This window comes from Stygiolobus sp. CP850M, from assembly GCF_037389425.1.
Taxonomy (GTDB): domain Archaea; phylum Thermoproteota; class Thermoprotei_A; order Sulfolobales; family Sulfolobaceae; genus Stygiolobus.
In genome coordinates this window covers 113,300-210,880 of record NZ_JBBHKR010000042.1, presented here as the reverse complement: position 1 = coordinate 210,880, position 97,581 = coordinate 113,300, and the positions used below count along the sequence as shown (strand labels likewise).

Sequence of the window (97,581 nt, the reverse complement as noted above, 5' to 3'; positions counted from 1 at the left end):
ACACAGTTCGGAAAACCTAAGGTAAAAGCTTGTACTATGTGCGGTGGATATTGTCCGATGATGTGGGCGATGGAACAAGTTAAAAAGGTTAAAGAGTGAGAAAATATTCAAAAACCATTTTGGCTTTTACTCTTTTATTGCTTCTTTTGTAGCTCTTTGTCCTAATTGTATATTCCTAGACGTTAAAGATAGGGCACTCATCATTATAGCTATGCCCATTGCTATTAAATAATTTAGAGAGAAGCTGAAATCAGAGGGAATCATCACCGGTATGTAACTTATTTGACCATTTATCACGATTGGATAAACTATACTTGTTTCATAAGTCCCCATTATAGCTCCAGCTACAGCAGGTCCCACAGCCCCGCCCAAAAGCCTGAACACCGTGTTTAAAGAGGTCGCTATACCCAAGTATTGTCTCTCCACTGAGAAGACAAGAATGTTAATCAGGGACACGTTCAGGAGGGCAGCAGCCAAGTTGGAGATTGAAGCAAATAGTATTATAGTCTCCAATCCACTCTTCCCTATAATTAACGAAAGGATTAAGTAAGAAGGAATGAGCAAGAAAGAACCAAATATCAAGACCGGCCTCGGGCCTTTCTTAGATATAAACCGACCAGCAGATACACTACCTACCATCTGAATTAAAGCTAAAGGAAGTAGCCATAATCCAGTAGATAGAATATCTAAGTCAAAACCCACAGGCCTGGGTTCTTCTAGTAAATATGTGAGTGTTTGATAAGCCATAAATAAGGCAAAACCAGCTACTATAGCAGCTATATTGGCGACTAAAACGTTTCTCCTCTTCATTAGACTTAATGGCATTAGCGGAGATAATGAAACCTTTTCTTCATAAAAGAATACCGTGAATAGAACTAGAGATGTAATGACTGAACCTAGTGTTTCTAATGAAGTCCATCCGTAATTCGGAGCTTCGGTTAGTCCAAATATCAACGTTCCCAAAGCTGATCCTAACAGAATTACTCCTAAATAGTCTATCCTAGCTTCTAGCCTCACTTTAGATTCCCTGATGAAGAAATGAATTAAGAGAGCTAATGTTATTACTACTGGGATAACCGTATGATATGTATACTGCCAACCAAAGTTCTGCGCTATGTAACCTCCTAACGGTAAGGCTATGGCACTTCCTATGCCGAACATAGCGCTTACCAAGCCTTGTGCTTTAGGAACGAGATTAGGAGGGAATTCCTCTCTGATGAGGCTGAATGCCAAGGGGAACATGGCTAAACCTAAACCTTGAATTGCTCTGAAAATTAAGAGAGCCGTAAAATTAGGCGAAAAACCCGTTAGCGTCACTCCAAGTGCGTAAATCCATATTACTATCTCTAATACCCTCTTCTTACCAAATATGTCACCCAGTTTACCCGCTATAGGATTCATCACCGTACCAGTTAACAGATATATAGACAATACCCAACTAACGGTAGCAGAGGAAACCCCAAACTCACTTGCAATTGAAGGCAATGCTGGAATTAACATCCCCTCAGTATACATAACGGCTACAGCTAGCGGTGCCAGAGTTACTAAAGCCCTATAAGCATATTTAAGGTCGTAGGTTGACATACTTAGATATATCTAAATCTACGAGTTATAAAGTTATGTAGGAATTATTCTAACACTGTGCCTTCTAATTAAGATGAAGTTCTCCTACACTCCTCTATGGCACTGTATAACTCACTTATTTCAACGCCCAAGATAACTGCCTTACAGCTTTTCTCTCCTCTCGATAAACATTTCTCCAGTTTTTCTAACTCCTCCTCTGAAGTGAAGAAATCCCCAGTTATCTCCACCTTATCACCGTAAACTCTCACAATTACAGTTTTGCCTTGCCTAGACCTAAAGGAGACCTCACACATCTTCTCACCTAACATAAGTCCAGTTGGGATTAGTATACTTCCACGTCAGCTGATTTGATATTTCATATTCGATCTCAGTTAGTTCCCCTTCCTCTAGTTTAAAAACCTCAGAGAATCCTTTAATCAAGGCATTCAGAGCTTTTTCCCTACTTATCTTTTCGCCTAAAATAGCAGATATAGTAGTTACTCTTGTTTTAGGCTTTCCCCTATCAACTTCTTTCACTTTAGGGACTTTTATTACATCCATTAACTCGAGGTTAGTATCAAACATGAAAGTCCCGTGAACAACTACAGCACTCTTCTTCAGGGCGCCAGCCATACCTACAACCTTTTTTCCCTCTATCACCACGTCGTTTATCGGCGTAAACTCTCCTTTCAAACCGAACTCTTTAATAGCTGAGATGAGACCGTCAGCAACTATTTTATAAGCTTTCATCATATCGTTCATTTTGAGTACGACCGTCCACGTTATCTCCCCCTTTTCGTCATGTAGTGCAGGACCTCCTCCGGTGAACCGCCTCACCAAAGGTATCGAATATCTTCTGAGAAGATCTTCGTTAACCCAATCTCTAACCGCTAAAAACCTCCCTATGGATAATGTTGTGGGAGAAAAATTCCAAAGCCTAAGGGTCTCAGGAATAATATTCCTATCTAGAAGTATTAACATCGTCTCGTCCAAAGCCATTTGTCTGTCTCCAGAATTTCCACCCTCTATGACCAATCTCATACAAGTTATTTTAGGTGTAAGCAGTATAATTAATCTATGATAACGATAGTAGGTTCAGGACCAGCTGGATTCTACGCAGCTCTAACAGCTGCTTCTTTAGGGGAGAAAGTAACAGTGGTTGAAGAGAGGGACAAGTTGGGTGGGACTTGTGTATTGTTCGGCTGTATTCCGTCTAAAGCGATGCTCCACCCTATGGCTCTAGCTTATTCTCTAGGTAGAATAGGAAAAACTTTGAACTTCAGCTACTTAGAACTCACTAAACTTGCTAAGGACGCAATAAACCGAATCTCAAAAGGCATAGAATACGCATTAGAAAGCCACGATATTGACGTTATGCATGGAAAGGCGTCGTTAAAAGGGGGGAAAATTGAGGTTAACGGACAAACTCTTAACTCAGAAAAGGTAATAATAGCTACCGGGACTAAAAAGCCCTCTGGAGCGTTAGCTTCAGACGACCTTCCATATCTAGATAAAGATTTCAACAGAGTTGTAATAGTCGGGGGAGGAGTAGGAGGAGTAGAATACGGATGGCTCCTTAGAATGATAGGAAAGGAAGTCCACATAGTAGAAAGAGAGGATTTACTTCTCCCTAAACATGACCCAGACTTAAGGAAAAGTATAACTAGTTACTTCTCGAAACTGGGGTTTAAACTCCACATGGGAGTAGAGGCTAAAATTGAGGGAAACGAGGTGATCACATCTAAGGGGGAAAAGATAGAAGGAGACTTCGTTCTTCTGAGTTTCGGCAGAAAACCCAATTTAGAGGGATTTGAAGAATTGAGGAGCGATAAATGGCTTTTGGTAAACGAATATATGGAGACCTCTCTCAAAAACGTTTATGCTGCGGGAGACGTCACCGGATCATTTACCGCACATGAAGCGATTCACAAGGGGGTAACCGCTGCACTGAACTCAGTAGGCAAAAGGAAAGCATATGACGGATCAGTTGTACCTAAAGTAATATACACAATGCCTCAAATAGCATATATCGGCAAAACAACTGGAAATTGTAAGAAAATTGACATGGTCACATTACCTAGGGCTATAGCTGAGAAAGAAACAGAGGGGTTCTTGAAGATTTGTGAGGAAGAAGGAAAGATAGTCGGTGCCGTAGTGTTTTCTGAGAGAGCCGAAGAAATCATAACAATTATAGGGATTGCGATGAAATTCGGAATAAGTATAAGTTCTCTCCTAGACTTTCAGTTTCCTCATCCCTCATATCTAGAGTCAATATGGGAATTGGTGAGAACTTTTGACGGAATTATGTGATAAAAAGGTCAGTGAAATTGGTCTAGGTACATGGAAGATGGGAGGGGGCTTCTGGACGGCCGATTACTCAAACGACGATAAATACATTGAAGCTATTTCCTACGCTATATCAAAGGGAATTAATGTCATCGATACTGCAGAGATGTACGGAGGGGGACATACCGAGGAACTAGTAGGGAAGGCAGTTTTACGCTTTCAAAGGGACGACGTTTTCATAATAACTAAAGTCTGGAACAACCACTTGAAGTACGACGACGTAATCAAGTCCGCTACTAATAGCCTCAAACGTCTGAACACTAAATACATTGATCTATACCTCATCCATTGGCCTAACCCTTCAGTTAAGCTCTCAGAAACACTCGCCGCAATGGAAGAGTTAGTTGATAAGGGAATAGTTAGGTGTATAGGAGTAAGTAATTTCGACCTAAACTTACTAAAGGAGGCTATAACGTTAACTAGGAAATACGAGATAGTTGCCGACGAAATAGAATATAGCATATACGACCTCTCCCCAGAAAGAGACATAATACCATTCGCTAAAAAGAACGGGATCAAGATAATAGCTTATTCTCCACTGGGTCAAGGGCGAATAGCAACTGAGACCATATTGTCTGACATAGCACAGAAATACGGAAAAACCGTGGCTCAAATAGCGTTAGCATATTTGAAGAAAAACGCCATCCCGATACCTAAATCGGCAAACAAAAAACATATTGACGAAATAGCCGAAGTCCTAAGATTCGACCTAAGTGATGAAGATGCAAAGGAGGTCAGGAGGAGGATGTTTGCATGAAAGTACTGGTCTCGGCTGGGACTTATTACTTCATAAAGAAGGGCATTAAACTAAGCAATACTGCATACTTACTTCAGAGCGGTGGGTGTAATGCCTCATGTAAATTCTGCACTCAGTCAATGTTAAGCAATGCTGACAAGACTTACCTTTCTAGGGTAAAGTGGTATCCAATGGAACTAGAAGAGATTAAAGACTTGCTAAATAGCTTTGCTAGAGTTTGTTTACAAACGGTGATTAAGGAAAAGTTCGAAGACGAGGTTATCGAGATTATGTCAAAAATAGACTCTAAACGCAAGTCTGTTACAATAACCCCCGTAGATAAACAGTACCTAATTAAATTAAAAGAAATAGGGATTGATTATCTGGGTGTCGGCTTAGACACAGTTAAATCCATGTGGAGAGAAGTTAGGAAACCTTATTCTTACGAGCGGTACATGGATTTTATAAAGGATGCTGTCGACGTATTCGGTCGCAGACATGTTTACGTCCATCTCATAGTAGGTCTGGGAGAGAGTGAGGAAGAGATGGTTAACACTATGAAAGAGCTTTACGCTCTTGGGGCTGAAGTAGCCCTTTTCGCCTTTACCCCAGTAAAGGGGACGCCATATGAAAAAAAGGAGAGACCTTCGCTGGAGTACTACCGAAGGATACAAGCCTTGAGGTATAAACTATCCACCGGTAAAGATGGTGAGGAAGCATTCCTTACTTCCGGTTGTCCTTCTTGTGATAGACCTTATTATAATGAAAGTCCTTTGGATAAAGAATTATATAATATACCGTTGAGGGATTACAAGTGGTTCTCGGCTTCATCACATTGAAGAAGTTCAACGTCCTTAGCATAACTGGGGGGAGTTGCTCTCTCAATTGTTTTTACTGCACTTCTAAGTACATAAGCTCCATGGAAGGGGCCATGACTCCAGAAACCATGTACAAATACGTTAAGAAGAGATACGAGATGGGGGTTAAAGGCTTTCTAATAAGTGGGGGTTTTAATAAAAAAGGAGAGCTACAAATAAGACCTTATTTACCAGTTCTGAAAATGTTAAAGAAGGAGAACCCAGATATAATATTTAACATCCACCCTGGACTCCTTGACAAGAGCACAATAGAAGAGTTAAGAGATGCCGTTGATATAGTTGACTACGAGTTCGCCTATTCTCCCAAAGCCTTCCAGTCCAAAGGACTCTCTGGGAGAAGCAGAGAAGATTATCTAAAAGTCTTAGAGATGCTGATAGATTACGGACCTAGGTACATCGTACCTCACATAATGCTTGGACTACCTAACGATGACGTAGCTGAAAGTATAAAGATAGCTTCCTCCTTTAAGCCTTATCTACTTAACTTCCTAGTGTTTATACCCACGAAGGGTACACCTTCTCAGGTATTTAGAGTCCCTGAGGTAGAAGAAACGGTAAAGATGATAGAGTTGGGAAATAGATTAATGCAAGGCAGAGTGAGTTTGGGTTGTATGAGACCTCATGCTATAAAGGATAAATTGGACAAGGTTTCGGTAGAAAAAGGTTTAGTTCAAAGGATAGCCAACCCATCACCGAGGGTTGTGAAAGAATTTAATCTTCCTATGCATGACGCATGTTGTAGCCTTCCAGAAGAGTACTTAGAATATTTTAAGGTTTAGGAATTCAACGCTTTTTGGCTCCTTTAGGATTAGCACCTTTAGACCCTGCCCTAGGTAAATTAGCGATTCCTTCTTTCTTTTCTTCTTTCCTTAGCTCTCGCTAAGAACTGATGATGTTCAAAATTAAATCCTTGTTCTAACATTATACTCGAACTAGCGTACGACAAATAGGGTGCTATTTTTCCTTTCACTGGAATGTGTAAGAACATTCCTCCCAGATTGAGAGCCAACGTAGGATTACTACCCTTAGGTTGAAATGTTAAACTCATGTCTTTATCTATTTGATGTCTGTATATGTGAGGCATTTCAATGATCATAATCTCGAAAGAAGATATAAACTTTACCCAATTCACGTTGGAATTAACTTTCTCTCTCTATCAAGTTCAGACAAGAACTTAGCGTTCTCTACAAGCTCAGGTTTATCAAACTGTAAATTTGGTACAATTTCTCTAAATATAGAACAGTCAAAGATAGTCCCAGAGTACTTTAATAACTGTCTTACATCCGAGGGAAGAGCAGCCTTAGCAATAAACGTGGGGATTTTAATCTTCAAAACCTTCCTATTTAATGCTTCAGCATAAATTTCGAATAACCTCATGATCTTTATTGGTTCGCATTCAGTTACATAAAAGTAATTCTTGGAAGGACTTTTACCTTCAATTATAGCTGCAATTCCTTGAGCTATATATCTAGCACTTATCGGCATAAAAGATATGTTAATATCAGGAAGAAGCCCTCTTTTAACTAACTTATATATAGTCACAAATTGAACGTGGGCCGCAAACCGACCGTAAACCAGCGTGGGTCTAAATATAAACACCTTATCGCTTAGGATCTTATATACTGAAAGTTCTCCCTCCAACTTCGTTTTCTCGAAGGCGGACTGAGGTTTCAGACCATCTCCTAACTTTTCTTCAACTTTCACAAACCCCGTAATACCGTAAGTAGATGCACTAGTGTGGATCATTAACTTTCCAAATTGCCTAACTACTTCTGCTATTCTCGTAGGGACTTCATAATTAGATCGCCTCAAATCCTCAGGTTTACCGCTGATTTCTCCTATGAAGTTAACTACGAGATCGTGCTCTTTAACAGCGTTATTCAACTTGTCCATGTCTTTCAATACGTCTAACTGAATTACTTCAACGCTTTTTTCCCTTAACGTCTTAACATATACTTCTTTCACGGGATTCAAATTCCTATAAGTTACTGTCACCTTGTAGTTATGAGAAAGGTAATAAGCTACGTTAGTAGCCAAAAAACCTAAACCCGTTATCAGAATACTCTTCATAGAAGTAAAAATGGATGTGAGAATAAATTAATTTGTTCTTAACGTTCTAACTCCTTAGGTAAAATACTACTGAAAAGTTCAGCACATCTCTTAAAATCATTTGTGATCTTTTCCATTAATCTCTCTGTGGGAACTGCTTTGTAAATGTATCTAGGTCTACCTCCTTTAGAGGAAGAGTCTTTCATCCTCTCGACAAAACCTAAAGATACTAACTTGTTTACGCTCCTATTTATGGAAGCCTTAGATAGTTTCAGCTGTTCAGCTAACATATCTTCGTTTTTCCCGTCGCTATTTAGTAGTGCTTTAAGGACTTGAAAATCAGTATCCGAGAGGTCATAACAGAAACTCAAGGCTTCTACTAGACCGACTTCTTTTCCCGAAGGTAATCTGACCCTACTTATTTCCAATTCCATAGTTAATCACATTATATAATTAAAATACACATATTTAAATCTTTGTATTTTAAGTTAATAGCTGTTAGAGTGATAATTACCTTTTGATTATATTTCTCAAAATTAATATGATAATTACGGCTATTCCTGCTAAAGCTAATACAAATACGGAAGAGTCTGAACTTCTGTGGGGTCTCCCCCATGGAGTATGGTACGTAGTCTCAGTCAAAAGCAAGGTGGTACTTCCATTTATCAGTTTTACCACTACCTTACTATTTCCGTAGGTTATTGTATAATACCCTGCCGGGAGTATAATCGTAGTATATGATGATGTAATATTAGTGTGTATTGTTAGTCGATAATTACCTAATGGAGTATAAAATAATGTGATTGTAAGGTTTAAGGGGACTACCGAGGGCTCTAGGTTAAGGCGCTGATATACGGGACTAAATAATACAGTATAGTTACCATAAGATTCGACATAGTAAGGTAGTACTGAATAAAACAACATCTTAGAAAGGTTAAAAACTTCCACCGAGGACTTATCAGTATAATATAATATACCGCTGTCATTGATTAGCCAAATGGATTCAGGGGGTAAACCCACTTCTCTAACCCTCACAAATGTCATATTATTCGGCACTAATATACAGAGATTATTGCCCATTACGATCCCGTCGTAATAATAAATAGGAGTAAAATTATACTGAGGACTTAACTTTTCTAAGTTAAGGCTGTAGACCGTATTGTTGATGATCACGTATTGATTATCAAGAAAATTATAATATTTACCTATATAGATTAGATGCTTATTATCCAATAAGTATCCATTGGAGAAGAAAACATATAGGGAACCGTTATAGGAGTAAATTTTAGTTATACTGGACGAGAAGTTAAGTCTGTAAATTACGGTACCATCTTCATACAAAGTATAGTTCCACTCGTAGAAATAGTTGCCTTGATAGAAATAAACAGAGGTCACGTTAGAGTAACCCAAGTTATATATAGAGGGATATATCACGTGACCTAGTCGATCCAAGATTACATTATTAACCACTGTGGCGTTCTCGAACACCATCAGATCGTTAATGGAAAAGTTCAATGAATTTATCACTGCGTTCGATAAACTCGATATTATGACCTCCGAGTTATTATATTGAACTAAATAATTATTTATTATTTCAGCGGCCATATTAGGAAAATAAGGCGATACATATATTACCTTCTTTACGGTCAGAGGAAAAGACATTGGAGGAGTATAAGTAATATTAGTCGAGTTAAGGACGAATACTGCTGAATAAAAAGAGGGTAATATTAGACCGTAATACCCAGACTGGTTAAGAAATATTAATACGGTGTGCTGGAAGCTCTCAGGATATTGTTTTACCCCCCAAGGATACACTATCTGCTGAGAAAGCCCAATTATTCTCGTAAAGTTTATTTGTGTGATATATAAGATTTCTCTGGAAGGATTTTCTAGCATGACGCTCCCATTTGAATATACTACTAGTATATTAATCCCGCATTGTTGAACAAAACTTATCATTCTTCCTTGAGAACCTAATGAAACGTTAGCCAAAGTCAATAGGGATACCAAAATGACTATAATACCGATAATCGAAATCTTCATATTTCAACAAATAGATTAGAAGTTGTGGAGTTTAAAGGTATCCTCATTGAAGAGGAAGACTTGTTAAGAACAGGGAAGTTTAGTGATGAAATAAGAAAAAAACTTGAAAGGGAAGGATTTAAGATAGTGAAGAAAAAGGGAAACGAAAACATCATCACTACCTTTGAGGAGGATAAAATCAGCCTAGTGTGCGACAGAGAAGAAATAATCTTCAGACTCCTACTCCTCTCATCCACTATAGCTAGAATCATAATAACGGAAAAGATAACGACAGTAGTTATGTTCACTGGAAGAAAAAGCATAACACATTCATTTAGGATAAACAGAGCGACCGCATTAGAGGGCTTAAGGAAGACATATATAACTTCTAAATCCTCTCAGGAATTTCTGCAGAAATATTTCAAATATCTTCATGAGAATAACGACGACGCAGTTTTAGGATGGTTAAGAGAATTCATGAAAAATAAGAGCTAAGTGAATAAGAGGAAAAGGAAAAAGAAGTTAACACTTTAAATAAATCTCTTCAAAACTTGCATCGGATTTGTCACATTAGCCGTCAGTAACGCTTCGTCAGGTGAATGACCAAATGCGAACGCTAATAACTGGCTGAAGTACGCTATAGGCATTCTCAGATCTTCACCGTATCTTGCGGCAATCTTGTTCATATTATTCTCTAGAGCAACAGCGCCTAATGGACAGTCCACCACTAGGAGTTCGGCACCGTTCCTTCTAGCTTCCTTCAATATTCTCGCTTCTAAGTTCAGAGCTACATCTGGATCAGCATATACATGTGGACCTCCACAGCACATTGTCTTTGCTTCAAACGGCACTACCTCAGCTCCAGTAGCCTTTAATAACTCGTCCATGAAGAACGGTCTTTCAGGATCATCCTTGATCTTCATATATCCAGTTAAGATGAACTGCTTCGGTCTTGCATATAGACAGCCATAATATGGGGCTACCTTTAGACCGTTGAGTGGTCTCTTTACAAGACTCTTTACACCTTCAGGACCGACAGTATTGTAAATAAACTCTACGGCATGTATCATTAACAATTGTAGATCATAAGGCTTCTCACCCATTTTCTCTAAGTACATGTTCACTTTTTCTCTTAACTTTGGATACTTAGTCATGTAATAATGGGTTCTCGATAGTGAATAATGACAGCCTGGACATGCAGACATTACAGCATCTGCTCCCATCTGTCTTGCTAAAGACAAGTTCCTAGCTGGAAGCAGTAATCCTGCCATAGTATTTACGTTCTTGACCTCTAGTGCACCACAGCAGTTGTAATCCTCTATTTTCTCGTACTGAAGCCCAAGATCCTTAGCTACCAGCGCTAAAGATACTTCGTAGGACTTACCCATTCCGTCTAATGAACAGCCTGGGTAGAACGCTACTTTACCGTAAGGATTATTTAGTCTCATGGTCATTCTGCCCTCACCTCCTCCTTCATTGCTTCCTCTAATACTTTCTTTATCCTATCCCAATTCTTAACTTTACTTGGTTTCATTAACTCCTTAAACAGACCAGACCTCAACATAGCTCCACTCATCATTATAAGATCTTTTATTCCTAATGATACGAATCCGGCCTTAGCTGATGCTGCTCCGAGAGATAGTTCCGATATTCTTCCTCCGTTATTCATAACTGTCTCAAGGAATAACTCGTCGAATATTGCACCAGGGTCCTTCTTAACTAGCCCGTGCTTTAGCAAATAATTATGGATTGCATGAACTACTTCCTCAACTAGCACACCCTTAGGACATCTGTGGGTACACTTCTGGCAGGACACACATCTCCATATACTGTTCTGTAGTTCTATCAATGTTTGTTTATCACCTTTTCTAGCGAGGTCTATGAACTTTCGCGGACCGTAGTTAGGATCGTATTCTCTCATAGTACAACCTGAAGTACAAGTACCACATTGCCAACAGGCGCTGATTGTATATCCTTCTAGAGTGTTAGCGATCTCGTCCCATACACTAGGGTCGTACCCCGTTTGTGTTCTCTCGACTAAAAATGCGTTCCATGTGCCATCTATTTCTACTCCGTCTACTATTACTTTATCTTTTTGAATTACACCTTTTATTATAGATTTTTCCAACTCAGGAATGGGCATATTTCACCACCTTTAAGAAGGGTTTTAACCCTAAAACTAAGGCGGTTGTGGAAAGATGTGTGGGGAGCAACCCCGCCGCCTTTTTGTCTATTGCAAGGTGTGTAGTGTAGTCTAAATACCTTACGTACGAATAAACCAAAAAAAGTGTAGTGGGATAATAATTCGAGGTATCTAAGCCAAAAATTGATAAAATACTTTTCAATTCATTCACAGCAGATATAAAATCATCCCTGTTCTCTAAGGTCACGTTATCCTTAAGGACATAAGTTATCGAACCCGAATTCTTCTCTTCATTCCAAATCCATCTATTCCATAAGGGAAAATCTGTAGGCTGAAGATAATGTAAAAGTTCTCTGGCCATATCTCTCAAATCTTTTAGTTCCATCCCCTTTACGGAGTTTATGAACATGTTAACTCTATCATCGTAAGGTAGAGAAGTATCCTTCATCTTGGAGTACAAGGTGGAAAATTCAGACAAGGGAGTGCTTTCAGCCACTTGAGAATAAAACTTCTTGTGGTGGAAAAACACCTCAAATAGTTTTTTACGATCTTCCTCAGTCCTAATTTCTAAGTTCATGAGGAAATCAGATTTCATTCTCATAGAATCCAAAATTACGGAGAAAGATTTCTTAGGATCACTATAAGTATTATTTACATCCTTATCTAACATTGCATTAAAAATATCTCTTACATAATCAGGATTTAAAAAAATAGTGTTAATGATGAGCCACCTCTACCTGTACGGGCTCATCCCATATACCTTTAGTTATATATTCATAAGCTTTCATTGCTGCTGCATAACCTTCTGTTATTGAGTCAGATATCGTCTTAGGACCAGTTATCGCACCAGCTAAGAATATACCCTTCTTAGTAGACTGAATTGGTAAGCTGTGCTCGTCAAGTGGCTTTACGAACCCATGCTGTTCTAGCTCTAAGCCTAATACTTTAGCTACTTGTTTTGAACCTAAACCTAACTCCATGCCGTTAGCTAATATCACCATATCATATGGAACTACTAGAGCTCTGTTTAAGTTCATTGTATCTTCTCCCTTAATTATTACAGTATCGTTAGGTCCTCTCATAAACTCCGATATCCTACCTCTTATAAACCCTACTCTATAATCTAATTGAGCCTTCCAATATAATCTATCTTCCATTAGACCATATGTTCTTATATCCATATAGTAGATATGCACAGTTGCATCAGGTATTCTCTGCTTTATCTCCATTGCTTGTTTGATTGATACTGCACAACATACCCTAGAACAATATGTATTACCTACCGTAGCGTCTCTTGAACCTACACACAGTAATATGGCAACCCTCTTTGGCGGTGTCCCTTTCGTAGTTACTAGCTTATTCTCAGATAACATTTTCTCTATGTCTGATATCTGATAAATATTGGGGACTATACCGTAACCATACTCGTATTTCCTCCTTGAATCGAAGTGTTCAAAACCAGATGCAGCTATAATTGCATTGACTTTCTCGTTAATCACTTTACCAGTTTTATCTTTTATACCTACAACAAAACCGCTTCCTTCTTGCTTTACATTATCCACAATACTCTCCCTATAGATCTTTACATTCTTACTCTCTTCTACAGCTTTAATTAGAGGATCAATAACTTGTTCAGAAGGAACTAGGTTAGGGAACAAGAGACTGTACTTAAGCTTTTTAGGAGTACCACCTAAGTATGATTCTCTTTCCGCCAATACCACATTAACTCCTAGATTAGCCAACTCCTTCGCTGCTGAAAGACCAGCCGGCCCTGCACCAATAACTAATACTTTTTCTCCGCCCATTTAATCACCTAATCCTAACATTTATTAAATAAAATTAATTTAAAAAATTTTGCTTTTCACTTTTGTACAGCTTTTTCTCCCTTATACCACTTCACTCTATCAGGTAGTGTTAGGTAGAAATCAATCTTTCTGTGAGGAGTATACAAGTATTCGGGCTGGGCTTTACCTTCTCTCAAGTCAGCTAGATACTGTAGGAACTTCTCCTTGTAGTCATCAACTGGTACACCTATTTTCCTTAAGAAACCTTCAACATCAGTTGCGTGCCAATGTATTTGAGCAATCTTGTATGGATCCGCACCCATTGCAATTGCTGCAAACTGTGCGTCTGCTAGAACTGGTAAATTGTAGTTAAAACCGTGAGCTTTTCCAGCCCACTGGCTCTTGTCTAGTGTCGTTACACATCCAGTGTCAGATGTTACAAATACGTCGGCATGTCCTTCCTCTACTGCAGGAATTACCTTCTTAAATAACGCGAAGCTCCTGCTGAATTCTCTCTCTGTTAATATGTGCCTGAAACCAAATCCACAGCAGTCCCACCAAGTAGAATAATCTACAATTTTAGCACCGAAGTTCATTACAGTACCAGTAGGTGCTGCAGGTCTCCTGCCTTCGAAGACTTTCGGATCGTATATGGTATCATCGGGAACTAGCTTATAAACGTGGCACGGTGTGTGAACTGCAGCTTTGACATTACTTAGATCGTATTTCTTCTGCTGTGCTAGCTGCTTGCTCATTACGAATAGCCACTCTGAGTAGTGTACTACTTCTTCAGGGATCACGATGTCCATTCCTAGCTTTCTCATTATCGGCCTTAACTTGTCTCTTATCTCCTTATGTAAGACTAACATGTTTCTAATTTCTTTATAATGGCCGAAAGACGTACCACAATGTATTAACGGGAAGTAGTCAGTTTCATAAGCTCTCCACATGTTTCTTACATAAACTCCAGCTAAGGTTACAGGGTTAGAAGCACCAGAAGCGTGATAGTTCCAGCCAGTGCATGAAGTCTGGTGTGGTTCATCTAAATAATCTATCTCGGCCTTGTTCATCATCCAGAAAACTGAAGTGGGATAACCTGGAATATGTCCGCATTGTCCACAACTCTTATGGTTCCATAGTTTGTTTGTGGGTATTTTCTTAGGTAATCCATTAATAGTCTGAACTTCTACCGGATTATTGTAGGGCTTTATATGATGAACTATTACTTCTCCCTCGTCTTCTAACTTATGTAATTCCTCTTTAACGTGTTGAATACCGTGAGGAGTACTATATTTATATATAATCCTCTGATATACTTCATTCCAATCTACGTTATCTGCATAAGGAAAAGCTTCTTTTATTGCCTCGTGCATCTTCTTCTCTTCTTGACTTGTCATAATTTACACCTTTACATCAATTTATGTAGTTTATAATATATAAACTTTCATTTAAACCATTTATTCATAGATACTAAATAAGTAAAAAATACATAAATTTACACAAATATTGAATCTTTCCCTTTATAAGTCCATCCAGTTGTCAGGCAATTCATCTTCGTTTAATTCTCCTTTTTCCCATTTTTCTCTTATTTCCTCTAGTTGTTGTTTCCTCTCTTCATATATGTCCATGATCATTTCGTATAGATCTTCGTCTACCTTCTTTATAGAGTCCATCGCACCTGATTCAATGAAAATTGTCATTAATTCAACCGCAGTTTGTAGAGAAGATTGCCAACCTATATCAGTTCTTTGCAATAGATCGACCGGAACTGCCTTTCTATACACATCCATATTCTTTGACTCTTCGACCGCTTGTGGACCCCAATCTGGGAACGCATCAGGCTGAATCATATTTGGAGTTACTTGGTTACCTGTCGTGATTACAGTGTACAAGACTCTTCTATATGGGGCTAATATTTCTTTTGCGGATGGAAGTCCAAATTGGACTGCATATTCCCTTAGAAGCATTATTAATCCAGCTATTTCGTTATTAAATGGACACCTCATAGAACAAGTATAGCATTGAACGCACGCCCATACTTTCTTGTTGGTAAATTCCCATATCTTATCAGCTGCATCTCTCATCATATACTGTATCATTTCTCTAGGTCCATAATCATAGAATTTTGAAGCTGGACATCCAGAAGTACATACGCCACAGTTTAAGCATCCCCTCAAATACTCATTAAATCTAAAATCTGATTTTACGGCTTCCCAGAATTTCTTTGCGAGTTCAGCCTCTTCTGCCGATAATGAGCTATGGAAATTTCTCATCTCTTCTGGTTCAATTGCTTGATCTATGTAAGCCATATCCATTACTCTTGGATCATCTGGTAGTGGTATAACTTTAGACATACCTATCAAATAAATTAAACGAAAAGTTACTTATAAATTTTGTTAAAAAAATAAATTATTATATTACCTTTACTTTACTCTCTTAATTAGAATTCTAGTTACTCCACCTTGCTGTTGTACGTCTAATATTTGTTGCCCAGTCCTCCTAGCCCACGCTTCAATGTCCGGTTTGGCTGCGGGGTCTGTAGCTAAGACCTCAAGCACTTCTCCTACCTGGATTTGCTTTATAGCTTTAGCCGTTTCCATTACTGGACCAGGGCAATACATTCCCCTTGCGTCTAAGGTTTTGGCTATTTTAACTTCTGTCATTTTATTCACCTCAAATGAATAATACAGTTCCTCCTTCTGCTCTATCCAGGAAAGTTGCAACTCCTACAACATCGTCAACAAAGCTAGCTAGGTCTTCCCTCTTTATTCCGAAGAACTCCATGGTGGTGCTACAAGCAAATACTTTGACTTCTCCTACCTCTTTTGCTTGTTCAATTAGTTGATACCACATTGGGTACTTCATTTCTTGCATTTTTTGCATCATCATCGGACCGAACTTTTCATAGTTCTTGTCAATAGGGGCTGGTTGATTCTGTAAACCTTGTTTAGTTATATTTGTTAATCCCCAAAAAGTGAAGAATAGATTCACTTCATATCCCGCTGCAGCTGCTCCAGATGCTAAAATACCAACGGGCATTAACTTATCTATTGTGCCTGAGAAGACGATTATTGAAAGTTTTTTCTGCTCTCCCATTTGTATTCCCAATTATTATTTTTAATTAAAATTATATAAGCTTTCCTGATATCGAAATTAATGAAAAATGTTTCTTTTTTATTTAATTGATATCAAATATACGAAATAAATATAGTGCCTTCTGTTAATTTGTTTGATAAAAAATTTAAGTAAGCTTTTTTAATTATTAGTTGAGGGGTACTCGATGAGCGAAGAACAAAAGAAAAAGGTGTTAATCGTAGTAACACATGGTCCAGAAGACCTAGATAGGACGTACGCACCACTTTTCATGGCATCAATAGCAGCATCAATGGAATATGAAGCACAAGTCTTCTTTATGATAAAAGGACCACTATTATTAAGCAAGAAATGGCAAGAAGAAGAAAGGAGGAAAGGAGGAAACCCGTTCATACACTTCTTCGATATGGCTAAAGACAACGGTGTGAAGATGTACGTATGTGTCCAAAGCCTAAAGGACATGTGCCACATGAACGAAAGTGATGTAGTGGACGGAGTAGAAATAGTGGGCGGTTCGACACTAATAGACTTATTATTTGATGCCGACAGATCATTATTCTTCTGAGTAAGTATGGATTTTGATGTCGCGATAATAGGTGGTGGAACTGCAGGGTATGCTGCCGGAGTACTGCTCGGGAGAAGGGGGAAAAGGGTAGCTGTAATAGAGAAGGAGAACATAGGAGGTACATGCGTAAATTACGGCTGTGTGCCTAGTATTTTTTTATCTGAGTTATCTTTTTTATATTCTAGACTCAAGGAGATCGGAGATTATAAGGGAATTACTATTTCAGTTTCATTAGACGGATCCACTTTTTTCCGTAAGAGGGATGAAATCATAGAATACTTACGGAGCGCAGGAGAAGGATTAATTAAGTCTTCTGGTGGAGAGATTATAAGAGGAGAGGCGGAGATACTGGGTAAGAACGAGCTAAGTGTGAACAGTGAAAAAATATCGGCTCGTAATATAATTATTGCATCCGGTTCGAAACCTAATACTCCCTCGATTGAGGGGATTGAGAACGCAATAAGCGAGGATGAAGCCGTAAGATTGAGTAGAGTCCCCTCTTCTATGGTTGTTATAGGAGGGGGCGTAGCAGGAACCGAGATAGCCCAGATATTCGCAAAACTTGGCTCTTCAGTAACACTTTTATCTAGAAGCAAAGTCCTCAAGGAAATTGAAGAGGAAACAAGACGCGTTTTAATGAACGGATTGGATTTTGACGGCGTCAACGTTCTGGAGGGTGTTACACCGAAGAAAATTAAGGACGGTAAGGTGATCACAGACAAAGGTGAATATGAAGGAGAGATAATAGTATACGCTACTGGAAGGATGCCCTCAATACCTAAGGGTACACAAAAAATAGGAATTGAGACTACGAGAAACGGGATTATTGTAAACAGAAGATTAGAGACCTCACTTAAAGGTATCTACGCTATCGGTGACGTAATTGATAAGGAGAATAGGGTTGCCCACTTAGCATATATGGAAGCCTTAGTAGCTTCCCTAAATATTCTGGGGTCTTGTGAAGAAATGGATTACGAGGGGACGCCACAAGTGATTTACACTGATCCTCAAATAGGGGTTGTGGGTGATAAAAGAAAGGTTGAAAAGTTCGTGAAATTTCCTTATGCTGCAAATACGAGAGCCATAATTAGAGGTTTTAGGGAGGGGTTCTCCGCTATAGGAATAGACAAGAACGGAACAGTAGTTTACTCAGAAGTTATAGGAGATTCTGCCGAGGAGTTAGTTAACTTGTTAGCATTAGCAGTTAGGAAGAGATTAACAATTAGGGACCTAGCTTTCTCGATATTTGCTCACCCATCCCTAAGTGAGGTCGTACTAAACGCAGCTAGGAACGAGTTCGATTTGGACGTAGACAACTATAAGTGATCTAGATTTGTGACTTATCTGTCTTACTAGATGGTAAAATAACAACGTTATTATATCAAGCTTTGTAATATATAGTAAATTTGAAATTTTACAAATAAATTGGTAAATAGTTATTGTTATTTAAACATTTTAAAATGATTTCTTTGGTTAAATATATACTATTTAATTTTTAATTAAATAGAACTAACGAATTAAACTAAAATTTCTAAAATTGTGGAATTAACCGACTTAGCCAAATTTTATAATTCATAGAGTAAAGATAATTTGTATGTCATTAGCCGATTACGTTAAGAAAAGGGGATTTGAGCTAGAGGAGGCTGAAAATAAGCTCGTAATAAAGATGGAAGGATACTCGTTTTATATAGATAAGGCATCAAACGAAATAGTATTACCCATCCCTTTACCTACCGGTAAAGAAAGTCTTGATGATTTAGTAGAAATGGGCATAAGATACGCTAGGGCTGCAAGAATAACACAAAGCTTAGGAGAGCCAGTTACTTACGAGCTTAACAATAACATGGTATTGATAAAAAGAAGGTTCTCAAACGTGCAAGAATTAGAACAGAAATTAATTAAGGCTTTAGAGGGTATAGAGAGCTTGAGGTATTTCTTATGAGTTATGACCCAATTATCTCCCAGTACTCCAAGTTCATAAAAGGGCTTACCATTGAGCAATGTAAAGCGGACGAAGTGGTAGACAAGCTCACTGAAGGCAATAATATAATAGAAAAGGATAGTTGTGATAAGCCTTACATAAAAGTTTTAAAAAACAACAGACTCTTCTTCACTTACTACGGGATTCCCACAGCTAACGAGTTGTGGCCCTTTCTTAACTCACTAATCAGAGTTGCAAACAATGCAGTGCAGCTTGATGAAAAGGAAAAGGCAGAAGCAGTAAAAGTAAGGGGTAACATAAAGCTTTTCGTAACACCTGATTGTACGAAATGTCCTATAGCTGCTGAACTATTGTATCAGATACCTATAGTAAATGAAAGTGTCAGCTTAGAGATAATAGACGTTACGGAGTATGAAGAACTAGGTAAAAAATACAGAGTGTTAAACGTTCCGAAGATCGTTCTTAACGAGAACGTAGAGATACCAGGTGGGTTCCCTCCTCATATAATTCTTAAGATGCTAGTCAAGGGTAGCGAAAAACAACAATCCCCATCTTCCTAGCTATTTTTTCCACATTCTCGTTGTCTGTAAACAATTCAGCAGATAGCTCTTGTGCTACCAAGACTGATTCCGAATCTGCTTCATCTAGACCTGAAATTTTGATGGGTTTATGGGAGTAAGCCCTTATCCACACATCGTTATCAAGAAGATTAGATGGGTTTACCCCCATTTTAAGTGCTTTAGAGAACGTGAGAGTTGTGATAACGATCTTCTTACCTGCTAGGGCTTGCCTCAGTTCAGGGATTCTGGTTACCAAGTTTGTCGTTATAACTGCATACTTTGTCATATTAAAGTATATAAAATACAAACTATAATAAAGTTAAGAGGAGATAAAAGTGGCTCAGACATTCGAAGACCCTCTCGAAAAACTCACTAACCCTGAGAATATACAAAAGCTCTCTAAGTTAATAGACGCTTTACCTGCACTTGAAAAAGTGACTACTAAATTAACTGAAATGGATAAACAGGGTCAGTTGGACTTAATGATGGGATTACTTGACCAAGCTGTTTCTATAGTTGATGCTGTACAGAAGGCTGACTTAATTAACGCACTCATCTCATTCGGAATGGACCAAATAACAAAAATACAAGCACTATGGCCAATGGTAGAAAAACTAACAAGTGATAAAGCTCTATCCCTCCTACAATCACTCGATGTTGACGCACTACTCGACGCAACAGAAAAACTAATGCCACTAATGCAAAAAATGACAAGTGACAAGGCACTAAAAGTACTACAATCACTAGACGTAGACTCACTACTTGACGCTACAGAAAAACTCCTACCACTAGTGCAAAAAATGACAAGTGACAAGGCACTAAAAGTACTACAAAGTATGGACATAGACGCCTTACTCCAGACTACTGAAAGCCTGATGCCAGTACTCATGAAAACGACAACGATCCTCAATGACATGCAGAAGAAAGGCCAGTTAGATATGCTATTAAACTTGCTTCAGCAGTCAATAGACTTGCTTGATGCTGTACAGAAGGCTGACTTAATTAACGCACTCATCTCATTCGGAATGGACCAAATAACAAAAATACAAGCACTATGGCCAATGGTAGAAAAACTAACAAGTGATAAAGCTCTATCCCTCCTACAATCACTCGATGTTGACGCACTACTCACAGTAGCCGAGAGATCGATCCCATTATTACAAAAACTAACGGGTGATAAGACCCTCAAACTATTAGAGACTATTGATATTGATGCAACACTTAATGCTCTAATAGCCCTATCCCCAGTTATGAAACAATTAACGAGCGAAAAAACTGTAAAACTACTCACTCAAGTCGATTTCACCTCAATGTTATCGTTGCTTGAAAGGATGGCTGAGTTACAGAAGGCAGGAGTTATCGATAAGATGATGAAGTTATTTGAGGTGTTCGGTGATCCGCAATTCGTAGACGCTATGGTAGCTTTAATGCAGAAGATGGGCATAGCAATGAAGATGTGGGTGCAAGACTTACCAAATGTGAAGCCTGTAGGAACGTTCGGATTAGTAGGTGCCTTAGGTAACAAGGACACAAGTTACGCTTTAGGTGCAATGTTGAAACTGGCTGAAGATTTAGGTAAAGTGCTGAGGGAAGGATAAGAGGAGAGATAAAGTCTCTTTAGCTTTTTTTATATTCTCTATATCCGAGATTGTAGGAGTTTCTAGCTCTTCTTTCTTACCACTGAGACCGACTAGGAAACTCACCATACATTCGGAGGACATCTTCCCATATCCCCCTCCACCATATCCAATAACTTTAGCACTTTTAGCCAACCTTCTCACCTTCAAGCCCAAAAGGTTATACGAATTACACGTCAACTCCAGTGACTTAAGCCCGTCATCCTTATGACCGTCTACCCCAGAGATCACAACAATATAAGACGGGTCATATTCCTCAACTATGTCGAGAATTCTCAACGCTATTTTAAATACATCGTCTCCCGATCTAAGAGGTAACGGAAAATTATAATTAAGCCCCTTTCCCTCTCCCTCTCCCCTCTCCTCAACCCTTCCAGTGCCGGGGAAAAACTTGCCGTCGTAGGCAAAGATGTTTAGTTTCAACACGGGCTTATCATACAAATACTCCTGAAGCCCATTACCGTGGTGGGCATCAACGTCTATTATTGCCACTTTTTCCTTTCTTTTAAGTAGTTGAAAAACAAGATAAGCTACGTCGTTTATAGGACAGAAACCCATTGGTCTGGAGTACGTAGCGTGATGGAAACCGCCGAGTGGGACGTAAATAAAATCTATATATGAGGAAAACTTTAACGCAGTCTTCGAGACACCAAGCACAAGTAATACGTCCTCAAATATACCAGGGTAATGAATAGTGTCCCCTCCATCCAAATATCCAGAATATGGCAAAGCACTGACTTCTTTAAGCCTATTGATGTAATCCTTCGAGTGTATCTCGAGGAGATCGTCTAAGGTAGCTAACTCAGGTTTAATTTCTACGAACTGGAGTTTTCTTCTCGCTATTTCTATGAACCTCCTAATTCTCTCTTTAGAAATATCCCTTATCATGTGGTGAGAAAACGATATGTCCCTGAACCTATCATCCCATATAATACCTAATAATTTCTCCGAGGTCAATTCTATCCCCTAAATCTCCGTTATATTTTCTAAAAAACCTTATCCTCGGTTTTCCACCGTAGGATAGCACAGCTTCAAAAAACGCTTTACCACAGACAGGTTGATTAGCTAGGATCTTAAACGATGCCTTTTGTTCCCACGTTTTGATTAACCCCCTCTTTCCTTCAAAGAGAACTACATTCTTTTTCCTAAAGTTAACGGGTCTGCCTAAATTTATACTGAAAAAGGAGAGTTGACCATTAAAACCGCCTATAATCCCCCCGTAACAAGCATACGGGTAGCTGGTGTTAAGTAGTCCTCCACAACAACCCACACCGTGGAGATTACCCGCTGACGCGTAATCTTCTACCTCCACATCGAAATAATTCTCAGTAACTAAAACGACTTTTCCGCGTCTCGACTCTTTGTAATCGGACACCTTGCGGAACTTAAATGTTACTCCCTCTATATGGGCGTGTAAAAAGTCTCCTCCAGTGTAAGGGGAGTTAACAAAATACCCTATTACTTGTCCTTCCTTAACTTCCTCTCCCTCATTTATTATCGGCTCTACGTGTAATACCTTAATCTTCTTATCCTTAATCAAGAAAGTGAGCATATAATCGTAATTGGACTTAACGTATTTGTTAGGTCTCCCTATAAAGAATTTTTCGGCTCTAAGGAGCTTTCCATTGAACGGTGAGAAAAAAGTTCTTTGATCCGGTGAACTTAAGTCTATAGCTTTACCCCTAACGTGAGAAGGGAAACCGCTTGAGAAAAAACTGATTAAAGAACCCCTTTTTATGTACATTCTACTTTTGTTCTAGCGCTTTTATTACGTTGTCTAGCTTAGACTGCCTTAAAGCTTTAATTGCCATTTCTCTTGACGGATACCAAGGAATGTTTCTGAACTCCATCGTGGGTCTCTCATTAGAATAAGGTCTATTACAGCCTGGACAACCTGAAGTCATGAAGGCTGGTGCTATATCGTCAATACTCAAGTCGGAAGGTATATTGATATCTATCAACCTCTCGTTTTCGTCGAATACAAAGTCGGAATACGTTACGAGATCGTTTTCGATAAGCCATCTTGCAAGCTGTATCCTTCTATACACGTTCACTGGTACGGGTTTTCTCTTCTCCATTAACGTATTTTGTTCTGGGTAAAAGGCGAATAATGTAATCTTTGCCCCTCTTTGATGAGCATACCACATTATATCAACAGCTTCCTTTTCAGTCTCACCTAATCCTATTATCAGATGTATCCCTGCATTTCCTTTACCGAATACTTCTACAGCCTCATCAATACCCTTAAGATACCTATCCCAACTATGCATACTTCTGACTTCCTTCCCTCTGGTCATGTCAAAAACTCTCTTGCTTGCAGCGTCGATTGCTACATCTATCATATCCCCTCCTGCCTTCCTCATCTCCTCCATGTGGTGTTTGAACGTGTAGGTAGGGGTTACTAATTCTGATATTGACAGCTCTATTCCGGCCTCTCTAATTCTCCTCGTGATCTCTATTGAGTCTTGCGCTGCCTTAGGGTGGGCTAACTGCCCTACACATATCCTCTGTAATCCGAACCTAGGATCACCTTGTCTCTCCTTTATCTTCTTTATAACGTCATCTAGTTTCCTTAAAGGCCATTCGACTCTTATCAGTGTTTTGCATTCAGGACCTTGAGATACTTCTCTAGCTTGTCCACAGTAGGCACAGTTAGCCTTACAGCCATCTGGATAATACTGCAAGAGGTTTATTGTTGTGTTTAGAGCATTGTGTAAAAAAACACCTGGACTAAAACCTAATACCATATCTGCTCCGAAACTTAGCCTTACCCAATCTGGACTACTTACCATTCTTAACATATCATACCACCCCCAAAATATCGAAAACTACATTCGCACAACATGTATTATTAAAAATAACTTGTCTTTTACTTAACGCATAATTTATAGTCTCCTCCTCTGGGAAGGCTATTCCGTCCAACTCGTAATCTACTGCAAATTTTTCCACCTCCAAATACCTCCTACCTCTGGGTCTTGCACACCCGAGCATGACCGGAATGGAGAAGTTATCTCTTGCCTTCTTCATAACTCGAATCATTTCGTCGGGCTCGGGCTGTCGTAAAGAGAAAGATGAGGAAAGAGGCATGAGCCCGACGACTATAACAGCGTCTGGGTTTACGGACTTTAACATATCCAGAGCGTTTAGCTCGTTTTCGACCCCCTTTTTACTTAAGCCTACGATGATATGAGGGACTACCATTAGTCCTGCTTTTTTCAGATACCTAAACGAATTCAAGTAATCGTCAACCGTAAAAGGTTGACCAAGTGTATCCTTTATAGTATCGTCATCAGCGACCATATCAAGTAAAGCTATTTTAACTCCTGCCTCCTTAAACTTTAGAGCTATTTCTTCGCTTTTTACGACTCCAGTATGGGCAATAAAAGTCATTTTATCTTTGTACTTCTGAAGCACGGAAGAGAACTTCCAGATGGGGACTTCTCCCCTACTAGTAGAACCTCCTGAGAGTATAAGCCCCTTGTGCCCTTCACTTAACGATTTTTTGATTTGCATTTCGAGCTTGAGAGGCGAAGATGCGTCCTCCATGCTCTCGAGGATCCTTTTATTACAGTGTTTGCAGTCAAACGCACAAGCGTTTCCAGTTATAGAGACTATCCTCCACCCCTGCTCAGAGGACATATACTCGGTTTCATATTTCTTCAGCGCAGGTGCATATAAGAATAGGGGTCTCACTTTTTCAACACCTCGTTAAATAAGGAGACGAGGTCGTTTTCGCTTATTCCGATAATCTTTACATCCTTATACCACTCCCTGATATTCTCCTCAAGTTCATCCACTCTACTCCACTTAAGTCTGGACTCTAGATCGTAGATTGCCCTTCTGGGTTCTACGAAGAAGTCTCCGGTTAGTAAAACACTTTCAATTATCGACTCACCTGCAAGCTTGACTTGTAACCTGACTAGCCCACCTGGGAACTTTCTCTCTATAAACTTCACATCCCCACTTAGGGGTTTTCTGAGGTTATATATCCAATCCGGAGAAGAATACTTCAACCTGAACTGTGAAATTAACTTCTTCTCTTCCTCAGTATACTGACCTTCCACCAACTTTACTCCTAACGCTTCGGAGAAGCTATCCTTTGCTATACTTATTAACTCGCTCATTTCGATACTACGTCCCAGTTCCTTTGATATCCACGTTAGTCTTTCTTTGAAATCCTTAGCTAGCTTGTCTTTCAGTTTCTCGGAAGTAAGCCTTAACGTAGATACAAGAGCTTCAGCGTCGAAGTCTAAGAGTATCGTCCCTGTCACTGCAATATATTTACCTATTGAGAATGCACCTATCCCAGATATCTTTTTCCCCTTGACTTCTACGTCATTCTTAGGCCTGAAATTTGCGTCAATCGCTAACTTCTGAAGTGTTTTTATTACTCCTTCAGCGCCTTTCTTTATCGCATTTTCTGGGGAACCTCCTAATAGCGAACCGTCAGCATAAATCTCCCAGCCCAGTTGGTCTTTTCCCATTATTATAGCTCCTCCACCGGTAGGTCTTCTTCCTATGTCCCAACCTCTTTTTTTCACCTCATCAATATTTACTTCTTGCTCTACCGCCTGGTGATAGCCTATAAGCACGGCTGTGGGGTCGAATATAACGAAGCGCAGTATTGGGGGGGCACCATTACTTACTGACTCTAATAACGCCTCTTCGCCAGCGAGTATTAGGTCTTGCGGTCCTCTCTCCACGATGAACCTAAAAGAATCCATGCTTAGGAAAATAACTTTTTTAATTTATTTAAATATTTCTTCAAATAGAAAAAACGGCTATTTATGTTGTTCTAAAGTGAAAAGAATTGTAAACCTTTAGCAACCTCCGACTTTAACGTCCTTTAATTCTTTACTACTACTAGACTTCTCAATGACCATCGTATATACTCCATCCTTATTGGTGTTCTCCACAATCTTACAATCCATTAACTTAACGGCTTCGGTTATCATGTCCACGCATTTTGGATCTTTAAACATTACTTTTACTGCACCTTCTTTCATCCCCATTAGCTTAGCCACGGTTTTCATGAAAGGTTCGGGGCATTCAGCTGAAGTAGCGTCTATTATCTCCATAGTTTGTAAGATTGAGTTAAAAACTTAAAAATATTGTCGAACTAACTAAACCCCATGAAAGTAATTTGTCCGGTTTGTAACCGACTGTTTGAGGCCGAATGCTCTCCTTATAAAGAGACCTATAATGAGATAGCATACTATTTCGACACGGAAATGTGTTTGCTAGCGTTTAGAAGTAGCCCTGAAAAATTTATATTCAAGTGCCAAGAGAAGAAAGTAGAACCTTAGGCAAAATATTTATAAACATTTGCGAACATTTTTTGAAATCTTCCCTGATATGCTCTACTAGCTGCTGCGTCTCAACAGCCTTATAGACGTATTTTGGTCTACCGCCTTTAGAGGACTGCATTTTTTCCCTGATAATAAATCCAAGCGATACAAGCTTGTTTAGGCTTCTATTAATAGATGCTTTAGACAACTTCAACGACTCTACTAATTCATCCTCTGTAGCTGTCTTCTTTTCGATTACAGCTTGGAGTACTTTGTACTCAGTGTCAGATATGTCGTAACAGAATGATAAAGCGTCAAGTAACTTTACTTCTTTGCCCGACGGTAATACTACTTTCTCACTTTCTACTTCCATAATTTAATATCTATTAATAGATATATTTAAATTTTATCAAAAAAACCAAAGTTAACCCCAAATCCCTCTATTAATATCCTCAATCTTAGTGTATAGAGAGATCTGGAAATATCTGAAGACTTCTACAACAAAATTTCTAGCTTGCTCGTCTTGCATTCCTGAGATTTTAGTCAAAAGATCATTTATGAACCTCTGTAAATCGTTATAAGTGGCTTTGTCCATCATGCTTTCGTATTGACGAAGATCCAGCATCGATCTTATCTCGTCAACAGTTTTTGCACTCTTTAATTTCTCATAAATGATCATTACGACACCCCTTCCCTGCTTTCCAAAGAGAGCGTCTTCAGGCTTTCTCAACCACCTTGCATAAGTTGCAGCTAATTTTTTCGCTTCATTCTCAAGCGACATATGTTTAATTTCTCATGGGCTTATTTAAAACATATGGGAAAATCATTACTGTTAATGAGCGGAGGCTTAGACTCTTCCTCCGTAGCCTTTTACCTTTCTAAAAAAGGTATAGATTTTGATTGTATAATATTCAACTACGGGCAGAAATCGGCGAGAATGCAATTAAAAGCCAGTAAAGAGATTTGTAGAAAACTGGACAAGAAGTTAATAAAAATAAACATAAAACACGTAAGGAGACCTTTCGTAGAGGGACTCTGGCTTAAACCCCATGAGCCCATAGTTCACAGAAACCTTGTCATAATTCCAATAGCATTGACACTAGCAAAAGAAAGGGGATATGAGGAGGTAATACTCGGTACAGTAAAAGAAGACTGTGAATTCGAAAGAGAAAGATTTTACGTGATTAAAAAGCTTAAAGAATTAGCTGAAATTCTCGGCGTAAAGCTCTCTACCCCTTTCGCCGGTTTCCCTAAGTGGTTACTATTGAAAATAGGGATTCAGTCGGGCTTAGATCCACAACTAACTTACTCCTGCCTCTTAGGACACAAATACCACTGCGGACAATGTAGTCAATGCAGGAAGAGGATAGAGGCTTTTAAGATACTCAGGATAAAAGACCCTACGGTTTATCTATCATAGCTTTCTTAACCTCATTAGAATCTCATATAACTTTTCTAAACTATCAGCCATTATATAAGGGCTATATCTTGAACAGTCTTGGAATCTTTTAACACAAGCCACTTTTATCCTTGAGTCGAAGAACCTAGCCGATAAAAGGTCTAGGGGTGATGAACCTATCGTCATCGTCTCCATCGGATCCCATCTTGTCATATTAAACAATGCCTTATAGGGGATCTTGCTCGGTTTAGTTATTCCGTCGTCGTTACTTACATAGCTAAAGTTAGCAATGGCTAGACTTTCCATAACCTTCTTAGTCGTCTCTTTGTCGTAAGGGGAAAGAAATACTATTTTATCATTACTAACTTTTTGCCTCAACTTCTCTAAAAAGGGATACCAGTCGGGGAAAACTTCCGTAGTAACCTCTAACCCTTCTATTTTTTCTCCCTTATACTTGCGATACAAGACATCTGTCAAGTCGACTTTGAGAACTACCCCGTCAAGCCATATGACGAAGTTCATAACTTGTATTAATGAAAGTTAATAAGTTAATATTTTTGTTTTTATTTTGGTATGAATATAAACGGTTTTGAGTTCCCCGAAGACCTACTTTATTACCCAGAGGAACATGTGTGGATTAAAGCGGAAGGTGACGTGATTACGGTAGGTATAACGTCTCTAGGACAATATATGGCGGGTAAGATATTCGAAGTGTCTACAAGGAGTAAAGGAGAAAAGGTTAATCCAAGAACAGTAGTGTTCACGTTAGAGTCCGCAAAATGGGTAGGTAAGTTCAGGCTTCCGGTTGAGGGAGAGATAGTTGAAGTTAACGAATCTGTTGTAAAAAACCCTGCTCTATTAAACGAGAAGCCATATGAAGCTTGGATAATCAAGATCAAGGGAAAATACGACGAAAAGAAATTCAAGAAATTACAAGAAGTGTCTAAATTATTTGAAGCTGAGACCAATAGAGTCGTGAGATAAAGATAATTTTTATCAATTTTTGACTTAAATTACTTTTCCTTTATCTAAAGCAAAACATTTTTATTATTTCCACGAAAGATAATAAAGAGGGTCTTAAATGGCAAATGTTTCGAACTGTGAGATACCTGAGAACCTACTTTATTATATTGAAGGAAAAAACACCGTTTGGGCTAAACAAGAAGGAACAGACACAATTGTTGTAGGTATAACCGACCTTGCCCAGACCATGGCAGGAAAAGTAGTGAAAGTCAGGCTAAAGAAGAAGGGCACCAAAATTGAAAAAGGTAAACCAGTTGCTACTATGGAGAGCGGAAAGTGGGCCGGTCCAGTACCAGCTCCAGTATCCGGAGAGATCATAGACGTAAACCAAGAAGTTGAGAAGAATCCAGTGATCGTTAATCAAGATCCTTACGGCAAAGGTTGGCTAGTTAAGATGAGGATAAATAATCCCGAGGAGTTAAAACAGTTAGTTACTGGCTCTGCTGCTGTAAGCAAACTAACTGAGTTGATAAACTCCGAAAAATTGCAGTGCAAGAGGCTGTGAAATGAGTTGGAGGTTCATAGTATTACCTCCCCAAGACGGCTACCACATGGTTACGTCCTTTGTCTCGGTAGCTGATTACGTCTCTAGGGGAGGAAAAGATACACTCCTTGTTTTTTATGCCGATAAACCCTTCGTAAATGTTGGAGTTCATCAGGAAGTATGGTTAGAAGTTAACCTTGAGTTCACTAAGAAGATGGGAATACCAGTAATAAGGAGAGACCTTGGAGGAGGCACAGTAGTAATAACACCCGGTGAACACGACTACTTTGTAGTAGTGAGAGCTGAAGAAGCACCGAGTACGCCAAAAGCTCTCTACGAAAAATATCTAACACCCGTAGTGAACGTATTAAGGTCTTATGGTATAAAGGCTGAGTTAAAAGATCAGGATATTGTTGTAAATGGAAAAAAGATAAGCGGGAACGGTGCTATGACTTACGATAAGGCGGTAGTAGTCACTGGCAATATATTGCTACACCTCGATGTAGACCTGATCAGCAAGTGCGTAAAAGTACCTTCAGAGAAATTCAGGGATAAGATGGCAAAGGAAATGAGCGAATGGCTGACTAGTGTAGAGAAGGAAATCGGTTATATTCCTCCAAGGGATGAGATAAATAAGAGGTTAAAAGAGGAGTTCGAAAAATGGCTTAACATAAAATTCGAAGACGCTACTTTGACACCTGAGGAAATACAGTTATGGGAAAAACTTGCAAGAGAAAAGATGAACGAGGAGTGGATATACTACAAGGACAATAGACATCCAGAGCTTAAGACCGAAAGGTGTGTTAAGATAAACAACACTGTAGCTCTCTGTCACGTAGACTATAAGGCAAGGAAACTGATCAGGTTAACAGTAAAAATAGTGAACAAGAAGATAGATGAAATATCGATATCTGGAGATTTCTTCGTCATGTCACCTAAAGGGTTCATTGAGGAGTTAGAGGATAAGCTCAAGGGTGTGGAAGTGACCAAATATCAAGAGGTAATAAGGAAAATGTTTGAGGAGAAAAAACCAGCAATTTTCGGGTTTACAAGCGACGACCTGATAAACGCAATGGAGGAACTAATTAGGAAACCTGAAGTCCAAGAAGTAATATGATTAAAAAAGATTAAAAATTAAATTGACATAACGGCTAATAATTCTCTTTCACTTAGACTTCCCAAGAGAGAAACGGGATCTACAACTGGTAAGAAGCCTATGTTTTTTTCAGCCATTAAGAGCCTTGCTGTTTCCGCACTAGAGTCGGGAGTAACTTTGTAAACGGTTATTGACATAAAATCGTAAGCTTTCACTCCCTTCAATGTTTTCTTGGCTAGTAATGCCCTAGCTATATCCTTAGCGGAGATCACTCCTACGGGCTTTTTACCGTCCACTACTACAGCGTGTCTCTTCCAGTAGGATTTCATGACCTCTACTATCTCCGATAACTCACTATCTGGTGTAGCGATTACTGGGTCGACATTCATTATGTCCCCCACTTTTGCGTTAGACTCAACTTTACAATGCCTGATTAGATCCCTCTCAGTGACTATTCCCACTATTCTAGCACCATCTCCAACTACTAACGAGCCTACACCTTCGGACGTAACTATCCTGCAAGCCTCTTTTATTGGAGAAGTAGGTGTAATAAAAAGGAGGTCTCTTGACATTATTTTTTCAACGGGGGTCTTTAGATCTTTCCAGCTATATATTAAATCCCTAATTGTTATTATTCCGTCCTCGTCAACCAGTAACCTCCTTATGTTATTTTCAAGCATTATTTGAAGAGCTTTTTCAGTAGTCGTATCCTTCGAAACCTTGACTACCGAAGTAGTCATTATGTCTTTTACTAACATCATTTAGCCCTCTGTGGGTTCACACCATGAGCCCTAAAACACTCCTCTACTGTAATGTATTTCCACATAGCCTCCGGTTTATAACACTCCATTGCAGGATTTTCTTCTTCAACCTTTTCTTGCGTAACCATCATAGCCATCAATCATAAATTATATTAAAAAAGAAAAAAATTTTACTCCTATGAAAGTAAAAGTTGGAAATCTTGAATTAGAGATCGTTGGAGAGATAGACATAGGAGAAAAGACTTACAAGGTAGTAGAGGTACCTGATTCTTCCGAATACAAGGGGTTTCCCCCTTCTTGGGAAACAGTGAAAAAATCTATGCTAACATGGAGACCTTACTTCCGTGGAAAGATGATTGAGGAAGAAGGGAGGCTAATCCCTGTAATTGATGATTACGTGTTATATATGTCAAAAAGAATGTACGAACTCTTGGTAAATATTTACTATACATTTAAGGTCAATAAACCGCCCCTTGAGGTAAATATAAGCATCGTAATAACACAAGAAATCGAGAAGCAGGAAGAAGCACTCGGCAGAACCTTAACCCCTGAGGAAAAAACTCAAATGTACTTGGACTACTCGATCGACCTTGCTATACTTAAGGACTTGGGGATCCTATCATGATGACCTTTACAGCTGAAGGGGAGCTAGAAGGAGACCACGTGAAAATTACCAGCGATAACACAGAGCTGAAAATAGGGCTTTTAGGCTCAGATTATCCAACGCCTGAGGAGATATTGCTATCATCAGCATTATCTTGTTTAATGTTAACAGTATACTATATAGCAAGGGAGAAAAACCTAAAGCTCAATAGTTTAAAGGGGTATATAGAAGGAACTTTAGATCCTAAAGGCTTTCAAGGAGATCCTAATATTCCTCCGGGCTTCTTGGAGATAAATTACGAAATAGAAGTTAGTGCCGAAAATAAGGAATTATTACAGAAAGTCTTAGATGAATCAGAGAGGAGGTGTCCTCTAAAAGATACTCTCACCAGAAGCATTAAAGTCAATGTTAAATGGAAAATAATTTAAATCTTTTTTAATAAAATCAATTTGTGATACGAAATGTCAGAGGAACTCATGAAGCCTGGGGAGAGGCAATTTAACGACATGATACCCTACATTATGGATTTGATAGACAATCTTAATACTCTTCTGGCCGAGAACGAAGCATTATTAAGCCAGAAGGGGATAGCCAGGAAACTTAGTGTAGTATTGTCGATAATGACGTTACACAGATACTATCCTCAAGTCTTCATGAAAGAGGTTTGGGATCAACTACTACAGTTAGTAGATCAGATGAAATCAATGCCTGAATTATCAGACAAATTAAAAGATATATTAGCAGACATAGAGAAGTTAAATCAGTTAAAGAAGGAAGCTGGGATTTGAATTTATATTGAATCTAGATAAATATCTCTTTTTCACTTCTATATTCTTGGTTCATCTTCTAACCCTTGTAACTCTTTTTAGACTAGTTGTTTAACATATCGACAAAACTTTTTATTCCTAGAATTAATTTACTTACGATGGGTCGTAAATCAATTACGACAAGTCGTAATTTTATAAACTTCCTGAAGTTCTTCGGACCAGCTTGGTTGGTGATGATGGCTGACATGGACGCAAGTAGTACTATTGGCGCTGTAGAGACTGGAATATCCTACGGTTATAAATTTGTATGGTTCCTCCTTTTGCTTTCCGTACCTCTTTTCATAATTCAGGAGGTCTCTGGAAGAATAGGCATAGCTACTGGGAAAGGCTTAGGTGAACTGGTAAGAGAGAACTACAATAAAAAGATTTCAATATTCATAGCATTACCCATGTTTTTAACGGACATAATCACGTATATTGTAGAATATATAGGGATAGGTATAGGTATGTCTATGCTAGGAGTACCACTAATTATAGGTATTCCTATAGCATTTATCCTTCACTTGTTGATTATCATAAAGAGAAAATATATAGTGACGGAAAAAATCCTAATAGCCATATCCACTACACTAATATTAGGTTTTGCTTTAACACTAGCCGTCAGAGGAGTAGAACCATCATGCTCTATCTTTTATTTCGAACCTACTCCAAACTATTTCTTTTTTCTGGCTGCTAACGCAGGGGCAGTAATAATGCCGTTCATGTTGTTCTTTCAAGCTTCAGCCACTGCAGAAAAGTTGGCTTCATTGGAAGGTTTTGAGAGGAAACTTGCGCTTAAGTTTATGAGAATAGAGACGATTATCGGTAGCGTAATTACGGAGTTCTTAATGGTAATGGTTGAAATGGCTTCAACTGGGATACCCGATTCTACGAACATTTATTCACCTAGCGACTTAGCTAGGGTGTTTTCCTCGATAGCAGGGTCTTATTCCCCTTATTTCTTCGGGTTAGGCTTACTGGGAGCCGGTTTTCTAGCTTTAGTCGTAATATCTCTAGGGAGTGCATGGGGTACTGCAGAAGCCCTTGGAATTCCTAGAAATAAGTCATATAAGTTATACTTGATAGAAAGTGTTCCGGCACTATTAGTAACTTTACTAGTCCCAAAAGATATGTTAGGAAATGTAGTATTAAACTTGCTCTCACTTTTCGTAATAATCCTTCTAGGTCCCGCCTTAGTTATGGGAATTCTTGCAAATAATCCAAGAATTATGGGAGAATATAAAAACAACTCATTTCAAAACGTGGTCTATTGGAGTAGTATTACCTTTATATTTATACTAGGTCTTCTGTCCCAACTCAGCTAGAAGATCACTTAGCCTTTACCTGCTTATTCTCTCCCATTACTATCTCCTTTCCGCGCCTCATCTTACTTAACGGCAATATTTCGAACATTCTAACTACCTCCTCGGGAGACATTTCCTTAGTCTCAGGAACGAACATTATTACAAATACTAATGCAATAATATCTAAAGCTGAGAATATCCTCCTATAGCTACCAATATCGTTATAATCCAATAAAATCTGTTGACTTCCTTGGTGTCTAATACTCTTAAAATATCCGCAATTGAATTGTAATTTCCTTTTAACATAGTATAACATTAGTTTAAAATTTTATAAAATATACTTAATATATAATTTTAATTATGAAAGTATAATCTACTGTGATGATAATTTAAACTCGATTTAAACTATATACCTAATCAACACGGAGACAAACTCGTCTAATGAAGGTCTATTTAGAGGGTCTGGTGATAATGCCCTCCTTAAAATCGCCTGAACATCGGGTTCTGCGTTTATATTTATCCAGTTATATGACAACAATCTTTTTGCGTTATGAACATATGTTAATGCCTCCCTTATTTTTCCTTGATTATATAGGTCTACTGCATCGCTCAGGACTTTTATATCAGGTCTATTATTATATCCAGTTAATGCCACATACATGGTCATTCCTAAAGAGAACACATCTATTCGGGGATCTGCGCCAATTCCCCCAATCGAGAACTCAAGCTGTTCTGGTGGGGCATATTCCACGGTGATCTGTTTGATCTTTCCACCTACTCTCACCGCACTACCCAAGTCTCCTAGTTTAATCACTCCTTTTGAACTCTTAAGTAGATTATAAACTTGTTCACCTCCTCCATTTAATTTTCTAGAAAAGAAAATGTTTTGCGGCTTAATATCCAGATGGACGTAACCTTGAGAGTGAATATAGTTTAAGGCTAAAATTGCCTCTTTTATTATAACGTAAACAATATATTTCCAGTACCTGCTGTTAAATAAGTTGGGGTTTTTCATTAAGTCCATCAAAGTACCTCCCTCTAAGTACTCCATAACGATCATGGGGGGAGAGTTAAGGTAAGCTTCCACGTCACCTTTTTCAATATTTTCAACAACGTTTGAATCTACGTTAATTGCATAAAGTTTTACCAACCTATCGTCTTTGCTCAAATTTATCAAGTTAGACGCTTCAGCCGCAAAGTCTAAAAAGGAGGAAAGTGGGGAATACGAAGTAAAAGTCTGATCAGACATTTTAGGTATCTTTATAGCGTAATATTTTCCATTCAATTCTGCTTTTAATACATAAGAGTTTCCACCGGTCCCCACTACATCGAGTACCTTGTAGTTGTAAAGGTTTTTGTTTACCCAATAGTTGGGATCCCAGTTCTTTAGGTCTATGGGGATCATATTGATTTTTACCACGTCTGAGGGATTTGCAATACCTTCCCTTATCTCGGGAATTAGGAGAACACCGTTAGGAAGTTTAACGTTTTCTACATACCACTTTACGGGGGAGTCCGAATTAATCTTAATGCTACCTTTAACCAAGTGGGGTTTATTGTTAATGTTAACAATGACTTGGGCATCTGGAGGGTTTATTACAAAAGTTATAGTCTTTAGTATCCTTGGCTTCGTACTTCCCTTCTTACTTCCACTCTTCTTCTTATTTCCGATTTTTGGGTGGCCTATGTAGCTTTTCTCTCGAAGAGGATGTAGACTAGCTAAAATGAACAGCCCACTCCAAGTTAGAGGAAAGACTGTATAGTTAATTATCGAAAGTCCAAAAATGTTCACTAAAAATGCGAGGAATTCTGCAAAAGAGAAAAGTACTGTTATTGCGCTTAGAACTATGGCTCCTTTTAACACACTTTGTGTGGAACTTATGATAACGCCGAGAGCCGGAAATACTAATAGAACGAGCAGGTACGGATTACTATCTAGATCAAGTATAGAGTATAAGACCGTAGACACAACAGCACCTAACAAAATTATCATAGCTGCTCTTCTTAATTCAGTCCTCGTCATAAAGAGTGCTGATATAATATCGTCTACAAAAAGCCCTAGGGCAATGAACCTACCGACTAGGAAGGGAGAAATGAATAACATGAAAAGCGAGCCTACAAAACCGGTTATTACCGAAATTACTAAGAAGATAATTGATAGGTCACCGCTATAGTAATATCTTCTCACATTAAATCTTATCGAACTAAACGATAAAATACCTTATTCCAGTGAAGTAGAACTTTTATACATTATAAGTTTAGTTTTAACAAGTTGAAGATCGTATCGTGGAACGTTAATGGCCTGAAGGCAATAACTAGAAAGGGAGCCCTCGAAAAAATTGTAAAAGACTATGACGTGATTCTCCTTCAAGAAATACGCTCTAACGACGTACCTCTAGACCTTCTTATATCTGGATTAAACATTTTAGCCTTTCCTTCAAAGAAGAAGGGATATAGCGGAGTTATGAGCATAAGTAAGCCAAAACCACTATCCGTGATAAAAGGTTTAGGAATAGAGGAATTTGATTCGGAGGGGAGGGTTCTTATGCTAGAGTTCCAAAAATTTTACATAATAAACGCTTATTTTCCGAGAGCAGGAGACGGGCTTGTTAGACTAGATTTTAAGATTAAGTTCAATAACGCTATTGAGAACTACGCACTGAGGCTTAGGGAAAACAAGTCAGTGATCATTTGTGGAGATTTCAATGCAGTTAGAAGTAAGAAGGACTCTAGCTTTTGGGACGAAACTGAGCCTGGCTTAACACCTCAGGAAAGAGAATGGTTGAACAACTTTATTAAAAAGGGTTTCGTGGACTGTGCGGAAAAGACATCAAGGATGGAATATACTTGGAGAAGTTACAAGTTTAAATGGAAGGCTATGAGAATAGACTACTGCCTTGTATCTGAGGAACTAGCTCCAAAGATTGTAGATTTTCAAGTCTTAAAAATCGAGGGCTCAGACCACTTACCCATCATGGTCGAATTGTTGGATTAAAATACGAATTCTCTAGAAGTGTAGCCAGATATTTCAAATCGCTTATCAGTAGCGGATCTCTAATTACTTGAAAATCTGTTTGCACCTTGTTAAACAACATCATAACATTAGGATAGTAATTTGAGATTATTTGCACAATTCTGTATAAATCCTCCTTAGTAGTATATGGTAAGTTCAGTTTAACTGCCATAGCGTCAAGTAAGTAAAGTATCGCTGACCAGTAATTATCTATTGCAGCTTGTAGTTGCCCTTGGGTTTCATACATGTTTCCCTTGTTCCACGCATCTTTATACAAAGAGAAAAATTGATTGGTATAATAGTGCTGGGTATTTCCAAATCCTAAATAACCTACTTGAGTAGCAATGCTAACTTTATCAGCGTACTTTTGGATCTTCTCGTATAAGAAATAGATGCCTATTAATACGGGAACTGCAGCCACCCACATTATAAGTGGATTAGGAACATAAAACAAAGAAGATTCTATTAGAGCAGCAAAGAAGAGTTCAACTGGGATGACTATGTATGTAAGCAAAGATCTTTTCCAGTCCCTCCAATTGATTACTGTATAAGTTCCAGCACCGACTGCTATGGCATATGAAGGGAGTTCAACCGCTGAGTGAGGTAGAAGTAACAAAGAAATTGCTGCCACTATACCCGGTATTCCGTAGTGAGTAGACACTACACTAATTACATATGCAGTATCCGCTATTGTAATACCGAAAACTAATATTCCTATGATAGGTATGAAATCGGCAGTAGCTATAGCTAGGTTATGAGGAAAAATCATTAACACCTTACCGAAGTAATTCGTGTTTTGAACTGAGTTCTCTAAACCATTATATTCCTGAAGAACAGAAGGGTTGTGCGACGGTATCGAGCTTATAACTAAGAATATTGCTAACTCGATTATCAAGTATATTAGTATAAGCTTAGATATAAGCCTCATAAGATTACAATAAGACAAACCATAAATAAAAGCTTTCATAACATAAACTCATATCCTTTCGAGGATCTTTAGTATAGCACCTCTCATGATTTCTTCTGCTATTCTGGGTTTTATATCTAGATATAATGACGTGTGATACCAACTCTTACCTTGAATAGTCCGTGCTATTAAAACAGCTTCTTCAGTTTTATTAAGAAATGCATCTTCAGCAGTAGAAAAATACTTTGAAACTACGTAGTGTGCTGCATCTGCAACAGCGTTATAAGGAAGGTAACCGCTTAAATAAGCTTCTAATTTAGATTTATATTCCACAGGGATTTCGACTTTTTCAGACCTTTTAGGTAAGACCCGTAATATATTAGCTAAAATTAAGGGATTAACATTAAAGTATACTTGATGAGCCGTCCTCAAGACCTTCTCTCTCAAGAGTTCAGACGCATGTAACGAAAGCCTTTTTGCGGTATCTGTCAAAGGCTTAATTACAATGATTGAGTACCCGTTTAATCCCTCGTTTTTTCGAGTGGAGAGATATATTGGTATAAAACCGTTCTTAATCCAAAAGCTTAGTACTTTGACATCAGAGGTAAACGAAGAACCTACCCAGTCAAGTCCTTCTTCTCTCGCTATCCTTACAATTTCGCTAAGTAAGGCTGAACCGTACCCTTTTCCTTGGTAATCGGGGTGAATGGCAATTCTTATAACCCTCCAACCTTTTGTAAATCCGAACTCGTATACTCTCTCGTACTTGATTAGCCTCTGGGGAATTAAGTTACCTGAGCTCTGTCCGCCGTTAAGTATCGTATTGATTTCACTTTTAGATAGTCTACCTTCTTCTACTACTTGGGCTATTCCTATTTCTCCCATAGCAAATATTCTTTCATAATGAAGATCTCCTAGTATCATCAGGTCGTCAGGGGAGTTTCTGTAATGTGCAGACACTAGGATTCCATAATAGTGCCTCAATAACCCTTCATTCTTAAATAGAGACTGTTTATCTAACTCCGTGACTTTCACCTCATTAACTTTTCTAGGTTTCGGCTCTGCGTCTAAGAGCATAACGTCGTATAAAAACCTCTCGACTGGGTCACCTTGTGCATAGCGTATAGGAGAGGTAAGGGTAATATGCTTAAACTTCACTTTCTCCCGCAAGAAATTGAGGTATTTGAGGAAGGCTTTACCACTTCCCTCGTATCCATGAATTGTAGATACTAGAACCACCTTTTTCCACCGGCTAGTTATATAATTTACCGTATCAAGTCCTAGTGCTGCGGCTTCATCTACAATTATCAAGTCTCCCTCATAGTCCTTCGCGAGATCGGGAGCGAGCCATTTTACTATAACCTCCTTTGAAGCCACGCTGAGGATTTTCCCATCTTTTGATCTCGTTAACTTATATCTTAATCCTAGAGTGTCTAACCCTTTAGTTAGAAAGGAAAAAATCTCCTGGGCAGAGAGATAGGTAGGAGAAGTAACAATTATGTTATCGAACTTGCGCTCACTAACTAGGAAAGATAAGAAAAGACCAGTTACAGAACTCTTACCCCTCCCTCTCGGAGCCGTTATGGCTAGTATCCTTTTGTCCTCTCCCTCCATAATAAATCTCATTTCCTCTAGGGCTTTATTTTGGTCTTTACTCTGACACAGTTCATGAAGCCTCCTATCTACGTGAGGGACTTCGGGAATGCTCCTAACCGGTCTCTGAACCTTTTGGGTTAAAGGCTTAAAACTCTCCCCTTTCTCGTCGATAACCAATACCCCTTCATGATTTTTAGCTAACCGCAGGAATCTCTCTTCAAAGAAGTTATCCACTTTGCCGTCCTTAATTAACGAGTTCTTAAATACCTTATTATTTTCTATATTGTCACTGTATAAAACTATTACTCCTCCTCCTCTGACCGAGTCTGATAGAGCAGAGATGTAATTAGGTCTAAAGTCATCCACTGCGTCTAATATCATTATATCAAAAGTCGCCCCAAGATACTTGGTATATCTAGAATAATCTATATCTATTACTGAATTGATGTTAAGAGACGATTTCAGATCTTGAATCCTGTCCTTGGCACCTTCTACCCATGGGTGAAAAGCATAACCTATACTGAGCGAACCTTTGTCCCTTCTTTTTATAAACTCCGACAGGAAATTAAGTAAAAAATACCTCCACCTTGGTGAGTTAATCAATACAAATAACCTGTAATAATCTCTCTTTCCTCTTTCAAGTTCCTCCTCCAGCATTAGGTTTTCTCCTCATAGATAGCCTTATTGCTATTACTATCACTAAAATAATCACTATAATTCCTATAATAATATATAGCCAACCCACACTATATTTTGAAGTCCCAACTTGAAAGGTCACGCCCTCATTTACTAAATTATCAAAAGCTGTAGGACTAACTTGAATAGTAAATCTATCGTTTTGAATGAAAGGAAACAGCGAACCAGATTGGTTCCACAATAATGTTAAAGTAACTTCATAGTTTCCTACTTGAGCACCACTACTAACATCCACGACATATGTAACATTAACCTCCTGACCTGGTTTTAAATCTCCCAGGTAAGCCTCAGAAGCAGTCAATCCCATCAGAGGATTTGATGAGCTTACGTGAGGATATATTACATCACTACTTCCTAATATTGCCTTCACATTTTGAGCTGTTACATTTCCTACGTTCTTAATCGTTAAAGTAATTGGAACTTTAGTAGACCCTGAGTTTATAGTAGGATAGTAAACATTAACTATCTCGAGGTCAGCTTTAGGATACACTTGAAGTTTGTAAGACTTGGTTATTTTACCACCATCATACTTTACTGTGAAGTTGAGGTAGTAATAGCCGGGGGATGTTGAGTTAGGAACGTTAATTAAGAACGTAGTGTTTATTATCTTACCCGAAGGTATAGCTCCTAAATCTACTTCATCGGGAGATACTACCGGAAGACCGCTACTGAGGAAAACACTTACGTTCTCTGCAATTCCTTCTCCGTAATTCAGGACTAGAAGTACAACTCTTACGTCATAATAGCCTGGGAAGACTTGAGGTGGAATCGTTACAGTATTTACTGTTATATTTGTCGGGTATATTTCAACGGGAACTAGCTCCTTGACACTCGCGTTCGAGAAGAATTTGATGGTAACCGGAATATAATAAACTCCAGATGAGACATTAGGGTATACACTAACTGTTATTGTTCCGTAGTTTTCCTCGCCTGCTGGAACTACTCCTATGTAAACCGAATTCTGAGATGATATTAAGGGATATCCACTCCTTATCGTCAAGGATACGTTTAACGCATTAACATCACCTAAATTTTTCACTAGGAAAGTTAAAGGTACTTGGGACTCGCCAGCCGACACTATAATAGGAGACTGAGGAGATCCCCATATAGTTGTAACGGAGAAATTGAGATAACCGTTCACAACTACTGTTAAGTTGTCTATAGTTGTCACACCGTTAAAATATTTTACTTCGACGGGAATACTGTATGTCCCTTCACTCGCGTTAGGGTAAATGCTTGAATATACCGTCACTGTGACGGGTTGCCCTATTGGCAAATACCCTACCTTTACTACGTTTTGTGAGAACTTAATAGGAAATTGATTCTTCAGAATTAAACTAACATTACTAGCTATTACGTTACCTGAATTTATCAAGATTATACTCAACGGTACGTTATTCTCTCCCGGAGCTACTAGTAGGGGAGATGATATTGTACCCCATACAGAACTTGTTGAAATTGAGACGTATCCTAAAATCGGAATATCTACAGAAAGCTCCTTAGTAAAACTAGTCCCATTAGGTAATGTTCCAGAAACTTCGTAGTATAACTTATACACTCCGTCAGTCACGTTGGGATATACGTTATATATAAAGGTAACGTTGATCGTATCACCTTGCTGAAATATTGGTATACTTATATTCTGGGTACCTTCATAGTAAGAGAACGTCTCAAAGGGGTATTTAGTTAAGGGGGTTATGTTTAAATTATAAACTGTAGAACCTAGGTTAGTTATAGATAATGTTATAGGGACTTCTGTCATCCCAGGGGCTATCAATTGTGTTAAGTGAGGAACCGTGATGAAGGACAGTCTAGGTATTGTTGCTTGACTAGGAATTATTGAAAAGGTAGTCGCTAAGATTGAAATGACAAAGATAACTGACAAAAGTTTGGTGACCATGTCATTCATGAAAGAAATAGATATATCTAAAATATTTAAAGTTAACACAAGTAGATTCGACACTCGAGGAGCTCAGCAGGATCTTTTCATCACTTCTCAGCCCTTGTAAGGTTCATCCTCTTTACATAAATTGGAAAAAGAGAAAATTAATTTTCTTAAACCAAGATAAGGCTGATCTCCTGCTAGTTCTGTTTTTCGTCTATGACATACTTCTCGACCGTTCTCAGCCCGGGCCACCAATTATATTTCTTTAGTATTGCCATAACGGCCGGTACCATTATCGGTCTCACGATGAATGTATCGAAAAGTATAGTTAACCCAACTGATATTCCGATCTCTTGCAGGAATCTCATATCAGCTGATCCTAAAGACATAAACGCACCTGCCAAAATTAGTCCTGCTGCAGTAACGACCAGACCAGTGTTCTTCACAGCCTTAACGATCCTTTCTTCTTCCTCTCCTTTCTCTTCTAGTATTCTAATTATAATGAACATGTCGTAATCAATGCCTAAGCTATACATTATAGCGAAGACTATCAGAGGTGATAACCAGTAAACTTGGTTAAATATGATGAACATTAACGCTATTCCGACTAAGGAGCTTAAGAGAAGAGTTAAAGACAGTCTTAAAGGAACAATAACAGAACCTAATACTATACCTAAATACACTGTTATTAGAATTATTGTCAGAGGTAAAACGAAAGTATAGTAGACTTGGACGGTATTATCAACGATGTAAATCCTCTCCGCATTACTGCCTCCAACCAAATAACCCATATCCATTATCTGTTTCGTGATGTGAATTGCACCGTCACTGAAAACAGGATATGGTATGTACGCCTCAATCAACGTATAGTTGTGAGAAAAGTAAAGGTTAGTTAGGTAGGTCTGGTTCTTTATTAATGTTGACCCTATAGAAGCAGGACCGTACACTAATCCGTTATTATCTATTATAAATTTAGATAGGTTATAGATCTGAGTGTAAGAAGAGTTGGGATTTCCCTTTATCACTATATAGTCCACACTATAGTTGAGAAAGTGGAGTAACTCTTGCTCACCTGCTACAACTTCACTATTAGGCGGTACTATCTCGTTTATGGCGACGTTAGTAGTATGGGTTATGAACGCACTATAACCTAAAAAGCCAAGTATTACCATCACTCCCAATATAACATACCTCCATTTGATCGCCGCTCTGCTCATAGTTTCAAGGTATTTCTGCCTTATGTCGTATGGATTTGGTACCTCTTTTCTTGGGAACTTAATGTACTTTTGTGGAATTGTCAATAGCACACTCCGGATAAAGAACAACGCGGGTATAAGCGAGGACACAGAAGCCACTACTAACGCTATGCCGATATTCTTCAGGAGAGGAGACGATGATATAATGAAGGACGAAAACCCTAGAGTTATGCTAAGACCGCTAAATAATAGAGCTCTTCCAGCTGTCCTGAAAGATTTTGAGACTGGATTCTCCGTACCTTTTCTCACTTCCTCAAAATACCTATATAGAAACAGTATCGAGTAATCTACTGTAATTCCAAATACTATAGGAGGAATTACCAGCCCTGATATATAATATATTTGGTAACCGAAGAAAGTAGCTAAGAATAGCAAAGCGTAAGCTATTTCGAGACCTATTACGGCACTTAGAATCAGTATCAGAATAGGTACTAGAGCCCTGATTAACAACACTAAGAGTATTGAAAGGAGTATCACCGTCACTATGTCGATTATTTTTAGATCCTTTTCAGTGGCTATTGCAGATTCCGCATAGATCGGAAGGTGACCGGTAACCGTCGCGTTAATGTTACTCATAAACTCCTCAATTTGTGTTAAACTTTCATTATTCGGGACTTGTATAATGAATAACCACTTCCCGTCTCGATGAAAATCAGACAAAGATATGGGCATTGGCTTAATCTCACTCTCGACTTGGTTGGTAGCGTAACTAAAAGGATCAACCAAAGCGTTCTCTGGCACACTCTCCCTTGTCAGAATCTTTACGAGATATGAATAGTTAGAGAAGTTCAATAAGGTAGAACGGACTAGTGACGTATTGGAGTAGTTCGAGAACGAGAATAGAAGAACGAACGGATCTTTGAATACGACTAAGCTTGCGTTCCTAGCCCTTTGTAACTCACTACCATTTAGCTGTGAGTATATGTAATAGAACTTTTCCGCTTCAGCTCCAACTGGATAAAACTTGTGAATGGGAATACCATAAGTTACGTTAAGCTCATATTCAAAAATGGAAAAGTTTTGCAAAATGTACGCTCTCTCTTTGGTAAGGTTTACGTATAAAGAATGAAGAGGCAAAAGTTTTTCGTATGTGGAGTTAATTATAGGCGAAATGAGTTTAAAGTAGGTTTGGTTGGATTGATTTAAGTAGTCATACGGTGTTATTAGTTTTGCATCTGACAAGTACTTAAGGGAATTATTTACTTCCTTGAACGCCTGGTTATAGTTTCCTGAGACAAGGACGTATATGTCGTCTTCTTCAGAGTAGTTAAAGTATTTAACCAATATTTGCTTTACGACTACACTACCGTACTGAGGCGTCAAGAAAGGTGCATCGGAGTAAATAAAATAATTTTGTATGCCGACAACAATTGGTGATAATAGTATTAGAAGAATGAACCAAGGTAATATTTGTAATCTCATATGACTTTGTTTTTCTTCAATTGATTAAAAATAAGTGTTCTAAAATTCATTGTTAAGAAGATAAATTTCGATTCATAGATGTTTTAGCATGTAGATTGTCCGAATTAACTCCGCATGGCTCCAAACCAACGGTGCTACAGATGTATATGAACTATTTGGTGCTATCTGTTCCGGCAGTACACCTGTAGAGGGAATGTGACCGAGAACCCAGTTGAGATATTTGGTCGCTTTTTCCTTATCGCCTTCTAGAGCGTATTGCTGGGCTAACCACAAGGTCGCCATATACCAGATGTTGGGTTTATCGGTTACCTTGAGATAACTATCGTTTTCATATCTTATTATACCTCCGTTAACAGATAGTCTATCCTCTATAATTTTCCTATTACTTATTACACGAGGGTCTTTTGCGTCAAAAACGCCTAATATTGAAGCGAAAAGGGTACTTGCATCAACCGTCTTATCAACACTACCGTCCTCGTAAATCGTCCTTGCAAAGTGATCACTAACGTAGAAACGGTTTAATCCTCTTTTAATTTCGTTGGCTGCAAAGAGATATTTTTCTTTTAAGTTCTCTTCGCCAAAGAACTCAGCAAACTTACTAGCAGCAATTAACCCAGTGTAGACTGCAAGAGACGTAAAGAAATGAGTACCGAGTCTCTCCTCCCATAGATCGTAAGAGGGTAAAGGAAGGCCAGACTCTTCATCTCTATAAGCCACTAGGAAGTCGGCTGCCTTTTTTATAAGTGGTGCGTATAAAGGTTTTATAAAATCTATATCGTTAAACTTTGAAAAATGAATCCATACAACATATATTAACAATCCTGTCTCATCTTCTTGGATTGGGATACTTCTCATAGTCCAAGGATGCCATGTGGATCCCCAATGACCATCACATGTGTACTTCTGAAACAAAAAACCGTTATAAAGAAGAGGTTTCGTAAATAGAAGTAAATTCCTAACTTGATCTTGATATCCTAAGAGTGTAAGAGCTATAGCCGCGAAGGCAGCATCTCTATGCCACACGTAATTATAAGTGTCTTTATTAAATCTCAATATATCAGTGTCCAAGGCAGCAGGGATTGCTCCGTTATTTTGCCAATGAGCGGCAATTATTAATGCACTTCTTTTCACTATATTATCGTAGTCTATTAATTTACTGAGCCACGCTTTCCAATAGTTCTGGGTTCTCCTTATTAGCTCTCTTGGACCTTTCCTAACTACGTAATCGTTTTTCCTCACTACATCCTCATAACTTGAACCACAAACTAACCAACAATAAAAGATCTTAGACGAAGAAAGTCTGATGCTGACAACAGAGTCAACGGAACCTTGTGCTATAGGGTTTCCAGATAATTCACCGTCTTCGGCGTCTTTCCAAGTACCCAAATATATACTCGTCTCCTTGTATCCAGTAGCATACTGATAAAACGGTATATCACACTTAAAGAGAAACCACTTGTCTCTTTTATAATGAATAATTGAGGATGTAAACGGATCATAGAGTGCCGTATCCCCTATGTCATTCCCATTAATGTGAAAATCATGGTGAAAGAAAATTCTCAAATCACTAGACTTTGATAAGGTAACACTAACCTCTCTTACAAAAATCTCATAAGCCATATCTATAGCGTCCACCAACTTTATTTTACTCCCGTTGAATTCAGCCTCGGCAAATGAAGATAGGGAGTTTTCTACATAATCAATCTTAGGATTAAGTTGATCTAACCAACTGAAGTCTCCGTCACTCCATACACCTAATTTAGCTTGATGCAGGTGATTATCGATGGGTAAAGGATAGTAGAGTTCTCTCAATATATAGCCCTGATCATATAATACTGTTAATTTCCCATTTCCTAGTATGATTAACCTTGTCATACAATAAATACAAACTTAGAATAAATTAAATTTTCCTTACATCATATAAAGATATTGTATAAAAGATGGTCTTTTCGGTTAAGGTTGATACTAATCTTAACATAAACTACTAGCTTAATTATTAACTAGACAGATATTGAATTTCTCCTATATCTATTGAAAAACTAATTAACAAGTTAAACTAGGACTTATAAAAGTTTTTCTCTCTGATTAAAATTTTTATATGCGATATCTTATTTGATATCTGAATGTTAAACTTCACCGCTCACGTTATGTTCGTAATATCATCTTCAGTATTAACCATTACTTACTTTATACTTATCACATACTACGGACTTAAATACAAGCCAAAGAAATATAATACTAATTTTACAAAATCCGACATTACGGTGTTAATTCCAGTATATAAAGAAGATGTAAGACTGTTTGAACAAGTAATAAAGTCAATAGCCCGAATAGGCCTTAAGTTAATAGTAGTAGGGGATGGTGTTGACGAACCCTACAGCATCATAGTAAAGAAATATGGGGGACTTTTCATAAGCCTTAAAAAGAGGTCAGGAAAAAGAGTTGCGTTATCTGAAGGGATAAAATATGTGACAACTAAACTAGTTCTATTACTGGATAGTGATACTACAATATCGAAGGATAGTGTAGAAAAACTATTGGCTTATATGACCGAAGATGTTGGGGGAGTAGGTGCAAACATCAGAATGATGAAGAGTAAAAAATGGTCCTATTACTACGCGGAGTTTTTCGAAAGTATGAGTGAATTAGTAAACAGAGCAGTTAATTACTTTGGGAGTGCTATAATATTAAGTGGTCAGTGTGTCCTATATAGAACCGATTTAATAAAGCCTTATGTATTATCAGAGGAATTTAGAAACCCTAGAATATTCGGCAGAAAAATGATCCTATCAGACGATAGAGATCTTACAGAATACGTGATTATGAAAGGTTATAAGGCCGTAAAAGCTATAGACGCTATAGTTTATACAAAACCCCCTAATGATGTTATGACTTTCGCCAAACAAGTAACCCGTTGGACTAGAGCTAACTACCTAATCTTTATAAAGGAAATAAAAGAAGGAGTTATAAATAAAAGAGGATTAATATATTCCTTTAACGTGACCTACCTAAATATGCTACCTTTGTTGTCAATTCTATCCTTATTTCTTGATATACACTTGATATTAAGCTCGCATTTGTTTGAGAGAATTCTAGAGAAAGGTATCTTGAACGTACTACTAACTGGGGGAACTCACTCATCACTAATCTTAGCCAAAATTTTTGAACATTTTTTACGACCTAGACCATCATTAATAGCGATGTTCATAATAACCCGCATACTACCTACAATCTCCATAATACCATTTTCCTATGCCTTGGCAAAACTAATCATGAGGGAAAAACTCAAGACTTTCCTAATAGGAACAATAGCATTAGTAATACAATACTTCGCGTCATTTTATGCATTACTCACGTTTTGGAAACAGAACTGGTCATCTAGAGACTCTTAAGTATGCTAACTGCAGTTTTACAGCATGCTGACAAATTGCTCACGTTTTGGAAACAGAACTGGTCATCTAGAGACTCTTAAGTATGCTAACTGCAGTTTTACAGCATGCTGACAAATTGGTTGACCACACTGGCAATTGCTTTCTATAATTTTAAAACCGCGTATTTTAATTCTTACATCGTAGTACCCTACAGCACATTTTGCAGGTACTAAGCCTTCGACTTCTATAACGTCGTTTAACTTCTCCACTTTAAGTATCTTTACGTTCATGCTAAGTCATATTTACCAATCTATTTCCCCGTTTAAAAACGGATTGTGCAACTTTTCGTAACCTAACGTCGTAAGAAAACCATGCCCTGGGTACACTGTTAGTAAATCGTCAAGCTCCATTAACCTTTTTAGGCTCTTCTTAAGGAGAGCCTTATCTCCTCCTAAGTCGTATCTACCGATGCTCTCGTTAAAGAGAGTATCACCGGTAAATAAGTTATTCTCTATCAAGTACGTAACACTACCTAAAGTGTGCCCCGGAGTCTCGAACACCTTAACTCTAATACCGTCAAATTCCATTTCTCCTTCTTTAACATAACCGTCTACGGAAATGTGAGAAGTTCGGGGATCGTTTTTAACCAACGGTTCATCGTTCTCGTGTAAGTAGAATATGACTTCGCCTAAGTGTTTCTTTAACTCAGGCACACCCAAAACGTGGTCGAAGTGACCATGAGTAGCAAGGATTGCCTTTAATTCTATTCCTCTATCTTTAATGTAGTATATAATTTCTGTTGGGTTCTCTCCTGCATCGATTAATATCCCTGAATTATTTTTAGTTACTAAATAGCAGTTAGTGTTAAGGTGACTCACTTCGAATTTCCTTATTACTACCATCACTCTAAACTTAAGGATTGATCTAATAATATTATCGTCATGCTATTAGTAATCCCTTTTTTACTCTTATTAATCGAAATTATTAAGTAACACTCTTTCTTTAAATAGAATCAATATGAAATACACCGAAACAGCTCCGAAACTCTTTATGAACACTGGGACAAAGTTCCCTAGGCAAATAATTTGGGCTATGGGAGCTATTAAGTATTCGTGTGCTAAAGTTAACGGTGAATTAGGACTATTAGATCAGCAAATAGCACAAGCTATTATGAAAGCATCTGAAGAAGTAATGGAAGGGAAATTTGACTCTAAAGTGATTGTAGACGTGTTTCAGACAGGTTCTGGAACCGGGTTAAACATGAACATAAACGAGATTATTGCAGAGAGGGCTACGGAAATTTCAGGGAAGAAAGTTCATCCTAACGATCACGTAAACCTCGGGCAGTCGTCTAATGACACCGTACCTACTGCAATACGCATTGCGTCAGTGAAAACCGCATACGAACTTCTAATTCCCGCATACGAAAAGATCATCACGTCTCTGGATAAAAAGGGTCAGGAATTTAACGATATAATTAAATCAGGCAGGACTCATTTAAGAGATGCTTTACCGGTAACTTTAGGTCAAGAATTATTGTCATACGCTGATGCATTTCAACACGACTTAGAAAAGTTGAAGGAAATACTGGAATACGTAAAAGAACTTCCCATAGGAGGTACAGCTGTAGGTACTGGGCTAAATGCACATCCTGAGTTTCAGGAGAGAGTAGTCAATGAGATAAACAAAATTGCTTCTATGGGCTTCAAACCCGCAAATAAATTCAGGGGTTTGAAACTTCTCACCGATATGTTAATGCTAAGTGGAGTCCTGAGGACTTCTGCAGTGAACTTATATAGACTAGGGCAAGACATAAGATTAATGTTTTCGGGACCTATGACGGGGTTTAATGAGATTGAACTTCCCAGCCAAGAGGAAATAGCTGGAAGCAGTATAATGCCTGGTAAAACTAACCCGGTAACTGTAGAGGCTTCTCTTCTAGTAAGTGCTCAAGTCATAGGTTTAGATCACGCTATACAGTTCGCTTCAATGCTAGGTGAATTTGAGTTGGCTATGGGTGTTCCACTAGTAGGTTACGATCTCGTAATGGAGGAGACCTTATTAGCTGAGGCATTTAGTAAAATGTCAGATTTAGTTATCAACGGTATGGTTCCAAACGTAGAAAAGATGAGAAGGTACGCCGAAAGTAGCCCCTCATTAGTTACTATCATATCACCCATAATCGGATATGATAAGGCATCTCAAATAGGTAAACAACTAGCTAAGGAGATGTCAATAAGGGAAGCACTGAGAGAATTAGGATATAAGGATGAAGAAATCAATACCATACTTGACTTGAAAAGACTAGTCAAACCTGGGTTTCCGGCTAAATGAAGGAGACATGCCTAGGAATAATAAGAGACGGTAATTTTTTACTCTTTATAAGAAAACTCAGAGGCTTAGGAGCTGGGTATCTAACATTCCCTGGGGGTAAAGTTGAGGAGGGTGAAACGCCCGAGCAATGTATCACTCGTGAAGTCAATGAAGAAATTAAAGTAAATATTGAGTCCTTTAGGAAGGTAGCCGAGATCTTGTTTATACATGGAGAAGAAGCAGAAAAGATGCACGTGTTCCTTATTACAAAGTTCACCGGAATTCCTACTAAAACTGATGAGGCTATACCTATGTGGTTAAAGGAACCCATTTATGAGGAGATGTGGGCTGACGATAAAATATGGTTACCAAAGGTTCTGAGCGGAGAAAATGTACGTTGCGAGTTTTACTTCTCTACTGATTGGACTGAATTTAAGGGAGGCTATTGTAATTCATGTAAATTTACATGATTTTGTAATTCTATACACTGAATTTCTTATTTTTTCTATACATTTTTCCTCTCCCTCATCACATTCGAAAATTTTGATATTGGTTCCCTTTATTTTGTCCAATACTTCCTTCTCTAATTTTTCTATGACGATTACGTCGTACCTTTCACACTGTCCTATACTCTCTGTAACGACATCAGTTAACGAATAACAGTCCCCCGTCCTTTGAAAGCGTATTATCAATTCTCATTACCTTCTTCATTAAATACTCTACTCGCCAAAGATAAAGATACATCATATCTAAAACTAGTGTTAAAATGTCCTCCTTCAAATTCTTCATAGATATGAGGGACGTTTAATTTTTTCATCTTATCGTGTAAAATCCTCATACCGAAATTAATCTTAAATTCGTCCCTTAAACCCACATCAAGGTAGATCAACCTGAGTTCTCGCAGATTCTCGTGATACCGGTTTACCATTCTCACTGGATCCTTCTCTATCCATTTTTTCCAAACTTCTTCTATAATTTCACCTGTTTCCGTTTCAAAGGGTAACTCGATATAATCGCCCTTAGGTGAGTAAAATGCAGCCATTGCTACTATGGTTAGTACGTTTAAATCCTCTTTCTCTTTCTTATTCTCCTTACTCCAAAACTTTTGTAGCCAGTCTTTGTAGTCCCTGAATTTTCTCAGGGTTCTGATTACGGAAGGAAACATAGGAATATAAATGTACTCGAAGTAAGCATCACCTGAGTGGTCAATTATTCCTTGAATTAGACCAGGATACTTCATTCCTAGTACTATTGCACCGTAACCGCCAGAAGATTTGCCCATTAGAACTATCTTGTCACTGTCGTATTTTTCTTTTAGATAGGGTATTAATTCCTTAGCTAAGAAATCTTCATATAGGCCTACTGCCGTAGAATTTATATATTGATTACCGCCTAACTTGGTAAAGAGATCTGGGAGTATTACCACTGTATTATTTATTTTATCCTCCTTAGAAAGCCTCTCTATCTTTTCTACAATGTTTTCCCCTAAAGGATCGTAGTTCAATAACGAAATGGAAGAAGATAGAAAACCGCTTAGATAGACAACTATCAAGGGTTTAGAAATATTGTCGGTGACTATGTGAACGACCTTCCTCACATTAGGATCTTTTAAAGGGTTATCTCTTAAAGCCTCGCTTTCTACATTCTCAACTCTTACAACGACCATTATAATCAACCATTTTTTACTTATATACTTATAAAATCGATATTACTATTCATGATACAAGGCACTAATACAATCCTTACACTAACGCTGGTCATAGCAACTTTCTCCGGTTTAGTTCTGAGAAGGCTTAGGATATCCCCCGTTCTCGCATACCTTGTGTCCGGTCTAATAGGAGAACTCTTAGGGTTGAATTATAATAATCCAGAATTCCAGTTTATCTCCTTTCTCGCTGTAAACTTATTGTCATTTGAAATGGGAGTTTCCGTTAACCTCGTAGATCTCAAGAAGATGTTCAGAAGGGCACTTTTCATAGTGATTATAGAATTTCTAATTGTTTATATTGTAATTTCTATAGTTGGTTTAGCGATCAAACTCTCTTTAACCCAGACTCTTTTACTTACCGTAATAGGCTTTAACACCAGTACATCAATTGCATTTAAGCTCGGGGAAGGTAAGCTAGACAAAAACGACTTCAAACTTATTCTCTCTGTTGCCTCACTTGAAGACACATTAGCTTTCGTCGCGTTAGGCATTATAACCTCAGGAGACGTGAATATCTTCAATCTACTAATCACCTCGCTTTCCTCATTAGCGCTTGGTTATGTTGTGTCAAAAGTTCTCATAAACCCGACATTACAGTATGCAAAGTCTGAAGAGTCTGTAATTTTATCTAGCGTAGCATCCGTCTTTTTATTCAACTTACTAAGTTCTATACTGAGCTTACCTTCAACGTTAGCTAACTTTTTACTGGGTATAGGTACTTCTTATGCGTCAACAGATCCTGAAAAGATAATTAGGTATATGAAACCTTTGGTTGACTTTACCCTAATTTTCTTCTTCTTTATTGCCGGAAGTTATCTCAAAATTTCTGGATTTATATTGTATTACATACTGGTCTCCATAATTCTCGTTTTAACAAAACTCTTTGCCTTTAGTACTGCCTATTGGTTTTCAGGAGTCGATTTCTTGAGGGCTTATGGAACTGGATTATTTATGACTTCATTAAGTGAATTCGGAATAGTTATATCTCTTACCGCGTTACAGCTAGGACTTCCCGTTACGATAATTTATAACATATCGACAGTACTCGTAGCTGTATCCTCTACAATAGCTAGCGTTTTAACTTCTAGAAACCAGATAGTCCTAAAGACTATAAGTAAGATGTATTTAAGGTTAAGGTTAGATAGATTCGATAGCTTAGTTAAAAACTTGGGTCATATAACATTTAAATCACCAGAAATTCTCACGTCATTCTTGAAATTCTCAATCCTAAGTATAACATTGACTTTTAGTTCAATATACTTAGCTGAGTTAATAGCTACTCTTTCTCCTTACTTAGCCTTGTTTTCATTGTCTTTACTAGTGCTGACTCCATTTTTACTGATACTCTTCATTCTTTACTATACTAGAAAAATTCAAAATCTAGAGTTTAGGCTAATGATACAAATATTCATGTGGGGGATCTTTCTGTTAATAATGATTAATTATACTGTATTACTAGCAAGGATAATAGCCGTCTCTCCTTTACTCGATATAATTATCTCAATCATAATTAGTACATTTGTAGCCATATTTTTTTACAGCAAAATATATAAATTAATAGAGGAATTAGATAAGTTATTCTAGGAATGTAAAAACATTTTCGGACAATTTAGATATCTCTATCTTTTTCTTAGGAAGTAGATATATAACTCCGTCCGAACCTCTGATTTCCATTGCTTCACCCTTCATATAAAATAACGAAACTAGAGCAGCAACCACAGCATCTATTATATCTTTCTTAACGTTATATCTCCTCCAATCTAAACCAATATTCTTAAGAGATGAAGTGGGATGAGTCTCAATCACTTTCCCCTTTAACATCCTTGATAGCTTAATTGCCTTGACCACGAGGCTCTCCATCCAACTCGGTGGTAACACACGATAACCTCGTTTGATCATCTGTTTGTCAACATCTCTAAATCCTTTACTGTAAGATAATGGAGAATCTATAGCCACTATTTCAGAAGTAGCACAAAGCTGAAGAATGAGGTCTTCGTCCCCCTCATAAACTTCTATTGTGTTTCCGTTCAGGACTCCGATTGTTGAAGGTCTCTTTACAGCTAAATCTATTCCGCAAAGTTTCAATATTAATCCCCTTATTTAAAGTTATGAAACCGCCAATTATTTTAATAAATTACAAGGCATATGAGAATTCTTACGGAGAAAAAGGGATGGAAATCTCTAAGAAGATTGAGAAGGTAAGTAAGGAGTACGGAGTTCCTATAATAGTTTCCGTTCCAGCAACAATGATACATAGGCTTAGTAAAGAAACTGAACTAACAGTATATGCACAACATGTTGATGGATTGGATCACGGTGCTAAAACTGGATCGATTCTTCCTGAGATGGTAAAGGACGCAGGGGGGAAGGGCTCGTTATTAAACCACAGCGAAAGGAGAGTTAGGTTAGACGAAATCCACGATGCAATTATAAGGATGAGAAGATTAGGGCTGGAAAGTGTAGTTTGTGTAGATAGATACGAATTAGTTCATTCTATGGGAATATTAAACCCTGATGCGATACTTATCGAACCTCCGGAACTTATCGGTAGCGGAGTCGCGGTCTCTAAGGCAAAACCTGAAGTTATTACAAGAGCGGTAGATGAAATAAGGAAAGTTAAGGGTGTTTACCTTATTGCAGGGGCTGGAATTACAAGCGGTGAAGATGTATACAAGGCTATAGAGCTTGGTGCTGACGGAATAGGAGTGGCAAGTGCTGTAATGAAAGCTAAAGACCCAGAAAAGGTTGTAAGCGATTTCGTGTCTCAAGCCTTAAAAGCAATAGATAAAAGGAGTTTAGTCAAATAACAAATTGAAAATAGTGTATTCGAGAGATTTATCTCCAAACACTCTTTTAACTAACTCTCTCAGCCTTTGTTTGTCATTTATTACAGCGTAGAGTGACACTACTGTTAGATACGCTGATATAAACTTTGAATCTCCTCCGACTTGTGTAGCGAAACTTTTGAATTTTACAGAATTAACGTATATATTACTTCCGTCAAATCTAGCTAGTTCGTTATAGGGCATATCTGAAACGTTAATTTTAACATTATCAAAGGTATAGCCGTTTTCCTCCAATATCCTTCTTACTACCCCTTCAACACATTCTATCTCTCTACATATCAACTTTATCGCCATCCGTTGAACAACCCTTTCATCACTAGTTCAGATAAGGTTGGGTTCTTCATTCAGTATGGAATTAAGTTGATTAGTAATAAATGTATCCCTTTTTAATGAGAAGGAATCTAGATACTCTGGCTACAGCTAGTAATATTAAGGAGAAAAGTATCAAAGTCGCTGATGCAGTTATGGACGCATTAAAATACGTCTGATACTCATTGTAAATATATACTGAGGCTACACAATCTCCGTTAAAGATCCATCCTTGAACGAACGGGGCTACGATTACAATAGAACCGAATTCGCTTATCGCCCTAGCCATTGAAGTTAGTCCTGATGAGATTATTCCGCCAACAGACATAGGAAAGATCATTTTGAAGAAAACTCTAAGTTCAGAGTAACCCAAACTCATAGCGTACTGTTCATATGATAATGGTAAGCTCTCGAAGAAACTCTGCATCGAACGGATATACACGGGGGCTGAGACTATTATTAAGGCTAGGATAAGCCCAAAATACGAGTAGTAGAAATTGATACCGTGAGAAGATAAGAACTTACCTACTATGTTGGTGGGACTATCTATGAACACCAAAGCTATTCCAACGAGTGGATGAGGTATTGAAGCCGGAATGTCTACTATACTTTCTATTATAGGGTTTCTATTTCTGGCTAGGAAGTAAGCCAAGGGTGTAAACAAGAAGATTATAACGACTATTGCGACGGAGGAGGAAAGGTAGGAAAGTTCTATAGAGCTTATTAATGCTTTTCCAAATGCGATTGATCTAACATAAAACGGTCCGTAACCGTAAACTATTAAGTATATTATAGGGATTGTTAAGAGGAGGGATAGAAATAAAGATATTACTTTAAACAGCCGTGAAGTTACCACCATACGTTAATACTCCCTCATTTAATAATTTCATAATTTGTGGTGGTACATCCGATGGCGATTCATAGAACAAAACTGGGTGAGTTATAGGAGTCACACCGAACATTGCTAACTCATTGACATTTTTAATTACAAATTGTATGAACTGTAATGCCAACTGTTGGTTTGGTGCATTCTTCGGTATGGTCATATATAAGTACACTGGGTTACCGTATATCTTTAGAGTCTGTCCGTTTACAGTTATTTTGTAGAAGAAGAAGCTGTACCAACTTGTCTCGTTAGGATAATAACCGAAGCTTAGCCATGGTGGTAATTGCAAATAGTCTAGGTGTTGAGATATTGCATAGGACTTATAGGAGAAGACGAAGTCGAGTTCTCCAGCCTCTAATGGGGCTACAAAGTCAGCAGTATTAGGCGCACTATGAATTACATTGCTTTCATTAGCTAAGTGTATAAAGTAATCGAAGGACTTATTTGCATAAAGGTAACTAGTCATTTTTAGGATCAGATAACCGTATAATCCTTCTGGGTCCGAGCTCGGGTTGGATATACCTAAACTAAACTTAGTAGTTAGTAGATAGAAGAAGTTATACCAGTACTCAGTACTGTTAGTCTCCATTGCCATAGTGTAGTTGCTGTATAACTGGTTCCAATATGGGTTCATCGTAGTATAATTAGAATACACTAGAGCCATCTGGTCTGATATAAAGGCTATTGTCCAACCCGGATTATTCTGCCCTTCTAACTCAACAGCCTGAATATAAGCTACTGGAACGAAGACATCTGCAGGAGCTCCTTGGGCAATTTCAGCCGCTAACCCAAAAGAACCACCGGGATTTATATCAACTGGAATACCGTATTGCTTCTCAAATTGTTTAGTCAAATAATCAAATATCGCTTTATAAGCCCCAGCGACATAAACTATGACAGTATTATTGTTAGCCGTTGAAGGTGTTGTAACGGATGAAGTAAAGGTAGTTGAACTAGTTGTCGTCATAGAGGAATAAGTAGATGACATTGACGATGTTGCAGAAATACTAGAACTTCTAGTTGGGTAATATAGTAATAAAATACCCGATATTGCTATTACCGCTATAAGGACTATTGCTATTATTATATAAGAAGATATGGCCTTAGCAATTTTTGTTCCTTTATTCATATTACTAAATAGTGATATTACTATTAATAAATATTACTTTAGGAAAAGATTAAATATTATAAAGTAGATAAAGTATAGTTAACATTTTTTGAATCTTTGTTGAATTAAAAAAATTTTTTAAAAAAAAAAACACAGAGGTAATATTTCTTACCTGAGGGATAAAAATTAAGTAGAAATTACATAGAAAATTTTAATTCTAATTTGTTCGAATTTAATCCCCTATATCCAATATATACACATTGTTAACATTATTTCCTGTAAAACCAGTTTTTATTGTAACACCGTATTTCTCAAGAAGTTCATAGGACGTATGATTTATTAACGCATTATGGATATCTACACTGTTAATTTTTAGCTCGTTATCCACATAACAACCTGCATATTCACTATTTCCGTCAATACCGTCAGTGGCGATGGCATAAAGCCTTGCATTAGCTTTAATATATTTAAGAAAGCCCAAGCAAATTTCACCGTTTCTCCCTCCTTTTCCGTGTTTCCCTGTTATCTTTACGTCGGGTTCGCCCCCCAATAACAAGACTTTTCTTCCGTTCGAAACCCTGAACTGAGTATTCGCTATGCCTGCTAATTGAACACCAAACAAATACGCATCGCCTCTCACTTCGCTGCTTAATATCTCTGAATTCTCTATGTCAGACTTCAATCTCGTTAACACAGTTTCGATATCGAGAATCTTAAAGGTGTAGCTTTTTACTTTTAACGTCTTTGGCGTCTCTTTCAGAAACCCCATATATTTCTCTAAGCCTATATCTTTCATAATCCTCTCGGCTTCCTCTTTTGTAGAGAAGTCTAAAATTGTAGGCCCACTGCCTACGCTCGAAAGATCACCTCCAGGTACATCACTGACAACCAACGTTAAAATAGGAGATTTTGAGTACTGCGCTAACCAACCACCCTTAATAAGAGAAAGGTGTTTTCTTACTATGTTTATTTCTTCAATACTTAAACCCGATGTAACCAGAGCATTATTAATTTCTTTAAGATAATTTAAAGAAATGTCTGAATACTCCATTAGAGCTGAAGCTCCTCCAGAGATCAAGAAAATCAACAAGTCGTAATCTTCCTTAAATAACAAATTGATAACTTTTTTACCCGCTTCGTAACTACTTTCTGTAATATCCGGGTGTGAGGATTCTAACACCTCTAAGGGTAGCTTGACGTTAGTGTGACCTTTCGGTGTAATTACAATACCGTTTTCTATTTTCATTTTATCGAGGAAAAATTTTGCCATTTTTAAGGCAGACTTACCAACAGACACGAGAAGAGGCTTTTGAGTTATAAAGGAATAACCTTCTACGTTTATTTTCCCATTGGAAATACTTACCTTGCTTGATAAAGCCTTATAAGAGTCACTATAATCAAGAATTCTTTTCACAATTTCTTTCACTTTACTGTCCAAAAACATCTCTAATCCTTCTTAAAGTAGTCCTTATATAGCTCAGACGCTAGTTTCTTTCCCTTTTTAGTTAAGTCGTAATATATCCCTTTAGGCTTGTGATCTAACTCCTTAGCTTTTACTTTAAGCCAAGGTTTAACCGAGGATGTTACGCTTCTCTTAAGTGCCCCTTGAAATCTCTGTAATAAACCTTTGTCCTCTAGGTCTTTACACGCTTTCTCGATCTCGTCTTCGTTATATTTAGGTGCCCATCCTGACTCTCCTAGCAGTCTTCTAGCCATATACCAAGGGTTATCTGGGCCGTATTTATAAATATGAACTAATATCTTCTTTTCAAGCTCCGTTAGGCTTTCCATTTACCATCACCTGTTCAGCTAGAACTTTAGGTATTTCGTACTTTTTTCCGCTCATATCCTCTAAGACTATATCACCATTATCTTTCTTTTCTAAAATTCTGAACCTACTGCCAGGAAGAAGACCTACTTCACCAGCTTTAGCTAGAATCCATTCTTCCTCCTTAACGATCATTAGAACCTCAACTACCTCCCCTGGTTTAATATTACTCATTATCTCTCCTTTTATAACTCCTCTTCCTGGTATCGGATGTCCGTGAGGGCATATCTTGGGATAGTTTAACACTGAATCTATTTTCTCCAACACATCGTCAGGCCATATATGTTCAAGCCTGTGAGCTATTTGGTGAGCTCTTATCCAGTCCAAACCTAAAATGTCAGTAAGGAGTCTCTCTGAAAGCCTATGAGCTTTGATGAGCCTTTCAGCTATTCTTTTTCCCTCGTCTGAAAGTAAAATTTTCTTATCTTTTCTTATGATTAATCCTAGTTTTTCCAGTCTATTCAAAGCTTTACTTATAGTCCCAGGAGAAATCTGAAAAATAGTAATCAGGTCGGAGACTCTAGCGTAGCCTCTCAATTCCTCAAGCTCATAAATTTCTTTCAGATAATTTTCCAGAGGTTCCGATAACTCCTCGGTTTCCATTATTTCACTATTATTTTTGTCTTGACTGTTTGTATTAACCTTACTGATTTGTCCTCTCTAACGAATACGTTGATATTTGCACTGAACTTACCTTCATAACCCTCAGCTTTTAGATAGTCCACAGTCTTTTTTAAAGCCTCATCAATAGCTGATGAAATGTGCTCATGATATTTGCTACTGCTAAATTTAGAGGGAACTTCCACCGATTCGATCTCAGTAACAGCATAGTATTTTTTCTTATCTCCATTCGTCTCCATAACTATCCATAGTTAAGTTTGTAACAACAAGAATTAAAGGTTAAGGTTTTATTTTCGTATCAATGAAACGGAGATGAAAAAATATTTACTACTAAACGTAGAATACAGTATATGTATAAAGTGATTTTTAAAGTTAATAGTAATGGTAAATTTACAAATTCATTGAAAACACTTTCAAAATCTGGATTTATTCCAATTTACTTTAAGAGGGATAGAGGAATTGAAGAATATACAGCTGTCTATAGAAGTAATGATATAAATGAGGTGAAAGAAGCAATTATGGATTTTGCTTATTTATTATCAAAGGAAGGGAAGAGTGGTAGCTATGATTTCGCTAAAATATACAAAATAGAAGACCAGTATTTAGGCAAAGTAACTGGTGGGAGTTTAGGTGCGTTATTAGGTTATCAGTTAGCTGGTATTGCAGGATTAATTCTAGGAACTTTAGGGGGAATATTTTTAGGTGAGTTACTGGATATCGAGTTAGGTCAAACACCGGTGGGGTTATTAGCATGGCCAATCCAACAATTAACAGAATAACTAAAAGAGGATTAAATCTCCTCATTGGCACATTAATGTTCATTACATCGCTAGTATTAATTATAAAAGTTCACGTCTCTTTTACGGAGGTTCTATATACGTTAAATCCTTATCCGTTTTACTTTTTAGGGTTGTTTTTTGGTATCGAAAGGTTGTTTTACTCTATAACAGGTAGTACAAAACTTTTCTCTCTAATGACCGGGTCTGGAGAGTTCTCCTCATTTACCAATATTGCAATATTTCTGTTCTTCCTAACCTTCGGAATATATGTATTAGCTTACTCTTTCCTATATACAAGTCCTATCTTAATAATGCTCAACGCTCTGAACGGTGTCAGTTTTCTACTGTACTCCCTGAGTCTATTTAAGGCTTGGCACATTTAAACAAAGTCCAAGCACCGATTTTCTGATATTCTATTTTTTCAAATCCTACTTCCTTTAATAATTTGATATAATAGTCTACTGGAAACAGTTCTAATTTCCACCATTTTGCAAGAAACCTACTGAACGAATTATTATCTGTTAATACAGATGAGACAAACTTACCTTTTCCTTTTAACACTCTGAAAATTTCATTCAACACTACGGCTTTCGAAGGGATCATATGCAAGACAAACATAGCCGATATACCGTCAGCTATCTCGTTATCAAAGGGTAATCTATTTGCATTAGCTCTAACTGCTATTACATTACTTCGTTTTCTCTTCAGAATTCTCAGAAATTTAGTCGAAATATCTATTCCGATGCATACTTCGCATTTAGTATAGTCGAATAATTTTCCAGTACCAGTTCCTATATCAATTACTACATTTCCTGATACATATTCTCCTGAACTTCTCATTATAGACGAGTATGTCTTTCCACCAGAAGTCAAAAACATACCAATAGGAGCCCATAATTGCTCATAAACCCCTGCTACTCTCTCTAGTATGTCAGGGTTTTCGACTTTTTCGTCCTTCATGAAGTCTATTATCCCATCTATTTCCGTAAACGAATGACCGTTCTCACAAATCCATTTGTCCTTAAAGCGTGAGCCGTCAATAGGACAGCGAAAAAGATTAAGCATAATTCAATTAACCTTTATTCCTTTATTAAATTTCTTGAGGCATATTCTATTAGATCTTTTAAAGTAACGATCTCTCTTTTATTCACAATTGCACTACCTATATTTAGCCTTAATAAATCCTTAACTACAACATTAATTGGTGTATTCCTCGCGACATTGTAAACTTCAGGGATCATAACTTTACTCACATCACTATTTAAGTCCAATTCTGGGTAACCGTACACAATATCCCTTGCAGATATTATCCCATATAAATCCCCCTCGTATACGGGGACGTGCCTAATTCCGTTATTTATCATAACGCTAGCTGCTGTCCTGATCCTAGCATAAGGGGATACTACGATAGCTTGTTTAGATATCGAGGATATACTATCGTGTACGTTATCCCACTTTACCTCTTTTATTACGTCCTTATATGTAACGATCTTTAGCCTACCCTCTCCTTCTATAAATACCGCGTCTACTTTGTTACTTAGCATGTCCCTAATTATCTCACCTAACGATGGATTAGACTTTATGACCGGTTTAAGCCTTGCCTCCTTAAGTCTCTCATCTGCTTCACTATATAAGATGTGGTATAACGCTTCCTCTACTGTGAACAGACCTATTATCTCCCTGTCCCGTAGCACAGCAATCCTTCTTATCTTGTTTGTCTTCATAAAAAATATGGCATCTGTAATATATGACTCCTCTGTTATCGCTATTACATCATGACCCTTTATCAATCCTAACTTCACTTAAGTTTAAGCTTTTCATCAAATTATATAACGTTAATACACGCGGATCCTTAAAGTCGAGTTCTTTTCCATTGTCGCCTATCAATTTATCCTGAGTATAACTTTCGGTAATGCATTCTTTAACATAATCAATTATTTTTCGTGAAATAAGATCGGATTCCTCCGGTTTGGTGATCTCAAAGAGTCTACCAAACTGTTTATCCTTATAACCCTCAATCAAGACGACATCCGCGGGGATTATTTCTAATACATCCTTAACACTAAACCTGCCCATTATCATGCCTTTTTGGTTAAGAAATACCACATAATCAGATCCTGCCTCCCAAAACCTGAAAGTGTCTTTGCCTTGAAGATCGATCTCGTGGTGAGAATGCTTAATTACTGCAATCGATAACCTAAGGCTCTTTAATTCCCTAACTGCTTTTTCTATCGTTAGAGTCTTGCCTGAGTCCTTCTTTCCTATTACCTGAATTATGCATTTATTCATAATTAACTTTTATTTTCAACCAATCATATTTTAAAATAAATGCTAATACCGTTAAGCGAAGCGAGAAAGCTTATAGATAATACTGACTTCAGAAAAGCTCCTATTGAGAGAAAAAGCATATACGATGCCGTAGGTAAGGTAGTAGGCGAAGACGTATATGCAATGAAGAATATACCGGATACAAACCTCTCTGCCATGGATGGTTTTGCATTTAGAGTTAGCGACTACAATAAATATGGAGAACTAAAAATCGTAGGCTCACTTCATCCCTCCTCTTCTGAAATTCCAGAACTGAAAGAAGGAGAAACGTATTATGTAACTACCGGTTCCCCCATACCGAAAGGTGCAGACGCAGTAGCAAGAATCGAAGCTAGTAAAGTAATGGGTGAAAGGGTTAAGTTTATAGAGGAAGTTTTCGAAGGAAAGGACATTAAATTTGTAGGAGAAGACATATCGGAAGGGAGCCTTATAATAAGTAAGGGAGAAATTTTAACTCCTTACCATCTAGGAATTCTAACAATACAAGGGATTAAAGAAATAAATGTAGCAAATGTGAAAAGTTGTGTCATAGCATCAGGAGACGAGATAGTACCTTATTATGAAACTGGAAAAATCCCCGATTCTATTTCACCCATTCTTCTGTACTTATTAGGAAAATTCGGAGAAAGTAAGTACTTTGGTGTCGTCAAGGACAATAAAGAAGAGATCATTAACGCTATGAAAAAACTCTCGGAGGAATGCAGCTATATAGTCCTCATTGGTGGGTCTTCAATGGGAGACAAAGACTACTCAAAGAAAGTAATAAGGGAGATGGGTACATTACTATTTGAAGGAGTTGCTGTAAACGTGATAAAAAGAGGAGGGGTAGGTGTGATAGGTGACATTCCAGTAATTAACCTCCCTGGACAAGTGGTTTCTGCAGTCACAGTATTCCACGAGCACGGTTTACATATATTGTCGAGAATGATAGGAAAAGAAGTGAGAAAATTCTCCTATTATTTCCTTGATCAGGATATAAGCGTAAAGCACAAAATGGATTCCGTCTTCTTATTCAGAACTGAGGGAGTATATGCAAAGCCATTGAGGTGGGGTACAGGTCTTTATAGTGAACTTGCTAAGGCAAACGCTTTCGGTATATTAGCTAGAGATAAAACGTATAAAAGAGGAGAAACCGTTGAGTTACAGCAATTCCTCATTTGACGTGATTATATTAGCCGGTGGTGAATCTAAGAGGTTTGGAGAAGATAAGTGCGATCACGAGTTTAACGGTATTACTTTTCTCCAGAGAGTTAGCAAAGAGTTTAGTAATCCCATAATTATTACTAATAAGTTAAGAGCAAATCTGAACGGAAGGCAGATCATAGATCATGTGCGGAAGGGTCCAGTTAGGGGACTTGAGATTGGAATTCAATACGTCAAATCCGCAAAAGTTTTCGTTACGGGATGCGATTTTCCGTTCGTAACACGTAATTTAGCTGAGTTCTTATGCGGTAAGACTGAGTTCGACATCTCGATTGTACTAGTTAACAAGCCCCAGCCCCTTTTGGCTTGTTATAGTACAAGTTTTCTTCTCCAGAATTTGAGTAAATGTAAGAAGATGATGGATTTACTCTCTTTAAGTAAGAAAACATACTTAGTTGGAATACGTGAGCTCGAAGTAAATAAGATAAACTTACTAGCAGTAAAAAACGTTAACACATGGTTAGACCTGAACTTCAGCATCAGGGATATCAGGGCAAGTGAAAGTAAATTAGTATTCTCGTCTTTTTAAGGTTCTCCAATAATTATTACTTGTGTTAGTTCCGTTTGTCCCAACACCGGACGAGGTCGCTAGGGAAATGTTGAGGTGTGTAAAGGCTGGTAAAGATGACGTTGTCCTAGATTTAGGTGCTGGAATAGGAAAGATTTTGAAAATAGCTAAGGAGGAATTTAATGTAAAATTAGCTGTAGGAGTAGAAATCGATAGAAAACTATGCAGAGAGGCTTATAAAAATAACGACAGAGAATTTGAAATAATTTGCGGAGATATGTTGACTCTAGCCCCGATCTTACTACCAAAAACAGACATACTAGTCTCTTACCTATCAACAAGGACAAACGAACTTTTAGAACCATTAATAATCCAGAATGGTAAAAAAGGACTAAGAGTTGCCTCTAACGATTTTCAATATCCAAACCTAAGACTAGTTGAAAAAAGAAGAGTTACGGCTGAAGGTATATTAGGGCCTACAGAACACACGATATATTGTTATGAGCTATGAGAGTTTGTACTCTCTTCTCCGGTGGAAAGGATAGTACTTTCGCACTTCATTGGGGTGTATTCAAAGGTTTTGAAGTAAATTGTCTTATAACTCTCCTTCCGAGAAAGGACTATTCATGGATGTTTCAAGTCCCTAATGTTGAGTTTACTAAATATCAAGCTGAAGTGTTAGGTCTGGACATAATTCAATATCATACATCTGGAGAAAAAGACAAGGAATTGAACGATCTAAAACAAGCTTTAAAATTAGCTAAAGAGGTAAAAGGGATAGAGGGAATAATAACGGGGGCATTGCTTTCGGATTACCAAAGGCTGAACATAAATATAATATCGGAAGAACTTGGACTGAAAACTTACTCGCCCCTATGGAGGAAAGATCAAAAGGAGTATATGAGGGAGTTAATAAGAGACGGTTTTAAATTTATTGTAACATCCGCCTCTGCTTACGGTTTCCCGTTTGAGCTAGTGGGTAAAGTTATAGAAAGCCAAGACGTCGAGAACATAATTAAAGCCGCTGAAAAATACGGTTTCAATCCGGCTTTCGAGGGAGGAGAGGCCGAGACATTCGTAGTGTATGCCCCACTTTTTAAAAGAGAATTAAAGGTAGAAGGCGAGAAAATTAAGATAAGTGAATACGAGTGGAGATTCGTAATAACACATATACGTTAAGGAACTGCAGGTATATTGTAAATCCTACCGGTGAGATAAGAAAGAACGAGAATATAGTAATTCAGAACGGTAGGATTAAAAGTATCGGTAGGGAATTAGAGGGAGATGAGATAGATTGCTCTGACTATATCGCAATCCCCGGTCTGGTAAATTCACATACTCATTCCCCGATGACAGTCCTAAGAGGTTATTATGATGATGCTGAACTCGAAGATTGGTTAAACAAGATATGGGAATTTGAGAAAACCAAATTTACAAAAGAGTTAATGAAAATTGGAAGTGAGCTTGCTATTCTCGAAATGCTAGGGAATGGGACGACATCTTTTGTAGATATGTACTTTAATCCAGATCAAGTAGCGGAACTAGCGGAGAAATACAAGATAAGAGCTTTTGCAGGATACACTTTTTTAGATAGTTTATTCGACCCATACGAGATCGATAAAAAACAAAGGAGGTTAAAAAAGAACGAGTATTTTGTACCCATAATTAACGTACATAGCATTTACGCTGTATCGGAAAATACTCTGAAAATTGCAAAACAGTTAGCTGAAGAGCTACAAACTTGGATACATATACACGTATCAGAAACTAGAAAAGAACTCTATACTATTAAGGAGAGAAATGGATTATTTCCCGTTGAGTATCTAGCTAAACTCGGATTAGTTAACCAGAAACTTCAGATGGTTCATCTAGGCTGGGTAGCGAGCTGGGAAATAGAGACTATTAAGAGAAATGGTTCCACCGTTACTTACTGTCCCACATCGAATATGAAACTCGCCACCGGAGGTAGCTTTCCGTTTAAAGAAATGCTAAAAAATGGTATTAACATTACCTTGGGAACTGACGGTGCAGCAAGTAATAATTCACTAGACATGTTTCAGGAAATGAAAATCGGTGTATTGCTTCAGAGACAGATGTATTGGAATGTGGAAACCAAAGCAATTGACCTATTCCGGTCTAGTACAATAAACGGCTATAGATTATTGGGAATTAAAGGAGGGTTAATAAAGGAAGGGTACGTTGGTGACTTGGTTCTGATTGACAGTCATTTTGTTTACCCTCTTTCACAAGACAAACTCTTCTCTCATTTAGTTTACTATGCAGACGGCAGATACGTAAGTAAGGTGATAATTAACGGTATCATCCATGATAAGGACAATATCCAGAGAATTCTAACTGAGAAGGTAAAATTACTCGAAAATAGCTACTTAGATTCTATAAATCCATCTTGATTTTGAGCACTCACTATACCTTCCGAGGTCTCTGAGATACTGAACTCCTGATCTACGAGCTTTGCCATACTTTCGGCACAATTCCTTATATCTTCAAGGATTTTCTCTTTGAGTTCCTTATATCCTCTTGTCTTATACAGATATCTTGGCCTCCCAGCCTTATTTCCAGGTTCTTTTATCCTCATAACAAGACCCATTTCAAGTAATTTGTTTAAACTTCTGTTGATCGAAGCCTTTGAGAGCTTTAGATCTTCCTCAAGATCCTCAGTCCCTTTAGCATCAGCCTTAGCCAAGGCAACTAGTACTTGTACGTCTGTTTCGGATAGTCCATAGCAGAAAGATAGTATATCTACTAGTCCCGCATCTTTTCCTGAAGGTAGCTTTACTCGAGCACCAGAAATATGTGTTTGAGACATTTGTATCACAATTTATGATTCTTATCATGCAAGTATTTATATTTTTTCACAATAAAATTTTTCTCATAATACAAGACAGATATACTTTCTATTCATAAATTATGTCAGAGATTATTAAAATAGAGTTATTATACAAAACTAATTCTACTCTTATTTGTGGTAATATTAATAATCTTATTTAAATCTGACTTTTCATCACTATAGTAAAGTTTTAAATTGAGTGCACTAATATGATAAATTGGAGGTAAATTAAATGAGTGTAGAGGAAATAGTTAAAGTTTCACGCAACTATCAGGTGACAATACCGGCTAAAATAAGACAAAGATTCCAGATAAAAGAAGGAGATCTAGTAAGAGTGATCTACGACGAAAACGAAAACGTAGTAAAGATACAAGTACTTAAGGAACCTTGGAAGTAATATCTTTATTCTTTATAATACATTCTTTTTCATAAATCATTTTTATTGCTCCTATGTATGTCTATTTATGTACATCGATGTCCATGCTCATATAGACTCAAAGGAATTTGATCAGGATAGAGATGCGATAGTAAATGAATGTGAGATAACAATTGTAAATGCAGGAGTAGATCTCGAAAGTAATCTTAAAAGTTTAGAACTAGAAAAGAAATATAAGAACGTTATAGCTGCTGTAGGTTTCCATCCAGAATTCATTAAAGATAAGGAAAATGAGATAGAGAAATGCCTGGAGCTGACAAACAATGCTAAAATCATAAGTGAAATAGGTCTTGATTATTATTGGATAAAGGATAGTGAATTAAGAAAGAACCAAATTAAGGTTCTTTCTCTCTTTCTAGAGAGAGTTGAAAAACATAGAAAAACTTCTATAATCCACGTCAGAGGAGGGATAAATGATTTGCTCGCCTTATTACCATCTTACAAGGTTCGTTTTGTTATTCATGCTTATGAAGGTAGCATTAGAGACGCGAAAAGAATACTTGATCTCGGTGGTCTTATTTCAGTACCTCCAGTACTAATAAGGGATAAATACAGGCAAGAGATAGTAAAAGAGATTGACTTAGATTATCTAATGACGGAAACGGATTCCCCATTTCTCGGTCCCGAAAAATACGTAAGGAATAAACCTTGTAACGTGTCTTTAACAATTAAAAAGATAAGCGAATTAAAGAAAATTGAAGAGAAAGAAGTTATTCAAAGAATAAGGAAAAATTTCAGAGAAAAAATATTACCTTAGTCTTTAGACTCTTTTTCATCTGCTGGAGCAAAGTAAACGAATAGATAGTAGGCAATAAACCCTATAAACGCCGATACAGTAAACGGCAATACATAGGGCACTGCAACAGCATGTAAAGTTATTTCAGTTATCTCCCATACTAGCCCTGCTATAGCTAAGACATATCCTAAAGTTAAGAGTTTAAAGAAACTGACCATTTATTTCACCCCTCAACAATAACAGTTCCCCATAAGGACATAACATAACCCATATCTTCTCCAGTAAGTAAATTAGACATTCCGTCTAGATCGTAATTATAGAATGCCGGATAAATTATTCCATATACGTAAGCTGGAGCCTTAGCAGTGAAGGTGAATGTCATTGGAGTATTGTACTGTATCTTCTGAGGAGTAGCAGCTGGAGTTATAGTACCGTTCCACCATACAGCATACACATCAACGTATAAGTCCGTAATGGGAGAAGCTACACCAGTAACTGAATAGTTATTTAGCCAGTTATGGTCTCCAGATGGAGTTGGAATTATTATGTTCATTGTTACAGTGGAATTTGCATTAACTACAAACGTTGGCCCAGGTATACTGTCGTTAAATGCAGCATATTTATCGGAGACAACTGTAAGTACAGGGTTTGGAGAGTTCTCAACTATTATTGGTGGATTATAAGGATCACCAACCAAAGCACTGGTATGAGCAGTATTTGATGCTGTGATATACCTCTGGATTGCAGCTGGAGAAGCGTAACCAGACTGTGGAATCACTAATATTTCACCTACCTGATAAGAGAACCAAGGACCGTTATATTCTCCGCTCATAAAAGCATACGCTCCACAAGCTATTGGATATCCGCTAACATTTGCAGCATACCACACAGCATACTGCGTTAGGCCAGGGACAATCTGGGTATCAACTACATATTTAGCGTTGTATACCGGTATATACATGTTTTCCGTTGCAGTCTTACCCGTAACCGCATACATTGTCATGTTAAGATATTGACCTGGATGAACTACCATTAGATTATAGTAGAACGGTAATGTTGAACCATTAGGTAATACTAATTCAGAGTTTATACCGCCCCCGTGCTCGCTGACAGTAAATACGTATTGCATTGCATTTACGGTTGTGGTAACAACAGAGGGATGAATTTTACTCGGAATATCATGAGTTACTACTGCTGCATCTCCACCTACTGTAAAAACTTGAGGTAACGTGGTAACTACAACTATTGCGAGAAGCACAATAGCAAATCCAGTCCAAATCCACTCGTATTGTTCTTTACTAACCATTTAATCACCCCAATTTTTACAACTTTTAAAATAAACTTCATATAATAAAAAAGTAACTATTCCCTTTAAACTGTGTTAGCTGCCTTTAATGAGCTGACACCAGCTAAAATGACACCAAGTGTTAATAAAGAAATCCAAGCCCATTCTAATGGGTTAGATGCTTCTGATGCATCACCGACAAGCAGAAGGGGTATAGCACTTATTATGATCAATATTCCTCCTAATAGTGCAAGACCCCACCACGTTGATAAAGCTTTTCTCATAAATCTCATATTTAATGTATTTTCAAGACTTTTTAAACTTATGCCGGTATTAGACCAATCTAGTTGCATTGCTACAGTGTTGATCAGCTGACCTAAGCCTAAGCCTTCAGCCCTCAACAATTTTCCTTTAACCAATGTCATTACGAGGTTCAGGAACCATACTAAAGTAGCTAACTCAGCTATAAGAGCACCAGCAGTAGCTAAGTTCACAGCATCAGTTAAGTATGGGACTCTGGGTATTATCTCAGCTCTTCTTACTACGCCATCTAGACCTTCAAGTTCTAAGCCTATGATAAACAATATTGAACCTATTAAATAACCCCAGAAATGAATCCATGCAGCTTTAATAGAATACCAAGACCTACCGGTCATCATTGGCAACATAAAATATAGGACTGCCATAGCCTCTGGTACTATACCCAACAAAATCATTGCATGGAAGTGACCTACTACCCAATCCGTATTGTGAATTATCGCGTCAACTGAAATTGTAGCATTAGAGATTCCAGTTACACCAGCAAATATCGAGCCAGCCCAGCCAGCTACTGTAAAGGCAGTTATCACGTTCCACTTCACATCAGCACCCTTTACAGTAGCAAAGAGGTTAAGGAATGTCATAAAGGTAGGTACAGTTACTGCATAAGTTAATATCTCCTGAAGTACTTTAAGAACAATCGGCAAGTTAACCATGTATAAGTGATGAATTGGGATGTTGTTAGAGAATATTAAGTATAGTACTGCGGCCACTCTGGCCATTCTATCGCTATATAAAGGCTTGTTAGCTAGTGTAGGTATTAATAGGTACATTGCAGCTACTGCTGGAAGCCATGCCATGTAAACTACAGCATGGCCAAATATCCAGAATGCAATTTGATTTGCAATTGCATTTAAGCCTACAAGACCAGCAAACGCTAGTATATCCCAAACATTAGCTACAGTTACCCCAGAGTAACCTATCATGAATAGTAATATAATCATCAGGAAGAATACTAGCGGAACTGGTAATTTCTCTTTACTTTGCTTTGATGCTAGGTAATAGTGATAAATGATCCATATTCCTCCAAGATACACGAATGCGTCGTTTAGTAACCATCCTATGAAAAAGAGCGGACTAATTACATAGAGAGAATAACCGGGTATACCTATAGGAGATAAGTAGTACCAAGAACCAGCGGAGAAGTAGTTGTCGAATCCTTGTTGGTTTACTAATAAAATAGGGCCTTCCATGAACATCATAGATATATTAAGCGCTATGAATGCCACGTTTAGCAGCCACTTTGCTCTAGGCTGTAGATTTAATAGTTTGATTGTAAAGTATATGATGATTGCGTAAATTACTTGTTGTGCAAATCCGAACAGATCCCTTTCAGCATGTAATGTTATGCTTGCGTAGTATTCTTGTGGAGATAATGGTAACAGACCGTAAGTAGTCCACATAGTCTCTTGCATTCTAACCGCTAAAGAGTCTATTACACCTAACAATCCCCATATTACACCCATTACTAACATTCCCATTACTATTCTTGTAGTCCAATCCTTGTCTAACTGGAAAAGTGCAACAACTAAATTCCTCAGACCCATATACGTCACTCCAACTATTTTTATAATGATTGTACTTTATAAATTAACTATGTAAAAACCCCCCTAAGTTTAAATTAACTAAGTTTAATTCAAAATAATTTGTTATTTTTCTAATAATAATAAAGATAAAATAGTTAAGGAAAATAAGCTGTAGCGGTCGGCTCTCCCATACCATAACCCTTATCACCCCAGACTTTCCCTAGCCCTTCTCATGCCGGTGACCGATGAACGCGGATAGCCGGACACGGTTGCTCCCTTCCGGACCTGGCCGATTCCCCCGGTCAATGCGGTATCTTCCCTCCCTCCAGAGGGAAGACCCGCAACTATCTCGCCCCATCGGGCGGCACTCATCGTTAGGCTAGGATCTGGAGGTAACAGGTATTATGGTATGGGAGTTACTGGTGCCCGCATTAAGCCATGCGGGTTACAGGGGTTGGCTAGACCCCCCACCCTCCCCGACCATCTATTAATTTATCTGTTAAGATTAAGAAATTAACTCAAACAGCTCACACAAAGAATCTATTATTATCGCGTTTTTAGACCTGACCTTCTCCTCGCTAAAAGGTACGCCAGACTTCACGAGAAATATACGAGAAAGCCGTGAATTATAATAAGCCTCTACATCTACCTCAGTATCCCCTACTCCGATACTTTCATGTGGCATGACACCAAGACTATTTAGTGCGGTTACTATCGGCTCTGGATCAGGTTTTCCTTTCACTACATCATCAGACGTGACTAAAACATCATAATTTACGCCTATTTTACTTAGGACTTTCGTAGCTGAGATTCTGTTAGATGAAGTAACAACAGCTATTTTAACAGATTTTTGAATCAAATAAGAAATAACTTGTTTAGCGCATTTCGTAGCTTCCGCTTTTGTCTCTACTAGTTGTAGATACTCCTTATTTTTTACTTCAACTAGTTCCTTCCATCTTTCACCTGCAAGCAATTTAGCTATATCTGACGTCTTTCTCCCTAGCAAATATTCGATTTTTACATTCGTAACAATTCCTAACGTTTTTAGCCCTATCTCCCATGCCTCTTTATGAATTAAGGCAGTATTAGCAAGAGTTCCATCAAGGTCGAAAATAGCAGCGGAAATCGTCATGGCACAATTAAACTCCTTATAGCTTCGCCCTCTTCTAATACCTTCACAGCTTCATTAATCTCTTCTAACTTGAACTTACCAGTTACCAGTTTGCTAGGATCATACTTCCCTAACCTTACTAGCTCCAGTAACCTAGGCATATCTACTCTAGGCCTACCACCGTAATTACCTATAATCGTAATTCCACCTCTAACTATAGAAGCAATCCTTAAGGGAATTTGTGCTGAAACTGGAGGTAGTCCAACTAAGACAACTCTTCCACCTATCCTCACTCCGTCTACAGCCATTTGAATAGTCTCCTGAGTCCCCGCAGCTTCAATAACTACATCAGGTCCTCCGTTCGTAATCTGTTTTAAGGTCTTTACTGGATCAGATTCTTTAGTATTAATAACATCAGTAGCTCCTAACTCCGTGGCTTTTTCAAGCTTCCATTTCTTCGTACCTAATGCAATTATTCTTCCAGCTCCGCTTGCCTTCAGAAATTGTATCACTGAAAGACCTACGCCACCAACTCCAACTACAGCTACTGTCTCCCCGGGCTCGATTTTCGCGTTATTTACGGCACCATAAGCAGTTATTCCAGCACACCCGAGAGGTGCCGCCTTTTCAAGAGGTATATCGTTAGGGACAACCGTTAACGCGTTCTCATGAACTATCGCATATTCGGCAAAACCCCCACCTAAGAATGTGCGAACTTCTCTACCGTCCTTCAACTTTAATCTCGTAGTGCCGTCAAACATGACTCCCTTAAGCCTGACTGAGGCTTGTGTTTCACAGAGGTTCTCCTTTCCTGATATACAATTTCTGCATTTTCCGCACGGGTGAATGAAAGCTGAAACTACTCTATCACCCTCCTTCACCCTCGTAACACCTCTTCCCACTTTCTTGACTACTCCGGTTATTTCATGACCTGCCACTACTGGAGGTGGGACTGGTGTAGCACCTACAAATACATTAACGTCAGAATGACACAGACCGGTAGCTGTAATTTGTACTAAGACCTCGTTATCTTTAGGTTCGTCTATCTGAATATCTTGAATTGTTAACGGCTCCTTGTAATTGAAGAGAACAGCCGCATGCATAAAATAAACTACCTTAAGTAAGTAAAAAGTTTTGATAATTGTCAAAAATCATGAGTTAAAAGAACCCAAAAATAGCGCCGGGGGCGGGACTTGAACCCGCGCGGGGAGTAACCCCAGCGGCTTTCAACCCACCAAATTAGCAGGCCGCCGCCCTACCATGCTAGGCGACCCCGGCAATTATTATGATCTTCCTTAGAGTATAAAAGAGTTTAGTTCCGAGTCTCAAGCAGAACAAACACTTAAATTAATTGTTCTGATGGAGCTCTAATAGACTAAGGTACTTACTTAACACCCTAAAAATTATCATTAACTTAAACTACCTATTGAGTTAAAGAACACTTAAGCAAACTGCAATACTTCATATCCTGATCACTGTCGTTTGAAACACTATTGCTAATATAGCAAATACCAGTTCAATAATCCATAATATTACAACCACTTGATATTCCTTAAATTTTCCCATTTTCATAACTACATGCGTAAGGGAATTAGGTGTACCGTCCCAGTATAAATAACCTTCATGGGAAATTTTTCCAAAGGATACTCCCTTAAATTTGGTTCTAGCTTTGAGTATGAATTCAAACACATATGGTATATATAAGAAGAATAATGCCGTATACATAAAACCCGCGATGCCTATTGAACCGATTACGGAGCCTATGAAATAAGTTCCGATATTTCCCGGGAATACTTTAGCCGGGTACATATTGAAGATGAGAAACCCTAGAAGTACAAATACCATAATTAATGCCAATACTCCTGAGTGAAAAGAAGGACCGTTTGATCTGAGACCGATATATGCTAATGCTGATGCCATTATAAGACCCATTCCTGCACCTAATCCATTAAGACCCTCTAACATGTTGAAAGCGTTTGAGGTTATTGTTAGTGTAGCCGGTAGAATTAACACGTAAAATAAAACCCCGAAGTCAACTATTCCTAAAAAGGGTATTGATATTTTTGTGTGCCCGATACTGTATATTGCTAATGGAATCGAGGCGAAAACTGGTAAGAAAGCCCTTACAGACTGCCTTAAATTAAATATATCATCTACCAATCCTAAAAATCCTATAACCAGCGAGGATATTAATACTGAAACTACTGTCCTATCTACTTCTGCAACAGAGCTCAAAAAGTCTATATCACTAACTAAGTATGTAAAAGAGCCTGCTACGAAACCCGCTACTATTCCAATTCCTCCCAAAACTGGTACCTCGTTCTTATTAGGTTTATTAATATCTTTTCCTACAAAACCCTTCTTTTTGGATTCCTCAATAACCCACTTAGTTGATATAATGGTAATTAGAAAAGCTACTACTATTGAAAGTATTATCGGAAAAAACGACCTTTCTGTGTATTCCATTACTTTCTCCTTTTTACGGTAAATTCAGCTATATATTTTAAAGCCTTTCCCGCTAATTCGTTTTTCCATTCTATTGAATCTAATTTGTCTAGTGCTTGTTTATAGTATTTATCGGCTAATTCATAAGCATAATTCAGAGAGTATTTCTTTATAATATCCGCAGTTTGCTTTAACTCCTCCTTAGAGGCGTTCCTATTCCCTAAGTTTTGTAGAATTATTCGCTTTTCTTCCTCACTAGCCATTTCTAACGCCTTTATTACAAGAATAGTTTTCTTGCCCTCCCTAATGTCACTGTATAATGGTTTACCCAATTCTTCTTCGTTTGCTGTAAGACCTAGTATATCATCAACAATTTGAAATGATATTCCCAGTAATAACCCGAAGTCTTCCAGTTTCTTTACAACGTTATCGGTTGCCTTTCCTATCAATGCACCTAGAGCTGTAGACGCTGAGAACAGTTTAGCGGTCTTTCTGTTAATCATATCTAGGTATTCTCCTTCACTTATGCTCTTTCTATCTTCGAATTGCATATCAAGGGCTTGTCCCTCAGAGATTACCAGAATAGCGTCGGTGAAAATGCGGAAAGCTTTGGTTATCAGATTTGTCTCCATTCCCGAGAGAGCGTCGTTAAGAATTTGAAAAGCCTTAGCGTGTAATAAGTCTCCAGCAAGGATTGCCATAGGTACTCCGTATTTTACATGAACGGTAGGCATCCCCCTTCTTAGCGTGTCCTGATCCATTATGTCATCGTGGATAAGCGTGAAAGTGTGCAATACTTCTACGGCAGAGCCAGCTAAAATCGCTCGTCTCCTTTCACCACCGACGAGATCAGAAGAAGCGACTAACATTAACGGTCTTAATCTCTTTCCTCCAGCTTGAAAGAGATAGTAGGACGCTTCGTATAACTCTTTGACATTGCCTTTAATGTAATTAGCTATCGTAGCGTTAATATCCTTCAGAATCTCATTGAAGTACGCATCAATCATGTTCTTCTCTTTCTAACACTCTCTAAAGTAGATAAGCTTATCCCTCTTGACTCAAGCCAATCTTTTAGCTCACCCGTTATAACTAGAGGAGCTTTAGCTAAATCGGAGACTGTCTTAGAGCCACTTAGAAACATTGCTGCCTTTATTTCAAAAATAGTCTTTTTCAGAAATTCTCTCAAGGAATCCTTTCCGCTCATAACAGCTTTCAGTACTGGTAATGCAAATCCTCCTATATCTGCACCTAAGGCTATTGCTTTAGCTACATCCAGGCCGTTTCTTATTCCCCCACTACCTATTATATAGGCATCTGGAGCGCTAATTCTGGTCTCTACAATTGATGCAGCTGTAGGATTCCCCCAATCGGAAAAAAGTCTAGCACTTTCAGTCTTCCAGTTGTTTTTTCTTTCACCTCTGAACATTTCGACTGAAATCCAACTTGTACCTCCTTGTCCTGACACATCGAAATACCTAAAACCGTTAGAGTAAAATAACGATACAACTTCCATTGAAAGCCCAGAACCAGTCTCTTTTATTATTATCGGAACTCCTAAATTATGTGAAATATCCTTTAATTTATGTAGAATTTCCATAGAATAGTCAGGCTCTCCCTCAGGTTGAAAAACCTCTTGTGCAGGGTTAAGATGTATCGCTATTGCGTCAGCCTCTATCATATTGACAGCTTCCTCTATTTCCTTTATACCATAACCTTTCATCAGTTGAGGAGCCCCAATATTAGCAATAATAGGGGCACTTGGTGCCAGTTTTCTTGCGATAGAGAAAGTCTCTCTAGTTTCCTTCTTCTCAATAGCTATTCTCTGACTTCCAACTCCCATTCCTAAGCCGAACTCCTCAACAACCTCGGCAATGAGCCCGTTTAGCCTCCCCAACTCTGGGGTTCCTCCAGTCATTCCAGTGACGATTATTGGTGCTGACATCCTCTTTTTCAAAAACATTACTGACGTATCCACATCAGAGAGCGAGAAACCAGGCAATGATTGATGAACTAGCCTCACGTTTTCCAGTAGTGTAGAAGTGTATCCTTCAACTTTCTCATAAAGGCAGATCTCAACGTGCTCTATTTTCCTGTTGCTGATTGTAATCTTAGGCACCCCTTACCTCTATTGCTGTAACATAATTTAAATCCCATATTAATTTCCAATCCTTTCTGGTCACAAATGGAATTCCATATAGAGACTCCCACAAACCGTTCTCGACATATAGTAAATTAAGATCTCTGGTCTCTACAAAATCTAATGGAATCATCCCTATTAGATGAACTAAAGAGTTATCTATATAACGCACAGAGGAAAGGTCTATGGGATAACTGAAGAGATAAGTAGAGGTGAAGTTAGGTAACGATAGCCTTATGGGCTCCTCTTCATCTCTATACAGAACGGGAACACCTACCTTAAACGCATACCTAAGAGCTCTGATCAGTTCCGAGTCAAAAAGAGCGTCGTCTATCATTAATAACGTGTCTTGTATCTCTTCCTCTGATATCGGTATCTCACATTCTTTTACACTCCTTCTAAAATACAAGTCCGACAAGTATATGTATGAGGAAGAGTAGGGAACATGTTTATCAAATGCTAAGGATATATTACACTTAAACCCTGTAGCCTCTTCGAATAAATCGTAAAATTTCTCTGGTAGTTTCATCTTACCATCTTTTGTTACGTTCACGTCAAATTCAGAGAACGCAACTAGGATGGGATTATTTATACCCTTAAGGGGTATTCCGAAAAGGGGTATAGGAAGACTAATCACCGAACCTCACTGATAAGTAACCTACTACTGCTGATTTATCCCCAGAAGTATCACCGGAAGTTGCGTGTTTCAACACATACGGTTTCTTACCGAATTTTTTGGCTAGTAATAACACAGTCATTATCGGCCCATAACCACAAGCGGTAACGTCTTTCTCTTCGACGACTTTGAAAAGACCTTTATAATCAAGTTTCTCAATTTCAGTTATTGCCATATTGTCCTTTTCGATCGTCTTATCATGGGGCTCATAGTGATTCAGGTCACTACTTGCAATCACTACAATATCCTTCTTTTTCTCATATATCTTCATAATCTTGTATATACCATCTGCTAACATTTCCGCAACATCGGGTGTTTGCATCATTATAACTATCGGAACTATTTTAAATTCTGAACCGAACAAATATTGGAGAAAAGGAACCTGAACTTCCACAGAATGCTCGTACAAATGGGCCTTCTCATCTATATCAACAATACCCGTTAGCCTCACTAATTCCATAGCAATATCCTCGTCTATTTCAACTTCACCTAAAGGAGTCCTCCACTTTCCCTTAAGCCAAACTGATACAAAAGAACCTAAGCCCGTGTGATTGGGGCCTAGTATAATGACTGTGTCCGGTTTACCCTCTTGTGCTAAATAGTAATAGGAATGGGCTGCGACCGGTCCACTGTACATGTAACCTGCATGTGGGACTATGAAAAATAAATTATCTCTTCTCTGAGGTTTTTCTTTAGGAATTGAGGGTAATTCTCCAGGGCCCAAAGGATGTAAAAAACATTCCTTAATCTGTTCCTTTAGTTTCTCGGGATCTGCATCATAAAATGCACCAGCAACTGCTGGTATTCTTATCATTCCGCCAGCCTCGTCTCAAAGTCTTCGACCCTTGCTGGTATATCGCCGTCAGCTGGTATCTCCTTCCTCTCTCTTAATACTTGCCTAGCCAAAGCCCAATAAAGTAATGCTAGCGACTTCCTACCCTTGTTATTTGCAGGTATAACTACGTCTATGAAGTCTACCTTCGCATCCGTGTCTGAGAAGGCTACAATGGGGATGCCTACCTTTGAAGCTTCTTTAATAGCTTGCAAATCAGTTCTCGGATCTGTTACAACCAAAACTTCTGGCTCTATATAGTTAGATAAGTATGGATTAGTTAAAGTGCCTGGCGGGAATCTACCTACTATAGCTTTACCTCTAACTATTTGAGCAAACTTCTGAGTAGGAGTATATGCGTAAGGTCTCGACGCTACGGCTAATATACCTTGAGGTGAAAACTTAGCAAGGAATTTAGCTGCTATCCTTAACCTTTCGTCGATCTTCCTGACATCTAGTACGTAAAGACCTTCCGGTCTAACTCTATAGATAAATCTCTCCATGTAAGCCGTGCACGTATGCGTCCCTATGTGAACTCCAGACGATAGATACATATCTAGAGGTACTAATAGCTCGATTAATTGACCTTTCTCTGTCTTCTGAAGTTCTGCCTTCTCCTCCTCAGATAATTGACCACCTTTTTCTTGTTCACTCACTTTCTCCACCTCAAATCGGCCTGGTGTAATGTATAACTTCCTTAATTATATCTACATGGGATAAAAGCATTCTCCTGCAACAATATCTTTTCACTCCTAAACTATCTAACACTTTTCCCGGTTCCTCTCCTGCCGATATTCGAGTTATAAAGGGCTCCCACTTATCAGCAATTACGGAGCCACATGTAAAACATCTAATTGGAATAATCATAAGATTTCACCTATATGCCTTCTGCCTCCATCTTCTCGCACTGTATCTCATCCACTTTTCTGACTCAGTCTGCCTTGGATCGCCGGCTAACATAGTTCTATCATAGGCTTTATATATCTGCTCAAGCTCTTTGCTCCCAGTAAACTTAACTAAAGCTTTAGCTAAAGCCATCCTAGCAGCATCCGCTTGTCCCATTACTCCTCCGCCACTAGTATATATTTTGGCATCGATCGAGGATGCTATATTTTGTCCTGCTAGCAACAAAGGCTCCATTATTTTCATTCTAACTACCTCTATCGGTAGGATTTCCAAGGGGGTATCGTTAATGTAGACTCTACCTTTACCTGAAGTTAGATAGCACCTAGCTCTTGCCATTTTTCTTCTTGCAGACGTAATTATAACGGTCTTTTGTTGCTCAGCCATTTACATAACCTCCTATGGCTTTAGATAATTCTGCTACAGTTATATATTTACCCTTTAATCTGCTCACATCAGCATCCTCGAACCTAATCGTCTGCTTACCTTCAAACTCCTTAGGAACGCCTATATACACAATTAGGTTCTTATAGTATTGCCTACCCATTCTGTTCTTAGGTAACATACCCCTTACAGTCCTCTTCACTATATTTACAGGATTTCTAGGTCTTCTTATACCGTTCTTTGCAGGGTTCTGCATAGTCCTAACAGTGAACAAGAGACTGTAACCTTGTATAACTCTAGATCTAGGACCGCTTATTACTGCCTTTTCTGCATTAACTACTATTACCTTCTTTCCTTCTTTAAGGAGTTTCACAATATGAGTTGCCATTCTTCCTAGAATCTGGTTCTCTGCATTAACTATTACTTCATTTTGGGTCTTCTGAACTTGTTCACTCATTGCTTCATCAACCTCACGGTTTTACCTTTAAAGTCTTTTAACTCCTGAACTGCCTTATATAAACTCATAACTTTACCCCCACTTTTCTCAATTTTTTCTTTGGCTGACTTAGAAAAGGACAATGCTACAACAGTAACTGGATGATCGAGTGAACCTATACCTAATACTTTGCCAGGTACTACCACAATATCATTAGGTTTCGTGTGCTTATTTATTTTATATAAGTTAATGTAAGCTCTTTTTCTACTAGGAGCTTTGAGTTCTTCAGCTACAGCTAACCAAAGGTTCTTTTTTTGCTTTTCAAGAGTGTATATAAGCTTTCTTAGCATAACGTTTGTGCTTGCCATTTTCATACAACCCCTAACTTGCCCTTTAATTCATTTAATTTGCGTATTAAGCTTTTACTTGCCTCTATTAAAATTCTCTCTGGCTTCAAACTGCCGGTTGACTCGATCTCAAGTATGTACTTTCCTTCTACTGCTGATACTTCTATTTTCCCCCTACAATACTTAAGACACTCTTCACATAAGGTACAAGCAAGCTCATTTGATACTACAACCCTGCCGTCCTTTGTCAAAAATACTCTTTCCGGACAAACTTCTACTGCTTTTTCACAATTATCCAAGACTTCAACCTTAGGATAATACCTCAGGATAGCAACTGAAACCGGACTATACTTAATGTGTTCTTTACCGTATCCAAGCCTAAGTTTAGCTTCAAGTGATATCCTCTGCTTCGGACCTAACAGAACTATAGGAATCGCGTCGTTTATAGGAACTACTGCGGGATCCTCGGATTTGAGGTCTTTAGAATATACCATCATAGAGCCTTGGTCATTAACTTCAACTTGTAAATATACCCTAGAATAACATCCATCACAATTTTCCTTGCAGTCCGCACATTCTTCAGGTGGACGATAATGTTCTAAAGCCTCATCAGATGTAAATGGGATCATAGCTAACCTGTGTGCTAAAATCTCATCGTAAAGGGGGCTAGTATTCTCTATAAAATATACTTCATCTACAGCCATTGTGGGTACAAACAGCATTGAAGCTCTGCGTATGGAATTTACAAACTCTAGAGGATACTCTGAGACTATTAACGACAAAGAAAGATTATCTTTACGAAGTACTGAAATAGACATAGTAAAACACTCGTAGTCTCCTTTTTATACTCTTCTTCCTCTTCTTCCGCCTGGTCTCCTTATAGTATCGTGGGGTAAAGGTGTTACATCTTCTATCCTTCCTATTATGAATCCAGCCCTAGCTAACGCTCTTATAGCTGGTTGTGCTCCGGGTCCAGGTGTTTTAGAGCCATAACCACCCGGTGCCCTTACTTTTATATGAATTGCAGAAATTCCCTTTTCGAATGCATCACTTGCCGCCTTGTTAGCAGCTAACATAGCTGCATAAGGTGATGGCTTTTCTCTATCGGCCTTTACTACAGTGCCACCAGATGCTTTAGATATTATTTCCGCCCCAGTAAGGTCGGTTATCGTTATTATTGTGTTATTTTGTGATGCATAAATCCTTGCTTGACCCCACCTAATTTCACGCCTGCTGGACATTTACCTCACCTCCAGAAGTTTGTGTTGGTGGATGCTGTTTAAACGGTGAAGTAGGATAGTAATCTATCATATCCTCTTCACCTCTTTGAACTATGTAACCGGGAGACGTAACTCTCTTACCACCTAGTGCTATATGACCGTGGACTATAAGCTGTCTAGCTTGATATATTGTCCTAGCTAAACCTTTTCTGTAAACTATTGTCTGCAATCTTCTTTCCAGATAACTCTCTTCTGTTAAGCTCAACACGTCGTCAACTGTGGCATTTTCTTTATCTAATATTCCCATTCTGTATAACTTTGCAATTAACTGTTTCTCTCTTACAGCCCTTTCAGCTGGGGGTAAACCCAATAAAGACCTCGCCTGATGTCTAAAGTTTCTTATTATCGTCTGTGCTAACCATAACTCCCTCTTGTTTCTTAGACCGTACTTACCTATTAGAACTTGTTCTCTGTCTAGATTTACCTTTATCCAAGGATGACCCGGACCTGCCCACTTCCTTCTGCTTTTTCTTGGATCTCCCATCTATTCCACCTCACTTCTTAGCTTGTCCACCACCTGAAGAACCCCCACCACCGGAAGATTGTGCTTTAGGTTGAGCTTGAGCTTGAGGCTGAGCAGCCTTTGACCTTCTCACACCTACAGTAGTTCCAGTTCTACCCGTAGTCCTTGTTCTCTGCCCTCTAACCTTAAGTCCTAGAGAATGCCTTACTCCTCTCCAGCTTCTAATCTTTTTCTCCCTCTCTATATCGTTCCTAACATAAAATATCAAATCAGAAGTAACTAAATGTAAATCTACACCTTCTTCATAATCCCTCCTTCTATTATACAACCATGTAGGTAACTCAGGGATTTTCTTATTAGTCAAATAATTCTCTATCTTCTTTATATCCTCGTCAGAAAGTTCTCCTAACCTTCTGTCCTTGTCAAGACCTAATTTGCTAACAATAGCTCTTGCGGTGTTATAGCCTATCCCTTTAACCATTGCAAGAGCGTAAGGAACCTTCATAGTACCATCTACGTCTTGCCCGAAAAGCCTAACGATATATTTAAACTGCTGTTGTTCCGACATTAGCATCAGCTTATACACCTAATTACTAACTTGCTTTTAAAGTTTTCAATACATTTTCTTTCTTCTCCTTTACGAGTTTTAACGCATCATTCAACCTATGTCTAATTAATTCCTCGCTGTAACTTGTCTTATTTCCTATAATTTTTTTAATCGGAGTATAAGGGGACTCTCTAAATCCCATTTCTAATCGGTTTCCCCTTTCGTCGACAAGCTTGCCCTTATCGGCCCTCACTATACGACCAATTATACCAGCTCTTATACCAGACTCAGTAAGTTTTTTCAGTATCACGTCAGGCTCTTTAGTGAAAATCGCAATAGAATCTATGGATAAACCCAAAGGGTCTATTCCCAAAGAGTTTAGCATCTCGTAAACTTTGGGGTTTATAAGCGAGATAAAAACCTCTTTTTCAAGTTCAATACCCAAGTTTTCAGGCAACTCGTAAGCCGTGGCACGTATTCCACCGTTAGTAATGTCAGTAGCACTGTGAACCTTGTTGACGATAAATTCTTCACTAATTACTCTACATGTAACTAAGTCTACGAGAGATAAGGTCTCCTTTACTACATCATAAAAACCATTATAAATTGCAGTAGTAGTTATAGTACCTCCTCCTTTTCCCTCGGTCATGACTATATAGTCGCCCTCTTCGATCTTATCCCTGCTAAAGAAGACTTTCTTCAATAAACCCACGGCTCCTATACCTCCACTGATCCTTTCCCCTATAACTAAATCTCCTCCGATCCTTAACGTACTACCCGCAAGAATAGGAATACCTAAAAACTCCGTAACCGACATTACTCCAGCCTCAAAATCCAATAACATTCCCAAATCACTGTCGTCAGACAAATGTATATCAACCAGAACTCCTATCGGTTCTGCACCTTTTACCATAACGTCCCTTAATGCAGCTCTTGTAGCGTGAAAACCTGCTAAAAAGGGGAAGTATGCTAATCGGGAATGTATTCCATCAATCGAGACTACTACGTTCTTGTTAACTCTAGCATCTTCGAATTTATTTAAGCCACTTAAACTCAGGATCTTTTCATGAATTATATGGTCACCTTTCCCCCTAGAGCCTAATCCCGCCTCACCAGCCTTGAGACCGGTTACCGGGTAGGAAAGAAGTGGTTCTATTTTTGATGCAATTATAGACTTTTTAACTTCTTCTATTATAGCATCTGTTAACTGCTCTTTGAGTTGATAATCTTTCCCTTTGTAAAACTCAATTTCCTCTATAATCTTCTTTCTCATTTCTTCTACATTAGGATATAATCTCCTAGCGATACCTTCTAAGTCCATATAATATAAAAAAGGAATTGCAATATTAAGCATATGAAAATACTTTCAAAGGAGTTTCAGGTAAAGACCAAGAGTCGTTTTGAAAGTATAGATATAACAGACCTAGTTCAAGAGAGTATAAAAGGTGTGAATGAAGGTGTAGCCTATGTTATAGTAAAACACACAACTTGTGCAATAACTATTAATGAAGCCGAGAGGGGATTAATGAGTGATTACATAGAATGGGCTAAAAAGTTGGTTCCTCCAGAGGGGGAATTCAGGCATAATACAATTGATAATAACGGACATGCTCACGTGATATCTTCTATAATAGGAAATTCAAGAGTAGTACCAATTACTGGAGGAACGTTGGATCTCGGAACTTGGCAAAGGATAATCTTATTAGAGTTTGATGGGCCAAGAACTCGAACAGTTCTCGTTAAAGTGATGGGAGAATAATAGCTTTTTTAGTTGATTTTTACAATATTATTCGGGCTCTAGGTATGCCACCATCGCCCTTAACAATAATCGATAAAGTGGAGTTATGCACTACTTCTTTATGTATTGAAAAAGTTGTGGACGAATATCTTACTTCTCTAATGAGAAAGATAAAAGAAAGCGAGAAAACAATTGACAGCTTCAGGCTTTTTGATGAGGGAGAAGACTCGGTTAATGAAAGGGAATTCTTTAATTATTATAAGTTTACGGAGGCTCTTATCGAAAAAGTGATAGAAAACGACATAGATCTCAATTTCATAATCAACGATTTAGTTGAAAAATTGGGCAAGACTCATCCAGTCGTTCTATTCCTTAAGCAACTCACTGAAGAATAGGATTTTTTATTTTATTTTAGTCTCTTTATTTTGGGGATGCTTACTTTGAACGTAGACGAAAAGCTAAATCTAATAAGGATAAATACGGAAGAAATAGTAACACTAGAAGAACTAAAGAAAAAACTGGAAGAAGGAAATAGATTAAAGGGATATATAGGTTTTGAACCTAGTGGGCTGTTCCACATAGGTTGGTTAATATGGGCACAGAAGGTAAAGGACTTAATCGAAGCAGGCGTTGATATGTCAATATTAGTTGCCACGTGGCACGCATGGATAAATGACAAGCTAGGAGGAGATTTAGAGAAAATTCGCTTAGCCGGGGAATACGCAATAGAGGTGTTAAACTCTTACGGAGTAGACGTGAGTAAAGTAAAAGTTGTTTATGCTGAAGAATTCGTGAAAGACCCGAATTATTGGGCTCTAGTAATTAAAGTAGCTAAGAGTACGAGCCTTGCGAGGATGAAGAGAGCTCTTACAATAATGGGAAGAAAAGCTGAAGAAGCTGAGCTTGACACTTCAAAATTAATTTATCCGGCTATGCAAGTTGCTGACATTTTCTACCAAGACCTAGATATAGCCCTAGGAGGAACTGACCAGAGAAAGGCTCACATGCTTGCCAGAGATGTAGCTGATAAATTGGGCAAGAAGAAGATAGTAGCAATTCACACTCCTTTATTAGTAGGACTTCAAGGAGGTCAAAGAATGAACGTTCAAGGGATGGATGAAGACGACTATTTAGCTTCTATAAAGATGAGTAAGTCCAAACCAGAAACTGCGATTTTTGTTCATGACCCACCCGAGCTAGTGGAAGCTAAACTGAGAAGTGCGTATTGTCCTAAAGGAGTTATAGAAGATAATCCAGTTCTACAAATTAATAAGTACATCATATTTGCGAACAAGGGAGCCACCTTGAAAGTGGAAAGGGATGTAAAGTATGGTGGAGATATAGAGTTTAAGACTTATGAAGAACTAGAAAGAACTTTCGCTGAAGGCAAATTACATCCATTAGACTTAAAGCTTGCAACAGCGAGAAGACTAAATGAGATCCTAGATCCAATTAGAAAAAGTCTCTACTCGAAGACCAAATACGAATCCCTTATCTCAGATCTTGAAAAGAGTGTAAGTAGATAAATAGAAGGTGTGAAAAAATGAAATATAACATAGTCCTTAAATTTGAAGTAGAGGGTATTGTAGATAAGCCTGACGTTATAGGAGCAGTTTTTGGACAAACCGAGAATTTATTTGGAGAGGACTTCGACTTGAGAGAATTACAAGATAAAGGTAGATTAGGTAGAATATCAGTTGAGATAAATACTACTAAAGGTAGAAGCGAAGGAACAATAATAATTCCTTCTAACTTAGATCGAATTGAAACTGCACTAATAGCTGCTATGGTCGAAAACGTAGATAAAGTGGGACCCTATAATGCAAAATTCCAGTTAGTAGAAATTCAAGATATAAGAGAGGAAAAGATAAAGAGGATAATCGATAGAGCAAAGGAAATTTTATCTAATTGGTCTAAGGTAAGAACACTTGACATAAGAGAAGTTATTTATGAAATATCTTCAGCCGTAAAGACCGGAGAAATAATAGAGTATGGTCCCGAAAAATTGCCCGCAGGCCCAGATGTAGAAAAGGATCCAGAACTCATAATAGTTGAAGGAAGAGCCGATGTAATAAATTTACTCAAATACGGGTATAGAAATACCATTGCAATTGAAGGAGCTACTGGTAAGATCCCTCAAAGCGTAATAGACCTAGCAAAACAAAAGAAAACAGTAATAGCTTTCTTAGACGGTGATCACGGAGGAGACTTAATACTTAAGCAATTAATGATGAGCAACATAAAACTTGATTACGTCGCTAGAGCTCCAGCAGGAAAAGAAGTTGAAGAACTAACTGGAAAGGAGATAGCTAAAGCACTTTCTAACATGATGACAGTATCTCAATACTTAAAGAAGCAACAAGAGGCTCAGCAAGCCATAAGAGACGCGATAGCTCCAGAGACTAAACAAGTGTCTGTAACTAACGTAAGTATTAAAGAAGAACAGATTCAAAAGTCAGGACAACAACAAATAACCATAAACATTCCGCCTAATGTAGTTGAAGAAATAAAGAAACTGCCTGGGACGTTAGAAGGTATACTTTATGACGAGAACTGGAACATAATAGAAAAAATCCAGGTTAGAGATATAGTCCAAAAACTGGAGAATACAAACGACAACAGGATCAAATATATCGTGTTTGATGGGGTAATAACACAAAGATTGGTAGACTTAGCTTCCTCCAAAAATATAAGTATGTTGATAGGAGCGAGGATAGGAGGTATTTCAAAGAGACCTAAAAACCTTGAATTGTTGAGTATCTCTGATGTTATATCCTAGGACACCGTCTATTTCTTAAAGAAGCTTAATATATCCGTACCGCCACTTTTAAGAGAATCTTCTTTTATACCAAATACTTTTAACACGTGCATAGCTGATGGAATTATTTGATTATCTACGTAGTACGAAATATCAATTCTAGAGTTATCCTTCACAAGGAAATAAGGTTCAGCCCTTTCCGAAAGTTTATTAGTACCTTTAACAATGACGTAACCTATCTTACTTCCCTTAGTCACCAAGTATCCTGCTTTAATTGCCTTCTTTGCTGCAACTACGTGAGGAGCTGTAATTGCGTACTCATTAACATCTTTATCCAAGCCTTTCCAAACTATGAGATCTTCTATCTTAAACTCTCCACGTCTTAGGGAAAGAACAGTCTTCCGTACGTATCTAACAGCATCATCAACCTTCCCTGTCCTGAGTATGATTTCTATTACATTCCTTTGCACTTCTCTAGCCAACTCACACCAATCTCCTCTGATAGCTTCAAACCCTACAATGTCAATCCTTCCGTCTTCTGTTATTCCTGCATATCTCTTTTTACTCTCTGTAAAGAGGACTCTTCTGTATACTTTATCCACCTTAATTTCTATACCAAACTTCTGAGAGATCATTTCTTGGAGCTTGTTTATATCCCCGTTTCCTTTTATGAATATAGAGTCCGTATCACCGTAAATTACTTTGAACCCGTGCTCCGTAGCGATCTTAGCAGCATCACTTATTATACTCCTCCCCCATGCCGTTACAGCCTCAGCACCTTCTCTGCTGTACCATCTTGCGTTAATCCATCCCATATAACCGTAAAAAGCATTTGCCATTACTTTCAACGCCTTTTGTCTTTCGTCTAGCAATCGTTTTTCATATTCGTCCTTCGTTTCTTTCAACTTAGATTTAATCTCCCTCCTCTCCTTTACCAAATTCTCCAATACGAATTTGTATAGACCAGGTGGTTCCTTTCTAAATTTATGACCTATGGGCGAGACCCAACAATCATTACATTCACCCTTAACTAACGTGTCGGGACCTACATTATATTTGATCATTATAGAGGGATACATTGATGAAAAGTCGAGGACTATTACGTTTTCATGAATTCCTTGAATAGGTGATATAACTAGTCCTCCTTCATAACTTTCACCAGTTCTCTCTTCCTTATTCGGTATGAGCTCGTTGTACTTATTTGACTCTCTCATTAATAGCCACTCCACTCTGTAACCTACACTCGCCATAGATAGCTGGTCTAGTGGAAGTCCAGTAATCCTCGTTAACTCTATTGCAAAAGGTAGGAAGGATTCGCCAAGAAGATATACAGACCTTGCATTATCCGCTACATATTGAATCACCTTGTTTTTCTTATCCTTATCTTCCCACATCTTAGGTATCTCATACCACTCTAAGTTAACTCTATCTTCTTTTTTGACAATCCCCAAGTAATCACATATGTTCTCCAACGTCTTGATTTTTACCTCTGATACAGAGTTCACGAAGCCAGCCAAGTCCACGTTTAATCTTCCAGTCATCGAATAGTGCCCGTAAACACCTTGTGAGGGTTCCCCATTAACCCTTCTACCAACATCTAGCTTTAAGCCCTTAGAATGAGCCCTCTCCAAAAGATACTGTAAATCAAACGAGTTAGTGTTAAAGCCATAAACAATGTCGGGATCATAATCCTGAAAGAAAGCAACAAACTCCTTAATTATTTGTTTATCGTCAGAATCGGAAGCCACGAACTGCTTCGCACTATCGTCTGTTTTAACTGCAATTACTACTATAGGGTCTTTTCTAGGATTAGGAGAGCCTTGTTTAGAATACACTTGAATGCTAAAAGAAAGCTTTCTAAGCTTCGGTATGGAACCTACGTATTGTTCTTTTATGTTCTTGATTTCATAGACCTTATTAACCCTGAAGTTAGTATTTCCTACCTCCTCTACCTCAGCTTTAATCCAATGGAATGGCTTTATGTCCTTATCTATTGAGTACCTCATGTAAAATCTTATATCAGCCTCTAACACTTGCTTTACTCCTTTAACTTTAAGAACTTCATCCCTATATATTCTAACGTAAGCGGGTATCAGTGTTTCTATTCTTAATACAGTAACGGGTTGTCCAAATAATTTCTTTCCTTTGATTGGAATTATATCAGTTATTGGTGATCCAGACTTACTAAGCTTTTTTATTTCCTCTATAATATAGTCTACTTCTTTTTCATCAACAACCACATAGAAATACGGTCTGAAATTTTTCTCTAGAAGAACAGTCCTTTGTCCTTCAGTGTCAATTGCCCAGATAAAGATGACTGGTATATTGTCAATTACGTCATATGAAAAATCAAGTATGAAAAAGTCTTTAATCATAAATTATATACCACTTCTCATGTATTATAAAGGCAATCAATCACTCAAATCCAATTCTATCTAGCAAATCTTTAACCATAATAAATGCATGTTGGTTTCTACCATAGTAATTTAATTGTAATTTTACCACTTTATATCCGAGTTTGTTATAGAAAGAAATTCCATCTTTATTTCCGTAATTAACTTCAAGATACGAGTGAGAGCAACCTTTTAATCTAAACTTCGACTCTAGTTGCATTAAAAGCATAGAGCCCACCCCTCTTTTCCTTTCCGTCTTTTTTACTGCAATAGATACCACATGACCTCTATAACCGTATTGAATCACGCCTAAAGAATATCCCAATACCTTACCTTTCTCGTCCTTTGCAACTAAAAATAAGTCGTCTGCTAAAAAATAATAAGCCCTGAGTAAAGAGTAAGGATAAGGATTCTCAAAGCTCTCAAGTTCTATTGCGTAGATCTCGTTAAGATCGTCTTCGTTCGCATTAGTTATAATTACCAAACTTCCACACTAATTTATTTAGCAATGAGGATTTTAGAAATTGACGAAAAGAAAAACCTAATAAAATTACACGTGGAAGACGAGGACGACTTATGGATATTACACTTGATTCTTGAAAAAGGAGATATAGTAATAGCAAGAACTACAAGAGACGTAAGCATAGGAAAGGATAGTAGGAGGATACCCATGACAGTAGAACTTGAAGTAGAACATACTGAATTTCAACAATATACGTCAAGACTCAGAATACATGGAATAATCTTGAATGCGCCAGAGAGGTTCGGAATAAAGGGGGCTCATCACACCATTAACCTAGATCTAGGAGACGAAATAATAATAATAAAGGAAAAGTGGTCTGAGTTCTCATTAGAAAAAATAAAGAGACAAGCTGAGAAAAAAGGGAAATTACTTATTGTATTAGTGGACTTCGACGAGTATTTAATAGCAACACCTATGGCTCAAGGGGTTAGAATATTACAAGAGAGAAGTTTACCATCACCTAATAAAGAGAATGAAGGAATAATAGAAGAGAACGCTAAAGAAGTCGCTGAAGAGATAAGGAGCTACCTAAACTCTCTCTCAACTAACGTAGTGGTATTGGCTGGTCCTGGTCCTTTTAAGGAAATAGTTGCAAAACATTTACAAAACGTAAAGGTCTATATAGATAGCGTATCTTCAGCCACCAGAAACGGCTTGAACGAGATCCTGAGAAGAGATGTTATTAACCAAGTCTACAGAGATTACGAACTAGCAGAAGAGGTAAAAGTTATGGAAAAGATCATGGAAAATCTGTCGAAAGACACTGGTCTTATAGCTTACGGGAAAGACGATGTTAAAAAAGCTGTAGAGTACGGTGCAGTAGACACGTTGCTTGTAATCGAAGATTACCTATCAGCTGATACGAGAGAAGAAATAGAGCCTGTATTGGAAGATGTCGAAAGGAAAAGAGGAAGAGTGATGATCGTACCAAAGGATTCAACTATTTATTATCAAGTGAAAAACCTTTCTGGAATAGTTGCATTACTCAGATTTAGGATAAACTAACTTTTCTGATATTCTTAATCTCCTCTGGTCTGGATGTTCTTCTACCAATAATACCTCCGAAAAAAGGTTGGAGAACTCAGGAGAAATAGCCCATATACCATCACTTATCTTCTCTCCGTAATCCGACAGGTCCATATTACTCCTGACAATAGCCCTTACTACTGTTCCCTCTGGAGTCCCCTGCTCGTAAGGTTTGGAGGAATACCTGATTATCCGCAAAAATCTGGTTCTAGTCTCCACAACGTCTTTATAGACGGAACTACAGTAATGCAGCGCTAAATTACACGTCTCGTATCTTCTGAGTAGTGATAATGCTACTTCAGCACTCTCCTTTACCCCCGTAAGACCGTGGCTAACCTTATACCCTTGGACGTTAAGGGGTTGAAAATTCCTCTCCGTAAGCTCCAATTCATTAATATTGATAAATTTAACTCCCTTCTCAGTACCCCACTTAATAACTTTTTCCAGATAATCCTTTTCATGAGGTAGCGAGGGAACTTCTATTCCCACATCGAAATCAAACTTTAAAGCCTTCTCAATAGCTTTAAAGTACTCATCTTTAACTGGGTGAAATCTTATCTCATCTAAACCTACTGCTTGCAACTCTCTTAAAACGTCGTAAGTTACATACCTACCACTAGTGTAAAGATGAACGTGAAAGACTGAAGAAAACTCATCTTTTAGCATTCTGATCAATCTTACCACTCGGTTGAGTGCTAATATTGGATCCCCTCCAGTGATCCCAGCCCCTAAGGCGTTCATTCTGTAAGCTTCATATATGAAATCACGTAGTGTCTCTACTTTTGCCTCATTAGCATACATTACGTCTTTACCGAACCTTTCGTTACTGACCGGACAATAATAGCAGTTATCACCACACTTTCCAGTTATATAAACTACAAGCTTACCCCCTAGCCTACATAATTCACAGCCTTTGGGTAATGCCGTATAAACACCTATGTCAGGATTTCCCTTTAGCAATTCTCTCTTCAATATATTTCCTTACATCCTCCCTTTTAACTTCACCTAATAGCTCCTTTAACTCCCTTATCTCGTCCTCTTCATTATAAGCCTTATTAGCTTGTAATTTAGGAATTCCTTCGTTACCGCCTTCAGGAAAATACCAGTCCTTAAACCAAGTAAAACCCGCTTTGATGAGGGAGAAACCCAGTGGGGTATCTGCAGGATTATATCCCTGAATTAGCATCTTCCTGGTTTCCGGGTCTTTCAAATAGGTCACGAAAAACTTCCCACCAAGTGGCAAGAAATGATACACAAAGGAGAAAAATTCGTCTTCTAGTCCTTCATTTCTCAACCACGGGTCGTAATCTATCTCTAACCAAGGAGTGTAATAACCCCTACCAGAAAAGTAGTAAGCTTTACCTAAAAATTTCCCATTAATAAACACTAGAAATGTTTTTAATTCCTTAATGTGTGTAGGTCTAACGTCTTTACTTTCTATCTCTAGCCGATTTCCTACCTTACCTCTTAACATCAATAGCTCTACGGAAATATTTGTTAGTCTTATATAAATTCCTGATAGCGTTCTCAAAACTCTCATCTCTGTCCAGTTCGTATTTAAGAAATACACCTGAGTGACCCCTATCTTCTCTTTTAGTCAATAGCCTCTCACGTTCTAAAATTGTGTCATAAGATACGTTCTTCAAAACTTTTGCTGCATAATCCTCATTGCCCTTGAGAGGTATTTCAATGTGACCCTTCTCCGTAGGGATAATTATCATTAGCTTCTTGTTTACTCCTGAAATTCTTATACCTTTTTCGATATCTTGGGCGGAAACCAGCCCACCAAAATAATAAAACTCTACTTCCTTTCTGGACATTTTAGATAACGGAAAAGAGATAACCTCTTTCTCATCAGGGTCTAAAGAAATATAAGCTTTTGGAGTCGAAAAAGGTGTAGCTTGAACAATGAATTTGTGATCGGCATTTAACAAGTCAAGTTTCAAGATGTCTGGCGAAAACACAACCACGTCTATATCACTATCCTCATGAACGTCTCCTCTTGCAACGGAACCATATGTAAAACCTTCTTGTCCCAAAATACGTAATCTAGAGAGAATAAGTAAAGCCCTATCTCTCTTTTCAGCTAACAACTTCCAATGCCTCTCAGTATATTCTATTTCCATCTGATTTAATAGTGACTGGAATTAGTTATAAAATGTGAACACTCCTGAGTTGTTTTTCCTAGGGCTAGTAATATTTTGGTTGGTTTTATACCTCATTAAAAATAAGCTTGAAAGACGCGGATTCCAAATATACCCTTTCCTTTTGCTTTGGAAAAAAGGAACGAGAAGTGAGTGGTTCCCAAATATTGCCAATAAAAGGTACTACAAAATTTTCGAGAAAATAGCCCTTATTTTAGGGCTTGTGTCAATGGTGGGTGGAATATCACTAGTGGTGTACGTGTTTCTGAATTTAATTAACGCTTATTTCATATCACCTAGTCAAGTAACTCAATCTCAAGTACCGAGATTAACTCCAATTATTCCAGGTATAACTATAGGGATCAATCAAGTACCTTGGTTATTACTCGCTATTGGAATATCTGTAACTCTCCACGAACTAGCGCATGCAATATCTGCCACATCAAATAAAATTAAAGTAAAAGGAGGAGGTATCTTACTACTTCTTTTCTTCCCCGGCGCTTTCGTTGAACCAGATGAAGATGAATTCATGGGTTCTCCAATATCTGCAAAACTGAAAGTAATCTCGGCAGGGATAGCAGTGAACCTAATATTAGCTGGAATAGTCTTTCCTTTTGTGTTTTACCTACCGCCTTTAATTTCCCAAGGTCTTCAAATAGTTGCTGAAGTACCTCATTACCCAGCTTATAATTCATCGATACCAGTTAATTCAGTAATACTAGCTGTTAACGGACATAAAGTAAATACTCCTGATCAGTTCAGCTACTATTTGAGCCAATCAACACATGTTAACATAACTTTACTACTTCCAAACGGTAGTGTGATAATTAAAACTCTAAATACGACTCCAGACCACAAAATAGGAGTTTACATAACTTACGATTACCCACCTATACTTTATGCTATATTAGACTTTGCGTACTGGATGTTCACGATAAACTTTAGTTTGGCACTACTCAACGGTGCACCGCTAATAATTACTGACGGAGGAAAAATATTTACTGAGCTGATCAAAAAAGTCGGATTAAGCGAAAATGTGTCCTACGTTATTCAAGGACTTCTCGTAGTAGTATTGATAGGAGCGATAGTGCTATCCCTCAGTCCTCCTCAATAAGTTTAGCACTCAACATCGGGAATGGTATAACTTCTTTGATACTCATATTGTTTGTGAGCAACATCACGAGCCTATCTATACCTATACCAAGCCCACCAGTCGGTGGCATTCCGTAACTTAGCGCCCTGATAAAGTCCTTATCGTAGGGGTGAGCCTCTTCGTCCCCTTTCTTAAACATTTCCTGCTCTTGCCTGAACAACTGGTCTTGTAGGATAGGGTCATTAAGTTCGGTGTATGCGTTAGCTAACTCCATCCCAGCTATGAAAAGCTCGAACCTCTCAACAAGTCCAGGTTTTGATCTATGGGGCTTACAAAGGGGCGTAGTCTCTATCGGATAATCTATTACGAACGTAGGCTGGATCAAATTGGGAACTACTAACTTATCGAATAATTTCTCTATCATAAGTCCCCTAACGTAGGTGTCGCCTCTGGGTCTTAGTTCGTACTTCTTCATAAGCTCCTTTAATTGTTCATCAGTCATCTCCTCAACGCTCTTGCCCAAAGCTTCCGATACCGCTTCTAACATGGACACTTTCCTGAACTGAGAGAACTCTATTGTATATTCCTTTCCTGCAATTGTATACGTTAGCTTGAGGTCGTTACTTTTAACCTTCCTGACAACCTCTTGGATCATTTGTTCGGTTAACTTCATAATATCATTATAATCTGCATAAGCCCAGTAGAGTTCTAACAACGTGAACTCGGGGTTATGAGTAACATCTATATCCTCGTTTCTGAAGACTTTACCTATTTCAAAGACCTTATCGAAACCTCCAACAATATATCTCTTGAGGTAAAGCTCTAATGATATTCTTAGATACCAGTCCTCATTAAGATAGTTAACGTGGCTCTTAAAAGGCCTTGCCAATGCTCCGCCATATACGGGCTGCAAAATTGGGGTCTCAACTTCAACAAAACCCTTTGAGTACAAAAATTCTCTAATAGTTCTTATAGTAGTATAACGGATTTCCATAGCCTTTCTCGCTGAGTCGTTATAGAGAAAATCTACATACCTATGGGCATAACGGAACTCTGGGGACATCTTAGTCCAATCTGGTGGCTCTATTAGTGCCTTAGCCAACATAGTGTAATCTTTTACTCTAAGTGTTAGCTCTCCCTTCATCGTATAGAATAAATCTCCTCTTACGCCTATTACATCTCCACGATCTACGATCCTAAAGAAGTCCTCGTATTTCTCTCCTAGCTCATTCACTCTGAGCTGTAATTGTAACCTCTCGCCCTCATCGAATATGTCTACAAACGATATCTTTCCATGACGCCGTATATTAGCTACTCTACCAGCAGTAGAGATATCGAATATGAAGGGATCAGTAGGTTTCTCACTCCTTTCAAATTTCCTTATCTCAGGAATAGTATGAGTTATTTCGTATTTTTGTGGATAGGGGTTTATACCTCGTTTCTTCAACTCCTCTATGATGGCTATCCTTCGTTCATCCCATTTCAAGTGTGATCACTATAATCTAACTACATCAGAAATAAGCCTAGTGCTCAATTTAGCGTATCAGATAAAGGAAGGGAAACGAAAAACAAGAAAATATAAAAAAGTAAAAATCATTAGTACATATTCTTACTTTTTCTTACTTTATTTACTTTCCTTTCTCGGCTTTTGCTAACATGTCTAATAGCTCTTTGGGAGCGTCTTTCTCGCTTACAGCCCCCCTACCAGTCTTTCCGTTGTCGTCATAAGTGAAGGATATCATTTTTCCTACTCTCCAAACCTTCTTTATCTTTGAAGTATCTACTTCTTTCTCTTCTCCCTTATACTTGAACTTTACCTTTGCCATATCTTATCATGGTATCTTACGATACTATCATAAATAAACCTTACGGTATTAAGTTGAGTCATACTTATGATATTCTCTTAATAATTTTCCCCTAAATATGGGAGTGAATTTTAATTTGAAGTCATTTGTAATAATTGGTTTGTCTAATTTAATTCTTGAACTAGAGATGAAATAAAGACCTAATCAAAATTTTTGGACTATTATAGTATTAATAAACGTTTAATGTAAAGAGTATTTCAGCTTTAATGTTTAGAGGTTGAAGACTTAGACCTCATATATAGTCCAAATCACATCAACCAAGTAAACGTTTAGAATAATTCCGTTAGCGTATACTGTGACACTGAACAAACTGAGAAAGCCGTAATCGCCTAAGGAGTTGTTGTATCAGATATTAAATAATCACGTCATTAACTCACTTCATCATCTAAGCCACATGCTAAAAGTTGAGGTAAAAATCTTATTTTTAACATCTATTACGAGACAAGTAATTATTAGTCTGAGGAGGCTAGAGCGAAACGTTTTTAACTAATTACGCGTTAATAAAAAATAACAACATGGGGGCGTAGTCTAGCTTGGACTAGGATGCCAGGCTTGGGCCCTGGTGGTCGCGGGTTCAAATCCCGCCGCCCCCACATTAGGGATACCCCTAACACCTCCCCTACTAATATAAAATTCGATCATCTTGTCTAAAGGACCAACGTAAG

The 97,581-nt window shown here is 38.1% G+C and carries 116 protein-coding genes, 2 tRNA genes, 1 other RNA gene and 1 pseudogene (1 of these 120 running past the window's edge); 40 read left to right on the top strand and 80 right to left on the bottom strand.

All coding sequences use genetic code 11. The features are described 5' to 3' along the window. Window positions 1-126: 126 nt before the first annotated feature. From WIW89_RS03655 to WIW89_RS03645, 3 genes are all read right to left on the bottom strand, one after another. Window positions 127-1,584 (bottom strand): MFS transporter, encoded by a 1,458-nt coding sequence (locus tag WIW89_RS03655; RefSeq protein ID WP_337719786.1) that lies wholly within the window; start codon window positions 1,582-1,584, stop codon window positions 127-129. 68 nt (window positions 1,585-1,652) lie between these two features. After that, window positions 1,653-1,877, bottom strand: a complete 225-nt coding sequence (locus WIW89_RS03650; RefSeq protein WP_337719785.1) for a hypothetical protein — start codon at window positions 1,875-1,877, stop codon at window positions 1,653-1,655. 4 nt (window positions 1,878-1,881) lie between these two features. Continuing rightward, a complete protein-coding gene (locus WIW89_RS03645) occupies window positions 1,882-2,604 on the bottom strand; it encodes a lipoate--protein ligase family protein (protein ID WP_337702970.1) in 723 nt (240 codons plus the stop codon). 36 nt (window positions 2,605-2,640) lie between these two features. Here WIW89_RS03645 and WIW89_RS03640 point away from each other — a divergent pair, with 36 nt between their 5' ends. Genes WIW89_RS03640 through WIW89_RS03625 form a run of 4 tightly spaced genes read left to right on the top strand, consistent with a single transcriptional unit; the run spans window position 2,641 to window position 6,302 of the window. Then, a complete protein-coding gene (locus WIW89_RS03640; RefSeq protein WP_337719784.1) occupies window positions 2,641-3,873 on the top strand; it encodes a dihydrolipoyl dehydrogenase family protein in 1,233 nt (410 codons plus the stop codon). Continuing rightward, a complete protein-coding gene (locus tag WIW89_RS03635) occupies window positions 3,857-4,666 on the top strand; it encodes an aldo/keto reductase (RefSeq protein WP_337719783.1) in 810 nt (269 codons plus the stop codon). The genes WIW89_RS03640 and WIW89_RS03635 overlap by 17 nt, the downstream gene beginning before the upstream one ends. Continuing rightward, complete coding sequence (locus WIW89_RS03630) at window positions 4,663-5,484, top strand: radical SAM protein (protein WP_337719782.1); 822 nt, start codon at window positions 4,663-4,665, stop codon at window positions 5,482-5,484. The genes WIW89_RS03635 and WIW89_RS03630 overlap by 4 nt, the downstream gene beginning before the upstream one ends. Further along, on the top strand, window positions 5,460-6,302 hold the full coding sequence (locus tag WIW89_RS03625; RefSeq protein WP_337719781.1) for a radical SAM protein: 843 nt from the start codon (window positions 5,460-5,462) through the stop codon (window positions 6,300-6,302). Before WIW89_RS03630 ends, WIW89_RS03625 begins: the two co-directional genes overlap by 25 nt. Window positions 6,303-6,361: 59 nt before the next feature. Here the strand turns inward: WIW89_RS03625 and WIW89_RS03620 are convergent, their stop codons facing one another. The 4 genes from WIW89_RS03620 to WIW89_RS03605 all read right to left on the bottom strand — a co-directional run bounded on the left by WIW89_RS03620 (window position 6,362) and on the right by WIW89_RS03605 (window position 9,615). Continuing rightward, complete coding sequence (locus WIW89_RS03620) at window positions 6,362-6,607, bottom strand: hypothetical protein (RefSeq protein WP_337710451.1); 246 nt, start codon at window positions 6,605-6,607, stop codon at window positions 6,362-6,364. Window positions 6,608-6,651: 44 nt separating this feature from the next. After that, window positions 6,652-7,593, bottom strand: a complete 942-nt coding sequence (locus WIW89_RS03615) for an NAD-dependent epimerase/dehydratase family protein (protein ID WP_337719780.1) — start codon at window positions 7,591-7,593, stop codon at window positions 6,652-6,654. Window positions 7,594-7,631: 38 nt separating this feature from the next. Next, window positions 7,632-8,006 (bottom strand): HTH-type transcriptional regulator Lrs14, encoded by a 375-nt coding sequence (lrs14, locus tag WIW89_RS03610; RefSeq protein ID WP_337702276.1) that lies wholly within the window; start codon window positions 8,004-8,006, stop codon window positions 7,632-7,634. Window positions 8,007-8,082: 76 nt separating this feature from the next. Next, the gene (locus tag WIW89_RS03605; protein WP_337719779.1) at window positions 8,083-9,615 is read right to left on the bottom strand and encodes a hypothetical protein; all 1,533 of its coding nucleotides are present in this window, start codon (window positions 9,613-9,615) and stop codon (window positions 8,083-8,085) included. 24 nt (window positions 9,616-9,639) lie between these two features. On the opposite strand from WIW89_RS03605, the gene WIW89_RS03600 reads away from it, so the two are divergent. After that, the gene (locus tag WIW89_RS03600; protein ID WP_337702280.1) at window positions 9,640-10,089 is read left to right on the top strand and encodes a hypothetical protein; all 450 of its coding nucleotides are present in this window, start codon (window positions 9,640-9,642) and stop codon (window positions 10,087-10,089) included. Window positions 10,090-10,124: 35 nt separating this feature from the next. Here WIW89_RS03600 and WIW89_RS03595 read toward each other — a convergent pair whose 3' ends face one another. From WIW89_RS03595 to WIW89_RS03560, 8 genes are all read right to left on the bottom strand, one after another. Then, complete coding sequence (locus WIW89_RS03595; RefSeq protein ID WP_337702470.1) at window positions 10,125-11,042, bottom strand: CoB--CoM heterodisulfide reductase iron-sulfur subunit B family protein; 918 nt, start codon at window positions 11,040-11,042, stop codon at window positions 10,125-10,127. Between the two features lie 2 nt (window positions 11,043-11,044). After that, window positions 11,045-11,737 carry a 4Fe-4S dicluster domain-containing protein gene (locus WIW89_RS03590; protein WP_337702282.1) on the bottom strand — a complete coding sequence of 231 codons (693 nt, stop codon included), beginning with the start codon at window positions 11,735-11,737 and terminating at the stop codon, window positions 11,045-11,047. Further along, window positions 11,724-12,407, bottom strand: a complete 684-nt coding sequence (locus tag WIW89_RS03585) for a hypothetical protein (RefSeq protein ID WP_337719778.1) — start codon at window positions 12,405-12,407, stop codon at window positions 11,724-11,726. Before WIW89_RS03585 ends, WIW89_RS03590 begins: the two co-directional genes overlap by 14 nt. 46 nt (window positions 12,408-12,453) lie before the next feature. Continuing rightward, window positions 12,454-13,542 carry an FAD-dependent oxidoreductase gene (locus WIW89_RS03580; RefSeq protein WP_337719777.1) on the bottom strand — a complete coding sequence of 363 codons (1,089 nt, stop codon included), beginning with the start codon at window positions 13,540-13,542 and terminating at the stop codon, window positions 12,454-12,456. Window positions 13,543-13,598: 56 nt separating this feature from the next. Continuing rightward, the gene (locus tag WIW89_RS03575; protein WP_337719776.1) at window positions 13,599-14,918 is read right to left on the bottom strand and encodes a CoB--CoM heterodisulfide reductase iron-sulfur subunit B family protein; all 1,320 of its coding nucleotides are present in this window, start codon (window positions 14,916-14,918) and stop codon (window positions 13,599-13,601) included. Between the two features lie 123 nt (window positions 14,919-15,041). Next, on the bottom strand, window positions 15,042-15,875 hold the full coding sequence (locus WIW89_RS03570) for a 4Fe-4S dicluster domain-containing protein (protein WP_443296289.1): 834 nt from the start codon (window positions 15,873-15,875) through the stop codon (window positions 15,042-15,044). A 69-nt stretch (window positions 15,876-15,944) separates the two neighbouring features. Next, window positions 15,945-16,184: a sulfurtransferase TusA family protein gene (locus WIW89_RS03565; RefSeq protein ID WP_156007737.1), complete on the bottom strand. Its 240-nt coding sequence runs from the start codon at window positions 16,182-16,184 to the stop codon at window positions 15,945-15,947. A gap of 10 nt (window positions 16,185-16,194) precedes the next feature. Next, window positions 16,195-16,617: a DsrE/DsrF/DrsH-like family protein gene (locus WIW89_RS03560; protein ID WP_443295723.1), complete on the bottom strand. Its 423-nt coding sequence runs from the start codon at window positions 16,615-16,617 to the stop codon at window positions 16,195-16,197. Window positions 16,618-16,801: 184 nt separating this feature from the next. Here WIW89_RS03560 and WIW89_RS03555 point away from each other — a divergent pair, with 184 nt between their 5' ends. The 4 genes from WIW89_RS03555 (at window position 16,802) to WIW89_RS03540 (ending at window position 19,681) form a co-directional block, all read left to right on the top strand. After that, window positions 16,802-17,179: a DsrE family protein gene (locus WIW89_RS03555; RefSeq protein WP_156007736.1), complete on the top strand. Its 378-nt coding sequence runs from the start codon at window positions 16,802-16,804 to the stop codon at window positions 17,177-17,179. Window positions 17,180-17,185: 6 nt separating this feature from the next. Beyond that, the gene (locus WIW89_RS03550; protein ID WP_337719774.1) at window positions 17,186-18,505 is read left to right on the top strand and encodes a dihydrolipoyl dehydrogenase family protein; all 1,320 of its coding nucleotides are present in this window, start codon (window positions 17,186-17,188) and stop codon (window positions 18,503-18,505) included. Between the two features lie 268 nt (window positions 18,506-18,773). Continuing rightward, complete coding sequence (locus WIW89_RS03545; RefSeq protein WP_337719773.1) at window positions 18,774-19,121, top strand: hypothetical protein; 348 nt, start codon at window positions 18,774-18,776, stop codon at window positions 19,119-19,121. Further along, on the top strand, window positions 19,118-19,681 hold the full coding sequence (locus WIW89_RS03540; protein ID WP_337719772.1) for a thioredoxin family protein: 564 nt from the start codon (window positions 19,118-19,120) through the stop codon (window positions 19,679-19,681). Before WIW89_RS03545 ends, WIW89_RS03540 begins: the two co-directional genes overlap by 4 nt. Here the strand turns inward: WIW89_RS03540 and WIW89_RS03535 are convergent. Then, complete coding sequence (locus WIW89_RS03535; RefSeq protein ID WP_337702298.1) at window positions 19,644-19,967, bottom strand: hypothetical protein; 324 nt, start codon at window positions 19,965-19,967, stop codon at window positions 19,644-19,646. The two genes, WIW89_RS03540 and WIW89_RS03535, sit on opposite strands and share 38 nt — an antisense overlap. A 49-nt stretch (window positions 19,968-20,016) precedes the next feature. On the opposite strand from WIW89_RS03535, the gene WIW89_RS03530 reads away from it, so the two are divergent. Continuing rightward, window positions 20,017-21,279, top strand: a complete 1,263-nt coding sequence (locus WIW89_RS03530) for a DUF1641 domain-containing protein (protein WP_337719771.1) — start codon at window positions 20,017-20,019, stop codon at window positions 21,277-21,279. Here WIW89_RS03530 and WIW89_RS03525 read toward each other — a convergent pair. From WIW89_RS03525 to WIW89_RS03490, 8 genes are all read right to left on the bottom strand, one after another. After that, the gene (locus tag WIW89_RS03525) at window positions 21,253-22,281 is read right to left on the bottom strand and encodes a histone deacetylase family protein (protein ID WP_443296288.1); all 1,029 of its coding nucleotides are present in this window, start codon (window positions 22,279-22,281) and stop codon (window positions 21,253-21,255) included. The two genes, WIW89_RS03530 and WIW89_RS03525, sit on opposite strands and share 27 nt — an antisense overlap. Beyond that, window positions 22,238-23,062, bottom strand: coding sequence for a hypothetical protein (locus WIW89_RS03520; protein WP_337708681.1), 825 nt, complete (start codon window positions 23,060-23,062; stop codon window positions 22,238-22,240). The genes WIW89_RS03525 and WIW89_RS03520 overlap by 44 nt, the downstream gene beginning before the upstream one ends. Before the next feature lies 1 nt (window position 23,063). Continuing rightward, window positions 23,064-24,119, bottom strand: a complete 1,056-nt coding sequence (locus WIW89_RS03515) for a radical SAM protein (RefSeq protein WP_337719770.1) — start codon at window positions 24,117-24,119, stop codon at window positions 23,064-23,066. 1 nt (window position 24,120) lies between these two features. Continuing rightward, window positions 24,121-25,011, bottom strand: a complete 891-nt coding sequence (locus tag WIW89_RS03510) for a radical SAM protein (RefSeq protein WP_337719769.1) — start codon at window positions 25,009-25,011, stop codon at window positions 24,121-24,123. Beyond that, entirely contained in the window at window positions 25,008-26,042 is a 1,035-nt protein-coding gene (locus WIW89_RS03505) for a lipoate--protein ligase family protein (RefSeq protein WP_337719768.1), read from the bottom strand. Before WIW89_RS03505 ends, WIW89_RS03510 begins: the two co-directional genes overlap by 4 nt. Before the next feature lie 96 nt (window positions 26,043-26,138). Then, entirely contained in the window at window positions 26,139-26,396 is a 258-nt protein-coding gene (locus WIW89_RS03500; RefSeq protein ID WP_337719767.1) for a sulfurtransferase TusA family protein, read from the bottom strand. 196 nt (window positions 26,397-26,592) lie between these two features. After that, window positions 26,593-26,979, bottom strand: coding sequence for an HTH-type transcriptional regulator Lrs14 (gene lrs14, locus WIW89_RS03495; RefSeq protein ID WP_337702313.1), 387 nt, complete (start codon window positions 26,977-26,979; stop codon window positions 26,593-26,595). Between the two features lie 51 nt (window positions 26,980-27,030). Continuing rightward, window positions 27,031-27,387 (bottom strand): hypothetical protein, encoded by a 357-nt coding sequence (locus WIW89_RS03490; RefSeq protein ID WP_337719766.1) that lies wholly within the window; start codon window positions 27,385-27,387, stop codon window positions 27,031-27,033. Between the two features lie 33 nt (window positions 27,388-27,420). Here WIW89_RS03490 and WIW89_RS03485 point away from each other — a divergent pair, with 33 nt between their 5' ends. Then, window positions 27,421-28,026 (top strand): 7-cyano-7-deazaguanine synthase, encoded by a 606-nt coding sequence (locus WIW89_RS03485; protein ID WP_337719765.1) that lies wholly within the window; start codon window positions 27,421-27,423, stop codon window positions 28,024-28,026. Here WIW89_RS03485 and WIW89_RS03480 read toward each other — a convergent pair. After that, window positions 28,021-28,527, bottom strand: a complete 507-nt coding sequence (locus tag WIW89_RS03480) for an HAD family hydrolase (protein WP_337708694.1) — start codon at window positions 28,525-28,527, stop codon at window positions 28,021-28,023. The two genes, WIW89_RS03485 and WIW89_RS03480, sit on opposite strands and share 6 nt — an antisense overlap. A 51-nt stretch (window positions 28,528-28,578) precedes the next feature. Between WIW89_RS03480 and WIW89_RS03475 the strand changes: the two genes are divergently transcribed. The 3 genes from WIW89_RS03475 to WIW89_RS03465 all read left to right on the top strand — a co-directional run bounded on the left by WIW89_RS03475 (window position 28,579) and on the right by WIW89_RS03465 (window position 30,629). Beyond that, on the top strand, window positions 28,579-28,989 hold the full coding sequence (locus WIW89_RS03475; RefSeq protein ID WP_337719764.1) for a glycine cleavage system protein H: 411 nt from the start codon (window positions 28,579-28,581) through the stop codon (window positions 28,987-28,989). 97 nt (window positions 28,990-29,086) lie between these two features. Next, window positions 29,087-29,533, top strand: a complete 447-nt coding sequence (locus tag WIW89_RS03470) for a glycine cleavage system protein H (RefSeq protein ID WP_337719763.1) — start codon at window positions 29,087-29,089, stop codon at window positions 29,531-29,533. A 1-nt stretch (window position 29,534) separates the two neighbouring features. After that, complete coding sequence (locus WIW89_RS03465; RefSeq protein ID WP_337719762.1) at window positions 29,535-30,629, top strand: lipoate--protein ligase; 1,095 nt, start codon at window positions 29,535-29,537, stop codon at window positions 30,627-30,629. 17 nt (window positions 30,630-30,646) lie between these two features. On the opposite strand, the gene WIW89_RS03460 is transcribed toward WIW89_RS03465, so the two are convergent. Continuing rightward, window positions 30,647-31,366 (bottom strand): CBS domain-containing protein, encoded by a 720-nt coding sequence (locus WIW89_RS03460; RefSeq protein ID WP_337719761.1) that lies wholly within the window; start codon window positions 31,364-31,366, stop codon window positions 30,647-30,649. Further along, window positions 31,366-31,506 carry a hypothetical protein gene (locus WIW89_RS03455; RefSeq protein ID WP_337702329.1) on the bottom strand — a complete coding sequence of 47 codons (141 nt, stop codon included), beginning with the start codon at window positions 31,504-31,506 and terminating at the stop codon, window positions 31,366-31,368. The genes WIW89_RS03460 and WIW89_RS03455 overlap by 1 nt, the downstream gene beginning before the upstream one ends. 41 nt (window positions 31,507-31,547) lie before the next feature. On the opposite strand from WIW89_RS03455, the gene WIW89_RS03450 reads away from it, so the two are divergent. The 4 genes from WIW89_RS03450 to WIW89_RS03435 all read left to right on the top strand — a co-directional run bounded on the left by WIW89_RS03450 (window position 31,548) and on the right by WIW89_RS03435 (window position 34,104). After that, complete coding sequence (locus WIW89_RS03450) at window positions 31,548-31,994, top strand: hypothetical protein (protein WP_337719760.1); 447 nt, start codon at window positions 31,548-31,550, stop codon at window positions 31,992-31,994. Then, window positions 31,991-32,401 (top strand): OsmC family protein, encoded by a 411-nt coding sequence (locus tag WIW89_RS03445; protein ID WP_337708710.1) that lies wholly within the window; start codon window positions 31,991-31,993, stop codon window positions 32,399-32,401. Before WIW89_RS03450 ends, WIW89_RS03445 begins: the two co-directional genes overlap by 4 nt. Before the next feature lie 33 nt (window positions 32,402-32,434). After that, a complete protein-coding gene (locus WIW89_RS03440; RefSeq protein ID WP_337719759.1) occupies window positions 32,435-32,761 on the top strand; it encodes a hypothetical protein in 327 nt (108 codons plus the stop codon). Window positions 32,762-32,898: 137 nt separating this feature from the next. Beyond that, the gene (locus WIW89_RS03435) at window positions 32,899-34,104 is read left to right on the top strand and encodes an NRAMP family divalent metal transporter (protein WP_337719758.1); all 1,206 of its coding nucleotides are present in this window, start codon (window positions 32,899-32,901) and stop codon (window positions 34,102-34,104) included. 4 nt (window positions 34,105-34,108) lie between these two features. Here WIW89_RS03435 and WIW89_RS03430 read toward each other — a convergent pair whose 3' ends face one another. Together WIW89_RS03430 and WIW89_RS03425 are read right to left on the bottom strand one after the other, a co-directional pair. Continuing rightward, on the bottom strand, window positions 34,109-34,399 hold the full coding sequence (locus WIW89_RS03430) for a hypothetical protein (RefSeq protein ID WP_337719757.1): 291 nt from the start codon (window positions 34,397-34,399) through the stop codon (window positions 34,109-34,111). An 84-nt stretch (window positions 34,400-34,483) separates the two neighbouring features. Beyond that, window positions 34,484-36,271, bottom strand: coding sequence for a serine/threonine-protein kinase (locus tag WIW89_RS03425; protein WP_337719756.1), 1,788 nt, complete (start codon window positions 36,269-36,271; stop codon window positions 34,484-34,486). A gap of 84 nt (window positions 36,272-36,355) precedes the next feature. Between WIW89_RS03425 and WIW89_RS03420 the strand changes: the two genes are divergently transcribed. Next, entirely contained in the window at window positions 36,356-37,078 is a 723-nt protein-coding gene (locus tag WIW89_RS03420; protein WP_337719755.1) for an exodeoxyribonuclease III, read from the top strand. On the opposite strand, the gene WIW89_RS03415 is transcribed toward WIW89_RS03420, so the two are convergent. The 5 genes from WIW89_RS03415 to WIW89_RS03395 form a co-directional block, all read right to left on the bottom strand. After that, window positions 37,056-38,024, bottom strand: a complete 969-nt coding sequence (locus WIW89_RS03415) for a stage II sporulation protein M (protein ID WP_337719754.1) — start codon at window positions 38,022-38,024, stop codon at window positions 37,056-37,058. The two genes, WIW89_RS03420 and WIW89_RS03415, sit on opposite strands and share 23 nt — an antisense overlap. A gap of 48 nt (window positions 38,025-38,072) precedes the next feature. Further along, window positions 38,073-40,256, bottom strand: coding sequence for a tRNA(Met) cytidine acetyltransferase TmcA (locus WIW89_RS03410; protein ID WP_337719753.1), 2,184 nt, complete (start codon window positions 40,254-40,256; stop codon window positions 38,073-38,075). Further along, the gene (locus tag WIW89_RS03405; RefSeq protein ID WP_337719752.1) at window positions 40,237-42,204 is read right to left on the bottom strand and encodes a COG1361 S-layer family protein; all 1,968 of its coding nucleotides are present in this window, start codon (window positions 42,202-42,204) and stop codon (window positions 40,237-40,239) included. The genes WIW89_RS03410 and WIW89_RS03405 overlap by 20 nt, the downstream gene beginning before the upstream one ends. Before the next feature lie 173 nt (window positions 42,205-42,377). Beyond that, a complete protein-coding gene (locus tag WIW89_RS03400) occupies window positions 42,378-44,858 on the bottom strand; it encodes an MMPL family transporter (RefSeq protein ID WP_337719751.1) in 2,481 nt (826 codons plus the stop codon). 72 nt (window positions 44,859-44,930) lie between these two features. Continuing rightward, window positions 44,931-46,733 (bottom strand): glycoside hydrolase family 15 protein, encoded by a 1,803-nt coding sequence (locus tag WIW89_RS03395; RefSeq protein WP_337719750.1) that lies wholly within the window; start codon window positions 46,731-46,733, stop codon window positions 44,931-44,933. A gap of 248 nt (window positions 46,734-46,981) precedes the next feature. On the opposite strand from WIW89_RS03395, the gene WIW89_RS03390 reads away from it, so the two are divergent. Continuing rightward, window positions 46,982-48,250, top strand: a complete 1,269-nt coding sequence (locus WIW89_RS03390) for a glycosyltransferase family 2 protein (protein WP_337719749.1) — start codon at window positions 46,982-46,984, stop codon at window positions 48,248-48,250. A 62-nt stretch (window positions 48,251-48,312) separates the two neighbouring features. Here WIW89_RS03390 and WIW89_RS03385 read toward each other — a convergent pair whose 3' ends face one another. Continuing rightward, on the bottom strand, window positions 48,313-48,519 hold the full coding sequence (locus WIW89_RS03385; protein ID WP_337702357.1) for a hypothetical protein: 207 nt from the start codon (window positions 48,517-48,519) through the stop codon (window positions 48,313-48,315). Window positions 48,520-48,531: 12 nt separating this feature from the next. Further along, window positions 48,532-49,131, bottom strand: a complete 600-nt coding sequence (locus tag WIW89_RS03380) for an MBL fold metallo-hydrolase (RefSeq protein ID WP_337719748.1) — start codon at window positions 49,129-49,131, stop codon at window positions 48,532-48,534. 115 nt (window positions 49,132-49,246) lie between these two features. Between WIW89_RS03380 and WIW89_RS03375 the strand changes: the two genes are divergently transcribed. Further along, a complete protein-coding gene (locus tag WIW89_RS03375; protein WP_337719747.1) occupies window positions 49,247-50,563 on the top strand; it encodes a class II fumarate hydratase in 1,317 nt (438 codons plus the stop codon). After that, window positions 50,560-51,012 carry an 8-oxo-dGTP diphosphatase gene (locus WIW89_RS03370; protein ID WP_337719746.1) on the top strand — a complete coding sequence of 151 codons (453 nt, stop codon included), beginning with the start codon at window positions 50,560-50,562 and terminating at the stop codon, window positions 51,010-51,012. The genes WIW89_RS03375 and WIW89_RS03370 overlap by 4 nt, the downstream gene beginning before the upstream one ends. On the opposite strand, the gene WIW89_RS03365 is transcribed toward WIW89_RS03370, so the two are convergent. Next, window positions 50,995-51,234 carry a hypothetical protein gene (locus WIW89_RS03365; protein ID WP_337719745.1) on the bottom strand — a complete coding sequence of 80 codons (240 nt, stop codon included), beginning with the start codon at window positions 51,232-51,234 and terminating at the stop codon, window positions 50,995-50,997. The genes WIW89_RS03370 and WIW89_RS03365 overlap by 18 nt on opposite strands. Then, window positions 51,231-52,208 carry an alpha/beta hydrolase-fold protein gene (locus WIW89_RS03360; protein WP_337719744.1) on the bottom strand — a complete coding sequence of 326 codons (978 nt, stop codon included), beginning with the start codon at window positions 52,206-52,208 and terminating at the stop codon, window positions 51,231-51,233. Before WIW89_RS03360 ends, WIW89_RS03365 begins: the two co-directional genes overlap by 4 nt. 51 nt (window positions 52,209-52,259) lie before the next feature. Here WIW89_RS03360 and WIW89_RS03355 point away from each other — a divergent pair, with 51 nt between their 5' ends. Then, window positions 52,260-53,834, top strand: a complete 1,575-nt coding sequence (locus WIW89_RS03355) for a cation:proton antiporter (protein WP_337719743.1) — start codon at window positions 52,260-52,262, stop codon at window positions 53,832-53,834. On the opposite strand, the gene WIW89_RS03350 is transcribed toward WIW89_RS03355, so the two are convergent. Beyond that, a complete protein-coding gene (locus WIW89_RS03350; protein WP_337719742.1) occupies window positions 53,826-54,335 on the bottom strand; it encodes a DUF429 domain-containing protein in 510 nt (169 codons plus the stop codon). The genes WIW89_RS03355 and WIW89_RS03350 overlap by 9 nt on opposite strands. Before the next feature lie 23 nt (window positions 54,336-54,358). On the opposite strand from WIW89_RS03350, the gene tpiA reads away from it, so the two are divergent. Then, window positions 54,359-55,057: a triose-phosphate isomerase gene (tpiA, locus tag WIW89_RS03345; protein WP_337702375.1), complete on the top strand. Its 699-nt coding sequence runs from the start codon at window positions 54,359-54,361 to the stop codon at window positions 55,055-55,057. Here tpiA and WIW89_RS03340 read toward each other — a convergent pair. The 7 genes from WIW89_RS03340 to WIW89_RS03310 all read right to left on the bottom strand — a co-directional run bounded on the left by WIW89_RS03340 (window position 55,046) and on the right by WIW89_RS03310 (window position 60,087). Continuing rightward, window positions 55,046-55,390, bottom strand: coding sequence for a hypothetical protein (locus WIW89_RS03340; RefSeq protein ID WP_337702377.1), 345 nt, complete (start codon window positions 55,388-55,390; stop codon window positions 55,046-55,048). The genes tpiA and WIW89_RS03340 overlap by 12 nt on opposite strands. Before the next feature lie 70 nt (window positions 55,391-55,460). Continuing rightward, window positions 55,461-56,264 carry an ABC transporter permease gene (locus WIW89_RS03335; protein WP_337702380.1) on the bottom strand — a complete coding sequence of 268 codons (804 nt, stop codon included), beginning with the start codon at window positions 56,262-56,264 and terminating at the stop codon, window positions 55,461-55,463. Then, window positions 56,239-57,420, bottom strand: coding sequence for an extracellular solute-binding protein (locus WIW89_RS03330; protein WP_337719740.1), 1,182 nt, complete (start codon window positions 57,418-57,420; stop codon window positions 56,239-56,241). The genes WIW89_RS03335 and WIW89_RS03330 overlap by 26 nt, the downstream gene beginning before the upstream one ends. Window positions 57,421-57,631: 211 nt before the next feature. Further along, window positions 57,632-58,843 carry a glycerate 2-kinase gene (locus WIW89_RS03325; RefSeq protein ID WP_337719739.1) on the bottom strand — a complete coding sequence of 404 codons (1,212 nt, stop codon included), beginning with the start codon at window positions 58,841-58,843 and terminating at the stop codon, window positions 57,632-57,634. Window positions 58,844-58,845: 2 nt separating this feature from the next. Then, window positions 58,846-59,190 carry a DUF2250 domain-containing protein gene (locus WIW89_RS03320; RefSeq protein WP_156007693.1) on the bottom strand — a complete coding sequence of 115 codons (345 nt, stop codon included), beginning with the start codon at window positions 59,188-59,190 and terminating at the stop codon, window positions 58,846-58,848. Next, window positions 59,168-59,830: a metal-dependent transcriptional regulator gene (locus WIW89_RS03315; protein ID WP_337719738.1), complete on the bottom strand. Its 663-nt coding sequence runs from the start codon at window positions 59,828-59,830 to the stop codon at window positions 59,168-59,170. The genes WIW89_RS03320 and WIW89_RS03315 overlap by 23 nt, the downstream gene beginning before the upstream one ends. After that, the gene (locus tag WIW89_RS03310; RefSeq protein ID WP_337709766.1) at window positions 59,830-60,087 is read right to left on the bottom strand and encodes a hypothetical protein; all 258 of its coding nucleotides are present in this window, start codon (window positions 60,085-60,087) and stop codon (window positions 59,830-59,832) included. The genes WIW89_RS03315 and WIW89_RS03310 overlap by 1 nt, the downstream gene beginning before the upstream one ends. A 111-nt stretch (window positions 60,088-60,198) precedes the next feature. On the opposite strand from WIW89_RS03310, the gene WIW89_RS03305 reads away from it, so the two are divergent. Together WIW89_RS03305 and WIW89_RS03300 are read left to right on the top strand one after the other, a co-directional pair. Then, window positions 60,199-60,627, top strand: a complete 429-nt coding sequence (locus WIW89_RS03305) for a hypothetical protein (protein ID WP_337702390.1) — start codon at window positions 60,199-60,201, stop codon at window positions 60,625-60,627. Continuing rightward, window positions 60,600-61,010 carry a hypothetical protein gene (locus tag WIW89_RS03300; RefSeq protein WP_337702392.1) on the top strand — a complete coding sequence of 137 codons (411 nt, stop codon included), beginning with the start codon at window positions 60,600-60,602 and terminating at the stop codon, window positions 61,008-61,010. The genes WIW89_RS03305 and WIW89_RS03300 overlap by 28 nt, the downstream gene beginning before the upstream one ends. Here the strand turns inward: WIW89_RS03300 and WIW89_RS03295 are convergent. The 3 genes from WIW89_RS03295 to mobB are packed head-to-tail and all read right to left on the bottom strand — an operon-like array spanning window position 60,991 to window position 62,916. Continuing rightward, window positions 60,991-61,692: a class I SAM-dependent methyltransferase gene (locus tag WIW89_RS03295; RefSeq protein ID WP_337702394.1), complete on the bottom strand. Its 702-nt coding sequence runs from the start codon at window positions 61,690-61,692 to the stop codon at window positions 60,991-60,993. The genes WIW89_RS03300 and WIW89_RS03295 overlap by 20 nt on opposite strands. A gap of 14 nt (window positions 61,693-61,706) precedes the next feature. Beyond that, entirely contained in the window at window positions 61,707-62,429 is a 723-nt protein-coding gene (locus WIW89_RS03290; protein ID WP_337719737.1) for a CBS domain-containing protein, read from the bottom strand. Further along, on the bottom strand, window positions 62,401-62,916 hold the full coding sequence (gene mobB / locus WIW89_RS03285; protein WP_337719736.1) for a molybdopterin-guanine dinucleotide biosynthesis protein B: 516 nt from the start codon (window positions 62,914-62,916) through the stop codon (window positions 62,401-62,403). Before mobB ends, WIW89_RS03290 begins: the two co-directional genes overlap by 29 nt. A gap of 39 nt (window positions 62,917-62,955) precedes the next feature. Here mobB and WIW89_RS03280 point away from each other — a divergent pair, with 39 nt between their 5' ends. From WIW89_RS03280 to WIW89_RS03260, 5 genes are read left to right on the top strand one after another with little or no spacing between them, the layout of a single operon-like run. Then, the gene (locus tag WIW89_RS03280) at window positions 62,956-64,116 is read left to right on the top strand and encodes a molybdopterin molybdotransferase MoeA (RefSeq protein WP_337719735.1); all 1,161 of its coding nucleotides are present in this window, start codon (window positions 62,956-62,958) and stop codon (window positions 64,114-64,116) included. Further along, the gene (mobA, locus tag WIW89_RS03275) at window positions 64,091-64,687 is read left to right on the top strand and encodes a molybdenum cofactor guanylyltransferase (protein WP_337719734.1); all 597 of its coding nucleotides are present in this window, start codon (window positions 64,091-64,093) and stop codon (window positions 64,685-64,687) included. The genes WIW89_RS03280 and mobA overlap by 26 nt, the downstream gene beginning before the upstream one ends. A gap of 22 nt (window positions 64,688-64,709) precedes the next feature. After that, the gene (locus WIW89_RS03270; protein ID WP_337702404.1) at window positions 64,710-65,177 is read left to right on the top strand and encodes a class I SAM-dependent methyltransferase; all 468 of its coding nucleotides are present in this window, start codon (window positions 64,710-64,712) and stop codon (window positions 65,175-65,177) included. Beyond that, entirely contained in the window at window positions 65,174-65,845 is a 672-nt protein-coding gene (locus WIW89_RS03265) for a diphthine--ammonia ligase (protein ID WP_337719733.1), read from the top strand. The genes WIW89_RS03270 and WIW89_RS03265 overlap by 4 nt, the downstream gene beginning before the upstream one ends. Then, the gene (locus WIW89_RS03260) at window positions 65,815-67,077 is read left to right on the top strand and encodes an amidohydrolase (RefSeq protein ID WP_337702408.1); all 1,263 of its coding nucleotides are present in this window, start codon (window positions 65,815-65,817) and stop codon (window positions 67,075-67,077) included. The genes WIW89_RS03265 and WIW89_RS03260 overlap by 31 nt, the downstream gene beginning before the upstream one ends. Here the strand turns inward: WIW89_RS03260 and lrs14 (WIW89_RS03255) are convergent. Beyond that, entirely contained in the window at window positions 67,050-67,493 is a 444-nt protein-coding gene (lrs14, locus tag WIW89_RS03255) for an HTH-type transcriptional regulator Lrs14 (protein ID WP_337702476.1), read from the bottom strand. The two genes, WIW89_RS03260 and lrs14 (WIW89_RS03255), sit on opposite strands and share 28 nt — an antisense overlap. 253 nt (window positions 67,494-67,746) lie before the next feature. Between lrs14 (WIW89_RS03255) and WIW89_RS03250 the strand changes: the two genes are divergently transcribed. Continuing rightward, window positions 67,747-67,911 carry an AbrB/MazE/SpoVT family DNA-binding domain-containing protein gene (locus WIW89_RS03250; RefSeq protein WP_337719732.1) on the top strand — a complete coding sequence of 55 codons (165 nt, stop codon included), beginning with the start codon at window positions 67,747-67,749 and terminating at the stop codon, window positions 67,909-67,911. A gap of 67 nt (window positions 67,912-67,978) precedes the next feature. Beyond that, a complete protein-coding gene (locus WIW89_RS03245; protein WP_337719731.1) occupies window positions 67,979-68,707 on the top strand; it encodes a TatD family hydrolase in 729 nt (242 codons plus the stop codon). Here the strand turns inward: WIW89_RS03245 and WIW89_RS03240 are convergent. The 22 genes from WIW89_RS03240 to WIW89_RS03135 form a co-directional block, all read right to left on the bottom strand. Then, window positions 68,704-68,904, bottom strand: coding sequence for a hypothetical protein (locus WIW89_RS03240; protein ID WP_337702412.1), 201 nt, complete (start codon window positions 68,902-68,904; stop codon window positions 68,704-68,706). The genes WIW89_RS03245 and WIW89_RS03240 overlap by 4 nt on opposite strands. 5 nt (window positions 68,905-68,909) lie before the next feature. Beyond that, window positions 68,910-69,992 carry an oxidase gene (locus tag WIW89_RS03235; protein WP_337719730.1) on the bottom strand — a complete coding sequence of 361 codons (1,083 nt, stop codon included), beginning with the start codon at window positions 69,990-69,992 and terminating at the stop codon, window positions 68,910-68,912. A gap of 65 nt (window positions 69,993-70,057) precedes the next feature. Beyond that, complete coding sequence (locus tag WIW89_RS03230; protein ID WP_337719729.1) at window positions 70,058-71,836, bottom strand: cbb3-type cytochrome c oxidase subunit I; 1,779 nt, start codon at window positions 71,834-71,836, stop codon at window positions 70,058-70,060. A gap of 154 nt (window positions 71,837-71,990) precedes the next feature. Continuing rightward, window positions 71,991-72,298, bottom strand: an RNA gene (ffs, locus tag WIW89_RS03225) — signal recognition particle sRNA. Between the two features lie 22 nt (window positions 72,299-72,320). Further along, window positions 72,321-72,947, bottom strand: a complete 627-nt coding sequence (locus WIW89_RS03220; protein WP_337702418.1) for an HAD family hydrolase — start codon at window positions 72,945-72,947, stop codon at window positions 72,321-72,323. Further along, window positions 72,944-74,029, bottom strand: coding sequence for a zinc-binding dehydrogenase (locus WIW89_RS03215; RefSeq protein ID WP_337719728.1), 1,086 nt, complete (start codon window positions 74,027-74,029; stop codon window positions 72,944-72,946). Before WIW89_RS03215 ends, WIW89_RS03220 begins: the two co-directional genes overlap by 4 nt. 75 nt (window positions 74,030-74,104) lie before the next feature. After that, a tRNA-Ser gene (locus tag WIW89_RS03210) sits at window positions 74,105-74,204 on the bottom strand. Window positions 74,205-74,387: 183 nt separating this feature from the next. Continuing rightward, window positions 74,388-75,392, bottom strand: a complete 1,005-nt coding sequence (locus WIW89_RS03205) for an MraY family glycosyltransferase (RefSeq protein ID WP_337719727.1) — start codon at window positions 75,390-75,392, stop codon at window positions 74,388-74,390. After that, the gene (gds, locus tag WIW89_RS03200; protein WP_337719726.1) at window positions 75,392-76,378 is read right to left on the bottom strand and encodes a geranylgeranyl diphosphate synthase; all 987 of its coding nucleotides are present in this window, start codon (window positions 76,376-76,378) and stop codon (window positions 75,392-75,394) included. The genes WIW89_RS03205 and gds overlap by 1 nt, the downstream gene beginning before the upstream one ends. Next, the gene (fni, locus tag WIW89_RS03195; protein WP_443296287.1) at window positions 76,375-77,478 is read right to left on the bottom strand and encodes a type 2 isopentenyl-diphosphate Delta-isomerase; all 1,104 of its coding nucleotides are present in this window, start codon (window positions 77,476-77,478) and stop codon (window positions 76,375-76,377) included. Before fni ends, gds begins: the two co-directional genes overlap by 4 nt. 1 nt (window position 77,479) lies before the next feature. Then, a complete protein-coding gene (locus WIW89_RS03190; protein ID WP_337719724.1) occupies window positions 77,480-78,145 on the bottom strand; it encodes a hypothetical protein in 666 nt (221 codons plus the stop codon). Next, window positions 78,138-78,998, bottom strand: coding sequence for an AmmeMemoRadiSam system protein B (amrB, locus tag WIW89_RS03185; RefSeq protein ID WP_337702430.1), 861 nt, complete (start codon window positions 78,996-78,998; stop codon window positions 78,138-78,140). Before amrB ends, WIW89_RS03190 begins: the two co-directional genes overlap by 8 nt. Further along, on the bottom strand, window positions 78,995-79,672 hold the full coding sequence (rpsB, locus tag WIW89_RS03180; protein ID WP_337702432.1) for a 30S ribosomal protein S2: 678 nt from the start codon (window positions 79,670-79,672) through the stop codon (window positions 78,995-78,997). Before rpsB ends, amrB begins: the two co-directional genes overlap by 4 nt. A gap of 10 nt (window positions 79,673-79,682) precedes the next feature. Next, entirely contained in the window at window positions 79,683-79,883 is a 201-nt protein-coding gene (locus WIW89_RS03175; protein ID WP_337719723.1) for a DNA-directed RNA polymerase subunit N, read from the bottom strand. A 6-nt stretch (window positions 79,884-79,889) separates the two neighbouring features. Next, window positions 79,890-80,306 (bottom strand): 30S ribosomal protein S9, encoded by a 417-nt coding sequence (locus tag WIW89_RS03170; protein WP_337719722.1) that lies wholly within the window; start codon window positions 80,304-80,306, stop codon window positions 79,890-79,892. Beyond that, complete coding sequence (locus WIW89_RS03165; protein WP_337719721.1) at window positions 80,299-80,760, bottom strand: 50S ribosomal protein L13; 462 nt, start codon at window positions 80,758-80,760, stop codon at window positions 80,299-80,301. The genes WIW89_RS03170 and WIW89_RS03165 overlap by 8 nt, the downstream gene beginning before the upstream one ends. Then, a complete protein-coding gene (locus WIW89_RS03160) occupies window positions 80,757-81,113 on the bottom strand; it encodes a 50S ribosomal protein L18e (RefSeq protein ID WP_156007664.1) in 357 nt (118 codons plus the stop codon). The genes WIW89_RS03165 and WIW89_RS03160 overlap by 4 nt, the downstream gene beginning before the upstream one ends. Further along, window positions 81,110-81,904: a DNA-directed RNA polymerase subunit D gene (locus WIW89_RS03155; RefSeq protein WP_337719720.1), complete on the bottom strand. Its 795-nt coding sequence runs from the start codon at window positions 81,902-81,904 to the stop codon at window positions 81,110-81,112. Before WIW89_RS03155 ends, WIW89_RS03160 begins: the two co-directional genes overlap by 4 nt. Window positions 81,905-81,928: 24 nt before the next feature. Continuing rightward, window positions 81,929-82,327 carry a 30S ribosomal protein S11 gene (locus tag WIW89_RS03150; protein ID WP_337702442.1) on the bottom strand — a complete coding sequence of 133 codons (399 nt, stop codon included), beginning with the start codon at window positions 82,325-82,327 and terminating at the stop codon, window positions 81,929-81,931. Then, the gene (locus WIW89_RS03145; protein WP_156007661.1) at window positions 82,311-82,850 is read right to left on the bottom strand and encodes a 30S ribosomal protein S4; all 540 of its coding nucleotides are present in this window, start codon (window positions 82,848-82,850) and stop codon (window positions 82,311-82,313) included. The genes WIW89_RS03150 and WIW89_RS03145 overlap by 17 nt, the downstream gene beginning before the upstream one ends. Before the next feature lie 10 nt (window positions 82,851-82,860). After that, entirely contained in the window at window positions 82,861-83,397 is a 537-nt protein-coding gene (locus WIW89_RS03140) for a 30S ribosomal protein S13 (RefSeq protein ID WP_337702478.1), read from the bottom strand. Between the two features lie 25 nt (window positions 83,398-83,422). Then, window positions 83,423-84,697, bottom strand: coding sequence for an AIR synthase-related protein (locus WIW89_RS03135; RefSeq protein WP_337719719.1), 1,275 nt, complete (start codon window positions 84,695-84,697; stop codon window positions 83,423-83,425). Between the two features lie 33 nt (window positions 84,698-84,730). Between WIW89_RS03135 and WIW89_RS03130 the strand changes: the two genes are divergently transcribed. From WIW89_RS03130 to dnaG, 4 genes are read left to right on the top strand one after another with little or no spacing between them, the layout of a single operon-like run. Continuing rightward, window positions 84,731-85,135 carry a secondary thiamine-phosphate synthase enzyme YjbQ gene (locus WIW89_RS03130; protein WP_337719718.1) on the top strand — a complete coding sequence of 135 codons (405 nt, stop codon included), beginning with the start codon at window positions 84,731-84,733 and terminating at the stop codon, window positions 85,133-85,135. Between the two features lie 44 nt (window positions 85,136-85,179). Further along, window positions 85,180-85,509, top strand: a complete 330-nt coding sequence (locus WIW89_RS03125; RefSeq protein ID WP_337719717.1) for a hypothetical protein — start codon at window positions 85,180-85,182, stop codon at window positions 85,507-85,509. A gap of 45 nt (window positions 85,510-85,554) precedes the next feature. Continuing rightward, window positions 85,555-86,640 carry a tyrosine--tRNA ligase gene (locus WIW89_RS03120; protein ID WP_337719716.1) on the top strand — a complete coding sequence of 362 codons (1,086 nt, stop codon included), beginning with the start codon at window positions 85,555-85,557 and terminating at the stop codon, window positions 86,638-86,640. Between the two features lie 17 nt (window positions 86,641-86,657). After that, a complete protein-coding gene (dnaG, locus tag WIW89_RS03115; RefSeq protein ID WP_337702452.1) occupies window positions 86,658-87,893 on the top strand; it encodes a DNA primase DnaG in 1,236 nt (411 codons plus the stop codon). A gap of 8 nt (window positions 87,894-87,901) precedes the next feature. Here the strand turns inward: dnaG and WIW89_RS03110 are convergent, their stop codons facing one another. Together WIW89_RS03110 and WIW89_RS03105 are read right to left on the bottom strand one after the other, a co-directional pair. Then, window positions 87,902-90,247 carry a DNA-directed DNA polymerase gene (locus WIW89_RS03110; RefSeq protein ID WP_337719715.1) on the bottom strand — a complete coding sequence of 782 codons (2,346 nt, stop codon included), beginning with the start codon at window positions 90,245-90,247 and terminating at the stop codon, window positions 87,902-87,904. A 40-nt stretch (window positions 90,248-90,287) separates the two neighbouring features. Further along, on the bottom strand, window positions 90,288-90,749 hold the full coding sequence (locus WIW89_RS03105) for an N-acetyltransferase (protein WP_337719714.1): 462 nt from the start codon (window positions 90,747-90,749) through the stop codon (window positions 90,288-90,290). Window positions 90,750-90,773: 24 nt separating this feature from the next. Between WIW89_RS03105 and WIW89_RS03100 the strand changes: the two genes are divergently transcribed. Continuing rightward, the gene (locus WIW89_RS03100) at window positions 90,774-91,793 is read left to right on the top strand and encodes an mRNA surveillance protein pelota (protein WP_337719713.1); all 1,020 of its coding nucleotides are present in this window, start codon (window positions 90,774-90,776) and stop codon (window positions 91,791-91,793) included. Here the strand turns inward: WIW89_RS03100 and WIW89_RS03095 are convergent. The 3 genes from WIW89_RS03095 to WIW89_RS03085 are packed head-to-tail and all read right to left on the bottom strand — an operon-like array spanning window position 91,770 to window position 93,940. Continuing rightward, the gene (locus tag WIW89_RS03095) at window positions 91,770-92,786 is read right to left on the bottom strand and encodes a radical SAM protein (protein ID WP_443296286.1); all 1,017 of its coding nucleotides are present in this window, start codon (window positions 92,784-92,786) and stop codon (window positions 91,770-91,772) included. The two genes, WIW89_RS03100 and WIW89_RS03095, sit on opposite strands and share 24 nt — an antisense overlap. Then, entirely contained in the window at window positions 92,755-93,288 is a 534-nt protein-coding gene (locus WIW89_RS03090; RefSeq protein ID WP_337719712.1) for a DUF1122 family protein, read from the bottom strand. The genes WIW89_RS03095 and WIW89_RS03090 overlap by 32 nt, the downstream gene beginning before the upstream one ends. Next, entirely contained in the window at window positions 93,275-93,940 is a 666-nt protein-coding gene (locus WIW89_RS03085) for a nucleotidyltransferase domain-containing protein (RefSeq protein WP_337719711.1), read from the bottom strand. Before WIW89_RS03085 ends, WIW89_RS03090 begins: the two co-directional genes overlap by 14 nt. Window positions 93,941-93,974: 34 nt before the next feature. Between WIW89_RS03085 and WIW89_RS03080 the strand changes: the two genes are divergently transcribed. Next, window positions 93,975-95,072 carry a site-2 protease family protein gene (locus WIW89_RS03080; protein WP_337719710.1) on the top strand — a complete coding sequence of 366 codons (1,098 nt, stop codon included), beginning with the start codon at window positions 93,975-93,977 and terminating at the stop codon, window positions 95,070-95,072. Here the strand turns inward: WIW89_RS03080 and lysS are convergent. Then, complete coding sequence (gene lysS / locus WIW89_RS03075) at window positions 95,056-96,537, bottom strand: lysine--tRNA ligase (protein ID WP_337719709.1); 1,482 nt, start codon at window positions 96,535-96,537, stop codon at window positions 95,056-95,058. The two genes, WIW89_RS03080 and lysS, sit on opposite strands and share 17 nt — an antisense overlap. Before the next feature lie 142 nt (window positions 96,538-96,679). Continuing rightward, complete coding sequence (sul7d, locus tag WIW89_RS03070) at window positions 96,680-96,877, bottom strand: Sul7d family chromatin protein (protein WP_156007647.1); 198 nt, start codon at window positions 96,875-96,877, stop codon at window positions 96,680-96,682. Window positions 96,878-97,433: 556 nt separating this feature from the next. Between sul7d and WIW89_RS03065 the strand changes: the two genes are divergently transcribed. Next, a tRNA-Pro gene (locus WIW89_RS03065) sits at window positions 97,434-97,509 on the top strand. A 28-nt stretch (window positions 97,510-97,537) separates the two neighbouring features. Here WIW89_RS03065 and WIW89_RS03060 read toward each other — a convergent pair. Continuing rightward, a pseudogene (locus WIW89_RS03060) lies at window positions 97,538-97,581 on the bottom strand (putative integrase); its annotated part runs 33 nt beyond the window's last position; the annotation flags it as partial.

Coding starts and splice junctions, on each gene's coding strand:
- WIW89_RS03655 (WP_337719786.1), bottom strand. CDS start 1,584: ATGTCAACCTACGACCTTAAATATGCTTATAGGGCTTTAGTAACTCTG.
- WIW89_RS03650 (WP_337719785.1), bottom strand. CDS start 1,877: ATGTGTGAGGTCTCCTTTAGGTCTAGGCAAGGCAAAACTGTAATTGTG.
- WIW89_RS03645 (WP_337702970.1), bottom strand. CDS start 2,604: ATGAGATTGGTCATAGAGGGTGGAAATTCTGGAGACAGACAAATGGCT.
- WIW89_RS03640 (WP_337719784.1), top strand. CDS start 2,641: ATGATAACGATAGTAGGTTCAGGACCAGCTGGATTCTACGCAGCTCTA.
- WIW89_RS03630 (WP_337719782.1), top strand. CDS start 4,663: ATGAAAGTACTGGTCTCGGCTGGGACTTATTACTTCATAAAGAAGGGC.
- WIW89_RS03620 (WP_337710451.1), bottom strand. CDS start 6,607: ATGCCTCACATATACAGACATCAAATAGATAAAGACATGAGTTTAACA.
- WIW89_RS03615 (WP_337719780.1), bottom strand. CDS start 7,593: ATGAAGAGTATTCTGATAACGGGTTTAGGTTTTTTGGCTACTAACGTA.
- lrs14 (WP_337702276.1), bottom strand. CDS start 8,006: ATGGAATTGGAAATAAGTAGGGTCAGATTACCTTCGGGAAAAGAAGTC.
- WIW89_RS03605 (WP_337719779.1), bottom strand. CDS start 9,615: ATGAAGATTTCGATTATCGGTATTATAGTCATTTTGGTATCCCTATTG.
- WIW89_RS03595 (WP_337702470.1), bottom strand. CDS start 11,042: ATGAGACTAAATAATCCTTACGGTAAAGTAGCGTTCTACCCAGGCTGT.
- WIW89_RS03590 (WP_337702282.1), bottom strand. CDS start 11,737: ATGCCCATTCCTGAGTTGGAAAAATCTATAATAAAAGGTGTAATTCAA.
- WIW89_RS03585 (WP_337719778.1), bottom strand. CDS start 12,407: ATGTTAGATAAGGATGTAAATAATACTTATAGTGATCCTAAGAAATCT.
- WIW89_RS03580 (WP_337719777.1), bottom strand. CDS start 13,542: ATGGGCGGAGAAAAAGTATTAGTTATTGGTGCAGGGCCGGCTGGTCTT.
- WIW89_RS03575 (WP_337719776.1), bottom strand. CDS start 14,918: ATGACAAGTCAAGAAGAGAAGAAGATGCACGAGGCAATAAAAGAAGCT.
- WIW89_RS03570 (WP_443296289.1), bottom strand. CDS start 15,875: ATGTCTAAAGTTATACCACTACCAGATGATCCAAGAGTAATGGATATG.
- WIW89_RS03565 (WP_156007737.1), bottom strand. CDS start 16,184: ATGACAGAAGTTAAAATAGCCAAAACCTTAGACGCAAGGGGAATGTAT.
- WIW89_RS03560 (WP_443295723.1), bottom strand. CDS start 16,617: ATGGGAGAGCAGAAAAAACTTTCAATAATCGTCTTCTCAGGCACAATA.
- WIW89_RS03555 (WP_156007736.1), top strand. CDS start 16,802: ATGAGCGAAGAACAAAAGAAAAAGGTGTTAATCGTAGTAACACATGGT.
- WIW89_RS03550 (WP_337719774.1), top strand. CDS start 17,186: ATGGATTTTGATGTCGCGATAATAGGTGGTGGAACTGCAGGGTATGCT.
- WIW89_RS03545 (WP_337719773.1), top strand. CDS start 18,774: ATGTCATTAGCCGATTACGTTAAGAAAAGGGGATTTGAGCTAGAGGAG.
- WIW89_RS03540 (WP_337719772.1), top strand. CDS start 19,118: ATGAGTTATGACCCAATTATCTCCCAGTACTCCAAGTTCATAAAAGGG.
- WIW89_RS03535 (WP_337702298.1), bottom strand. CDS start 19,967: ATGACAAAGTATGCAGTTATAACGACAAACTTGGTAACCAGAATCCCT.
- WIW89_RS03520 (WP_337708681.1), bottom strand. CDS start 23,062: ATGTACATAAAAAGGGGTTCTTTAATCAGTTTTTTCTCAAGCGGTTTC.
- WIW89_RS03515 (WP_337719770.1), bottom strand. CDS start 24,119: ATGTTAAGAATGGTAAGTAGTCCAGATTGGGTAAGGCTAAGTTTCGGA.
- WIW89_RS03505 (WP_337719768.1), bottom strand. CDS start 26,042: ATGGATTCTTTTAGGTTCATCGTGGAGAGAGGACCGCAAGACCTAATA.
- WIW89_RS03500 (WP_337719767.1), bottom strand. CDS start 26,396: ATGGAGATAATAGACGCTACTTCAGCTGAATGCCCCGAACCTTTCATG.
- lrs14 (WP_337702313.1), bottom strand. CDS start 26,979: ATGGAAGTAGAAAGTGAGAAAGTAGTATTACCGTCGGGCAAAGAAGTA.
- WIW89_RS03490 (WP_337719766.1), bottom strand. CDS start 27,387: ATGTCGCTTGAGAATGAAGCGAAAAAATTAGCTGCAACTTATGCAAGG.
- WIW89_RS03485 (WP_337719765.1), top strand. CDS start 27,421: ATGGGAAAATCATTACTGTTAATGAGCGGAGGCTTAGACTCTTCCTCC.
- WIW89_RS03480 (WP_337708694.1), bottom strand. CDS start 28,527: ATGAACTTCGTCATATGGCTTGACGGGGTAGTTCTCAAAGTCGACTTG.
- WIW89_RS03475 (WP_337719764.1), top strand. CDS start 28,579: ATGAATATAAACGGTTTTGAGTTCCCCGAAGACCTACTTTATTACCCA.
- WIW89_RS03470 (WP_337719763.1), top strand. CDS start 29,087: ATGGCAAATGTTTCGAACTGTGAGATACCTGAGAACCTACTTTATTAT.
- WIW89_RS03465 (WP_337719762.1), top strand. CDS start 29,535: ATGAGTTGGAGGTTCATAGTATTACCTCCCCAAGACGGCTACCACATG.
- WIW89_RS03460 (WP_337719761.1), bottom strand. CDS start 31,366: ATGTTAGTAAAAGACATAATGACTACTTCGGTAGTCAAGGTTTCGAAG.
- WIW89_RS03455 (WP_337702329.1), bottom strand. CDS start 31,506: ATGGCTATGATGGTTACGCAAGAAAAGGTTGAAGAAGAAAATCCTGCA.
- WIW89_RS03450 (WP_337719760.1), top strand. CDS start 31,548: ATGAAAGTAAAAGTTGGAAATCTTGAATTAGAGATCGTTGGAGAGATA.
- WIW89_RS03445 (WP_337708710.1), top strand. CDS start 31,991: ATGATGACCTTTACAGCTGAAGGGGAGCTAGAAGGAGACCACGTGAAA.
- WIW89_RS03440 (WP_337719759.1), top strand. CDS start 32,435: ATGTCAGAGGAACTCATGAAGCCTGGGGAGAGGCAATTTAACGACATG.
- WIW89_RS03435 (WP_337719758.1), top strand. CDS start 32,899: ATGGGTCGTAAATCAATTACGACAAGTCGTAATTTTATAAACTTCCTG.
- WIW89_RS03430 (WP_337719757.1), bottom strand. CDS start 34,399: ATGTTATACTATGTTAAAAGGAAATTACAATTCAATTGCGGATATTTT.
- WIW89_RS03415 (WP_337719754.1), bottom strand. CDS start 38,024: ATGAGGCTTATATCTAAGCTTATACTAATATACTTGATAATCGAGTTA.
- WIW89_RS03410 (WP_337719753.1), bottom strand. CDS start 40,256: ATGCTGGAGGAGGAACTTGAAAGAGGAAAGAGAGATTATTACAGGTTA.
- WIW89_RS03405 (WP_337719752.1), bottom strand. CDS start 42,204: ATGAATGACATGGTCACCAAACTTTTGTCAGTTATCTTTGTCATTTCA.
- WIW89_RS03400 (WP_337719751.1), bottom strand. CDS start 44,858: ATGAGATTACAAATATTACCTTGGTTCATTCTTCTAATACTATTATCA.
- WIW89_RS03395 (WP_337719750.1), bottom strand. CDS start 46,733: ATGACAAGGTTAATCATACTAGGAAATGGGAAATTAACAGTATTATAT.
- WIW89_RS03390 (WP_337719749.1), top strand. CDS start 46,982: ATGTTAAACTTCACCGCTCACGTTATGTTCGTAATATCATCTTCAGTA.
- WIW89_RS03385 (WP_337702357.1), bottom strand. CDS start 48,519: ATGAACGTAAAGATACTTAAAGTGGAGAAGTTAAACGACGTTATAGAA.
- WIW89_RS03380 (WP_337719748.1), bottom strand. CDS start 49,131: ATGGTAGTAATAAGGAAATTCGAAGTGAGTCACCTTAACACTAACTGC.
- WIW89_RS03375 (WP_337719747.1), top strand. CDS start 49,247: ATGAAATACACCGAAACAGCTCCGAAACTCTTTATGAACACTGGGACA.
- WIW89_RS03370 (WP_337719746.1), top strand. CDS start 50,560: ATGAAGGAGACATGCCTAGGAATAATAAGAGACGGTAATTTTTTACTC.
- WIW89_RS03360 (WP_337719744.1), bottom strand. CDS start 52,208: ATGGTCGTTGTAAGAGTTGAGAATGTAGAAAGCGAGGCTTTAAGAGAT.
- WIW89_RS03355 (WP_337719743.1), top strand. CDS start 52,260: ATGATACAAGGCACTAATACAATCCTTACACTAACGCTGGTCATAGCA.
- tpiA (WP_337702375.1), top strand. CDS start 54,359: ATGAAACCGCCAATTATTTTAATAAATTACAAGGCATATGAGAATTCT.
- WIW89_RS03340 (WP_337702377.1), bottom strand. CDS start 55,390: ATGGCGATAAAGTTGATATGTAGAGAGATAGAATGTGTTGAAGGGGTA.
- WIW89_RS03335 (WP_337702380.1), bottom strand. CDS start 56,264: ATGGTGGTAACTTCACGGCTGTTTAAAGTAATATCTTTATTTCTATCC.
- WIW89_RS03330 (WP_337719740.1), bottom strand. CDS start 57,420: ATGAATAAAGGAACAAAAATTGCTAAGGCCATATCTTCTTATATAATA.
- WIW89_RS03325 (WP_337719739.1), bottom strand. CDS start 58,843: ATGTTTTTGGACAGTAAAGTGAAAGAAATTGTGAAAAGAATTCTTGAT.
- WIW89_RS03320 (WP_156007693.1), bottom strand. CDS start 59,190: ATGGAAAGCCTAACGGAGCTTGAAAAGAAGATATTAGTTCATATTTAT.
- WIW89_RS03315 (WP_337719738.1), bottom strand. CDS start 59,830: ATGGAAACCGAGGAGTTATCGGAACCTCTGGAAAATTATCTGAAAGAA.
- WIW89_RS03310 (WP_337709766.1), bottom strand. CDS start 60,087: ATGGAGACGAATGGAGATAAGAAAAAATACTATGCTGTTACTGAGATC.
- WIW89_RS03305 (WP_337702390.1), top strand. CDS start 60,199: ATGTATAAAGTGATTTTTAAAGTTAATAGTAATGGTAAATTTACAAAT.
- WIW89_RS03300 (WP_337702392.1), top strand. CDS start 60,600: ATGGCCAATCCAACAATTAACAGAATAACTAAAAGAGGATTAAATCTC.
- WIW89_RS03295 (WP_337702394.1), bottom strand. CDS start 61,692: ATGCTTAATCTTTTTCGCTGTCCTATTGACGGCTCACGCTTTAAGGAC.
- mobB (WP_337719736.1), bottom strand. CDS start 62,916: ATGAATAAATGCATAATTCAGGTAATAGGAAAGAAGGACTCAGGCAAG.
- WIW89_RS03280 (WP_337719735.1), top strand. CDS start 62,956: ATGCTAATACCGTTAAGCGAAGCGAGAAAGCTTATAGATAATACTGAC.
- WIW89_RS03265 (WP_337719733.1), top strand. CDS start 65,174: ATGAGAGTTTGTACTCTCTTCTCCGGTGGAAAGGATAGTACTTTCGCA.
- lrs14 (WP_337702476.1), bottom strand. CDS start 67,493: ATGTCTCAAACACATATTTCTGGTGCTCGAGTAAAGCTACCTTCAGGA.
- WIW89_RS03250 (WP_337719732.1), top strand. CDS start 67,747: ATGAGTGTAGAGGAAATAGTTAAAGTTTCACGCAACTATCAGGTGACA.
- WIW89_RS03245 (WP_337719731.1), top strand. CDS start 67,979: ATGTACATCGATGTCCATGCTCATATAGACTCAAAGGAATTTGATCAG.
- WIW89_RS03240 (WP_337702412.1), bottom strand. CDS start 68,904: ATGGTCAGTTTCTTTAAACTCTTAACTTTAGGATATGTCTTAGCTATA.
- WIW89_RS03235 (WP_337719730.1), bottom strand. CDS start 69,992: ATGGTTAGTAAAGAACAATACGAGTGGATTTGGACTGGATTTGCTATT.
- WIW89_RS03230 (WP_337719729.1), bottom strand. CDS start 71,836: ATGGGTCTGAGGAATTTAGTTGTTGCACTTTTCCAGTTAGACAAGGAT.
- WIW89_RS03220 (WP_337702418.1), bottom strand. CDS start 72,947: ATGACGATTTCCGCTGCTATTTTCGACCTTGATGGAACTCTTGCTAAT.
- WIW89_RS03215 (WP_337719728.1), bottom strand. CDS start 74,029: ATGCATGCGGCTGTTCTCTTCAATTACAAGGAGCCGTTAACAATTCAA.
- WIW89_RS03205 (WP_337719727.1), bottom strand. CDS start 75,392: ATGGAATACACAGAAAGGTCGTTTTTTCCGATAATACTTTCAATAGTA.
- gds (WP_337719726.1), bottom strand. CDS start 76,378: ATGATTGATGCGTACTTCAATGAGATTCTGAAGGATATTAACGCTACG.
- amrB (WP_337702430.1), bottom strand. CDS start 78,998: ATGATAAGAATACCAGCAGTTGCTGGTGCATTTTATGATGCAGATCCC.
- WIW89_RS03175 (WP_337719723.1), bottom strand. CDS start 79,883: ATGATTATTCCAATTAGATGTTTTACATGTGGCTCCGTAATTGCTGAT.
- WIW89_RS03170 (WP_337719722.1), bottom strand. CDS start 80,306: ATGGCTGAGCAACAAAAGACCGTTATAATTACGTCTGCAAGAAGAAAA.
- WIW89_RS03165 (WP_337719721.1), bottom strand. CDS start 80,760: ATGAGTGAACAAGTTCAGAAGACCCAAAATGAAGTAATAGTTAATGCA.
- WIW89_RS03160 (WP_156007664.1), bottom strand. CDS start 81,113: ATGAAAATGGCAAGCACAAACGTTATGCTAAGAAAGCTTATATACACT.
- WIW89_RS03155 (WP_337719720.1), bottom strand. CDS start 81,904: ATGTCTATTTCAGTACTTCGTAAAGATAATCTTTCTTTGTCGTTAATA.
- WIW89_RS03150 (WP_337702442.1), bottom strand. CDS start 82,327: ATGTCCAGCAGGCGTGAAATTAGGTGGGGTCAAGCAAGGATTTATGCA.
- WIW89_RS03145 (WP_156007661.1), bottom strand. CDS start 82,850: ATGGGAGATCCAAGAAAAAGCAGAAGGAAGTGGGCAGGTCCGGGTCAT.
- WIW89_RS03140 (WP_337702478.1), bottom strand. CDS start 83,397: ATGTCGGAACAACAGCAGTTTAAATATATCGTTAGGCTTTTCGGGCAA.
- WIW89_RS03135 (WP_337719719.1), bottom strand. CDS start 84,697: ATGGACTTAGAAGGTATCGCTAGGAGATTATATCCTAATGTAGAAGAA.
- WIW89_RS03130 (WP_337719718.1), top strand. CDS start 84,731: ATGAAAATACTTTCAAAGGAGTTTCAGGTAAAGACCAAGAGTCGTTTT.
- WIW89_RS03125 (WP_337719717.1), top strand. CDS start 85,180: ATGCCACCATCGCCCTTAACAATAATCGATAAAGTGGAGTTATGCACT.
- dnaG (WP_337702452.1), top strand. CDS start 86,658: ATGAAATATAACATAGTCCTTAAATTTGAAGTAGAGGGTATTGTAGAT.
- WIW89_RS03110 (WP_337719715.1), bottom strand. CDS start 90,247: ATGATTAAAGACTTTTTCATACTTGATTTTTCATATGACGTAATTGAC.
- WIW89_RS03100 (WP_337719713.1), top strand. CDS start 90,774: ATGAGGATTTTAGAAATTGACGAAAAGAAAAACCTAATAAAATTACAC.
- WIW89_RS03090 (WP_337719712.1), bottom strand. CDS start 93,288: ATGTTAAGAGGTAAGGTAGGAAATCGGCTAGAGATAGAAAGTAAAGAC.
- WIW89_RS03085 (WP_337719711.1), bottom strand. CDS start 93,940: ATGGAAATAGAATATACTGAGAGGCATTGGAAGTTGTTAGCTGAAAAG.
- sul7d (WP_156007647.1), bottom strand. CDS start 96,877: ATGGCAAAGGTAAAGTTCAAGTATAAGGGAGAAGAGAAAGAAGTAGAT.